General features: G+C 66.6%; 109 protein-coding genes (1 of these 109 running past the window's edge). 62 read left to right on the top strand and 47 right to left on the bottom strand.

Features of this window, described 5'->3' with window-relative positions; all coding sequences use genetic code 11:
• Window positions 1-194 carry the 5' portion of a thiamine phosphate synthase gene (gene thiE / locus NMQ14_RS05105; protein WP_257094086.1) on the bottom strand. The gene continues 409 nt to the left of window position 1, outside the view, so only the first 194 of its 603 coding nucleotides appear in the window; it begins with the start codon at window positions 192-194; its stop codon lies beyond the left edge, outside the window.
• A gap of 24 nt (window positions 195-218) precedes the next feature.
• Window positions 219-1,070: a hydroxymethylpyrimidine/phosphomethylpyrimidine kinase gene (locus tag NMQ14_RS05100; protein ID WP_257094085.1), complete on the bottom strand. Its 852-nt coding sequence runs from the start codon at window positions 1,068-1,070 to the stop codon at window positions 219-221.
• A 115-nt stretch (window positions 1,071-1,185) separates the two neighbouring features.
• Between NMQ14_RS05100 and NMQ14_RS05095 the strand changes: the two genes are divergently transcribed.
• From NMQ14_RS05095 to NMQ14_RS05070, 6 genes are all read left to right on the top strand, one after another.
• Window positions 1,186-1,374 carry a rubredoxin gene (locus tag NMQ14_RS05095; protein WP_257094084.1) on the top strand — a complete coding sequence of 63 codons (189 nt, stop codon included), beginning with the start codon at window positions 1,186-1,188 and terminating at the stop codon, window positions 1,372-1,374.
• Window positions 1,375-1,478: 104 nt separating this feature from the next.
• On the top strand, window positions 1,479-1,877 hold the full coding sequence (locus tag NMQ14_RS05090; RefSeq protein ID WP_083223978.1) for a PleD family two-component system response regulator: 399 nt from the start codon (window positions 1,479-1,481) through the stop codon (window positions 1,875-1,877).
• A gap of 31 nt (window positions 1,878-1,908) precedes the next feature.
• Window positions 1,909-2,292, top strand: a complete 384-nt coding sequence (locus NMQ14_RS05085) for a PleD family two-component system response regulator (protein ID WP_069038734.1) — start codon at window positions 1,909-1,911, stop codon at window positions 2,290-2,292.
• Entirely contained in the window at window positions 2,282-2,797 is a 516-nt protein-coding gene (locus tag NMQ14_RS05080) for a chemotaxis protein CheW (RefSeq protein WP_257094083.1), read from the top strand. Before NMQ14_RS05085 ends, NMQ14_RS05080 begins: the two co-directional genes overlap by 11 nt.
• Before the next feature lie 160 nt (window positions 2,798-2,957).
• On the top strand, window positions 2,958-5,051 hold the full coding sequence (locus tag NMQ14_RS05075; protein ID WP_257094082.1) for a methyl-accepting chemotaxis protein: 2,094 nt from the start codon (window positions 2,958-2,960) through the stop codon (window positions 5,049-5,051).
• The gene (locus NMQ14_RS05070; RefSeq protein ID WP_257094081.1) at window positions 5,048-10,726 is read left to right on the top strand and encodes an Hpt domain-containing protein; all 5,679 of its coding nucleotides are present in this window, start codon (window positions 5,048-5,050) and stop codon (window positions 10,724-10,726) included. The genes NMQ14_RS05075 and NMQ14_RS05070 overlap by 4 nt, the downstream gene beginning before the upstream one ends.
• A 28-nt stretch (window positions 10,727-10,754) precedes the next feature.
• Here the strand turns inward: NMQ14_RS05070 and NMQ14_RS05065 are convergent, their stop codons facing one another.
• Window positions 10,755-12,587 (bottom strand): alpha/beta hydrolase, encoded by a 1,833-nt coding sequence (locus tag NMQ14_RS05065; RefSeq protein WP_257094080.1) that lies wholly within the window; start codon window positions 12,585-12,587, stop codon window positions 10,755-10,757.
• A gap of 24 nt (window positions 12,588-12,611) precedes the next feature.
• The gene (locus NMQ14_RS05060) at window positions 12,612-13,658 is read right to left on the bottom strand and encodes an MBL fold metallo-hydrolase (protein ID WP_257094078.1); all 1,047 of its coding nucleotides are present in this window, start codon (window positions 13,656-13,658) and stop codon (window positions 12,612-12,614) included.
• 251 nt (window positions 13,659-13,909) lie between these two features.
• Between NMQ14_RS05060 and NMQ14_RS05055 the strand changes: the two genes are divergently transcribed.
• The 16 genes from NMQ14_RS05055 to NMQ14_RS04980 all read left to right on the top strand — a co-directional run bounded on the left by NMQ14_RS05055 (window position 13,910) and on the right by NMQ14_RS04980 (window position 27,456).
• Window positions 13,910-14,236, top strand: a complete 327-nt coding sequence (locus NMQ14_RS05055) for a hypothetical protein (RefSeq protein ID WP_257094076.1) — start codon at window positions 13,910-13,912, stop codon at window positions 14,234-14,236.
• A 116-nt stretch (window positions 14,237-14,352) separates the two neighbouring features.
• Window positions 14,353-14,922: a TIGR00730 family Rossman fold protein gene (locus NMQ14_RS05050; RefSeq protein ID WP_257094074.1), complete on the top strand. Its 570-nt coding sequence runs from the start codon at window positions 14,353-14,355 to the stop codon at window positions 14,920-14,922.
• Window positions 14,912-15,289: a hypothetical protein gene (locus NMQ14_RS05045; RefSeq protein WP_257094073.1), complete on the top strand. Its 378-nt coding sequence runs from the start codon at window positions 14,912-14,914 to the stop codon at window positions 15,287-15,289. The genes NMQ14_RS05050 and NMQ14_RS05045 overlap by 11 nt, the downstream gene beginning before the upstream one ends.
• Window positions 15,286-16,080, top strand: coding sequence for an enoyl-CoA hydratase-related protein (locus tag NMQ14_RS05040; RefSeq protein ID WP_257094069.1), 795 nt, complete (start codon window positions 15,286-15,288; stop codon window positions 16,078-16,080). Before NMQ14_RS05045 ends, NMQ14_RS05040 begins: the two co-directional genes overlap by 4 nt.
• Window positions 16,080-16,991 (top strand): hydroxymethylglutaryl-CoA lyase, encoded by a 912-nt coding sequence (locus NMQ14_RS05035; protein ID WP_257094067.1) that lies wholly within the window; start codon window positions 16,080-16,082, stop codon window positions 16,989-16,991. The genes NMQ14_RS05040 and NMQ14_RS05035 overlap by 1 nt, the downstream gene beginning before the upstream one ends.
• Complete coding sequence (locus NMQ14_RS05030; protein ID WP_257094064.1) at window positions 16,988-17,182, top strand: DUF1289 domain-containing protein; 195 nt, start codon at window positions 16,988-16,990, stop codon at window positions 17,180-17,182. The genes NMQ14_RS05035 and NMQ14_RS05030 overlap by 4 nt, the downstream gene beginning before the upstream one ends.
• Window positions 17,183-17,627: 445 nt before the next feature.
• Entirely contained in the window at window positions 17,628-18,476 is an 849-nt protein-coding gene (gene rapZ / locus NMQ14_RS05025; RefSeq protein WP_257094501.1) for an RNase adapter RapZ, read from the top strand.
• Entirely contained in the window at window positions 18,473-18,847 is a 375-nt protein-coding gene (locus NMQ14_RS05020) for a NusG domain II-containing protein (RefSeq protein WP_257094062.1), read from the top strand. The genes rapZ and NMQ14_RS05020 overlap by 4 nt, the downstream gene beginning before the upstream one ends.
• On the top strand, window positions 18,847-19,368 hold the full coding sequence (locus NMQ14_RS05015; protein ID WP_257094060.1) for a Gx transporter family protein: 522 nt from the start codon (window positions 18,847-18,849) through the stop codon (window positions 19,366-19,368). Before NMQ14_RS05020 ends, NMQ14_RS05015 begins: the two co-directional genes overlap by 1 nt.
• Entirely contained in the window at window positions 19,368-20,000 is a 633-nt protein-coding gene (locus NMQ14_RS05010) for a flavin prenyltransferase UbiX (RefSeq protein ID WP_257094499.1), read from the top strand. The genes NMQ14_RS05015 and NMQ14_RS05010 overlap by 1 nt, the downstream gene beginning before the upstream one ends.
• 212 nt (window positions 20,001-20,212) lie before the next feature.
• On the top strand, window positions 20,213-20,554 hold the full coding sequence (locus tag NMQ14_RS05005) for an STAS domain-containing protein (protein WP_257094058.1): 342 nt from the start codon (window positions 20,213-20,215) through the stop codon (window positions 20,552-20,554).
• Window positions 20,555-20,584: 30 nt separating this feature from the next.
• Window positions 20,585-22,348 carry a SpoIIE family protein phosphatase gene (locus NMQ14_RS05000; protein WP_257094056.1) on the top strand — a complete coding sequence of 588 codons (1,764 nt, stop codon included), beginning with the start codon at window positions 20,585-20,587 and terminating at the stop codon, window positions 22,346-22,348.
• A gap of 105 nt (window positions 22,349-22,453) precedes the next feature.
• Window positions 22,454-23,212, top strand: a complete 759-nt coding sequence (locus tag NMQ14_RS04995; RefSeq protein ID WP_257079037.1) for a GNAT family N-acetyltransferase — start codon at window positions 22,454-22,456, stop codon at window positions 23,210-23,212.
• Between the two features lie 48 nt (window positions 23,213-23,260).
• Complete coding sequence (locus NMQ14_RS04990) at window positions 23,261-24,130, top strand: 1-acyl-sn-glycerol-3-phosphate acyltransferase (RefSeq protein ID WP_257094054.1); 870 nt, start codon at window positions 23,261-23,263, stop codon at window positions 24,128-24,130.
• A gap of 98 nt (window positions 24,131-24,228) precedes the next feature.
• Entirely contained in the window at window positions 24,229-26,844 is a 2,616-nt protein-coding gene (locus tag NMQ14_RS04985; protein WP_257094052.1) for a CHAT domain-containing protein, read from the top strand.
• Window positions 26,845-26,949: 105 nt separating this feature from the next.
• Window positions 26,950-27,456, top strand: coding sequence for a macro domain-containing protein (locus NMQ14_RS04980; RefSeq protein WP_257094050.1), 507 nt, complete (start codon window positions 26,950-26,952; stop codon window positions 27,454-27,456).
• A gap of 7 nt (window positions 27,457-27,463) precedes the next feature.
• Here NMQ14_RS04980 and NMQ14_RS04975 read toward each other — a convergent pair whose 3' ends face one another.
• The 5 genes from NMQ14_RS04975 to gshA all read right to left on the bottom strand — a co-directional run bounded on the left by NMQ14_RS04975 (window position 27,464) and on the right by gshA (window position 32,547).
• A complete protein-coding gene (locus NMQ14_RS04975; RefSeq protein ID WP_257094048.1) occupies window positions 27,464-29,005 on the bottom strand; it encodes a cryptochrome/photolyase family protein in 1,542 nt (513 codons plus the stop codon).
• Entirely contained in the window at window positions 28,998-29,156 is a 159-nt protein-coding gene (locus NMQ14_RS04970; protein ID WP_257094046.1) for a DUF2256 domain-containing protein, read from the bottom strand. Before NMQ14_RS04970 ends, NMQ14_RS04975 begins: the two co-directional genes overlap by 8 nt.
• 115 nt (window positions 29,157-29,271) lie before the next feature.
• Window positions 29,272-30,294: an FAD:protein FMN transferase gene (locus NMQ14_RS04965; protein ID WP_257094044.1), complete on the bottom strand. Its 1,023-nt coding sequence runs from the start codon at window positions 30,292-30,294 to the stop codon at window positions 29,272-29,274.
• The gene (gene gshB, locus NMQ14_RS04960; RefSeq protein WP_373457179.1) at window positions 30,278-31,222 is read right to left on the bottom strand and encodes a glutathione synthase; all 945 of its coding nucleotides are present in this window, start codon (window positions 31,220-31,222) and stop codon (window positions 30,278-30,280) included. The genes NMQ14_RS04965 and gshB overlap by 17 nt, the downstream gene beginning before the upstream one ends.
• A 2-nt stretch (window positions 31,223-31,224) precedes the next feature.
• Window positions 31,225-32,547, bottom strand: a complete 1,323-nt coding sequence (gene gshA / locus NMQ14_RS04955) for a glutamate--cysteine ligase (protein WP_257094042.1) — start codon at window positions 32,545-32,547, stop codon at window positions 31,225-31,227.
• Window positions 32,548-32,710: 163 nt separating this feature from the next.
• Between gshA and NMQ14_RS04950 the strand changes: the two genes are divergently transcribed.
• Together NMQ14_RS04950 and NMQ14_RS04945 are read left to right on the top strand one after the other, a co-directional pair.
• Complete coding sequence (locus tag NMQ14_RS04950) at window positions 32,711-34,333, top strand: ABC-F family ATPase (RefSeq protein ID WP_257094041.1); 1,623 nt, start codon at window positions 32,711-32,713, stop codon at window positions 34,331-34,333.
• Window positions 34,334-34,590: 257 nt separating this feature from the next.
• Window positions 34,591-35,448, top strand: coding sequence for a DUF3293 domain-containing protein (locus tag NMQ14_RS04945; RefSeq protein WP_257094039.1), 858 nt, complete (start codon window positions 34,591-34,593; stop codon window positions 35,446-35,448).
• Between the two features lies 1 nt (window position 35,449).
• Here the strand turns inward: NMQ14_RS04945 and NMQ14_RS04940 are convergent, their stop codons facing one another.
• The 4 genes from NMQ14_RS04940 to NMQ14_RS04925 all read right to left on the bottom strand — a co-directional run bounded on the left by NMQ14_RS04940 (window position 35,450) and on the right by NMQ14_RS04925 (window position 37,809).
• Window positions 35,450-35,938, bottom strand: coding sequence for an FxDxF family PEP-CTERM protein (locus NMQ14_RS04940; RefSeq protein WP_257094037.1), 489 nt, complete (start codon window positions 35,936-35,938; stop codon window positions 35,450-35,452).
• 123 nt (window positions 35,939-36,061) lie between these two features.
• The gene (locus NMQ14_RS04935) at window positions 36,062-36,778 is read right to left on the bottom strand and encodes an anti-sigma factor domain-containing protein (protein WP_257094034.1); all 717 of its coding nucleotides are present in this window, start codon (window positions 36,776-36,778) and stop codon (window positions 36,062-36,064) included.
• Window positions 36,775-37,353 (bottom strand): sigma-70 family RNA polymerase sigma factor, encoded by a 579-nt coding sequence (locus NMQ14_RS04930; RefSeq protein WP_257094032.1) that lies wholly within the window; start codon window positions 37,351-37,353, stop codon window positions 36,775-36,777. Before NMQ14_RS04930 ends, NMQ14_RS04935 begins: the two co-directional genes overlap by 4 nt.
• A gap of 48 nt (window positions 37,354-37,401) precedes the next feature.
• On the bottom strand, window positions 37,402-37,809 hold the full coding sequence (locus NMQ14_RS04925) for a hypothetical protein (RefSeq protein WP_257094030.1): 408 nt from the start codon (window positions 37,807-37,809) through the stop codon (window positions 37,402-37,404).
• 185 nt (window positions 37,810-37,994) lie between these two features.
• On the opposite strand from NMQ14_RS04925, the gene NMQ14_RS04920 reads away from it, so the two are divergent.
• Window positions 37,995-39,545 (top strand): hypothetical protein, encoded by a 1,551-nt coding sequence (locus NMQ14_RS04920; RefSeq protein WP_257094495.1) that lies wholly within the window; start codon window positions 37,995-37,997, stop codon window positions 39,543-39,545.
• Complete coding sequence (locus tag NMQ14_RS04915; protein WP_257094028.1) at window positions 39,542-41,155, top strand: hypothetical protein; 1,614 nt, start codon at window positions 39,542-39,544, stop codon at window positions 41,153-41,155. The genes NMQ14_RS04920 and NMQ14_RS04915 overlap by 4 nt, the downstream gene beginning before the upstream one ends.
• Before the next feature lie 38 nt (window positions 41,156-41,193).
• Here the strand turns inward: NMQ14_RS04915 and phoR are convergent, their stop codons facing one another.
• Window positions 41,194-42,513 carry a phosphate regulon sensor histidine kinase PhoR gene (gene phoR, locus NMQ14_RS04910; protein ID WP_257094026.1) on the bottom strand — a complete coding sequence of 440 codons (1,320 nt, stop codon included), beginning with the start codon at window positions 42,511-42,513 and terminating at the stop codon, window positions 41,194-41,196.
• Window positions 42,514-42,549: 36 nt separating this feature from the next.
• The gene (phoB, locus tag NMQ14_RS04905) at window positions 42,550-43,239 is read right to left on the bottom strand and encodes a phosphate regulon transcriptional regulator PhoB (protein WP_069038764.1); all 690 of its coding nucleotides are present in this window, start codon (window positions 43,237-43,239) and stop codon (window positions 42,550-42,552) included.
• A gap of 156 nt (window positions 43,240-43,395) precedes the next feature.
• Here phoB and NMQ14_RS04900 point away from each other — a divergent pair, with 156 nt between their 5' ends.
• The 4 genes from NMQ14_RS04900 (at window position 43,396) to NMQ14_RS04885 (ending at window position 46,216) form a co-directional block, all read left to right on the top strand.
• On the top strand, window positions 43,396-43,833 hold the full coding sequence (locus NMQ14_RS04900; protein WP_257094493.1) for a DUF971 domain-containing protein: 438 nt from the start codon (window positions 43,396-43,398) through the stop codon (window positions 43,831-43,833).
• Window positions 43,834-43,840: 7 nt separating this feature from the next.
• Window positions 43,841-44,578 (top strand): bifunctional demethylmenaquinone methyltransferase/2-methoxy-6-polyprenyl-1,4-benzoquinol methylase UbiE, encoded by a 738-nt coding sequence (gene ubiE, locus NMQ14_RS04895; protein WP_257094024.1) that lies wholly within the window; start codon window positions 43,841-43,843, stop codon window positions 44,576-44,578.
• Between the two features lie 142 nt (window positions 44,579-44,720).
• On the top strand, window positions 44,721-45,617 hold the full coding sequence (locus NMQ14_RS04890; protein ID WP_257094023.1) for a Tim44 domain-containing protein: 897 nt from the start codon (window positions 44,721-44,723) through the stop codon (window positions 45,615-45,617).
• Window positions 45,614-46,216 (top strand): SCP2 domain-containing protein, encoded by a 603-nt coding sequence (locus tag NMQ14_RS04885; protein ID WP_257094021.1) that lies wholly within the window; start codon window positions 45,614-45,616, stop codon window positions 46,214-46,216. The genes NMQ14_RS04890 and NMQ14_RS04885 overlap by 4 nt, the downstream gene beginning before the upstream one ends.
• On the opposite strand, the gene glpD is transcribed toward NMQ14_RS04885, so the two are convergent.
• The 10 genes from glpD to NMQ14_RS04835 form a co-directional block, all read right to left on the bottom strand.
• Window positions 46,201-47,682 (bottom strand): glycerol-3-phosphate dehydrogenase, encoded by a 1,482-nt coding sequence (gene glpD, locus NMQ14_RS04880; RefSeq protein ID WP_257094019.1) that lies wholly within the window; start codon window positions 47,680-47,682, stop codon window positions 46,201-46,203. The two genes, NMQ14_RS04885 and glpD, sit on opposite strands and share 16 nt — an antisense overlap.
• A 92-nt stretch (window positions 47,683-47,774) precedes the next feature.
• Window positions 47,775-48,197 carry a F0F1 ATP synthase subunit epsilon gene (locus NMQ14_RS04875; protein ID WP_257094017.1) on the bottom strand — a complete coding sequence of 141 codons (423 nt, stop codon included), beginning with the start codon at window positions 48,195-48,197 and terminating at the stop codon, window positions 47,775-47,777.
• Window positions 48,198-48,262: 65 nt separating this feature from the next.
• Window positions 48,263-49,666 carry a F0F1 ATP synthase subunit beta gene (gene atpD / locus NMQ14_RS04870; RefSeq protein ID WP_257079064.1) on the bottom strand — a complete coding sequence of 468 codons (1,404 nt, stop codon included), beginning with the start codon at window positions 49,664-49,666 and terminating at the stop codon, window positions 48,263-48,265.
• Window positions 49,667-49,701: 35 nt separating this feature from the next.
• Complete coding sequence (gene atpG / locus NMQ14_RS04865) at window positions 49,702-50,571, bottom strand: F0F1 ATP synthase subunit gamma (protein WP_069038769.1); 870 nt, start codon at window positions 50,569-50,571, stop codon at window positions 49,702-49,704.
• 21 nt (window positions 50,572-50,592) lie between these two features.
• On the bottom strand, window positions 50,593-52,131 hold the full coding sequence (gene atpA / locus NMQ14_RS04860) for a F0F1 ATP synthase subunit alpha (RefSeq protein WP_257094014.1): 1,539 nt from the start codon (window positions 52,129-52,131) through the stop codon (window positions 50,593-50,595).
• A 10-nt stretch (window positions 52,132-52,141) separates the two neighbouring features.
• Window positions 52,142-52,678: a F0F1 ATP synthase subunit delta gene (locus NMQ14_RS04855; protein ID WP_069038771.1), complete on the bottom strand. Its 537-nt coding sequence runs from the start codon at window positions 52,676-52,678 to the stop codon at window positions 52,142-52,144.
• A gap of 4 nt (window positions 52,679-52,682) precedes the next feature.
• A complete protein-coding gene (locus NMQ14_RS04850) occupies window positions 52,683-53,156 on the bottom strand; it encodes a F0F1 ATP synthase subunit B (RefSeq protein WP_069038772.1) in 474 nt (157 codons plus the stop codon).
• Between the two features lie 45 nt (window positions 53,157-53,201).
• Window positions 53,202-53,438 (bottom strand): F0F1 ATP synthase subunit C, encoded by a 237-nt coding sequence (gene atpE / locus NMQ14_RS04845; protein ID WP_069038773.1) that lies wholly within the window; start codon window positions 53,436-53,438, stop codon window positions 53,202-53,204.
• 55 nt (window positions 53,439-53,493) lie between these two features.
• The gene (atpB, locus tag NMQ14_RS04840; RefSeq protein ID WP_257094012.1) at window positions 53,494-54,375 is read right to left on the bottom strand and encodes a F0F1 ATP synthase subunit A; all 882 of its coding nucleotides are present in this window, start codon (window positions 54,373-54,375) and stop codon (window positions 53,494-53,496) included.
• 1 nt (window position 54,376) lies between these two features.
• Window positions 54,377-54,727 carry an ATP synthase subunit I gene (locus tag NMQ14_RS04835; RefSeq protein ID WP_257094010.1) on the bottom strand — a complete coding sequence of 117 codons (351 nt, stop codon included), beginning with the start codon at window positions 54,725-54,727 and terminating at the stop codon, window positions 54,377-54,379.
• A gap of 273 nt (window positions 54,728-55,000) precedes the next feature.
• On the opposite strand from NMQ14_RS04835, the gene NMQ14_RS04830 reads away from it, so the two are divergent.
• The 9 genes from NMQ14_RS04830 to NMQ14_RS04790 all read left to right on the top strand — a co-directional run bounded on the left by NMQ14_RS04830 (window position 55,001) and on the right by NMQ14_RS04790 (window position 65,740).
• On the top strand, window positions 55,001-55,312 hold the full coding sequence (locus NMQ14_RS04830) for a helix-turn-helix transcriptional regulator (protein ID WP_257094007.1): 312 nt from the start codon (window positions 55,001-55,003) through the stop codon (window positions 55,310-55,312).
• On the top strand, window positions 55,309-56,532 hold the full coding sequence (locus NMQ14_RS04825) for an alanine racemase (protein WP_257094005.1): 1,224 nt from the start codon (window positions 55,309-55,311) through the stop codon (window positions 56,530-56,532). The genes NMQ14_RS04830 and NMQ14_RS04825 overlap by 4 nt, the downstream gene beginning before the upstream one ends.
• Window positions 56,529-58,145: a hypothetical protein gene (locus tag NMQ14_RS04820; RefSeq protein ID WP_257094003.1), complete on the top strand. Its 1,617-nt coding sequence runs from the start codon at window positions 56,529-56,531 to the stop codon at window positions 58,143-58,145. Before NMQ14_RS04825 ends, NMQ14_RS04820 begins: the two co-directional genes overlap by 4 nt.
• A 12-nt stretch (window positions 58,146-58,157) precedes the next feature.
• The gene (locus tag NMQ14_RS04815; protein WP_257094001.1) at window positions 58,158-60,032 is read left to right on the top strand and encodes an MFS transporter; all 1,875 of its coding nucleotides are present in this window, start codon (window positions 58,158-58,160) and stop codon (window positions 60,030-60,032) included.
• Window positions 60,033-60,042: 10 nt separating this feature from the next.
• Entirely contained in the window at window positions 60,043-62,790 is a 2,748-nt protein-coding gene (locus tag NMQ14_RS04810) for a DUF2339 domain-containing protein (RefSeq protein ID WP_257093999.1), read from the top strand.
• Window positions 62,787-63,317, top strand: coding sequence for a DUF3617 domain-containing protein (locus NMQ14_RS04805; RefSeq protein ID WP_257093997.1), 531 nt, complete (start codon window positions 62,787-62,789; stop codon window positions 63,315-63,317). The genes NMQ14_RS04810 and NMQ14_RS04805 overlap by 4 nt, the downstream gene beginning before the upstream one ends.
• A 212-nt stretch (window positions 63,318-63,529) precedes the next feature.
• Entirely contained in the window at window positions 63,530-64,459 is a 930-nt protein-coding gene (locus NMQ14_RS04800) for a hypothetical protein (RefSeq protein ID WP_257093994.1), read from the top strand.
• 145 nt (window positions 64,460-64,604) lie between these two features.
• Entirely contained in the window at window positions 64,605-65,030 is a 426-nt protein-coding gene (locus NMQ14_RS04795) for a hypothetical protein (RefSeq protein WP_257093992.1), read from the top strand.
• Between the two features lie 188 nt (window positions 65,031-65,218).
• Window positions 65,219-65,740 carry a hypothetical protein gene (locus NMQ14_RS04790; protein ID WP_257093990.1) on the top strand — a complete coding sequence of 174 codons (522 nt, stop codon included), beginning with the start codon at window positions 65,219-65,221 and terminating at the stop codon, window positions 65,738-65,740.
• Window positions 65,741-65,978: 238 nt separating this feature from the next.
• Here the strand turns inward: NMQ14_RS04790 and NMQ14_RS04785 are convergent, their stop codons facing one another.
• The 5 genes from NMQ14_RS04785 to NMQ14_RS04765 form a co-directional block, all read right to left on the bottom strand.
• On the bottom strand, window positions 65,979-67,112 hold the full coding sequence (locus NMQ14_RS04785) for a PHB depolymerase family esterase (RefSeq protein WP_257093988.1): 1,134 nt from the start codon (window positions 67,110-67,112) through the stop codon (window positions 65,979-65,981).
• Between the two features lie 36 nt (window positions 67,113-67,148).
• Window positions 67,149-67,574, bottom strand: coding sequence for a CopG family transcriptional regulator (locus tag NMQ14_RS04780; RefSeq protein WP_257093987.1), 426 nt, complete (start codon window positions 67,572-67,574; stop codon window positions 67,149-67,151).
• Window positions 67,575-67,607: 33 nt separating this feature from the next.
• Window positions 67,608-69,593 carry an AsmA family protein gene (locus NMQ14_RS04775; protein WP_257093985.1) on the bottom strand — a complete coding sequence of 662 codons (1,986 nt, stop codon included), beginning with the start codon at window positions 69,591-69,593 and terminating at the stop codon, window positions 67,608-67,610.
• Window positions 69,586-70,458, bottom strand: coding sequence for an alpha/beta hydrolase (locus tag NMQ14_RS04770; protein WP_257093983.1), 873 nt, complete (start codon window positions 70,456-70,458; stop codon window positions 69,586-69,588). The genes NMQ14_RS04775 and NMQ14_RS04770 overlap by 8 nt, the downstream gene beginning before the upstream one ends.
• A gap of 83 nt (window positions 70,459-70,541) precedes the next feature.
• A complete protein-coding gene (locus NMQ14_RS04765) occupies window positions 70,542-70,949 on the bottom strand; it encodes a BON domain-containing protein (protein ID WP_257093981.1) in 408 nt (135 codons plus the stop codon).
• A gap of 182 nt (window positions 70,950-71,131) precedes the next feature.
• Here NMQ14_RS04765 and NMQ14_RS04760 point away from each other — a divergent pair, with 182 nt between their 5' ends.
• A complete protein-coding gene (locus NMQ14_RS04760; RefSeq protein ID WP_257093979.1) occupies window positions 71,132-71,776 on the top strand; it encodes an ATP-dependent Clp protease proteolytic subunit in 645 nt (214 codons plus the stop codon).
• 101 nt (window positions 71,777-71,877) lie between these two features.
• Here NMQ14_RS04760 and NMQ14_RS04755 read toward each other — a convergent pair whose 3' ends face one another.
• Window positions 71,878-72,432: a YaeQ family protein gene (locus NMQ14_RS04755; RefSeq protein ID WP_257093977.1), complete on the bottom strand. Its 555-nt coding sequence runs from the start codon at window positions 72,430-72,432 to the stop codon at window positions 71,878-71,880.
• An 82-nt stretch (window positions 72,433-72,514) separates the two neighbouring features.
• Between NMQ14_RS04755 and NMQ14_RS04750 the strand changes: the two genes are divergently transcribed.
• Together NMQ14_RS04750 and NMQ14_RS04745 are read left to right on the top strand one after the other, a co-directional pair.
• Window positions 72,515-72,778 carry a hypothetical protein gene (locus tag NMQ14_RS04750; protein WP_069038786.1) on the top strand — a complete coding sequence of 88 codons (264 nt, stop codon included), beginning with the start codon at window positions 72,515-72,517 and terminating at the stop codon, window positions 72,776-72,778.
• 6 nt (window positions 72,779-72,784) lie between these two features.
• On the top strand, window positions 72,785-73,243 hold the full coding sequence (locus NMQ14_RS04745) for a YaiI/YqxD family protein (RefSeq protein ID WP_257093973.1): 459 nt from the start codon (window positions 72,785-72,787) through the stop codon (window positions 73,241-73,243).
• A 24-nt stretch (window positions 73,244-73,267) separates the two neighbouring features.
• On the opposite strand, the gene metW is transcribed toward NMQ14_RS04745, so the two are convergent.
• The 4 genes from metW to NMQ14_RS04725 form a co-directional block, all read right to left on the bottom strand.
• The gene (gene metW / locus NMQ14_RS04740; RefSeq protein ID WP_257094491.1) at window positions 73,268-73,849 is read right to left on the bottom strand and encodes a methionine biosynthesis protein MetW; all 582 of its coding nucleotides are present in this window, start codon (window positions 73,847-73,849) and stop codon (window positions 73,268-73,270) included.
• Between the two features lie 16 nt (window positions 73,850-73,865).
• Complete coding sequence (locus tag NMQ14_RS04735; RefSeq protein ID WP_257079095.1) at window positions 73,866-75,008, bottom strand: homoserine O-acetyltransferase; 1,143 nt, start codon at window positions 75,006-75,008, stop codon at window positions 73,866-73,868.
• Between the two features lie 208 nt (window positions 75,009-75,216).
• Window positions 75,217-75,534 (bottom strand): heavy metal-binding domain-containing protein, encoded by a 318-nt coding sequence (locus NMQ14_RS04730; protein ID WP_257079096.1) that lies wholly within the window; start codon window positions 75,532-75,534, stop codon window positions 75,217-75,219.
• 18 nt (window positions 75,535-75,552) lie between these two features.
• Entirely contained in the window at window positions 75,553-76,281 is a 729-nt protein-coding gene (locus NMQ14_RS04725) for a YebC/PmpR family DNA-binding transcriptional regulator (protein WP_257093971.1), read from the bottom strand.
• Between the two features lie 143 nt (window positions 76,282-76,424).
• On the opposite strand from NMQ14_RS04725, the gene NMQ14_RS04720 reads away from it, so the two are divergent.
• From NMQ14_RS04720 to NMQ14_RS04700, 5 genes are all read left to right on the top strand, one after another.
• Window positions 76,425-77,654, top strand: a complete 1,230-nt coding sequence (locus tag NMQ14_RS04720) for a signal protein (protein WP_257093969.1) — start codon at window positions 76,425-76,427, stop codon at window positions 77,652-77,654.
• Between the two features lie 17 nt (window positions 77,655-77,671).
• The gene (locus NMQ14_RS04715) at window positions 77,672-78,085 is read left to right on the top strand and encodes a hypothetical protein (protein WP_257093967.1); all 414 of its coding nucleotides are present in this window, start codon (window positions 77,672-77,674) and stop codon (window positions 78,083-78,085) included.
• A complete protein-coding gene (locus NMQ14_RS04710; protein ID WP_257093964.1) occupies window positions 78,075-79,703 on the top strand; it encodes a diguanylate cyclase domain-containing protein in 1,629 nt (542 codons plus the stop codon). The genes NMQ14_RS04715 and NMQ14_RS04710 overlap by 11 nt, the downstream gene beginning before the upstream one ends.
• A 179-nt stretch (window positions 79,704-79,882) precedes the next feature.
• On the top strand, window positions 79,883-81,409 hold the full coding sequence (locus NMQ14_RS04705) for a helicase HerA-like C-terminal domain-containing protein (protein WP_257093962.1): 1,527 nt from the start codon (window positions 79,883-79,885) through the stop codon (window positions 81,407-81,409).
• Complete coding sequence (locus NMQ14_RS04700) at window positions 81,406-82,305, top strand: DMT family transporter (protein ID WP_257094490.1); 900 nt, start codon at window positions 81,406-81,408, stop codon at window positions 82,303-82,305. Before NMQ14_RS04705 ends, NMQ14_RS04700 begins: the two co-directional genes overlap by 4 nt.
• 3 nt (window positions 82,306-82,308) lie before the next feature.
• Here the strand turns inward: NMQ14_RS04700 and NMQ14_RS04695 are convergent, their stop codons facing one another.
• Genes NMQ14_RS04695 through NMQ14_RS04685 form a run of 3 tightly spaced genes read right to left on the bottom strand, consistent with a single transcriptional unit; the run spans window position 82,309 to window position 87,205 of the window.
• The gene (locus tag NMQ14_RS04695; RefSeq protein WP_257093960.1) at window positions 82,309-83,892 is read right to left on the bottom strand and encodes an ATP-binding protein; all 1,584 of its coding nucleotides are present in this window, start codon (window positions 83,890-83,892) and stop codon (window positions 82,309-82,311) included.
• A complete protein-coding gene (locus NMQ14_RS04690) occupies window positions 83,892-84,263 on the bottom strand; it encodes a response regulator (RefSeq protein WP_257093958.1) in 372 nt (123 codons plus the stop codon). Before NMQ14_RS04690 ends, NMQ14_RS04695 begins: the two co-directional genes overlap by 1 nt.
• The gene (locus NMQ14_RS04685) at window positions 84,260-87,205 is read right to left on the bottom strand and encodes an ATP-binding protein (protein WP_257093956.1); all 2,946 of its coding nucleotides are present in this window, start codon (window positions 87,203-87,205) and stop codon (window positions 84,260-84,262) included. Before NMQ14_RS04685 ends, NMQ14_RS04690 begins: the two co-directional genes overlap by 4 nt.
• A 275-nt stretch (window positions 87,206-87,480) precedes the next feature.
• Between NMQ14_RS04685 and NMQ14_RS04680 the strand changes: the two genes are divergently transcribed.
• Window positions 87,481-88,296, top strand: coding sequence for a ChaN family lipoprotein (locus tag NMQ14_RS04680; RefSeq protein WP_257093954.1), 816 nt, complete (start codon window positions 87,481-87,483; stop codon window positions 88,294-88,296).
• The gene (locus NMQ14_RS04675; protein ID WP_257094488.1) at window positions 88,296-90,296 is read left to right on the top strand and encodes a M1 family metallopeptidase; all 2,001 of its coding nucleotides are present in this window, start codon (window positions 88,296-88,298) and stop codon (window positions 90,294-90,296) included. Before NMQ14_RS04680 ends, NMQ14_RS04675 begins: the two co-directional genes overlap by 1 nt.
• Before the next feature lie 6 nt (window positions 90,297-90,302).
• Here NMQ14_RS04675 and NMQ14_RS04670 read toward each other — a convergent pair whose 3' ends face one another.
• From NMQ14_RS04670 to NMQ14_RS04660, 3 genes are read right to left on the bottom strand one after another with little or no spacing between them, the layout of a single operon-like run.
• The gene (locus NMQ14_RS04670; RefSeq protein WP_257093952.1) at window positions 90,303-90,503 is read right to left on the bottom strand and encodes an oxidoreductase-like domain-containing protein; all 201 of its coding nucleotides are present in this window, start codon (window positions 90,501-90,503) and stop codon (window positions 90,303-90,305) included.
• Window positions 90,500-90,868 carry an Hpt domain-containing protein gene (locus NMQ14_RS04665; RefSeq protein WP_257093950.1) on the bottom strand — a complete coding sequence of 123 codons (369 nt, stop codon included), beginning with the start codon at window positions 90,866-90,868 and terminating at the stop codon, window positions 90,500-90,502. The genes NMQ14_RS04670 and NMQ14_RS04665 overlap by 4 nt, the downstream gene beginning before the upstream one ends.
• A 60-nt stretch (window positions 90,869-90,928) precedes the next feature.
• Window positions 90,929-91,246 (bottom strand): DUF1840 domain-containing protein, encoded by a 318-nt coding sequence (locus NMQ14_RS04660; protein WP_257093948.1) that lies wholly within the window; start codon window positions 91,244-91,246, stop codon window positions 90,929-90,931.
• 56 nt (window positions 91,247-91,302) lie between these two features.
• Here NMQ14_RS04660 and NMQ14_RS04655 point away from each other — a divergent pair, with 56 nt between their 5' ends.
• From NMQ14_RS04655 to NMQ14_RS04630, 6 genes are all read left to right on the top strand, one after another.
• Window positions 91,303-92,196, top strand: a complete 894-nt coding sequence (locus tag NMQ14_RS04655; RefSeq protein WP_257093946.1) for an ROK family protein — start codon at window positions 91,303-91,305, stop codon at window positions 92,194-92,196.
• Between the two features lie 107 nt (window positions 92,197-92,303).
• Complete coding sequence (locus NMQ14_RS04650; RefSeq protein ID WP_257093943.1) at window positions 92,304-92,570, top strand: DUF2282 domain-containing protein; 267 nt, start codon at window positions 92,304-92,306, stop codon at window positions 92,568-92,570.
• A 48-nt stretch (window positions 92,571-92,618) separates the two neighbouring features.
• Entirely contained in the window at window positions 92,619-93,473 is an 855-nt protein-coding gene (locus NMQ14_RS04645; RefSeq protein ID WP_257093941.1) for a DUF692 domain-containing protein, read from the top strand.
• Window positions 93,457-94,257, top strand: a complete 801-nt coding sequence (locus NMQ14_RS04640; RefSeq protein WP_257093938.1) for a DNA-binding domain-containing protein — start codon at window positions 93,457-93,459, stop codon at window positions 94,255-94,257. Before NMQ14_RS04645 ends, NMQ14_RS04640 begins: the two co-directional genes overlap by 17 nt.
• Window positions 94,254-94,712: a DoxX family protein gene (locus tag NMQ14_RS04635; RefSeq protein ID WP_257093936.1), complete on the top strand. Its 459-nt coding sequence runs from the start codon at window positions 94,254-94,256 to the stop codon at window positions 94,710-94,712. The genes NMQ14_RS04640 and NMQ14_RS04635 overlap by 4 nt, the downstream gene beginning before the upstream one ends.
• 127 nt (window positions 94,713-94,839) lie before the next feature.
• Window positions 94,840-95,331 carry a hypothetical protein gene (locus NMQ14_RS04630; protein ID WP_257093934.1) on the top strand — a complete coding sequence of 164 codons (492 nt, stop codon included), beginning with the start codon at window positions 94,840-94,842 and terminating at the stop codon, window positions 95,329-95,331.
• 48 nt (window positions 95,332-95,379) lie between these two features.
• On the opposite strand, the gene NMQ14_RS04625 is transcribed toward NMQ14_RS04630, so the two are convergent.
• On the bottom strand, window positions 95,380-96,471 hold the full coding sequence (locus tag NMQ14_RS04625; RefSeq protein ID WP_257093932.1) for a 6-carboxytetrahydropterin synthase: 1,092 nt from the start codon (window positions 96,469-96,471) through the stop codon (window positions 95,380-95,382).
• Between the two features lie 96 nt (window positions 96,472-96,567).
• Between NMQ14_RS04625 and NMQ14_RS04620 the strand changes: the two genes are divergently transcribed.
• On the top strand, window positions 96,568-96,954 hold the full coding sequence (locus tag NMQ14_RS04620; RefSeq protein WP_257093930.1) for a hypothetical protein: 387 nt from the start codon (window positions 96,568-96,570) through the stop codon (window positions 96,952-96,954).
• Window positions 96,955-97,003: 49 nt separating this feature from the next.
• On the top strand, window positions 97,004-97,576 hold the full coding sequence (locus NMQ14_RS04615; RefSeq protein WP_257093928.1) for a GNAT family N-acetyltransferase: 573 nt from the start codon (window positions 97,004-97,006) through the stop codon (window positions 97,574-97,576).
• Between the two features lie 43 nt (window positions 97,577-97,619).
• Here the strand turns inward: NMQ14_RS04615 and NMQ14_RS04610 are convergent, their stop codons facing one another.
• The 4 genes from NMQ14_RS04610 to NMQ14_RS04595 form a co-directional block, all read right to left on the bottom strand.
• Window positions 97,620-99,623 carry a methyl-accepting chemotaxis protein gene (locus tag NMQ14_RS04610; protein ID WP_257093926.1) on the bottom strand — a complete coding sequence of 668 codons (2,004 nt, stop codon included), beginning with the start codon at window positions 99,621-99,623 and terminating at the stop codon, window positions 97,620-97,622.
• 243 nt (window positions 99,624-99,866) lie between these two features.
• A complete protein-coding gene (locus tag NMQ14_RS04605) occupies window positions 99,867-100,319 on the bottom strand; it encodes a PA2169 family four-helix-bundle protein (protein WP_257093924.1) in 453 nt (150 codons plus the stop codon).
• Between the two features lie 82 nt (window positions 100,320-100,401).
• Window positions 100,402-101,145, bottom strand: coding sequence for a PEP-CTERM sorting domain-containing protein (locus NMQ14_RS04600; protein WP_257093920.1), 744 nt, complete (start codon window positions 101,143-101,145; stop codon window positions 100,402-100,404).
• A 157-nt stretch (window positions 101,146-101,302) separates the two neighbouring features.
• On the bottom strand, window positions 101,303-103,075 hold the full coding sequence (locus tag NMQ14_RS04595) for a PQQ-binding-like beta-propeller repeat protein (RefSeq protein ID WP_306441094.1): 1,773 nt from the start codon (window positions 103,073-103,075) through the stop codon (window positions 101,303-101,305).
• 219 nt (window positions 103,076-103,294) lie between these two features.
• Here NMQ14_RS04595 and NMQ14_RS04590 point away from each other — a divergent pair, with 219 nt between their 5' ends.
• From NMQ14_RS04590 to NMQ14_RS04575, 4 genes are all read left to right on the top strand, one after another.
• Window positions 103,295-104,047 carry a PEP-CTERM sorting domain-containing protein gene (locus NMQ14_RS04590; protein ID WP_257093917.1) on the top strand — a complete coding sequence of 251 codons (753 nt, stop codon included), beginning with the start codon at window positions 103,295-103,297 and terminating at the stop codon, window positions 104,045-104,047.
• Between the two features lie 95 nt (window positions 104,048-104,142).
• The gene (gene dnaE / locus NMQ14_RS04585; RefSeq protein ID WP_257093915.1) at window positions 104,143-107,628 is read left to right on the top strand and encodes a DNA polymerase III subunit alpha; all 3,486 of its coding nucleotides are present in this window, start codon (window positions 104,143-104,145) and stop codon (window positions 107,626-107,628) included.
• Window positions 107,621-108,124: a WbuC family cupin fold metalloprotein gene (locus tag NMQ14_RS04580; protein ID WP_257093913.1), complete on the top strand. Its 504-nt coding sequence runs from the start codon at window positions 107,621-107,623 to the stop codon at window positions 108,122-108,124. Before dnaE ends, NMQ14_RS04580 begins: the two co-directional genes overlap by 8 nt.
• A 147-nt stretch (window positions 108,125-108,271) precedes the next feature.
• Window positions 108,272-109,000 carry a response regulator transcription factor gene (locus NMQ14_RS04575; protein ID WP_257093911.1) on the top strand — a complete coding sequence of 243 codons (729 nt, stop codon included), beginning with the start codon at window positions 108,272-108,274 and terminating at the stop codon, window positions 108,998-109,000.
• Between the two features lie 71 nt (window positions 109,001-109,071).
• On the opposite strand, the gene mscL is transcribed toward NMQ14_RS04575, so the two are convergent.
• On the bottom strand, window positions 109,072-109,500 hold the full coding sequence (mscL, locus tag NMQ14_RS04570; RefSeq protein ID WP_257093907.1) for a large conductance mechanosensitive channel protein MscL: 429 nt from the start codon (window positions 109,498-109,500) through the stop codon (window positions 109,072-109,074).
• 229 nt (window positions 109,501-109,729) lie between these two features.
• Here mscL and NMQ14_RS04565 point away from each other — a divergent pair, with 229 nt between their 5' ends.
• On the top strand, window positions 109,730-111,967 hold the full coding sequence (locus tag NMQ14_RS04565; protein WP_257093905.1) for an AsmA family protein: 2,238 nt from the start codon (window positions 109,730-109,732) through the stop codon (window positions 111,965-111,967).
• The last annotated feature ends 220 nt before the right edge of the window (window positions 111,968-112,187 follow it).

Genomic DNA, 112,187 nt, shown 5'->3' with positions numbered 1-112,187 from the left:
TTGACGATGAAGCGCGTTCCGCAGACGGTGGTGATGGCTCGCAGCGCACGGGCGTCGGCCAGACGGCACGTGGCGTCTGATGATTTGTTGCGGTACTGCAGCAGCACGGCACCGCCGGCACAGGCGGCCTCGGCAGCGCGGTAGAGCGCAGAGCCGGTGAGGGTTTCGGGTGTCACCGCGTAGAGGCCGCGCATGGGACATCGGTCGGCAGCCATCGTCTAGTCGTCGCTGCCGTCGTCTGCGTCCATATTGCTGTTGCGCGTCCAGAAAAAGCGGTCAGGCAGGTACTGGCCCATGCCGGGCCGGAACCCGTTGACCAGCGTACGCCACGTATATTCCTGCGCCGCCTGCACGGCTGCGCCGACGTCCAGACCCTGCGCCAGCCAGGCCGCCACGGCCGACGCGAGCGTACAACCCGACCCGTGATAGCTGCCCGGCAGTCGGTCCCATTCGTCGCGCCGGATCACGCCGCCATGGCCGTACAGCACGTTGCTGACGCGCAGTGTCGATTCGTGGGTACCGGTCAGCAGCACATGCCCGCAGCCGGCCGCGATCAGCAGCCGGGCACACTCGTCGAGCGCGAGCGGGTCCTGTCGGCTGTCCGGGTCGTCGTCTCCGTCCTCGTCGTCTTCATCGTCTCCGAACTGCGCCAGCCGGCGCGCTTCAAGGCTGTTCGGCGTCAGCACCGTGGTCAGCGGCAGCAGCAATTCCTGCAGCGCGATCACCATTTCCTCGTCGGCCAGCTCGTCACCGCGGCCGGATGACAGCACTGGATCGAACACCACCGGCAGATGCGGGTAATCGGAAATGATTTCGGCGATGGCGGCGATGTTCTCCACGCTGCCCATGACGCCGATCTTGAATGCCGATACCGGCACATCCGACAGCAGCACGCGCGCCTGGTCGACCACCAGGTCGTCGTCCATCGGCACGATTTCCTCGACGCCGGTGGTGTCCTGCACGGTGACGGCCGTCACCACGCCGAGCGGATGGCAGCCGAGCGCCGACAGCGTCATCAGATCGGCCTGCATGCCGGCGCCACCGGTGGGGTCGGTGGCGGAAAAACACATGACAAGAGGCGGATGCGCCCGCACATCACGATTGACCATAAAGCGCGCGCCCGGATTGTCGTTACAGAAGGTTAATTACGGTAATATCGATTCGATTCTAACAAACCATACTGCCATGAGTTCCACAGTCACGGCCGAATTCCAGAGTTACATGTGTCTCATTTGCGGCTTCATCTACGACGAAGCCGCCGGTCTGCCGGGAGAGGGTATCGCGCCCGGCACGCGTTGGGCGGACGTACCGCCCAACTGGACCTGTCCGGAGTGCAGCGCACGCAAGGACGACTTTGAAATGGTCCAGATCTGACCAGCCGACGGCCGTTTCCGCAGCGGGCGACCCGCGTCGCTTTCTGACGGCGCACGGCACAACATCGCGGCATCGATCGTCGCGCACAAGAACGGGAGAGCATCTTGGCTGAATCGGGTGGCAGTGCCGGCGTCAAGGTGATGGTGATCGACGACAGCAACACCATCCGCCGCAGTGCCGAAATCTTTCTTGTCCAGGCGGGATATCAGGTCGTCCTCGCGGAAGACGGCTTCGATGCACTGTCGAAGATCAGCGACCATCATCCGCAGGTGATCTTCTGCGACATCATGATGCCGCGTCTCGACGGTTATCAGACCTGCGCACTCATCAAGAAGAACCCGAGGTTTGCCGCTACTCCTGTCGTGATGCTTTCTTCGCGCGACGGTCTGTTCGACCGCGCACGCGGCCGGATGGTCGGCTCGGACGAATACCTCACCAAACCTTTCACCAAGGACAGCCTGCTGCAGGCAGTGTCGCGTCACGCGCGCAACGGCGCTGACTGACCTGCCGGCGCTTACCGAACGCGGAGCCACAATGGCCATCAAGCGCATCATGGTGGTGGACGACTCGCCCACCGAACGCCATGTACTGAACGACTTCCTGACCCGCAAGGGCTTCGAGGTCATCATCGCCGAGAACGGCGAGCAGGCCATCGAGAAAGCCAAGGCTGAAAAGCCCGACCTCATCCTGATGGACGTCGTGATGCCCGGCGTCAATGGCTACCAGGCAACGCGCACCATCACGCGCGAAGACAGTACGCGCGACATCCCGGTCATCATGTGCACCAGCAAGGATCTGCCGACCGACCGCATCTGGGGCATGCGACAGGGCGCGCTCGACTACATGGTCAAGCCGGTCAATCTCGAAGAACTGCTGGGCCGCATCCAGCAGCTGGGCGCGGCGGGCAATGATGGCTAGGACGTCGCTGCGCGAATTCGAGGAAGAGCTGGCCCGGAAGCTGTCCGACACTTCAGGGCAGACGAGCGCGCGTGCGCTGCTCGGCGTGCAGGCGGGCGATGAATGGTGGCTGGTCGATCTGGCCGAATCCGGCGAAATCCTTCCGGTGCCCGCACTGACGCCGGTGCCGCTGACCCGCAGCTGGCTGCGCGGTATCGCGAATGTGCGCGGCCTGCTCTACGCGGTGAATGACTTTGCCGCGTTTCAGGGTGGCGCATCGACCGGCGTGGCCGGCGAAACCCGGCTGCTGCTGCCGCACGCCAAATTCGGGACCAACAGCGCGCTGCTGGTGTCCCGCGTGCTCGGCCTGCGCGCACTCGAAGATTTTGAAAGCGCTGATACCGGTCAGGCAGACGCCCGGCCCTGGGTGTCTGCCCGGCTGGTCGACACCCAGGGCCGCGTGTGGCTGCGGCTGGATCCGCGGCGCCTGTACGCAGACCCCGGCTTTGCCGACGTGGCGGCCTGAACCGCATGCCGGCCCTGCTCGCGAGTTATCCCGCTTCCGGCTGCCGCCGCTCACCCGGCGATGCATCGGGCCATGCTTTCGTTGTCGCTGTTCCGGACTGGCCGCTGCTCCAGTCTCCTGCCTTTCTCCCCAAGCAACGTAGTCCCCGAGGAAAGTCCCGATGGCGTTGAACATTCCTGGACTGAAGTCCGCTGCGCAGGCCGGCAGCGACCACGCGCCGTCGAATCCGGTGGATGCTGCGGGATTCCTGCGCGGCCGCCTGCCGCTGATCGGCCACCTGCCGCTCGGCCAGCAGGTGCGGGCGCTGGCCGTGATCTTCCTGCTGTTCATTGCGCTGGCTGCGGTACTGGTGTGGCAGGACTGGCGCGGCACGCGGCAAAACGCGGCCCACATCCATGCCGCAGGTCAGTTGCGCACGCTGATGCAGGGGGTGACTCAATCAGCGCCGCAGGTATTGGCCGGACAGGCCAGTGCGCTGGGCGAGATTTCGTCCGCTCGCGCAGCGGTTACGGCGCTGCTCGACACATTGAACCGTGGCGGCGAGGCGGACGGCGTGGCGCTGCCGCCCGCCCGCGGCGCCGCAAAGGATGCGCTGCAGCAGATCGACGCCGCGTGGAGCGGCCAGGACCGCAATGCGGCCCTGCTGCTTGGCCAGCAGAAAACCCTGCTTGCGCTTGGCGAAGCCGGCCGCGCGCTCGATGCTGCTGCAACACCGATGATGGCCGCGCTCGGTCGCATCGCTGCCCAGCGTGGCGCACGCGACGGCGGGCTCAGCCTGTTGTTCGCCGGCAGCGTCGGTCAGGTCCGGGCGGCGATCCATGCGCTGACGTCAACCACGCCGACGTCAGCCGATACGCTCGACACGCTTCAGCGCGCCCTGCCCGTGCTGCTCGACACCGCAGCCCAACTCGAACAAAGCGCCGAGGGCGAGCCGCGTGAGGCCTTTGTGCGGGCGCACAACGAACTGGTGCCGAACCTGACCGCGCTGGTTACGGCGCTGGACAAGCCAGCCGACCTGCTCGCCGCACGTGCCGCGGGCCTCTGGCTGATCGGCGGCGCTGCGGCGCTGGCGAGCCCGACCGATGCGCTGGCCGCAGTTTATTCGGCACAACGCGAAGACCGTGCGCTGCGTGCGCTCGGCGCCGCGCTCTGCGTGCTGCTTGCCTTGGTCAGCGTGTTCCTGATGGTGCGCGCGTACAACGAAGACCAGCACCGGCAGCGCATTCTCGTCGAGGGCTCGCGCGAGGAAGCGAAACGCGAGAAGGACACGACCCAGCAGGCCATCCTGCGCCTGATGAACGAAATGGGCGACCTGGCGGACGGCGACCTGACGGTGCGCGCGACGGTTTCGGAAGACATCACCGGCGCCATCGCCGACTCGGTCAACTACACCATCGAGGAACTTTCGGTGCTGGTGAAGCGGATCAACGACGCGGCCGGACGCGTGGCGGAAGCGTCGGAGTCCGCACAGCGCATTTCGACCCAGTTGCTGACGGCCGCGGAGCGGCAGTCGCGCGAAGTGACCGAGTCCGGCCAGTCGGTGCTGGCCATGGCGAAATCGATGAATGCGGTGTCGGAAGAGGCCACCCGCTCGGCGCAGGTGGCGCGCCAGTCGCTGGCAGCAGCCCAGAACGGCTCGAACGCGGTGTCGAATTCGATCCGCGGCATGAACGACATCCGCGACCAGATTCAGGAAACATCGAAGCGCATCAAGCGCCTCGGCGAGTCGTCGCAGGAGATCAGCGAGATCGTCGAACTGATTTCCGACATTACCGAACAGACCAACGTGCTGGCGCTGAATGCCGCCATTCAGGCCGCGGGCGCCGGCGAGGCCGGGCGCGGCTTCACCGTGGTGGCCGAAGAGGTGCAGCGGCTGGCCGAACGGTCGGGCGAGGCGACCAAGCAGATCGCGGCGATTGTCCGCACCATCCAGACCGACACCCAGGACGCGGTCGCCGCGATGGAAAACTCGACCCGGGGGGTGGTCGAGGGTGCGCGCCTGTCCGATGCGGCCGGTCAGGCGCTGGACGAAATTTCTACCGTATCGACCGAACTGACCGAACTGATCGAAGCGATTTCGTCGTCGGCGCAGGTGCAGGCAGAACAGGCGACCCGGGTGGCGCACGGCATGCAGGGCATCCTGCGCATCACCGAACAGACCACGGTCGGCACCAAGCAGACGGCACTTTCCATCGGACAGCTGGCCGATCTGGCGGCTGAACTCAAAGGCTCGGTCGCGGGCTTCAAGGTATGAACACGACGCCTTCCACCCATCAGGATCTGGGCCCGCTGATCTGGGTCCGCGGTGAAATCGATCTGGCGCTGATCCGTGCATCCGAAGCACTCGGCAACGAAGATCATCAGGCGGGTGCCGAGCCGCTCAGGTTCGCGCAGACCCATCTGCACCAGGCGCGCGGCGCGCTGGCGATCGTCGGTCTAGACGGCCTGACCCATTTCTGCGACGCGCTCGAACAGTTGTTCGCCGACTGGCACGCTGGCCGGCTGGCCAGCAGCCGGGGCGCTGCATCGCTCGCCCAGCGCGCCATTGCGTCGGTGCGCGGTCATCTCGACGAACTGGTTGCAGGTGGCGCAGACCAGCCGATGCGGCTGATGCCGCTGTATCGCGACCTGATGGCGCTGCGCGGCGAAACGGTGGTGGTGCCGTCCGAGCTGTTCTTCCCCGACCTCACCTTGCGGCCGCCGACGCCGGCCCAGCCGGCACCGCAACTGTCTCCACTCGACCGCGCGCGCGCGCTGCGTGCCGCGCGCAGCCAGTTCGAACGTGGCCTGCTGCGTTTCCTGCGCGACGATCGCGAAGGACTGCCGCAGATGCGTCAGGCCATCGGTGCCATCGAACAGATGCAGTCGGTCCCGGCCACGCGCGCCTTCTGGTGGGTGTGCGGTGCGCTGACCGACGGTCTTGCACAGGGCGCCATTCGCGGCGATTTCTTCATCAAGCGACTGTGCGCACGCATGGACGTGCAGATGCGCCGCCTGCTCGAAGGCTCTCGCGGCGTGGCTGAACGGCTGATGCGCGATTCGCTGTACTTCATCGCCACCGCCGAACAGATGACGCCGCACATTCGTCAGGTGCGCGATACCTATCAGCTCGACGCACTGCTGGCACCCGGCGACACCGCCGGCCACGACGACTTCGGCACCCTGCGTCCGGCGCTGGCCGCGCTGCGCGAATCGCTTGGCCAGGGCAAGGATGCATGGACACGTTTTTCGTCCGGGGCGGCGGTCGGCCTGCCGCAATTTCATGAACAATGCGAAGCCGTGGTCGCCGCGGCGGGCCGCGTCGGTCAGCCGGATCTGGCGCGCCTCGCTGCCGCGCTGCTCGACCTTGGCCAGTGGCTGCGCCGCGATCCATTGCAGCACACCGAAAACCTGGCGATGGAAGTCGCCACCGCGCTGCTGGTGATGGACGCACTGGTCGAACAATTCAGCCGCGCGCAGAGCGAAGACCTGCCGAGCCAGGTCGACACGCTGATCGACCGTCTCGCGCGAGCGCGCCGCGGTGAAGCGCTGCCGGCGATGCAGATCCCGCTGTTCGACGAAATGTCGCGCCGCGCGCAGGAACGGCTGTTCATGGGTCAGGTGGCACGCGAAATCATGGCCAGCCTGGCCGATGTCGAACAGCAGCTCGACGGCTACTTCCGCGATCCCTCGCGCGCGGCCGAACTGGCGGCGCTGGCCGGCCCGCTGAAGCAGATCGACGGCGCCCTCAACATGCTGGGGCAGGACGCCGCCGTATCGCTGGTGCGTCGCGCAGCGGCGCAGATCGCCGACATGGCGAAGCCGGAACATGAAATCGTGGAAGGCGAGTTCGAAGCCCTTGCGCACCAGCTCTCCGGCCTGGGCTTCTTTGTCGACAAGCTGCAGTACGGCCCGGCCGACCTCGACCTGATCCTGAACCCGCGCAGTGCGGCGCAGGACGCCGCCGAAGCCGGCGAAGGCGCAAGCGTGGAGTCGGAACTTGCGAACCGACGCGAGAAAGCGGCTCAGCTGCTCGACCGGCTGTCGCACGGCGGCGCCGACGAGCACACGCGCGACGAACTGCGTCAGGCACTCGAAACCATCCGGCAGGACGCCAAACTGCTCGCCGATGAAAAGCTCGAGCAGCGCGCCACCGAAGCCCTCGCCGCACTCAAGGCCGGCGAGGCGGTACCCGATGCCGCTATCGCCGACGCGGTGCAGGGCATCGGCCAGACGCCGCACGAGTCGCTCGCGCCGTCGGCCGATACGGTGCGTCTGGCCGAAGCCAGCCAGGAGGATTTCGACGCCGAACTGCTCGAAATCTTCATCGAGGAAGCGCGCGAAGTGCTGGACACGATGGCATCGAGCACCGATGCCGCCCGCCTGCAGCCGCACAGCCAGGACCTGCTGACCACGCTGCGACGTGGCTTCCATACGCTCAAGGGCAGCGGTCGCATGGTCGGCCTGCGCGATCTGGGCGAGGCGGCGTTTGCGGTCGAGCAGGTCATGAACCGCTGGCTGGGCAGCGAACGCGACGGCACACCGGAACTGTTCGACCTGCTCGATGGCGCGCGCATGCTGTTCGCTGGCTGGGTTGACCGGCTGTCACAGGGCGATACCCGCTCGCCTGAGCACGATTGGCTGCAGCCGGCCTGCGACGCGATACAGACGCACGACACAGAGCCCGCTGCCGCGCCGGCCGCCGAAGCGCTGGCTGAAGACGCCGCCCCGGGCGCAGCCGTTGCGGGCAGCGACCTCGACCTGGACATCGACTTCGATTTCGATCTGGAGGCGGACATGCCGGCCGCCGAGCCGGTCACCGCCGGTGCCTTCGAGCCCGACACCGGCCTCGATTCGGTGACCAACATCGTCGCGCTGGACGCACCGCTGGACGCCACGGGCGGCGATGTCGACCTCGAACTCGATTTCGACCTCGATGCACCGGGCGTCGACCTGACGCCGCCGGAAAGCACGCTGGACATCACGTCCGACATCGACGCCGAAGAGCGCGCACTCGATGCCGGCGCCGACAGCACGCTGTTCGACCTGTTCCTCGCCGAGGCGCGTGGTCACGTCGCCACGTTGCGGCGCGAACTGACGCGACTGCACATCAACCCGTCACTGCGCCCGAGCCAGGACAGCCTGCTCGCCGCGCATACGCTGGGCGGCATTTCGCTCACCGTCAGTCAGGAAGACATCAGCGCGCTGGCGCGCTCGCTCGAACATGCACTGCTGCGCTGCGAAGCCCGCGGCGACGCGCCGCAAGCCGACCAGTCCGCGCTGCTGAACAGCGCCGCCAGCGCGCTGGAAGCCCAGGTTGCCGCCATCGGTTCGGGTGCGATCGCCACACCCGCACCGGAACTGATCGCACGGCTTGACGCGCTGTTCGGCGCAGCAACCGTCGTGCCCGGGACAGTCGAACTGCAGGTTCTTGAACTGCCGGGCATGGACATCATGCCGGCTAGCGGCATGCCGGAAGTGCTGGCGGAAGCGCCCGAGCCGATGCAACCCGGGGCTTCCTTCGACACTGCGGACGAAATGGCCGCCCCGTTCGAGCCCGCACTGGATATCGTAGCGGCCGACCTGCCGGCGGTGACCGCGTTCGAGAAGGTCGCGCTGCCGGACGAGTACGTGCTGGCCGGGACAGCCGGCAATGAAGCGCAGCCGTTCGAACTGGCACGCCTGCCATCAGCCCGCGCCGCCATGCCGGCCGAGAGCGCGCAGGCCTTCGTGGTGCCGGATGAAATCGATCATCAGTTGCTGCCGATCTTCATCGAGGAGGCCCATGACCTGCTGCGGGAAATCGGCAGCGAACTGCGCAGCTGGCGCGACGACACCGGCGCGCTGAGTGCTTCGGACGCATTGCGCCGACAATTGCATACGCTCAAGGGCAGTGCCCGTATGGCCGGCGTGATGCGCTTCGGCGATCTGGTGCACAGCATGGAGACGCTGATCGAGCAGCCTTGTGCGCCGGACGATCGCGCGCTGCTGCTCGACGAGCTCGACCTCGGCTATGACCGCTGCGAAGAACTGGTGGCGAAGCTGGAACGCGGCGAAGCGCTGACTCCGGAGACCGTGGCAGCCGAGGATGCGGTGGCCCCGACGTCCGCGGCCGAGGGCGATGCCGGCGCGCCGCGCGAGCGTCCGTCGGTGCGCGTGCGCTCCGACATGGTCGACCGCTTCGTCAATGAAGCCGGCGAAATGAGCATTGCACGCACCCGCATCGAAGGCGAGCTGCGCTCGCTGCGTGGCTCGCTGAATGACCTGACGGAAAACGTGCAGCGCCTGCGCAGCCAGCTGCGCGAGATCGAAATCCAGGCCGAGAGCCAGATGCAGTCGCGCATGGCAGCCGCCGAAGCACAGCACGAACAGTTCGACCCGCTCGAAATGGATCGCTTCACGCGCTTCCAGGAACTGTCGCGCATGATGGCCGAAAGCCTGTCCGACGTGACCACGGTGCAGTACAACCTGGTGCGCAACCTCGATGCGGCGGACACCGCCATCCAGTCGCAGGCGCGGCTGAACCGCGACCTGTCGCAGGCACTGATGTCGGTGCGCATGGTGCCGTTCTCGACCCTGGAAGACCGGCTGTACCGGGTGGCGCGCCAATCGGCCAAGGAAACCGGCAAGAAGGTCAATCTTGAACTGACCAACACGCGCATCGAACTCGACCGCGAAGTGCTGGAAAAGATGACCGGCCCGATCGAGCACCTGCTGCGCAACGCGGTGGCCCACGGCATCGAGCCGCGCGCGACACGTGAAGCGGCAGGCAAGTCGGAAACCGGCGAAATCGTCATTTCCCTGACCCAGCAAACCAACGAGGTCGTCATCGAACTGGTCGACGACGGTGGCGGGCTGGCATTCGAACGCATTCGTGCTCGCGCCGTCGAGCGCGGGCTGCTCGGCGCAGACGAGGAGGCCGACGAGCGGCGTCTGACCAGTCTCATTTTCGAGCCGGGCTTCTCGACTGCCGAACAACTTTCCGAACTGGCCGGCCGCGGCGTCGGCATGGATGTGGTGAGGAACGCCACGACCGCACTGGGCGGCCGCATCGAAACCACATCGGAAGCCGGCCGCGGTACGCGCTTCAGGCTGTCGCTGCCGATGACGCTGGCCGTGACCCAGTCACTGCTGGTGAGCAGCGGCGGCAAGACCTACGCCATTCCGTCTTCGATGGTGAAGCACGCGCACGAGCTGCGCGATGACGAAGCGGTTGATCTCCGTCTGGCCGGTGGTCAGGACTGGATGGACCACCACTACACCTATCATTACCTGCCCCGCCTGCTCGGCAATACCGAGGCCCAGCCGGGCACCGGCACCTGGCTGCTGCTGCTCGGTGCCGGCAACGAATTGATGGCGCTGGAGGCGGACGGACTGCGCGGCAACCAGGAAGTGGTCGTCAAGCCGGTCGGACCGCAGCTGTCACGGCTGGCCGGCATCGCCGGCGCCACCGTGCTGGCCGATGGCGAAGTCACGCTGATCATCAACCCGGTGTCGCTCGCTTCACGCATCGGACGCATGGCCGACCGACCCGACATCGTGCGCGCCGTGCCGGAAGTGCCGGAAGCGTTGCCGCCCCTGATCATGGTGGTGGATGATTCGCTGACCGTGCGCAAGGTAAGCAGCCGGCTGCTGGAACGCGAAGGCTACCGCGTCATCACGGCCAAGGATGGTATCGATGCGCTGGAAAAACTGGCCGACAAGCTGCCGGCAGTCATGCTCGTGGATATCGAAATGCCGCGCATGGACGGTTTCGAACTGACGCTGCAGGTGCGCGCCGACGCGCGCACGCGCGACATTCCCATCGTGATGATCACCTCGCGCATCGCCGAGAAGCATCAGGCCTATGCGCGTGAGATCGGTGTGAACGAGTATCTCGGCAAGCCTTACGACGAGGCCCACCTGCTGCAGCGGGTGGCAGACTTCACCGGCGGCAGCGGCCGCCGGTGAAGTTAAGGGCGCCTTGCGCGCCCCTGGCTCAACCTTTTGCCGTGTCCAGACGCAACTTGGCGTAGCGGCCAGGCGCATCTTCGATCACCTTCAGCTTGCCCTTTGCCGGATCGCGCGCGGGCACCATGTCGGCATCGAGCGCGGTCACCCACTGCTGCCAGTCGGTCCACCAGGAACCGGTGTGTTGCGTGCAACCCTCCAGCCACGTGTCGGCATCGGCTGCCAGCTTGGGTGCGGCACTGGTCCAGTAGCCGTACTTGTTGGCGGCCGGCGGATTGACGATGCCGGCAATGTGGCCGGAGCCGCCGAGCACGAAGCGCGTCGGGCCCGACAGCAGCGTGGCGCCGGTGTAGGTGCTCTTCCACGGCGCGATATGGTCTTCGATCGCGGAAATGAAATACACCGGCTGCTTGATCTTGCGGATGTCGATCGCTTCACCGAGCACCGTGATACCACCCGGCTCGCGCAGCTTGTTGTGGATGTACATCTGGCGCAGGTAATAGCTGTGCATGCAGGCCGGCATGCGGGTCGAGTCGGAATTCCAGTACAGCAGGTCGAACGGGAAGGGCTCGCGGCCCATCAGGTAGTTGTTCACGACGAACGACCAGATGAGATCGTTCGAACGCAGCATGTTGAAGGTGCCGGCCATTTCCGACCCTTCGAGATAGCCGCGCGAGAACATCTTCTTTTCCAGCCCTTCGACCGCCTTCTCGTCGATGAACACGCCCAGTTCGCCCGGTTCGGAGAAGTCGATCAGCGTGGTGAAGAAGGTCGCGCTGGCGATCCGCTTGTCTTTCTTCGCCGACAGGTAGGCCAGCGTGGTGGCCAGCAGCGTGCCGCCCAGGCAGTAGCCGGCGGCATTCACTTCGGTTTCGCCGGTCTGCTTCGTGATCATGTCGAGTGCGGCCAGCGGTCCCTGTTCCACATAGTCCTCGAAAGTCAGCTGCGACAGCTTTTCGTCCGGATTGACCCAGGAGATCACGAATACCGTGTGGCCCTGATCGGTCGCCCACTTGATGTAGCTGTTCGAGTCGCGCAGATCGAGGATGTAGTACTTGTTGATCCAGGGCGGCACGATGAGCAGCGGGCGCTTGAACTGCTGTTCGGTCGTCGGGTTGAACTGCAGCAGCTGCATCAGTGCATTTTCGCCCACCACCTTGCCCTGCGTGGTGGCCACGTTGCGGCCCAGTTCGAACGCCGTGGTGTCGGTCATGCGCACACGCAGCTGGCCGTCACCGTCCTCAATGTCGCGCAGCAGGTTGTTGAAGCCCTTCAGCAGGTTCTGGCCGTGGCTGCGGACGGTTTCGCGCAGCACTTCGGGGTTGGTCAGCGCGAAATTGCTCGGACTGAATGCGTTGATGGTCTGGCGGGTGAAGAAATTGACCTTCTGCAGCGTGTGTTCGTCCATGCCTTCGACGTTGCTCACCACGTCATGGATGTGGCGCGCCGAAATCAGGTAGCTCTGCTTGAAGAAATCAAACAGGAAGTGGCTCTGCCACTCCTCGCCGCGAAAGCGGTTGTCGCCCTTGACCGGGGTGACCACCGGGGCGGCATCGACACCCATGAATTTCAGCATCGATTGCTGCCACAGCGTGTAGTAGTCCCACACCAGACCCATCTGCGCCTGCGCCAGCTTGTACGGGTTGGACAGCAGGTGCGACGTCATGTCCATGAAGGCCTGGGCGATGCCCAGTTCGTCGGCCGGCGGCGTGATGCCGCGCTTGAGCTGTCGCTGCACATGGTCACCGAGCAGCTTGGACGCACGTTCGGCAACCTGGGCATAGGTCTTGGCGACCTCTGCCGGATCAGGCAAGGACGACGCTTCGGGCTGTGTGGTGTCTTTGGTGGCTGGTTTATTCATGGCTCTGGCTCCCCCGGAAACTGGTTATGGCTGGGTGTAACGAAGCACGCCGTCCTGCTCAGGCAAGCGGCGCAGGCGACCCGTCTGCCACAGGTGGTTAAGGTGGGCAATCACCTCTCCCATGGCAAAGCGGGTCTGGAAACTGTCGAGTTCGCGTTTGAACAGCGATGGCAGCAGCGCCGCCGCGGTTTGCGGTTCGGCGCACAGGCTCACGATCAGTGCGAGGCGTTCTGCATGGTGCGCCTGAAGCGCGTCCACGCGTGCGCCGATGCCGACATACGGATCGCCGTGCGCCGGCAGCACCACGGTGTTGTCGGGCAGCGCGCGAAAAAGTTCGATCGAATCGAGGTACTGGCCGACCGCGTCCACCTCCGGCTCGTAGGCCAGCGTGGGTGTATTGGGCGAAATCCGCGGCAACAGCATGTCACCGGCGATCAGTACCGGATCGCTCGCACGATGAAAGGACAGATGCTCCGGCGAGTGACCGTAGCCGGCAATGGCGGTCCAGTCGTCACCGCCGATGCGCAGGGTTTCGCCGGGCAAGATGCGCCGCATCGCCAGCGGCAGTTCGCCGACGACCTGCCGGTAACGCCCGCTTTCACTGCGCATGGCATCGGTGTGTCCGGCAGCCAGGCCGTGCAGGACGAAAAAATCCGCCATCAGACCCCGGTCCGACGCCGGTACGGTGCCGAACCAGGCCTGCGCCGTCATGTATTCGCCGAGCGACATCCAGATGCGAGCACCCGTCTGCTTCGCGAGCCACTCGCCCAGACCGAAGTGGTCGGGGTGGCAGTGCGTGATCAGGATGCGCCGCACCGGGCGACCGGCGAGGTCGCCGGTCAGGGCGGCGGTCCAGTTGGCGCGCGTCGCGTCGTCGGGAAAACCTGCGTCCACCAGGGTCCAGCATGGTCCGTTGTCGACGCCATCCCCCGCCTCGTCCTCGATCGCCCACAGATTCACATGGCCGGGCGCGAAAGCGACCGGCATGCGCAACCAGTGGACGCCGCGCGCCACCTGCACCATGCAGCCGGGCGGAGGAGCGATCGCGGGATGAGGTTCGAGAGCAGACACGATGGGCAGCGCAGTCCAAGGCGTTGAATTCCTTGAATGGTAACCCGAAACGATCATGCATTGTGCAGTGCAATATCGAACCCGCTTCCGGAACGCGACGGCGGGCTTGCCCGGGTCTGTTGCCATGAATCACGAACCGCAATTTAATGTCGACAGACCCTAGACTTGCGGATCAAGGCACGGAACACCGGCGGCTGGCCGGCATCAGAGATCCGAGGATCGCCTGATGGTCCATGAATCCGGAGGAAACGATGCGGAAAACGATGTGTGCGCTGCTGCTCGTGCTGAGCGGCCCAGTGGTGTGGGCCGAGGACGAAGACCCGACGAAGTTCGTTACCTTCAGCCAGGATTTCGCCGGCAATTGCGTGTCACGCAACTCGGTGCAGCTGCTCGTTGCCAACAGCCATCCGACGCGCACCGTGATGGTGTGGCTCGACCGCTTTCACATGGATGTGGGCACCGGCGACCGCTCGAAGACGGAGATGAAGCCGGGCGCCGAGCCGGTACCGCTCGGCTGTTCGCGTACGCTCGACGGGCCGCAGGAGTGGCGTATTGTCCGGGCAAAATTTCTCGACTGAGAACCGATCCGGATCCGGAAAACTTTGCGCCCGGCCTCGCGTGCCCTGCGCAGGGCACGCGAGGCCGGGCATACTCGCCTTTGCACGCTTTCTCCAACCCGAATTCGTCTTGTCCGATGCGCGTCTGTGGGTTCTGCGGCTCCCGCGAGGGTGACCGCCCCCTCTATCGCGACACCGCCGCCGAGCTGGGCACGCTGATCGCGCGCGCCGGCCACGGCGTGGTCTATGGTGGCGGCAATATCGGTCTGATGGGCATCATCGCCGACGCGACGCTGGCGGCGGGCGGCGAGGTGATCGGTGTCAGTCCGCGTCACCTGCTCGATCGCGAAGTCGCCCACAGCGGGCTGAGCACGCTTCACGTGGTGGGCAGCATGCACGAACGCAAGGCGCTGATGGCGGAACTGGCGGACGTATTCATCGCCGCACCCGGCGGCTTCGGAACACTGGACGAACTGTGCGAAATTCTCACCTGGGCGCAGCTGGGGCTGCATTGCAAGCCGTGCGGCCTGCTGAACACAGCGGGCTACTTCGACCCGCTGCTCGCGATGTTCGATCATGCAGTGCAGGAAGGTTTTCTCAGCGCTGCGCACCGGCAGCTCATGCCGTCCGAGCACGAGGCGCAGCGCCTGCTCGATCGTCTGCTGTCCGCCGTCGTTTCCGGTGAGAATTCGCTGCATGAAGCCTGATCTCACGCGCCTGCTGTTCGCCTGCGCCTGCGCGGGCATGTCCGCCGCCGGCGCTGCCCAGAATGTACAGGTGCGCCCGGTCGACCTGGTGCAGGCGGTGCCATTGCTGACCGAAAGCGGTCGTGCAGGGTACAGCCGCTTCCTGCGCACCGGCCTCCGCCCGCGCGCCTTTGCGCTGAACATGAATGGCGACTGGGCCTGGAATGCCGGCGAAAGCGCGGTGACTGACGCACTGGCACGTTGCGAGGCACACGGCCTGCCCTGCCAGCTGTATGCCGTAGACGAGGAAGTCGTGATGCCCGGCTTCGAACTGGGCGCTCCGCTGCGCGCGCTCGGCGGCACGCTGGTACAGGGAGACCCGCAATGACGCGCCATGCTGACGCGCTGGTGCTGACGGAAATCGATGCCGGAATCGGCATCGTCACGCTGAACCGTCCGCATGCGCACAATCTGCTCGACGCTTCGCTCGCGGAATCATTGATCGGGGCCATCGACGATCTGGTCGCACGGCCCGGCGTGCGCACCATCGTCCTGTCGGCGTTGGGCGACAGTTTCAGCGTCGGCTCCGATCCGCTCGAACTTGAACGCAGCGGCCTGATCGCCGTCGAGCCGGCGCTGTCGGCACGATTGCTGCGCAGCGTCGCCGAATGCCCGCGACCGGTGGTGGCACGCGTGCAGGGCCCGGCCTACGGGCTGGGTGCCGGCCTGATCGCCGCATGCGACATTGCCATCGCCAGTTTCGATGCCGAATTTTCGTTCGAAGCCGTGCATATCGGTCGTGTACCGGCCGTCATCGCCCCATACGTGATCGGCGCAGTCGGTCCGCAGCGCGCGCGCCGATATTTCCTGACCGGCGAGCGATTTTCTGCATCCGAGGCCTATCGCATCGGCCTGCTGTCGGAACTGGCCGCCTCGGCAGAACAACTCGATGATGCGATCGGGGAAGTCGTCGATGCGCTGCTGCTCGGCGGACCGCGCGCGCAACAGCAGGTCAAATCTCTCGTGCGAGCGCTCGGCCGGCCGCGGGTGGACGAGAAGACGCTCGATCAGGCGGTGGACATCGAACACCGGCTCGACGCAGGCGCCGAAGCGCAGGAAGGACTGGACGCGCTGTTCGGGCGACGTCATCCCGGCTGGGTGCCGGTTGGCAGTTCGTGATGGCGGCGCTACCCGCTGCTGTGCGCATCGTCGAGGTCGGTCCGCGCGACGGCCTGCAGAACGAAGCGGTCGCGCTGAATGTCGAGCGCCGGCTCGCATTGATCGGCCGGCTGTCGGATGCCGGTCTGCGCGACATTGAAGCCGGTGCCTTCGTATCGCCGCGCCGCGTGCCCAATATGGCTGGCAGCGGCGAACTGATGCAGCAGCTCGACCGACGGCCGGGTGTCAGCTACACCTGCCTGGTACCCAACGAAACCGGCCTCGATGCCGCACTGGTGGCCGGCTGCACCGACATCGCGATCTTTGCCGCCGTGTCGGAAACCTTCTCGCAACGCAATACCGGCTGCAGCATCCACGAATCGATGGACCGCCTGGCGCGCGTGGCGGTGCGTGCACACGATGCAGGTCTGCGGGTGCGCGGCTACCTGTCGTGCGTCCTGGGTTGCCCGTACGAAGGGGCGGTCAGCGATGAAGCCGTTGCAACGCTGGCGGCCGAACTGATTGCCATGGGCTGCCACGAAGTGAGCCTCGGTGACACGACCGGCGTCGGCAGCCCTTTCCGGGTGCGCGCGCTGATCGACTGCGTGGTACGTCGCGTGCCACCGGAGCGGCTCGCCGGTCATTTCCACGACACCTGGGGCATGGCCGCAGCAAATGTCCATGCGGCGGCACTTTCCGGCGTGACGGTATTCGACGCCTCGGTCGGCGGATTGGGCGGCTGTCCGTTTGCGCCGGGCGCGACCGGAAACGTTGCGACTGAAGATCTTGTCTATCTCTTCGATGATGCCGGCGTGCACACCGGTGTCGATCTACGGAAACTGGTGGATGTGGCGAACTGGATCAGCGCGCAACTCGACCGCCCGGTCGCGTCGCGCGTGGCCCGTGCCTTGAACTCAGGACGCCCCACATGATCACTTCACCCTGTACTGGCGTTTGCCAGCTCGATCCCGCCACGGCGCTTTGCCTGGGCTGCCTGCGTTCGCGCGATGAAATTGCCTGTTGGGGCTCGACAACAGACAGCCATCGCCTGCAGATCCTGGCAAATATCGGTCGGCGCGAAGCGGCCGGGCACCTGCGGATCACGCCGACGGAGGGCCCGTGAGCGATTCAACCCGACTTCAGTTTGCGCGGGCTGCCAGCCGGCGCCGCCGGTGCCGGCTCGGCGGGCGCAGGATACTCGCGGGCAAGCGTATCATCCTGCACCGGTTCGGTGCGCGACCCCGCACGGTCGGCGTCACGTTCGGAACGCCGCCTGTTGGCCTGACTGCGCTGAAGTCTGAGATATCGCATGCCGGGCTCCTTCGATGTGAAAGTGCAGCGGGCGGAAATCCGGACATGGTGTGGGAACGCACCAGACCTTTCAGAAACTGGCCTGTGACGCACCCGTCTGGATCATCATGGAAAGCCTGTGGCGGGCGCTCGATAAAGGTGTCCGGCGCAGGCTTGAACTTCAAGCGTAGATTGCGGCTGGTCAGAGTCAAGCATGTTGCATGCATGAACATCCACTTGCAGGGTGAATCAAGGTGAATGAATTGCGACGTGGCGCGATGCGCCTCGTATTGATCAGCGGGATGTCCGGTTCCGGCAAGAGCGTGGCGCTCAATGTGCTGGAAGATGGCGGTTTCTTCTGCGTCGACAACCTCCCGGCACCCCTGCTTCCGCAGCTGGTCGGGCATCTGCGCGAAGCCGGCTACACCCGGGTGGCCATCGCGGTGGATGTGCGGTCCGGCAAGAGCATGGAAGCGTTGCCGCCAATGATGGGCGTACTGCGCAACGGCACCCAGTTGCAGACGCTGTTTCTCGACGCGCGCGACGCCACGCTGATCGCGCGCTTTTCCGAGACACGCCGCCGCCACCCGCTCGGCGACGACCAGACCTCGCTCGGCGAAGCGATCCGGCGCGAACGCGAGCTGCTGGCGCCGATCGTCGAACTGGGTCATCGCATCGACACCAGTGACCTGCAGGCCTCGGTATTGCGCAAGTGGGTGCGCGACGTGGTCGAAGTCGATGAAGCGACCGGGCTGACGCTGATGTTCGAGTCGTTCGGCTTCAAGCACGGCATCCCGCTCGATGCCGATCTGGTGTTCGACGTGCGCTGCCTGCCCAATCCGTATTACGACGTCGTGCTGCGACCGCAGAACGGTCAGGACAAGCCTGTCGTCGATTTCCTCGAAGGCCACGCAGAGGTGATCCGCATGCGTGACGACATCGCGCGCTTCGTGCGCGACTGGCTGCCCTGCTATGTGAAGGACAGCCGCAGCTATCTCACCGTGGCAATCGGCTGTACCGGCGGTCAGCATCGCTCCGTGTATATGGCGCAGTGGCTGGCCGAACACTTCCGCAGTGCGGCACGCGTACTGGTGCGCCACCGCTCGCTGGCTTCGGCGCATAAATGAAGGCAGTGCGGCCAGGCGACTGGCTGGTCATCGCCGCCGGCCTGCTCGCCACCGCAGCCACCGCGGCGGCGCAATGGGGCCGCAGCCCACCGGCCATGGCGCAGGTCAGGCTGGACGGGCGTATCGTGGCCGAACTGCCGCTGACCGGCACGCATCGCATCGCCCTGGACGGCGCCCTCGCCGCGCGCGGCCAGACGGTGATCGAGGTAGAACCAGGCCGGGCGCGCATCGCTGCCGACCCGGGCCCGCGCCAGTACTGCGTGCACCAGGGCTGGCTGACCCGAGCCGGCAGTGTCGCAGTGTGCGCACCGAGCCATATTTCGCTGCAACTTGTCGGCCCGGACGGTGCGCATGACACGGTGGCATTCTGATGGCGCCGTCGGCCACGACGCTGCAGGTCGAGCCGAGCGCCCGCGACCGCCGGCTGGCACGTTACGCGGCGGCTGCAATCGCCGCGTCACTGGTCGAAGCGGCGATTCCGAGTCCGCTGCCGGGCGTCAAGCCCGGTCTGGCGAACATCGTCATCCTGATCGTGCTGGCGCGCCACGGCTGGCGCGACGCGGCCTGGGTCAGCGTGCTGCGGGTGGTCGCCGGCAGCCTGCTCGCCGGCCAGTTCCTCGCGCCCGGCTTCTTTCTGGCGGGCGTCGGCGCGCTGGCCAGTCTGGCGGTGCTTGGCGCGCTGCAGGCGGTGTCCTGGCAATGGCTCGGCCCGGTCGGCCGCTCGGTCGCCGCAGCGTTCGCCCATATCGGCGCGCAACTTCTGCTGGCGCGCCTGTGGCTGGTGCCGCATGACGGCCTGTTCAATCTGGCGCCGGTGTTCTTCGGCGCCGCGCTGCTGTTCGGCATCCTCAACGGCATCGTCGCCGCGCGGCTGATGCAGGAGAAAGCATGATGCGTACGTTCCCCGCTGCACCGCCGACCGTCCTCGTCGCGCTGACCGGCGCCTCCGGCATGCCGTACGGCCTGCGCCTGATCGAGTGCCTGCTGGGCGCCGGCTGCAAGGTGTGGCTGGTCTATTCGCAAGTTGCACAGATCGTCGCCCGGCAGGAGATGGATCTGCTGCTGCCGGCCAATCCTGTGCAGGCCGCACGCGAACTGACCGGACGTTTCAATGCCCCGCCCGGTCAGCTGGAAGTTTTCGGCCGCGAGGACTGGAACTGCCCGCCCGCCTCCGGTTCGAACCCGCCCGACGCCATGGTGGTGTGCCCGTGCTCGATGGGCACGCTGGCGGCGATCGCCCACGGCCTGGCGTCGAGCCTGATCGAGCGCGCTGCCGACGTGGTGATGAAGGAACGCCGGCAGCTCATCCTGGTGCCACGTGAAACACCCTTTTCCACGCTGCACCTGGAGAACATGCTGAGCCTGTCGCGCAACGGCGCGGTCATCCTGCCGCCGTCGCCCGGCTTCTATCATCAGCCCCGGGGCATCGACGACCTGGTCGATTTCGTCGTGGCGCGCGTGCTCGATCAGCTGCGCGTGCCACACGATCTGGTGCCGCGCTGGGGCGACGCGCCAACGGAGTGAAGCGCGCGGGGTCTGTTCTCATTTGATTCGTGCATCACACTACCCTTGGGCTGGCAGCGCAGCCAATGCGCCACATGGCCGCACGCGTGAGGTACAAATCAAATGAGAACAGACCCAAAAGCGCTGTCACACGCCTGACATGGAAATGAAACAAGCTGCAGAGCTCGTCCGGCCGCCCCCAGTCGGCGATCGGACCATACCGGAGCAAGCAAATGAAAATGGACAGCCAGACGCTGGACGGCGACATCACCCTGATCCGGCTGGACGGCCGGCTCGACATCGAAGGCGCGCAGACCCTGGACCAGCCCTTCACCTATCTGACCAGCACGCATCCGGCGAAAATTGCGGTCGACCTGTCGGACGTCAGTTTCGTTGCCTCGATCGGCATCCGCACACTGCTGGCGGGTGCGCGGGGCCAGGCCTCGCGCGGCGGAAAACTGGTGCTGTTCGGTGCCCAGCCCATGGTACTGCGCGTGCTGCAAACCGCCGGCGTCGACCAATTGCTGACCTTGTGCACCGACCTCGACACCGCGCGCGCGGCACTCAACGCCTGAGTCCGCTCAACGTGCTTGCAGGGGGCGCCGATGCATAGCGCCCATGCGCGCCGCAGCCTGCGGCTGATCAACGACAGCGGCGCGATTTCCGCAGCCAGCGCCTGGCTGCGCACGCTGGGCGACAGTTTCGAGTTGGGCAGCGAGCTCACGTTCCGGCTCGATCTGTGCGTGTCTGAACTGGTGGCCAACATCGTCAGCTACGCCTTCGAAGACGAGGCGCCGCACACGCTGGCGTTCGATCTCATCCTCGAACCGCAGTCGGTCAAGCTGGTCATCGCCGACGACGGCTGCGAATTCGACCCGCTCGCGCTGCCCGACCCGGTCGCGCCGGCCACGCTGGAAGAAGCGAGCGTAGGCGGCCTCGGCGTGCATCTGGTGCGCCAGTTTGCCGATCAGGTGAGCTACGAGCGGGTCGGCGCGCGCAACCAGCTGACGCTCGCATGGACCCGGCCCGGCCGCGCCGGACCGGCGCAGGGCCGGGCACCGATCCGCCGCGGCATCGAGCGCCGGCGCCGCCCTGCCCCAGCCTTCCCGCTGACCGCCGGCGATGGCGCGGGTATTTCGGCGGATCGGCGCAGCGGTGGCGAGCGACGCGCACTCGGTTTCATTTCCCGCATCGAACTGTTCCGCGACGTGCCGTACGCACTGATCGAAGGTCTGCTCGCGCACTGTCCGCAGCGCGACTACCCGGACGAGTACGTCGTGCTGGCGCCCGGCGTATCGAACGAACATGTGGCGCTGGTATTGACCGGTCGGCTGCGCGTGCACCTCGATACGCCACAGGGCGGCGATTACAGCGTGATCGCGGCGGGCGAGTGTGCCGGCGAACTGTCCATCATCGACGGCGAACCGGCCTCCGCCTGGGTCGTGGCCGAGCCGGGTACCCGCCTGCTGCTGATCGATGCCCACCAGTTCTTCTCAGAGCTTCTGCCGCTGCCGCGCGTCGCGCGCAATCTGCTGGGCATGATGGCGGCGCGCATGCGCAAGACCAATCAGCAGGTGATCGACCGCGTACGAAACTCCATGCTGCTCGACCGGCTGCAGTCGGAAATGCGCACCGCGCAGGAAATCCAGACCGGCATGCTGCCGATGCGCTCGCCGCTGTTCCCCGAGCACTTCGAAATTGAGTGTGAAGCGACCATCCAGCAGGCGCGCGAAGTAGGCGGCGATTTTTTCGATGCCTTCTTCATCGACGAGAATCGCCTGTTCGTCGCCATCGGCGACGTGTGCGGCAAAGGCATGCCGGCCGCGCTGCTGATGATGCGCACGCTGACTACGGTACGCTCGGAAGCCGGCCGCAAGCAGGGCCAGAAGGGCCATCTCGAACGCGTGATGGAGCGCATCAACCGCAAGCTGGCGCTGAACAACGACCGCCTGCTGTTCGCCAGCCTGTTCATCGGCCTGCTCGACACCAGCAACGGCAGCTTCCGCTTTGCCAATGCCGGTCACATGCGCCCTGTCATCGCGCGACAGGGCGAACCGGCTTCGCTGCTCAAGGTACCGCGCAACCCGATCGCCGGCATCGATCCGGCTATCGATTACGCGCTCGGCGAAACCCGGCTTGCGCGCGGCGACCTGCTGCTGCTGTACACCGATGGCGTGACCGAGGCGGAGAACGATGCCGCCGAACAGTTCGGTGAAGCGCGCCTGCTCGCCGCCGTCACCGCTGCGGCCCGCGGCAGCGCGCTGCAGACCATCGGCGCAGTGCGCGACGCCACGCGCGCCTTCTGCGGCGCACACGCCCAGGCCGACGACATCACGCTGCTGGCGCTGCGCTTTCTCGAGCAACCCTGATGCAGCCCGGGGCCGTATCGCTGTAACCGTCGTGTCGCCGCTGCGTCATATCACCTGAACACTGCGCACCTATCGTGAAGGTGACCCTTTACGGAGACCGTCTGCATGCTTCAGGTCGATACCGCACGCGAGCGGCGTGCCCAGCGCAATCTCAGCGTCACGCTGGCGAACTGCGAATCCGAAATCCTGGCGGCGCAGAAGCTGCGCTGGCGCGTATTTGCCGAAGAACTCGGCGCGCGGCTCGACACGCCGACGCACGGCGTGGACAGCGACCGCTTCGATCCGCACTGCGACCACCTCATCGTGCGCGATGACGACAACGGCCGTATCGTCGGCTGTTACCGCATCCTGGCGCCCGACGCGGCACGTCGCACCGGCGGCTACTACTCGGAAACCGAATTCGACCTCGGGCGACTCGACCACCTGCGCTCGCAAATCGTCGAGATCGGCCGCTCCTGCATCGACCCGGACTACCGCAGCAACGCCGCGGTGATCGCGCTGCTGTGGTCCGGCCTCGCGCGCTATCTGCTCGACGGCGGCTACCAGTACCTGATCGGCTGCGCCAGCATCAGCATGGCTGACGGCGGTCACAATGCGGCGGCTATATTCAACAGCCTGAGCGAGCGCATGGCCCCTCCCGAGTACCGCGTGTTCCCGAAGGTGCGTCTGCCGCTGGAAAGACTGACACCGCACCCGGCCTGCGTCGTGCCGCCGCTGGTCAAGGGCTATCTGCGCGCCGGTGCCGACGTGTGCGGCGAACCGGCCTGGGACCCGGACTTCAACACGGCCGACCTGCCGCTGCTGCTCACCCTGTCACGGCTGGACGCGCGCTACGCCAGGCACTTCGTGCAGCGCGCTGCCTGAGCCGCGCACCCTCGTCAAACCATCAGGCAGAATGCGAGGACACGCGCCATGTCACTGATCGATATCTCAGCCGACTTCTTCGACGCATCTGCCTTGACCTTCGAAAGCCCGCCTGCCCGTCAGCCCGTCAGCAGCGCCTCCGACCGCGGCCTGCGCGCCGGGTTGCGCATGAGTTGGCGCATTTCGCGTCTGGCCGTGCATCTGGCCGACGGCTGCGCCCGCGTGGCACTGATCTATCCGCTGGTGTCGGCGCGCACGCAGCGCAAGATCAAGGCGCAGTGGTCACGCCGCCTGCTGCGCGTGCTCGGCGTCGAACTGCAGGCCGGCGGACCTTTGCCGCGTCCGGGTCAGTTGCTGGTGAGCAATCACATTTCCTGGGTGGACGTGTTCGTCATCAATGCGATTTCGCCGCTCGGCTTCGTCTGCAAGGACGAAATCCGCAGCTGGCCGGTACTGGGCTGGCTGGTCGCGCGCAATGAAACGGTGTTCATCCGGCGCACCAGCCGCAACTCGGCGGCCGAGGTACGCAACACGCTGGTCAGCGCATTGAGCTGCGGCCGCAGTGTCATGGTGTTTCCGGAAGGCACGACGACCGACGGGCGCAGCGTGCTGCCGTTTCGCGCCGCGATGTTCCAGGCGGCAATAGACGCCGGCCGCGCGGTCAAGCCGGTCCGCCTGCGCTACCTGGACGCACACGGCGAGCTGTCCGAAGCCGCCCTGTACATCGGCGACACCACCTTCTGGCAGTCGGTGTGCCGGCTCGCGCGCGCACCGCGCACCGTGGCACAGGTCGAATTGCTGCCGTCGCTGCCCACGCACGGCCATACACGCCAGCATCTGGCCAGAACCACGCACGCCACGGTGTCCGGCCTCGAAGTCCCGGCAGCCGCCCACGATCCGGCCGAACCCGGAAACTGACGCCCCGCAAAGCGCCGCAGGGCGGCGCGCGGTCTATACTCGGCACGCCTGCCAGAACGGATGACCGGTCGGTCGTCGGGCAGCGCCGGAGCCAGCCGTTGAAGATCTTCCTGTCCTACGCGTCGGAAATCCGCTCGCGTGCCGAAGGCGTGAATGCCGCGCTGCAGGCCGCCGGACACGACGTGTTCTTCGACCGCGAAGACCTGCCGGCCGGCCTGAACTACGACGACCGCATCCGCAGCGCCATCGAAAGCAGCGACCTGTTCGTGTTCCTGCTGTCGCCGGCAGCGGTCGCCGAAGGCCACTACACCCGCACCGAACTCAAGATCGCCCGCCGCTGCTGGCCGGACCCGGCCGGCCACGTGCTGCCGGTCATGGCGGAAGCGACGCCGTTCAGCGCCCTGCCGCCCTATCTCGGCTCGGTCACCGTACTGGTGCCGGAAGGCAATCTGGCGGCCGAGGTCGTGCTGGCGGTGGCCGACATCGAGCGGCTGCCGTCCCCTGCACCGGTTGACCCCGCGGACGCGGTCCCGCCCGACATGCCCGACGCCGCACCCACCTATGCCTCGCTGAAGGTGCGCTTTTCCTATGCCGAGGCCGGCCGCTACACGGTGGACATCAACAGCCCGCCAGCGGCCGACGGATTCAGCGGCGACTGCGCAATCGATGCACCGGCGATTGAGGACGCGATGCGCGGCGCGCCGGTCGGCGACACCCTGCGGCGCCCCCCCGGCGCACTTGCCCACAATGGTCTGCCCACGGCCGCGCAGGCGCGCGACGCGGGCACGCTGCTGTACAAGGCACTGTTCGGACCAACCCTGCGGCCGGGCATCGAACAAAGCCTGCGCGCCATCGATCCGCAACAGGGCAAGGGCCTGCGCTTCGTCATCGACACCACCGACACGCCGGAACTGGGCCGCCTGCCCTGGGAATTCCTTTACAGCCCCGAAAAGGACGACTTCCTGTTCTCCGACCGGATGAAGCCTGTGGTGCGCTGGCTCGACGTCGACGAACCCACGCCGACGCTGAGCATTTCTCCGCCGCTGCGCGTGCTGATCGCATTCGCTGCTCCAGGCGGTCTGGCGCCATTGAGCATCGGCGACGAACTGGCGCGGCTCGACCAGGCACTGGCGCCGCTGACCAAGCGCGGCCTGATCGGCATCACGCGGCTGGAGAACGCCACCCTGGAGCGGCTGGACGAGGCGCTGCTGACAGTGCGCCCGCACGTGCTGCATTTCATCGGCCACGGCGACTTCAACGGCGGCGATGGTCTGCTGCTGCTGGAAAGCGACACGCCGGACCGCGCCCCCGACCCGCTCACCGGGCGCCGGCTCGGCGTGCTGTTGCGCAATCATCTGGCCAATCTGCGGCTGGTGTTCCTGAACAGCTGCATGGGTGGCGCGGTGTCGCCGGTCGATCCATTCGGCGGTATCGCGCAGACGCTGATCCGGCGCGGTGTGCCGGCGGTGATCGCGATGCAGTTCGCGATTCCGGACAAGGCCGCGGTCGAGCTGTCGCGCCACTTCTATCGCTACCTCGCCGCCGGCCAGCCGGTAGATGCCGCACTGACCTCGGCACGCGCCTTCCTGTTCGCCCGCGGTCACGAGGTCGAGTGGGGCGCACCGGCGCTGCACATGCGCTCGCCGGATGGGCAGCTGTTCGCGATTGCCACCCCCGCTGCGCCGGCCGTTGCTCCGCCCGCCATCCCGGTAGCCCTGCCCGCCGCCGAACCGGAGGCGGTCATCCGTGAATCGACCGCGGCAGACCTCGCTGCACCGTCAGTCGCGCCCGGACTTGCGCCGACCGCGCCGGCCCGCGAGCCCGAGCCTGCACCCGCGACGGCACCGATCGCCGCACGTTCGTCCCGTACCCTGCTGTATGGCGCGCTGATCGCGCTGCTGGTGCTGGTGATCGGGGTCGTCCTGTTAACATTCAGCGCCTCCGATCACGCCCCCTCTCCGGGCGAGCTGGCCGGCGCAGCGCCGGCGGCCAGACCGGTCGCACCCTCGGAAACACCGGCGGAGCGCGCCCGCCTTGCGGTCGCCCGAGCCATCGCGCAACTGGAGGCCGGCGACGATGTCGCGGCAGTGGCCACCCTGCAGGCACTGCGGCAGCTCGATCCGGGCGCGCTCGACGCGGCGTCGCTCGGTGCTGATGCACAACGCCTGAGTGCTCTGCTGTGGGACGCGGCGCAGCGCGCCGCAGACCCTGCGCAGGGCGCGCTGCTCGGGCAGTTGTCCGCGTCGGTGGGTAATGTGGCGGCCAGTGCAGGTGAGCCGCCCGATCTCGCCGTCGATAGCAAGGTCGAACCTGCCGCTGGCGCCTTTGAGGGAGAGACGCTGTACACCGTGCGCCGCGGCGACACGCTGGAGGGCATCGCGAAGCGGCTGCTCGGTGACGCTCGGGAATGGACGTTCATCCTCGAACGCCACAATGCCGCCAGCAGGATGATGTCCGGACTGCGCCTGATCAAGGACCCCGATTTCCTGCTGGCCGGCGAGTATCTGGCCGTGCCGGTGACCGAAGACGACGCCGGCTTGCCCGGCTGGCCCTACCACGTGCAGCGTGGCGATTCGCTGTGGGGCATCGCAACGCGCATGTACGGCGAGGGTCGGCTCTGGCCGCGCATTGCGGACGCAAACGCGGACCTTGTGCCCGACCCCTCACGCCTTCAGCCCGGCCTTCGGCTGTTCGTCCCCGCCCCTGCGCGCTGAGCCCGTCACCCCGTTGACCCCGATCAAAGGCTGTACGCAGCGGGCGCGTACTGTGGAACCGACGCGCAACATCCATGCTGCGCGCGGCTTTCAGGGGGAAGATTGATGATTCAATACGTAACAGGCGACATTCTGCTGAGCCAGGCTCAGGTCATTGCGCACGGCATTGCGCCGCAGGAACACTTCGACCACGGTCTCGCGCTGGCGCTGCGCGAGCGCTGGCCGTCGATGGCGCGCGACTACCGGCATGCGCAGCGCGGCCAGCATCTTGATGCCGGCACGGTATGGTCCTGGGCTGGCGTGGACAGCGATGGCAGCACACGCACCATCCTCAACCTGCTGACCCAGAAAATGGTGGGCGAAGGTCCGGCCGCGCGACCTGGCAAGGCGACGCTGGAAACGGTCAACCACGCGTTGAAGGCGCTGGCGCGCTATGCAGGCTCAACCGGCGTCACCAGCATTGCACTGCCGAGACTGGCCACCGGTGTCGGCGGCATGGACTGGGCCGATGTGAAGCCGCTGGTCGAGCAGCATCTGGGTCCGTTGGGCGTGCCGGTCATCGTCTATGAAACCTATCATCAGGGCGTGGCGGCGAATGAACGGCTGAACTGAGCCGGCGCTACAACCGGTCGAGATTGTCCAGCATGTCGGCCGCGCGGATGCGGAGCGCGCTGCGCTCCGCATCGCCGATGCGCTGCAGGTTCTTCACCATCAGCGCGGTACGCGGATTGCCGGCGAAGACCGCCTCGTGGCGGTCGAGAAAGTGCCAGTACAGCGTGGTGACCGGACAGGCGCGCTCACCGGTGCGTTCGGCCGGCCTGTAGCGGCAGCCGTCGCAGTAATTGCTCATGCGCTGGATGTAGGCGCCGCTCGCCACATAAGGTTTGCTGGTGAAGCGGCCGCCATTGGCATACAGGGTCATGCCGGCGACGTTCGGCAATTCGACCCATTCGACCGCATCGACATACACCGCCAGATACCAGTCCTCGACCTGCTGCGGTTCGATCTCCGCCAGCAGCGCGAACTGGCCGGTCACCATCAGCCGCTGGATGTGATGTGCGTAGCCATACTGCAGCGTCTGGCCGACGGCGGCGCGCATGCACTGCATGTGCGTGTCGCCGGTCCAGTACCAGCGCGGCAGTGCGCGCATGTGGCCGAAGTGGTTGGCGGCGCGCAGATCGGGCATGTCGAGCCAGTACATGCCGCGGATGAATTCGCGCCAGCCCAGCACCTGGCGCACGAAGCCCTCGACCGACTGCAGGGGCAGCCGGTGCAGGCGCATCGCCTCGACCGCCGCCGCGATCACTTCGCGCGGATTGATCAGCTTCAGGTTCATCGCCGCGCTGATGCGGGCGTGCCACAGCCAGGGCTGGCCGGTCCACATCGCGTCCTGATGGTGGCCGAACAGTTCGAGCCGGTGCTCGACGAAATCGTGCAGGGCGGCCCGCGCGTCTGCGCGGGTGACCGGCCAGTCGAAGTGTGCCGTCGAGCCCGGGTGATCGGCAAACCGTGCTTCGACCAGATCGATCACGTCGCGCGTCACGTCATCGGGCGCAAAGGCGAGCGGTTCCGGCACGAGACCGGGGCCGCGCTTGCCGAAGCCTGCGCGATTGTCGGCGTCGAAATTCCAGCGCCCGCCCGCCGGCTCGCCGCCCTCCATCAGCACGGCGTGGCGCTCGCGCATGTGACGGTAGAAGAACTCCATGCGCGGCTGCTTGTACTTGCGCGCCCAGTCTGCGAAGCCCTGGCGCGACATCATGAAGTGCAGGTCGTCGCGCAGATCGAGCGTCATCCCGCTGTCCGAACACAGCGCACGGATCGCCTGCTCCAGCCGCCATTCGCCGGGCTCGACCAGCACCAGCTTGCGCGGACAGTGCTGCGCGAGGCGAGCCGCGAGGATGTCGACCAGCGTCGCTTCGGCGTCGTCGCCGAGCGCGCGGTAATCCACGGTCCAGCCGCGTGCGCGCAAGTCCTGCGCGAAGTGCCGCATCGCCGACAGGAACAGCGCGCTGCGCGCCTTGTGACTCCAGACGCGGGTCGATTCGCCGGCCGCCTCGATCATCAGCACGGCATCGCACGCCGGATCGAAACCTTCGAAGGCGGCTGAATCCGCATCGAGCTGGTCGCCCAGCACAAGTACCAGATGACGCAGTTCAGCCATGCGACACGCCCTTGCGACGGCAGGCGTCGGAGCAGTACTTCACCTGCTCCCAGTTCTTCGCCCAGGACTTGCGCCAGGTCATTTCGCGGCCGCAGGCGACACACGGCCGGCTGGGCAGCGACTGCTTGTTGCCTTTGAAATGAACGGTCATGGCGCTCGGGATTGACTTGACGTCATGAGGACCGGCAACGCGCCAGCGGGTTTCACCACGCGACGGATTTATTCGAAACGTTCCGCGGCCGCGCAATCGGCGCTGCGCCGATCGCTCAGCGCAGCCGCGCCTGCATGTCGGATGTCGCGACCACGCTGCCGTCCCGGTCGACGCGCAGCGCGTGACTGACGCCCACGCGCGCGGCCAGCGCCTGCCAGTGGTCGCGCCCGGCAATGAACAGCGGCTTGCTGTCCGCGTCCGAGCGCGCACCGGCACCGGGCGCAGCCGGGATCAGCACGGTCAGCGACTGCGTGTGGCGCACCGGCTGGCCGTCACGCGGATCGATCAGATGGCACAGCCGCTCGCCGTCGAGTTCGAAATAGCGCTGGTAGTCGCCCGAGGTGCCGATGGCTTCGCCGTCGCGCAGCTCGACACTGGCCAGCGCCTCGGACTTGCGCGGGTGCTGGATGCCGACGCGCCAGGGCTGATCACCCTTGCGGCCCAGCGCCATCACATTGCCGCCGATATTGATCAACGCATTGCGCACGCCGCGCGCGCGCAGCAGCGCGGCTGCGCGGTCGAGCGCGTAGCCCTTGGCGTAGCCGCCCAGGTCGAACTGAACGGCGGCATTGCGGCTGCTCAGACGATGACCGCCGGCCGGCCCGGCGTCGATGTCGACATCGGCCATGCGCGGTCGCGCCGCGATCAACGCCGACAGCGTCGCTGCATCGGGCCGCTGCGGCAGGAATTCGTCGGCGTGGAACCCCCAGGCGGCGATCAGCGCGCCGGCGGCCGGATTGAACAGGTCTTCGCCGCGCAGCGCCGTGGCCTTTACATCGGCCAGCAACTGCGCCATTTCGTCATCGATGTCGGCGGGCTGCCCGGCGGCGATGGCCGCATTGATGCGCGTCAGTTCCGACGGCTGCCAGGCATGCAGCAGGCGGTGCAGGCGGTCGAATTCGCGCAGTACCTCGCCCAGCGCGTCACGCGCCTGCGCCCGGTCGACGCCGTAGACGACGACTTCGACCCGGGTACCGAACACGAAGGATTCCTGCCGCTCGACCGGATCGCGCGCGCAGCCCGCGAGCAGCACGCACAGCCACAGCAGCGCAAAGACAGCGCTAGCGCGTTGCCGCACGTTCGAGCGCGTCGACGAACATCGCGGCGACATCGAAGCCCGTCTGTTCGGTGATTTCCACGAAACAGGTCGGGCTGGTGACATTGATTTCGGTCAGCCGGTCGCCGATCACATCCAGCCCGACCAGCAGCAGGCCGCGCGCGGCGAGCACCGGGCCGAGCGCGCGGGCGATCCGCCAGTCGGCTTCGGACAGTGGCTGCGCCACGCCGCGCCCGCCGACCGCCAGATTGCCGCGCGTCTCACCCGCCTTCGGGATGCGCGCGAGACAGAACGGCACCGGCTCGCCGTCGATCAGCAGGATGCGCTTGTCGCCCTGCGCGATGTCCGGGATGAAGCGCTGCGCCATAAGCGTGTCACTGCCGTCGCTGGTCAGCGTTTCGATGATGACGTTGCGGTTCGGGTCATCGGCGCGCACGCGGAAGATGCGCGAACCGCCCATGCCGTCGAGCGGTTTCAGGATGCTGTCGCGATGCAGGTCGATGAAGGCATTGATCGCCGCCACGTCGCGCGTAACCAGGGTCGGCGTGATCAGCTCGGGAAACTCGCAGATCGATACCTTTTCCGAGTGGTCACGCACCGCACGCGGATGGTTGAACACGCGCGCACCACCGGCGGCGGCACGTTCGAGCATCCAGGTGGCGGTGATGTACTCGAAGTCGAACGGCGGGTCCTGGCGCATGAGCACGGCGTCGAAGTCGCACAGCACGCGCGTCCGGACCTCGGCTGGGCTGTACCAGGGCTGGTCGCCTTGCGCGAGATCGATGCGCAGGGCGCTCGCCGACAGCTCGCTGCCGGACAGGCTCAGCACCTCGCGCTGCACGGTCCAGATCTCGTGGCCGCGGCGCGCCGCCTCGCGCATCATGGCGATGCTGGAATCCTTGACCGGCTTGAGCGCGTCGAGCGGATCGACGATGAAGGCGAATTGCATGATCAGCCGCGCAATTCCGCTTCGACGGCTTCATCCTCGCCGTCGAGCGGCAGGGAGCGGTCGAGTTCGATGCTGGCGGCCAGCAGCGCAAGACGCGCCACCACACCATACGCGTAGAACCGGTTGGGCGGCGCATCCGGCTCGCAGCCCGGGTCGGGCATCGTGCAGCAGGATTCGAACGCCAGCGGCTTGAAGTGCATGCCGGGCGCGTTCAGGTTCTCGTCGCGACCGCGCTCTGCATGCACGCGGTAGAAACCGCCGACGACATAGCGGTCCATCATGTACACCACCGGTTCTGCGACGCCGCCATCCACGGTCTCGAAGGTGGGAACGCCTTCCTGGATCAGCACGGAACTGACTTCCATACCTTCCTTGATGACAGCCATCTTGTTGCGCTGCTTGCGGTTCAGGCCGACGATTTCGGACGGATCGCGCACCGTCATGATGCCCATGCCGTAGGTGCCGGCATCCGCCTTCACGATGACGAAGGGGTCATGGTCGATGTTGTGCTGGGCGTACTTGTCGCGGATGCGCGCCAGCAGCGCGCCGACCCGTGTCGCCAGACACTCTTCGCCGCTGCGCTCATGGAAGTTGATGTCGTGGCAGACATCGAACATCGGATCGATGAGCCAGGGGTCGATGCCCATGACCGACGCAAAGCTGCGCGACACTTCGCTGTAGGCTTCGAAGTGCTGCGACTTGCGACGGGTCGTCCAGCCGGCATGCAGCGGTGGGATGACGGTCTGTTCGCGTACGTCCTTGAGCACCGCCGGCACGCCGGCCGACAGGTCGTTGTTGAGCAGGATGGCGCACGGATCGAAACCTTCGACGCCGATGCGACGCCCGCCCGGCAGGCGGATCAAGGGTTCGAGCAGCAGACTCTGACCGTCGCCGAGGTCCAGCGTGGTCGGCTCCGTGATGTCCGGCAGCACACTGCCGATGCGTACGTGCAGCCCGGCCAGCTTGAGGATGTGCGCGAGCCGGGCCACATTGCGCAGGTAGAACAGGTTGCGGGTGTGGTTTTCGGGCACCAGCAGGAGGTTACGCGCTTCCGGACACAGCTTTTCTATCGCCGTCATCGTCGCCTGCACGCACAGCGGCAGGAAGGCGGCGTTGAGGTTGTTGAAGCCGCCGGGAAACAGATTGGTGTCGACCGGCGCCAGCTTGAAGCCGGCGTTGCGCAGATCGACCGAGGCATAGAAGGGTGGCGAATGCTCCAGCCACTGCGAACGGAACCACTGTTCGATGTCGGTCTGGCGTTCCAGGAAACAGCGCTCCAGCGCAAGCAGCGGGCCGGTGAGCGCGGTGGTCAGATGAGGCACCATGGGCGTTGGGCGGTCGCGATCCGCATTGAAATTCAGGCCGCGAATTGTACCCCCGCAGCTCCCCCTGTCACCTCGGGAGCGCGCCGACCCGGACGGCTGCCCGGTGCGCTCCGGTACAATCCCGCCTCTTGCGCATCCGCGCGTTCAACTTTCCGTGAGTGCCATGCTGTCCGCTTCCAACATCACCATGCAGTTCGGTGCCAAGCCGCTGTTCGACAACGTCAGCATCAAGTTCGGCGGCGGCTTCCGCTACGGGCTGATCGGCGCCAATGGCGCCGGCAAGTCGACCTTCATGAAGATTCTCGCCGGCGTGCTCGAACCGACCGCCGGCAACGTCGTGCTCGATCCGCACGAGCGGATGGCCTTCCTTCGCCAGGACCAGTTCGCCTTCGAAGATCTGCGGGTGATCGACGTGGTCATGATGGGTCATGCGGAAATGTGGGCCTGCATGCAGGAGAAGGACGCCCTCTACGCGAACCCCGACGCGACCGAAGAGGACTACATGCGCGCCGCCGAACTCGAAGGCGAATTCGCCGAATACGACGGCTACACGGCCGAGGCGCGCGCGGGCGAGCTGTTGCTCGGGGTCGGCATCCCGACCGAACAGCACACCGGACCGATGCGCGAAGTCGCGCCCGGCTGGAAGCTGCGCGTGCTGCTGTGCCAGGCGCTGTTCGCCAACCCTGATGTACTGCTGCTCGACGAACCGACCAACAACCTGGACATCAACACCATCCGCTGGCTCGAACATGTGCTGAACGAGCGCAACAGCACGATGATCATCATCAGCCACGACCGTCACTTCCTGAACCAGGTGTGCACCCATATGGCCGACCTGGACTACGCGACCATCCGCGTCTATCCGGGCACCTGGGACGACTACATCGAGGCCTCGACGCAGGCGCGCGAGCGGGTTGCCGCGGCGAACGCCAAGGCGAAGGAACGCGTGGCCGACCTGCAGAGCTTCGTGCGCCGCTTCTCGGCCAATGCGTCCAAGTCCAAGCAGGCCACGTCGCGCCTGAAGATGATCGACAAGATCAAGATCGAGGAATTCAAGCCGAGCTCGCGCCAGTATCCCTGGATACGCTTCGAGTACGACCCGAAGGAAAAACTGCACCGTCAGGCAGTCGAACTGGAGAACGTGGTGTTCGGCTACGAGGGCGGCCCGCAGATTCTGAAAGGCTTCACCGCAACCTTCGACGGCGGCGACCGCGTCGCCATCATCGGCGAGAACGGTGTCGGCAAGACTACCTTCCTCAAGCTGCTGGTGGGCGAACTGACGCCGCAGCACGGCGCGATCAAGTGGGCGGAGAAGGCCCGGCTGGGCTATTTCGCGCAGGACCATTCGGCCGATTTCGACAGCGACCTGAATCTGACCGACTGGATCAGCGGCTATGTGCGCGAAGGCGGTTACGAGGGCGATGATGCGATCACGCTGATCCGCGGCACGCTCGGCCGGCTGCTGTTCGGCGGCGAAGACGTGAAGAAGAAGGTGCGCGTGCTGTCCGGCGGCGAACAGGGCCGCATGATGTTCGGCCGGCTGATGCTGCAGCGGAAGAATGTGCTGCTGCTCGACGAGCCGACCAATCACATGGACATGGAATCGATCGAGTCGCTGAATGCCGGTCTGGACGCTTTCGAAGGCACGCTGTTCTTCGTGTCGCACGATCGCGCCTTCGTGTCGACGCTGGCCACGCGCGTGCTGGAAATGCGCGCCGATGGACAGATCACCGACTACCGCGGCGGCTACGAGGAATACCTCGCCAGCCAGGGCATCGAAGATTGAGATGAAGCCCCCACGCTCACTTCGTTCGCACAGGGGCGGCTTTGTTCAGCCGCCCCGTTCGGCAGGCGCGGCGCAGGCGCCGCGAAACCCCTTGGCACGAGGTCCGGCATTGCGCAGCCGGTCCGTTCAGCCGGCTCGGCGCAAGCGCCGCGAAACCCCTGCTTCACCCCCCGCCGAGGGGGCTACGCTCGCCCTTCGGGCGGCGCGACGCCGTTTCATGCGTTGTGAGTTGCGCAACGTGCGTTGGAGCGACTGAGATGTCCAGCAGCTGCCCGATCTGCGGCGATGCGCCGGGCCATCACTGGCTGTGGCGCGACGAGCGACTGCGCATCATCGATGCACGCGATGCCGACCATCCGGCCTTCCTGCGCGTGATCTGGAATGCGCATGTGCGCGAAATGACCGATCTGACCGACGCCGACCGCCAGCACGTGATGGAGGTCGTGTGGCAGGTCGAGCGCGCCGTGCGCGAAATCGCCCAGCCGGACAAAATCAATCTGGGCAGCCTCGGCAACATGGTGCCGCACCTGCACTGGCACGTCATCGCCCGCTGGCCGGACGACGCGCATTTTCCGGGGTCGGTCTGGAGTGCGAAGCAGCGCGAAGGCGCGGCCCGCCCGCGGATACCCGCCGCGCTGTGGCGCGCCACGCTGCTGGCGCGGCTGGGGCTGCCGACGGTAGCCGTGACGCCCGAGCTGGTCACGGCCTACGAACACACCGCGTATGCGGCCGACCTGCCCGGCGGTCCTGCCACGCTGCGCATCGGCACGCCTGAAGCGCTGCTCGAGCACTGGCTGGCCGAACACGGACAGACCCGCTGGGCGGTCATTTCCGCTGCCAATCCGTGGTCGTCGCGCTGTGAAAAAGATGCCAACCATGCCGCGCACACCGCCTTGCGCGCGCTGCTGGTACAGCGCGGCCTGCCGGTGTGCGAAGCGATGAATTGGCCGGACGACGGCGTCGCCGGCTGGACCGAACCGGCGCTGCTGTGCGCCGGCCTCAGCCCGGAAGAAGCCATGCGGATCGGGGCGGCCTTCGGGCAGAACGCGGTGCTGTGTGGCGAAGCGGGCGACACCGCACGCCTGCTCTGGTGCGTGCGCCCGACCGCCAGCTGATTCAGCGCGCCGCCAGCCGGCGCCGCGCCACCGCGCCGACTGCCACCAGCCCGGCCAGCATCATCGCCGCGCTCGCCGGCTCGGGCACCGGCGCCGTCAGGCCGAGGCGATAGCTCGCGTCGGCCAGCGTGTTGTCGGTGCCGCTGACCGTCACCAGGAACTCGGTGCCGGAGGCGAACGGGAAGGGCGAGCCGAAAGGCCCCCAGGCGAAGGTGAGGTTGCGGCCGAAGGTGCCGACGATTTCATTGCCGTTGAGAAATACCGATAGCGACGCGCGCGACCCCAGCCCCAGGTTGGAGAAGTCGAGCACGAAATCGACCGGTTCGCCGACCGTGAAGCTGAAGCTGTCGCTGAAGCTGTCGAGCTGCTGCTCGAAGCTGAACTGCTGGCCGGCGATCAGAGTGCCGAGGTCCGCGGTGGCGGCGAAGGCCGGAACGGCCGGTAGGACGGACAGCGCGGTCACCGCCGCGGCGCGGCGCAGGAAGGGCATTGAATGGATCATGATGAACTCCGGAAAGTGAATGAAGAAGAAGGTCGAAGCCTTCAGTCGTCATATACGGAGCAGCGCGTCGATCGGAGACAGCCGGGCGACGAAATTCCTGCAGGCCCCTTGTTACCAGAGCTTCACGCAGTGGCCGCGCAGCAGGAAACCGGCGCTGGGGCGATCGCCGCTGAAGCCGGGCTCTTCGTCCGACACCGCCAGTTCGGTCACCGTCGTCAGCAGTTGCTCGGAGGTACCGCGCATCGTGATCACCTGCTTGGCATCGGGGCCGAGCTCGCCGACCACGAAGGGGGCACCGTCCTTCGGCAATGCCCATAGCACAAGCACGCGGCCGGCCGGCACAGTCACCGGCTGCAGCAGCTTGATGCCCAGCTGCGTACCGTGACGGCGCGACGACGCGAGCAGCGCGGGCCGTCCGGACGCATCGAGCAGCAGACCGACATAGCTGGCCGGCAGCACCGCCTGCGGCGGCAGGTCGGACGGCACGATCCAGTCCGGCTGCAGGCGCACCACGCCGACGGTCAGCAGCAGGCCGAAGGCGAAGCCGAGCACCGGGCGCAGCCAGTCGGCCCAGCGGCGACCGGTGCGGGCACGCGGTGCGACACCGATCCGCCGCTCGATTTCCGTCCACACCGCCGGCGCCGGCCGCACCGGCGGCAGCACGGCCGACAGCGCCGCACTGCGCGTCTCCCACACCCGCAGTGCCTGTGCCGCCGCGACGCTTTCGCGCACCAGCCGCTCGAAGCGGCGACGCTGGAGCGCCCCCAGCGAGCCGACCACGTAGGCGGCGGCCAGACGGTCGAGCAGTTCGGGACTGTCGTACTTCATGCCAGGTGCTCCATGCAGCGGCGCATGCGATCGATGCCGCGGCGCAGCCACACCTTGACGCTGCCGATCGGCGAACCCAGGTGCTCGGCCAGTTCGGAATGCGACAGGCCGTGGTAGTAGGCCAGCGCCAGACACTGGCGCTGCGGCCCGTCGATGTCATCGAGGCAGCGGCGCAGGTGCAGCGCATCGGCCGCCTGCTCCAGCAGGCCGAGCGGATTGGGACGGTCGTCGCGCAACGCGCCGGAGCCGGGAGCGTCGTCCTCCTCGTCGCCGGCATCGAGCGATTCGGCCCGGCGGAGCGATTCGGCGCGCAGCACATCAAGGGCGCGGTTGCGCACCACCGACGTGAGCCAGGTCATCGGCTGGCTGGCCCCGGGGCGATAGCTGTCGGCGCGGTGCCAGACGCTGGTGAAGGCATCCTGCAACACGTCCTCGGCCAGATCGCGCCGCCGCAGAAGGCGCAGCGCGACCCCCAGCAACTGCGGCGCGCAGGCTTCGTACAGGTGGCGAAAGGCTTCGCGGTCGCGCAAGGCGGTGCGCGCAAGAAGCCTTTCAAGCTGGGCGGAGTCGACCATCGCCGCATGATGCCACGCACATGCGCATGGCGCAGCAGACCACGGGCATCAATACCCCTTCGGGCTGTAGCCGGGTGTGCCGGCCGCTTGCTCAGCACCGCCGCGCACGACGTGCCAGACGCCGCCGCGCCCGTCGCCTGTGGTCTGGCCCGGTTCGGTATCGGCCACGTAGTAGTACAAGGGCTTGCCGCGGAAGGCCCACTGCCGGCTGCCGTCGTTACGGCTCACCAGCGTGTAGTCGGCCGTCGCCGCCGCCTCGGGCGCCGCGGCAAACGGCGGCCACAGCGCGGCGCATTTGTCGTAGCAGGCGCTCTGGCCAGCGCTGTCCTTGTCGAAGACATACAGCACGCGACCAGCGGCGTCGGTCAGTACGCCTTCCTTGCCGACGACCGGCTGGGCGTATGCGGCAGAGCAAACAGCGGCGAACAGGGCGAAGCGGGCGATGTATTTGAACATGATGAACTCCGTGCGTTGGATGGGTGGGCGGCGCGCTTGTCGACGCACCTGCCCACATGTACGGGCGGATACGCCAATCGGAGACAGCCGGTCCACAAAAAAGGTTACGCCGGCCGGACCGCCTGCGCGCAAACCGCCGCGGGCACATAGAATCGATGCTGTCGCAACCGTCACCCGTGACTTCAATGCACGCCTTCGCCCTGCCTGCCACTGCACCGACGCACCCGCCCGAGCTCGCCACGGCCCGGGCGGCGCGCGACTGGCTGCAGCAGTTCGACAGCACGCAGCCGCTGAACGCCCAGGCCAGCCTGCTCGGCCAGATCAACCTGCTGAACCGTTATCGCATGACAGCGGGCGAGCGTTTGCGCGTGATCGAGGAATTGCGCGAGGCCGTGCTGCATGCGCAAGCCGGCGCGTCGGGCCGCTTTGTCGGCCGGCCGCTGCCTTTGTCGGCCGCCGAGCGCTCAGCGTTCGATGCCAATCAAGCGATGTGGGATGCGCTGGCCACGGCCTATCTGCATTGCCTGGCTGCTGCACTCGATGGCGACGGCGGCGTCGCAGGGCAGGTCGGGCTGATTGCACATCGCGCGCTCAGCGCGCTGTCACAGATGCAGCTCGATGCGATGCGCGCGGCCCATCTGCCGCCGACCGGCTACTGGCGGCGCACTCATGCCTGCTACGAAGCAGCAGAAAAGCTCGGGGCGGCCGAACGCAAGATCCAGGACGACACGCTGAACGATGAACGCCCCACCAGCGTGCGCGCCGCCTATGTGCTGTGCGTGCTGATGCACACCGCCAGCCCGTTCGGCCTGACGCACCGCCAGTTGCGCATGCTGTACCGCTGGCTCGGCAAGTGGTCGGGCAAGGTGGCGCTGCTCGACAGCGCGATCCATCAGTGCGCGCTGCCACCGCTGATGCTCGATCTGTCGAGCGACGAAGCAATCGCGCGGGCAGCACAACGTGAAAGCTCGCTGCGCTGGCTGGTACTTGACGAGTTCTCGCACGGCATCCGCAAGCGCATGGGGCTGCTTGCGCAGGGTGAGACACCGGTCGCGCTGCGTCTGGGCGACGAACTAAGCCCGGCCCAGGCAGACCGGCTGCTGCGCCATCTGCACACGCACTGCTGCCGCGGTGGCCTGACGCGCGCCGAACCGAGGCGACCGCTGCAGCAGAACGCAACGGTGGTCGTCGGCATGCAGGCAGTGCAGCAGTTTTTTGGCGGCGGCGCCCCTGCGCTTGACGTACTGCAATCCGCCAGCGCGCCGGTCACCACCGCCACCGGTTATCTGGTCGAAGACTGGCGCATTCTGGACGACAGTGCCACCGGTCTGCGGCTGGACCGTCGCATCGGCGGCGACGGCATGCGCGTGAGCAACGGCATGTTGCTGGCAGTACGACCGGACAATGCCAGCCAGTTCATGCTGGCCTACATTTGCTGGGTCATGGCGAATGGCGTCGAACTGCAGATTGGCATCAGCCTGCTCGCCGGCACTCCCGAGCCGGTCGGGCTCGCCCGCGCGCCCGACGGCCAGGGCGAACATCAGGGGCACGGACTGCTGGTGCCGGCCGTCGAGCGCATCGGCCAACCGGAATGCGTGGCGCTGCCGTCAGGCTGGTATCGCAAGTCGCGCGACATCCTGCTGTCGGGAGACGCAGGCCGGCGTCGTGTACGGCTCGTTGAATCGCTGGAGCGCGGCGCCGATTTCGACCTCGCGCGCATCGAGCCCGCAGCATGAACGACATTCCACCGCTGCCGGGCACGCTGAACTACCGCGATGCTCGCGAGTGCAAGGCATTGATCGCCGAATTGCCGCTGACCAATGTTCCGCGGGTGCGCGACACGCTGACCCGGCTGCTGTATGGTCTTCGGCAGACTCCGCCGCGCAGCCCGGATTACCTCGACGTGCTCGAAGCCATGCGGGCACCGCTGCATTTCCTGCAGGAAAGCCTGGCGGTGCGCTACAGCAGCCGGCCGGTGATTCCGGGCGGCGCCGAAGACCCGGTGCTGCGCCAGGTGGTTGCGCTGTGGCTGGGCATGGCACAGGCCTATGCCCAGGCGGCCGAGCAGACCGGCGTGCATCCACTGTCCGACACACAGCTCGCGCTGGTCTGCCAACGCTGCGTGCTGTATGCCGGCCGGGCGGTGATCGAGTATTTTCGCGCCCGGCGGACCATTCCGCGCGGCATGTGGCTGGAACTGCATGGCTACTTCAGCACGGCCGACGAATGGGGATTCGCCACGCAGCCGGTGGCTGACAGCCTGAAGGAAGGCGGCTATCCACAGAGCGCGGCCGAATCCTACTGCTGCGTGCTGCTGATCGACCTGTCGAACCCGTACGGCCGCAGTCCGCGCGAGTTCGAATGGGTGTGCCGATGGGCTGACCAGTACGCCAGCCTGACCGAAATCATGCCGGTGTTCGGTGGCACAGACGCCAAGACCTATGCCATCGACCTCAACCGCGACAACGGTGCCAAGCCGCTGGAGGTTTTCGCCCGCGCGCCATCGCTGCGCCGGCTCGGCTCGGCGCGGCTGGCCAGCGAGATCGAGCGCGTCGTGGCGGGGCTCAAGCAAGGCCTGTCACCGGAACATCTGGGCCTGGGCGCCGATTGCCACCCGGTTTCAGCGGGTCGCCTGTTGCTGCTGCTGTACAAGCCGTGGTGCCACGCCGCCAATCCACGCCGCTTCCAGCGGCGTGTCGGTTCCGGCGACATCGATATCGCCCTCGGCTTCGATGCCATGCACTTCCTGATCAGCGGCAGCGAATTCGTCCAGCCACCGCCGGCCCGCATCTACAGCCACAGCGATTTCATCGACATCGCCACCTTTGGCGAACGCGCCCACGATGGTGCCGGTCTGGCGGTACGGCAGGCCAGCGCGCGGGCGCACTACCCGACCCAGCGCTGGGCCATGCTCGACCACAGTGTGATGGGCTATCGCCTGCGCGCGCCACCGGACACCGGTCCGGTCGAGCACGCGCAGATCGTGGCCGTGTTCGGCCCTGACGCAGAGCACTGGCGACTGGCGCGCGTATCCTGGTTGATGGTCGAAGCCGACGCCCGACTGCTGGTCGGGCTGCATGTGCTGCCTGGTACGCCACGCGCCATCGCAATACGGCCCAAGGCCGAAGACGGTGCGCCCGCCGAGCGCTTCATTCGTGCCTTTCTACTGCCGTCGGTACAGGTGATGGGCGAGGAAGCCACGCTGGTCGTGCCACGCGGCTGGTTCCAGCAGGACCGCACGCTGGAAATCTATCTGAACGACAGTGTGCTCGGTGTGACCCTGACCCGACTGAATACCTTCGGCATCAACTACGAACGGGTGGCATTCAGCGAACTGGCAAAGTAGCCGGCGGTACGATTCGCGCGGGCGAGCCCTGCGAAAACCTAGGCTGCCACAGCCTGCGCCGGCCTCAATGTGCGCCGGGCCGGAAAGCGAACGGTGAAGCAGCTGCCCTTGCCCGGTTCACTGACGACATTCAGCGTCGCCTGGTGGCGTTCGAGCACGTGCTTGACGATGGCGAGGCCCAGACCGGTACCGCCTGTTTCGCGCGACCGGCCACGATCGACACGGTAGAAGCGTTCGGTCAGGCGCGGAATGTGCTGCGCATCGATGCCGATCCCGTTGTCTTCGACCGAAAACACACCGCAGCCGTCCACCACCGTCCAGCCCAGTCGCACCCGACCGCCATCCGGCGTGTAGCGCACCGCGTTGCTGGCCAGATTGCCAAGCGCGCTGCGCAGATCGCGCGCGCAACCGGTGAGCGCGCCGGGCGGGCTGTCCAGCTCGAGCAGCACCTCGTGCCGCCCACCTGACAGCGCACGTGTTTCGATCATCACAATGTCGAGCAGATTGCGCATGTCGACCGCTTCTTCCGGCATCGGCGCATCGGTTTCCAGCGCCGACAGCGTCAGCAGGTCATCAACCAGACGCTGCATGCGCACCGACTGCTGCTGCGCCATTGCGATGAAGGACAGCGCTTGCTCGTGCGGCAGTTCGGGCAGCGCGTCCTCCAGCGTTTCGAGGAAGCCGTGAATCACCGTGAGCGGGGTCTTCATTTCGTGGGACACGTTGGCAACGAAGTCGCGCCGCATTGTTTCAAGCTTTTCGAGTTGCGTGATGTCGCGCGACAGCAGCAACTTCTGCTCGTCGCCAAAGGCCACCACGCGGATCTGCAGCGTGCGGCCGGGCTGGCGCGGCGAAGGCATTGACAGGGAATCGGCATAGTCACCCGACTGCAGGTAGCTGGCGAACTCCGGCTGACGCAGCAGGTTCAGCAGCGAACTTCCGATATCGCGCTGCCCGTCAAGTCCGAGATGCTGCTCGGCCATCGGATTCAGCCACTCGATCACCTCGTCGCGGGACATGATCAGCGTGCCGTCCGGCATTGCGCGACTGGCTTCGCGCATGCGCTCCAGCCGGCTGCGCAGGTCTTCGCGCAACTGTCGTGCGTTGCGCTCGCGCCTGGCCAGCTTGGCAAACAGGAATTCCCACTGACCGGCGCCATCGGGCAGCGCGGTATCGACAGTCGAGTTGAGCCAGTGATCGAAGCGGCCGATTTCGTACTGGTCGCGCAGGCTTCCCGCCAGCAGCAGTAGCACCGCCAGCGCCAGTCCGAACACGACTGACCCGGCGACCAGCCCGGTGAGCACGCAGGCGCCGACCAGCGCTGCGCGCAGCAGGACGCGAAACCAGAATTCACGCATGGCGGGCCGATCCGTTCATTCGCGGATTATCGCGCGCTATTCTTTCTGGCAGGAAAGTCTGTAGCCGCTGCCGCGCACGGTCTGGATCAATGCGTCGTGGCCGCTCGCTTCGAGCACGCTGCGCAGGCGACGGATATGCACATCCACGGTGCGTTCCTCTACGAACACGTGATCGCCCCACACGCTGTCGAGCAGCTGGGCGCGCGAATGCACACGCTCCGCGTGTGTCATGAAGAAGTGCAGCAGGCGGAATTCGGTCGGGCCGAGCATGACGGCCGCGCCGCGCGCCGTGACACGATGGGTCGCGGGGTCAAGGCGCAGACCTTCGATCTCGACCGGGTCTTCGGTGGCCTGCGGCTTCTGGCGGCGCAGCACTGCCTTGATTCGGGCAGCCAGTTCGCGCGGCGAGAAAGGCTTGGTGACGTAGTCGTCGGCACCGGTTTCCAGCCCCGTAACCTTGGACTGTTCGTCGCCGCGCGCAGTCAGCATGATGATGGGCACGCCGCGCGTACGTTCATCGCTGCGCAACCTTCTTGCAAGATCAATGCCGCTTTGCCCGGGCAACATCCAGTCGAGCAGCACCAGATCAGGCAGTTCGGCCTGCATCAGCCGCAGTGCGGTTTCCGCGTCGAGCGCGCGCAGCGGATCATGGCCAGTGCGCGTGAGGGTCACGCTGATCAGTTCCTGAATGGACGGTTCGTCCTCGACAACGAGTATGCGGGCCATGACGATGAAGGTCGTTCCGGTGATGGATCGCTGCGAAGTCTATTTCAGTACGATGACGATTTAGTGACAGCGCCTGCCCGCTATCGGCGCGTTCACGCAGGCAGTGCGGGCGGCGCGCGGTATCATCGGCGTTCTTCGTATCGAATGCAGAAAACCATGGCCGGTCTGGACAAGGGCACCCCGATTCCCACGGAAATAAAAGTGCAGCAGAAATCGAAGCTGATGGACGTCAGTTTCGACAATGGCCGGCACTTCAGCTTCAGTTTCGAATTCCTCCGCGTGTGCTCGCCATCGGCCGAGGTGCGTGGCCACGGACCGGGGCAGGAAACGCTGCAGGTCGGCAAGCGCGACATCGACATCACGCGCGTAGAACCGGTCGGCTCGTATGCGGTGAAACCTGTGTTTTCCGACGGCCACGACAGTGGAATCTACTCCTGGGATTATCTTTATCTGCTGGGCGAGAACCAGGAAGCACTGTGGTCCGACTATCTTGCCCGCCTTGATGCGGCCGGCGCCAGCCGCGATCCCGCGCTGACGCCGCCGCCCGCAGCCAAGGGGGGCTGCGGCACAGGCGGCTGCGGCCACTCTCATTGAGCGAAGCATGAGCGAACCGTCCACCGATTTCGGATTCGAGCGCGTCGCCGAAGCCGCGAAGGCAAAGCGCGTGTCCAGCGTGTTTTCGTCTGTCGCGCGGCGCTACGACATCATGAACGACCTGATGTCCGGCGGCCTGCACCGCGGCTGGAAGGCGTTCGCCATCCAGATGGCCGGCGTTCGCCCGGGCCAGCGTGTGCTCGACGTCGCAGCCGGCACTGGTGACCTGACCATTGCGCATGCCAGGCGTGCCGGCGAAACAGGCGAGGTCTGGCACACCGACATCAATCCGGACATGCTGCGCGAAGGTCGCGACCGGCTGACCAATGCCGGCCTGCTGCTGCCCAGTCTGCTGTGTGACGCCGAAAAGCTGCCCTTCCCGGACAACCACTTCGATTGCGTCACGGTTGCCTTCGGTCTGCGCAACATGACGCACAAGGATCGCGCGCTGGCCGAGTTCCGGCGCGTGCTCAAGCCTGGCGGCCGCGCGCTGGTGCTGGAGTTTTCGCGTGTCGCCAAGCCGCTGGAGAAGATGTACGACGTTTATTCGTTCAAGGTGCTGCCCTGGCTGGGCCGGCAGGTGGCGAAGGACGAAGCAAGCTATCGCTATCTTGCGGAGTCGATCCGCATGCACCCTGACCAGGACACGCTGGCGGGAATGATGCGTGACGCCGGCCTGGGCCGGGTCGAGTACTTCAACTTGAGTGCCGGTGTGGTCGCGCTGCACCGCGGCTTCAAGCTCTGAACGCCTGCACGCCCACAGCCATCCGTCGTGAAAGAACAGAACCTTCCGCGTATCCCGCGGTCTGTTAGTGTGCTAATTTTTGGGCGATGATCCGGAGGCCGGAAAGGCACCGTTTTCACGCCTTACCCGAGGAGACAACAGAATGAAGAAGTTCCTGCTGATGCTTTTTGCCACCGTCGTCGGTTTCGGCGGCATGACTTACGAAGCCGAAGCCAAGCGGCTCGGCGGCAGCAAGTCGTTCGGATCGCAGCGCGATTCGTCGGTGATGAAGCGCGACGCCACGCCTGCGCCGGCACAGAACACGTCGTCGGCGACGCAGCAATCGGGTGCGGCGGCCGCCGGCGCCGCAGCTCAGCCTGCCAAGCGTTCCTGGATGGGGCCGCTGGCCGGCCTGGCCGCCGGTATCGGTCTGGCCGCACTGGCGTCGCACCTCGGGTTCGGGGAAGAACTCGCGTCCTTCATGATGATTGCGCTGCTGGTCGTCGGCGCCTTGGTGCTGTGGCGCATGTTCGCCCGTCGCAAGTCGCCGGCTCCGCAGCAGGGCATGCAGTACGCGGGGGCAGCCGCCGGACGCCCGGCCTACGTGCCGCCGCAAGCTCAGCCCTTCGACGCACCCGCCGCCGGGTCTGCCGCAGCGACCCCAGCGACAACCTTGCCGGCGCACATTCCGGCCGATTTCGACGTGGCCGGTTTCCTGCGCCAGGCCAAGCTGAACTTCGTGCGCCTCCAGGCCGCAAACGACGCCGGTGACGTCGAAGACATCCGCAGTTTCACTACGCCGGAAGTGTTCGCCGAAATCCGCATGCAGATCCAGGAGCGCGGCAGCGAGCCGCAATCCACCGATGTGGTGCAGGTCGAAGCCGTGCTGCTTGATGTCAGCACCGAAGACACGCAGTACGTCGCCAGCGTGCGCTTCTACGGCCTGATCCGCGAGCAGGCGGATGCGTCGCCGGAATCGTTCGATGAGGTGTGGCACCTGTCCAAGCCGGTGTCGGGCGACCGCGGCTGGCTCATCGCCGGCATCCAGCAGATGGAATGAGCGGGATGAGCGCGCTGCTCGCTGCGACCGCACTGAAGGTGCTCAATCACCTGCTGGCCCAGACGCCCGGCGCGCGGGAAAGACTGTCCCGGCATGCCGGCCGCCACGCGCGGCTGGCGGCCGGAGAGATCGCTGTGGCGTTCGCCATCGCACCTGACGGCACGCTGGCCGTGTCGGCTGAAAGTACCCCGTCCGTCACGCTGCGTTTGCCCGCCGATGCGCTGCTGCGTCTGCCGCACCAGGGCGAAGGTGTTTTACGCGAGGCACGCATCGAAGGTGACGCCGCGCTGGCCGAAACGCTCGGACAGGTGCTGCGTTCGCTGCGCTGGGATGCCGCCGAAGACCTCAGCCGCGTGGTCGGCGATGTGGCGGCTGAGCGCGTCGTCGGCGGCGCCCGCTCGATGTTGTCCGCCGGCGGCGATCTGGCGAACCGGTTCGCCAACGCAGGTTCCGAATACGTCGCCGACGAAGCGCAGATGTTGATCCGCCCGGCGGCGTCCGCGGCGTTCGCGTCGGCTGTGGATATATTGCGGGACGATTATTCCCGTCTTCAGAAGCGGATCGAGCTGCTCGAACGCCGGGCTCAGCCAAAAGGCTGAGCGCTCCACCACCCGGTGAATGCAGCCCGCTGCGCGGGCGTCATCCGCACGCCGCATCGGGTGCGACGCCACATGACGTCATCGGCCGCCGTCGCCCACTCTTGTGCGGCACACCAACGCGCCTCCGCCTCGAACAGGCCACCACCGAAATCTCGGCCGGCGCCTCCTGCCCCACCGGCGTGATTGTCGATCAACTGCGAGGTCAGTGCACCGTGGCGATGCCACAGCGCGTCAATCCATTCCTTCGGGATGACGCCTGCCTTCCGGTTCAGGTCAGCGAGCGCTGCGCAACCCGCGGGTCCGGACCCGGGGAGGTTCCGGTCAGCGGTCGATGAACGGCTGGCAAGCCCGAGCGGGCCATTCAGCAGATCAACGGCCGTCTCGGCAAGTCGTCTGTAGGTCGTGAGCTTTCCGCCCTGTACGGTGAGCCAGGTCCGCCGACGGTCCGTTGTGTCCAGCGACAGACGATATTCGCGGCTTGCCGTGCGTGCATCCTTCCCGTCACCACCGATCAGCGGTCTCATGCCGCTGAACGCCCACTCGATATCGTCGGTGTGCAGGCGCCGACCAAAAGCGCGCTGCACTGCCGACAGCAAGTAGTGAAGTTCAGTGGCGGTTTCACCCAATGCGGACGGAGATTCGAGCTCCGTTTCGGTCGTACCGACCAGATGCGAATGCGCGTCCCACGGAATGACGAACACCACGCGCCGATCGGGCTGTTGCAGCAGCCACGCATCGTCACCCGCGTGCAGCCGCGGCAGCAGAATGTGCGTGCCCTGCACCAGCCTCACCGGTGGTGGTGGCGCACCGCGCAGCCCTTCCACTTCGGCCACCCAAGGTCCGGCGACATTGACCACGCAGCGTGCGTGAATCTCGCGCCTCCCGGCGTGTCCGGACAACGTGCAGCGCCAGCCCCCCGCCGGGTCGGCGCTCGCCGCGACCAGCGCATGCCGGGGCAGCACCTCCGCGCCATGTGTACGGGCATCCATCAGATTGGTCAGCGTCAGGCGGGCGTCGTCGACCCAGAGGTCGAAGTAGGCGTGGGCGCCGGAAGCAGGCCGATCGAGTTGGTGAAGCAGCGGAAAGTCCGGCGGCAGCCGTTGCGAGGCCGGCAGACTGTGACGACCGGAGAGCAGGTCGTAAAGCTTCAGGCCGACTGCGAGCATCCATGCAGGACGTTCGCCGGTGTGCGGCACGATGAAGCGCTGCGGACGAACCAGGTGGGCGGCGATGCGCCCGAGAATCTCGCGCTCGCGCAGGGATTCGCGTACCAGCCCGAAGGCAGCCTGTTCCAGATAGCGGATGCCGCCGTGGATCAGCTTCGTCGATGCCGAAGAGGTTGCACCGGCGATGTCGCCACGGTCGCAGACAACGACAGACAGGCCCCGCAACGCGGCATCGCGCGCAATCCCGGCACCATTGATACCGGCGCCGACGATCAGCAGATCATGCGAAGGCGAAGCCATGGTCGACATTCTGCGCCGGAACAGATGGTTGCCTGAAACGAAAAAGGCAGACCGAAGTCTGCCCTTTTTCGTGTCTTGCATTGCCAGAACGCTCAGTGGCGCTTGCGCAGCTTCTGGATCGCCGCGAGTTGGGCGACTGCGGAAGCGAGTTCCGCTTGCGCTGCCGCGTAATCCATCGAGGCATTGCGGTTCGACAGCGCCTCTTCGGCCTGGCGCTTTGCCTCAAGCGCCTTGGCTTCGTCGAGATCGGAGCCACGGATTGCGGTGTCCGCCAGCACGGTTACCAGACCCGGCTGCACTTCGAGCATGCCGCCGGCCACGAACACGAATTCTTCGGCATCCTGGTTCGGCAACTTGATGCGCACTTCGCCCGGGCGGATGCGCGTGATCAGCGGCGTGTGGCCGGGCAGGATGCCCAGTTCGCCGCTTTCGCCCGGGAGCACGACGAATTCCGCCAACCCGGAGAAAATTTTCTCTTCCGCGCTGACCACGTCGACATGTACGGTCTTGGACATAAGTACTCCGTGAATGCTGCCCGTGTGCGGCAGCGGGCGAACCCGTCACCGCACACGCCGGTGCATTACTGCAGGGTTTTCGCCTTTTCGAACGCTTCCTCGATGCCGCCGACCATGTAGAAGGCCTGTTCCGGCAGGTGGTCGCATTCGCCATTGACGATCATGTTGAAGCCCTTGATCGTGTCGGCCAGCGGCACGATCTTGCCCGGCGAACCGGTGAAGACTTCGGCCACGTTGAACGGCTGCGACAGGAAACGCTGGATCTTGCGCGCACGGGACACGGCCAGCTTGTCTTCCGGCGACAGTTCGTCCATGCCCAGAATCGCGATGATGTCGCGCAGTTCCTTGTAGCGCTGCAGCGTCATCTGCACCTTGCGCGCACAGTTGTAGTGCTCTTCGCCAACGACCAGCGGATCGAGCTGGCGCGAGGTCGAGTCGAGCGGATCGACCGCCGGGTAGATGCCCAGCGAAGCGATGTCACGCGACAGCACGACGGTTGCGTCCAGATGCTGGAAGGTGGTCGCGGGTGATGGATCGGTCAAGTCATCCGCAGGCACATACACGGCCTGGATCGACGTGATCGAACCCACCTTGGTCGAGGTGATCCGTTCCTGCAGGCGGCCCATTTCGTCGGCCAGCGTAGGCTGGTAGCCCACGGCGGACGGCATGCGGCCCAGCAGTGCGGACACTTCCGTACCGGCCAGCGTGTAGCGGTAGATGTTGTCCACGAAGAACAGGATGTCGCGGCCTTCGTCGCGGAACTTCTCGGCCATGGTCAGGCCGGTCAGTGCCACGCGCAGACGGTTGCCCGGCGGCTCGTTCATCTGGCCGAACACCATCGCCACCTTGTCCAGAACCTTCGACTCCTCCATCTCATGGTAGAAGTCGTTGCCTTCGCGGGTCCGTTCGCCCACGCCGGCAAACACCGAAAAGCCGCCGTACGACTTCGCGATGTTGTTGATCAGTTCCATCATGTTCACGGTCTTGCCGACGCCGGCGCCACCGAACAGACCCACCTTGCCGCCCTTGGCGAACGGGCAGATCAGGTCGATCACCTTGATGCCCGTGGGCAGCAGGTCAACCGACGGGCTCAGCTCGTCGAACTTCGGGGCCTTCTGGTGGATCGAGCGGCGCTCTTCCGTCGGGATCGGGCCGGCTTCGTCGATCGGGCGACCCAGCACGTCCATGATGCGGCCCAGCGTCGCGCTCCCGACCGGCACGCTGATCGGCGCACCCGTGTTCGCCACCTTCATGCCGCGGCGCAGACCGTCGCTGGAACCCAGCGCAATCGTACGAACCACGCCGTCGCCCAGCTGCTGCTGGACTTCGAACGTCAAACCCGCTTCGGCGGTGTGCGTGCCATCTGCTTCGTCGAGTGTCAGAGCTTCAAACACTTTCGGTATCGAATCGCGCGGGAACTGGATGTCCACGACTGCGCCAATACACTGAACGATGTTTCCGGTATTCATCGTCTATCCCCAATACAAAAAATCATTGTGCGCGATCAGACTGCAGCGGCGCCGCCGACGATTTCGGACAGCTCCTTCGTGATCGCCGCCTGGCGGGTCTTGTTATAGACCAGCTGCAATTCTCCGATGACATTGCCCGCATTGTCGGAGGCCGCCTTCATGGCCACCATGCGCGCACTCTGTTCGGACGCCATGTTCTCGGCCACTGACTGATACACCAGCGCCTCGACGTAACGGACAAGCAATTCATCGATCACCACCTGCGGATCGGGCTCGTACAGGTAATCCCACGTGCCCTGCGGCGTACCGAGGCGATCACCGGTCAGCGGCAGCAGCTGTTCCATCACCGGCTCCTGCTTCATCGTGTTGATGAAGCGGGTGAAGGACATGTACACCGCGTCGAGCTCGCCGGCCTGGAAGGCATCGATCATCACCTTGACGGTGCCGATCAGCTTTTCCAGGTGCGGTGTGTCGCCCAGTTGCGTTGCCTGTGACACCACCTTCGCGCCCATGCGCTGCATGAAACCCAGACCCTTGTTGCCGATGGCGGCAACGCGGATTTCGGTTGCGCCCTTCGCTTCCCATTCCTTCATCGAATTCAGGGCAAGGCGCAACACGTTGGTGTTCATGCCGCCGCACAGACCCTTGTCGGTCGTGACGACGATGATGCCGACGCGCTTGATCTGACCGACGGTCGCGAGGAAGGGGTGCTTGTACTCGCTGGCGGTGGCGGCGGACAGATTGGCGGCAAGACGACGGATCGTGTCGGCGTAGGGGCGGGCAGCCCGCATCCTGTCCTGCGCCTTGCGCATCTTGGATGCGGCCACCATCTCCATCGCCTTGGTGATCTTCTTCGTGTTTTGCACGCTCTTGATCTTGGTACGGATTTCTTTTCCGCTGGCCATGGTTATCTCCGGTCCGCGCGCTTACGCCCAGCTCTTCTTGAACTCGGCCACCGCAGCAGCGAGCGCCTTTTCCGATTCACCGTCGAGATCCTTGGTGGACTCGATCTTGTTCATCAGATCCGGGGTCTTCTGCTGCAGGTATTGATGCAGGGCCGATTCAAAAGCGAGCACGCGCGGCACATCGACGTCGTCGAAGTAGCCGTTGTTGGCGGCGTACAGCGATACACCCATCTGCGCGACGGACAGCGGCGAGTACTGCGGCTGCTTCATCAGTTCCATCACGCGGCGGCCACGCTCGAGCTGCTTGCGGGTCGCTTCGTCGAGGTCGGACGCAAACTGCGCAAACGCAGCCAGTTCGCGGTACTGGGCCAGCGCGAGACGCACACCACCACCGAGCTTCTTGATGATCTTGGTCTGCGCTGCACCACCGACGCGCGACACCGACACACCCGCGTTGATGGCGGGACGGATACCGGCGTTGAACAGGTCGGTTTCCAGGAAGATCTGGCCGTCGGTAATCGAAATCACGTTGGTCGGAACGAAGGCAGACACGTCACCGGCCTGCGTTTCGATGATGGGCAGCGCGGTCAGGGAACCCGTCTTGCCCTTCACTGCACCATTCGTGAATTTCTCGACGAATTCCGGATTCACGCGAGCGGCGCGCTCAAGCAGACGGCTGTGCAGGTAGAAAACGTCGCCCGGGTAGGCTTCGCGGCCCGGTGGACGACGCAGCAGCAGCGAGATCTGACGGTAAGCGACGGCTTGCTTTGACAAATCGTCATAGACGATCAGCGCATCCTCACCGCGATCGCGGAAGTATTCACCCATCGTGCAACCGGCGTACGGTGCGAGGAACTGCATCGCAGCGGAGTCGGATGCCGTTGCCGCGACGACGATGGTGTAAGCCATCGCGCCATACTCTTCCAGCTTGCGCACCACGTTGGCGATGGTCGAGGCCTTCTGGCCGACCGCCACGTAGATGCAGGTCATGTTCTGACCCTTCTGGTTGATGATGGCGTCGATTGCGACTGCGGTCTTGCCGGTCTGGCGGTCGCCGATGATCAGCTCGCGCTGGCCGCGTCCGACCGGCACCATCGAGTCGATCGACTTCAGACCGGTCTGCACCGGCTGCGACACCGACTGACGTGCGATCACGCCCGGGGCGACTTTTTCGACTTTGTCGGTCATCTTGGCGTCGATCGCGCCCTTGCCGTCGATCGGCTGGCCAAGCGAATTCACCACACGGCCGATCAGCTCGGGGCCGACCGGCACTTCCAGAATGCGGCCCGTGCACTTGACGGTCTGACCTTCGGAAATGTGTTCGTAGTCACCGAGCACCACGGCGCCGACGGAGTCGCGCTCGAGGTTCAGTGCGAGACCGAACGTGTTGCCTTCGAATTCCAGCATTTCACCCTGCTGCACATCATCCAGACCATGCACGCGCACAATGCCGTCGGTCACCGAAACCACGGTGCCTTCGGTGCGTGCCTGCGCGGTCAGGTGCAGGTTCTGGATCCGGCTCTTGATCAGGTCGCTGATTTCAGACGGATTGAGGTTCATCAAAAAACTCCTAGTTCTGTAGCGCAGTGGCCATGGCGGCAAGCTTGCCGCGGACCGAGGCGTCGATCACTTCGTCACCGACCGCAACCTTCACACCGCCGATCAATTCCGGATCGATGCTCACCCGTGCCTCGAGGCGACGGCCGAAACGCGGTTCCAGATCGGCCAGAAGACGCGCCACAGTGGCGTCGTCCATCGGAAAGGCCGAACTGACGTAGGCCACGGCATTGAGCTCGTGATCGTTCTTCAGGCTGACAAACTGCTCACACACCTCGGGCAGCAGCGACAGCCTGTTGTTCTGGGCCAGTACGCGCACGAAGCTGCGGTGCTCGTCGGTCAGTTCGCCCGGTACCGCGGCGAGGAACAGGAAGCCGCGATCCACGGACGTGCGGGTGGGATCGGACAACAGCTGGCGAACGGCCGGGTCGGACGCTGCGGCCGCCATGCAGCCTAGCGCATCGGCCCAGGCAGACAGCGCACCGGCTTCCCTGGCGAGCTGGAAAGCGGCTTCAGCGTATGGTCGCGCGATGGTGACGTTCTCTGCCATGGTGTCAGCTCAATTCCTGTTTCAGGTTGGAGAGCAGATCGGCGTGGGTTTGAGCGTTGATTTCGCGACGCAGGATGCGTTCGGCGCCAGCGACTGCGAGCGCTGCCACCTGATCGCGCAATGCGTCCTTGGCCTTCTGGGCAGCGGCACCGGCTTCGGTGGTCGCGGCTTCGCGGGCGGCAGCGATGATGCGATTCGCTTCAGCACGGGCATCCTCGACCAGCTTGCCGGCCTGCTTTTCGGCGCCTGCGCGGAGCTCGGCGGCAGATTCGCGCGCGGAGCGCAGCTCTTCCATCGAGCGCTTCTCGGCATTGGCCAGATCGGCCTTTGCCTTGTCCGCAGCAGCCAGTCCGTCAGCGACCTTCTTCGCACGCTCGTCGAGTGCCTTGACGATGGGCGGCCATACGAAATTCTTCGTAAACCACACGAACGACAGGAACACCACGAGCTGGATGATGAGCGTTGCGTTCAGATTCACGGCAACTTTCCCTTCAATGAGTCGGTGTTGGGGCGGTTGCCTGTCTTACTTCAGGAAGGTCGACGTGGCGAACCAGAGCGCAATACCGAGACCGATAATGAACGCAGCATCGATCAGGCCGGCCAGCAGGAACATCTTGACCTGCAGTGCGTTCATCAGCTCGGGCTGGCGTGCCGATGCTTCGAGGTACTTGCCACCCATCAGTGCGATACCGATACAAGCACCCAGAGCGCCGAGGCCGATGATCAGACCGCAGGCGATAGCAACGAATCCCAGTTCCATAACAACTCCTTAATGATAAGAATAGAAAAACAACAACAACCTGATGAACAGCAAATCAGTGACCGTCATGCGCCTGGCCGATATACACCAGCGTCAGCATCATGAAAATGAATGCCTGCAGCGTGATCACCAGGATGTGAAAGATCGCCCAGGACAGGCCGGCAACGAAGTGGCCGGCGGCGAGCAGGATGCTCGGTGCGTTCATGCCGGTCCATGCGCCACCCATCAGCGCGATCAGCATGAAAATCAGTTCGCCTGCAAACATGTTGCCGAACAACCGCATGCCGTGTGACACGGTCTTTGCGAGGAATTCGATGACGTTCATGGCGAAATTGAACGGCGCAAGCAGGATGTGGTTGCCAAACGGTGCCGAAATCAGTTCGTGGAACCAGCCGCCAGCGCCCTTGATCTTTACGTTGTAGTACAGGCACAGCAGCAAAACGGCAATCGACATGCCCATCGTTGCATTGATGTCGGCGGTCGGCACGACGCGCATGTAGGCGTGATGCGGATCGTGACCTGAAGCGGCATAGACGCCTTCCCAGATGCGCGGCAGCAGATCGACCGGCAGCAGGTCCATCGCATTCATGAAGAAGATCCAGACAAACACGGTCAACGCGAGCGGAGCCACGAAGCGGCGCGATTCTTCGCTGTGGATCATGCCCTTGGCCTGATCGGCAACCATTTCGACGAGGATTTCGACGGCGGCCTGGAACCGGCCCGGAACGCCCGACGTGGCCTTGGCGGCGGCGCGATGCAACAGGAACACCGTGAGCAGACCGAGCACGATCGAATAGAACAGCGTGTCGACGTTGTACAACCCGAAATCAATCAGGTTGGCCTGCATTTCGCCGGAATTGTTCAGAAACGTGAGGTGGTGGGCGATGTACTCGCCCGCGGTGGGAGCGGCGTGCGTCAGTTCGGTTCCGGATGCCATGTCAGTGTTTGAGCAAGAAAGCAAAAAAACCAGCCTGCAGCGAGACGGCCAGACCTCCGACAAACCAGCCCCACATGAGGTCCGGCACGAGGTAAAGGCTCAACGCCAGCAGTCCAATCGTCGAGAGGATCTTGATCGCCTCGCCGAAGAAGAATTCGAGCGGATATGCGTTGCCGGACGCCGAAGCGACTCTCGTCAGGCGGCTCAACCTGAGGGCGAACAGCAGTGACGGGAGCGCGTAGCTCAAACCGCCCAGCAGCACCGACAACCCTGCAAGCGTCCCACCGAACAACAGAGCACAACCGGTAGCGACCAGAATCAGCGAGAGCTGCAGCATGACCGCCTTCAGCATGCCTGCTCTTTCCGTTGCACAGCGACTTTCCGGCCCACTGCGCGAACCTGTCCGATCAACTACGTCAGCGTCGCTTGCGCGACATCCCCATCTGCATCGCAGCGGCGCACATGGAACTTATGCGCCACACACAAAGTCCGCGATGATACATGAGCTTACAAGACCGGTCAATTGAAGCGGCGCGCTGATTCAAGGTGGCCGCGCGCCCTGCACGTTGCGCCGCAACAGGGTCCGGGCTTGACGCGACGCGCCAATTGGTCGATATTTTTCGACATGAAAGACGCTTGCCGATCGGACATCCCGCCGGAGTGGCTGCATCTGTCGCAGGTCTTTGCGGCGCTGGGCGATGAAGAACGACAACGCATCCTGCTGCTGTTCGAGCCGGGCGCACAGCTGAAAGCCAGCGACATCGCCCGGGCTTCGACGTTGAGCCGCACGACCGTGTCGCACCACCTGAAGCTGCTGTGCGACGCCGGCATACTCGAACGGTCGCGACACGGCCGCGAAATCCATTTCCGGCTCTGTGCCGCAACATTGATCGGCCACCTGACGAGCGTGATCGACTATCTGGAAGATCACCGATGACCACTGCCGCCACGCTTTGCCGCTCGCCCTCGACGGGCGCGCCGTTTCCGGCCTTCGCCGGACTCGATGTTGCGGCGCTCGCCGATCGCGTCGGCAGCACACCGTTCTTCGCCTACGACGCCGCGGCGATCGAATGGCGCATCGACACGCTGCGCGCACAGCTGCCCGCGGACACGCTGCTCTGTTATGCGGTGAAGGCCAATCCGCTGCCGGCGTTGCTGCGCCGGCTGGCGCCACGACTGGATGGCGCCGACGTCAGCTCCGGCGAGGAGTTACGGCGCGCGCTGGCGGCCGGCTTCGACGGTGCTCAGCTGGGTTTCACCGGACCGGGCAAAAGCGATGCGGACCTGACGCTTGCGGTCCGCCAGCGCGTTCGCCTGTGCGCGGAATCGATCGGGGAGATCGGTCGCATCGTGCGCATCGCGGCACGCGAAGACCTGCCGGCACGGGTGGCACTGCGCGTCAACCCGGATGTCGCCGTGTCCGGCACGCAGGTGCGCATGAATGAGGCGGGTGTGTTCGGCATCGACAGCAGCCAGCTTCCGGCGGCACTGCGCGCAGTGCGCGACCACCAACTCGTATTCGCAGGCTTCCACTATTACTGCGCGTCGCGCATGCTCGACGCCGATGCAGTAGTCGCGCTGCATGCGTTCTGCACGGCCGACGCGCTGCGTGCAGCCGATGACGCCGGACTGGCGCTGGACTGGCTCAATCTGGGTGGCGGCTTCGGCATCCCGGCCAGTGCGAACGAGGCAGTGCTCGACATGGCGACGGTCACCGCGCACCTGCACCGCATCGACGTACAGCTGAAGGCAGCGCATCCGGCTGCGCGCCTCGTGCTCGAACCGGGTCGTTACCTGGTCGGCGAGGCCGGCATCTACGTCTGTCGCATCCTCGACCGGAAGACGGTGCGCGGACGCACCTGGCTGGTGGCTGACGGCGGCGCCCATCACCACCTGCACGCCACCCTGCAGCCCGATCGCGCACGGCCCGCCAATCTGCCGATGATGCTGGTGCAGGCCGCACCGGACACGGGAACCGAATGCGTCAGCATCGCCGGGCCACTGTGCGCGCCCTTCGATGTGCTGGCGCGCGACATCACGCTGCCGGTCGCGCAGCCGGGTGACCTGCTTGTGGTGTTCCAGTCCGGCGCCTACGGCCCGAGCGCAAGCCCGGTGAATTTCCTGGGTCATCCGCCGGCTGCGGAGATCGTGCTGTGACGTCCGCCGCGCGCCATCTGCTTACACTGGGCCTGATGATGACTTTCGCGCACCCTGCCCTGCCCGCGTCCGACGCAGTGTCCGGCGGACGACTCGGTCTGCATGACGCGACCGGTTTTCGCGCCGTCAGGGGCGCCTGTGCAGGATGCGCAGCAGCGCCGCAGGCGCTGTGGTACTTCCAGGACGACTGGATCGCCGTACCGCAGGCACCGGCGAGCGGTTTCGATCCGGTGCTCGCTGCGCAGGACGATGTACGCACATGGGCACAGGCGCAGGACACGCGCGCCGAAGCGACGCACCCGCCGCTGATCTGGATCGGCTCGCCCCATGTCCTGACCGACGCGCGCCTGACTGCCGACGGCGCCCGGCTCGACGTCGGCGACGGCGACGGCAGGAGCCTTGCCTTTTCGCTGGTGCCGCAGCTGGCGTCGAACGTGTCCTGGTTCAACGCCGACAGCGTGGCGTGGCTGCAGGGCCAGTCGCTGACGCTGCGCGGAGAAGCGAGCGCCGGCGGCTTCACCGCGCGCACCCTCTGGCCGCACGGTTTCGACATCGACCTCACCGCGTTGCGCGCCGACCCGCTGCGCGACGGCGAAACGCTGGCCACGCTGGTGCGCGCCAACGAGGGCGGTGCGCGCCAGCCGCCATCGGTGCGCCTGCTGTGGGAACGAACGCCGGGCGCGGCGCGGGCGGCCGGCGGCAAGCCGGTGCTTGCACTGGTGCTCAACGGCGCCCAGGGCGACGATGACGAGGCGCACGGGGGTCATTTCGCGCTGGCCACCGGCGTGCTCGGCGAACACGGCCAGTGGAACGACTGGCTGGTGAACAATTTCTACAACCTCGATGCCTGGAGCGAAAAGGGCATCGTGGCCGCCACGCTGCCGATGGACGCCTACCTGACCGATCTCAACGCAGGTCAGTCCTGGTACCGACCTTCCGCAGTGCTGGTCGCCGTGCTGCGCGAGCCGCGCGCCGCCGCCCGCGTGCAGCAGGGGCTGGACCGCGTGTTCAGCCATTTCTACCGGCACGACATCAGCTACCGTCACGCCACGGCCAACTGCGCCGGCATCAGTCTCGATACGCTGCGCTCGCTCGGCTGGGCGGTGCCGCAGCTGGGCCCGACATCGAAACTGAAGGCCTGGCTCGGTCTGCCCTGGATGGCGCTCAAGGAGCGGAGCGTGGCCAGCGGCCTGCAGGCCTTCGACTACATGAGCGCGGAACGCAGCGGCCTGTTCCCGTTCGTCGCCTTCAACGTCGCCGGCAGCGACCTGCTCGGCCGGCTGACTGCCGGCAAGGCGGCGGAACAGGGGCTTGAGCGCCTGCTGGCCGACGACGTCGAAGCGCTGCTGTACATCCACATCCCGCAGATCCCGTCGTCGCGTGCCTTCGGCGGCGCGCCGGTCACGTCCTATGACGAGTACGCCGCGCGGGTGCCGGCCGAGCGCTCGCAATGGATCGTCCGTCCGGCCCCGCCGCGGCCTTTCCCCGACGAGCTGCGCGATGCCGCGGCACCAAAGGAAGCGCCGCCGGCGTCGCGCCGTGCCCTCATCGTCTGGCTGGTGGCGCTCGGCGCGGTCGCGCTGTGGCTGCTGAGCCGGCTGTTCCGCCGCTGACCGGGGCCCCGCATGAGTTCTCAATTCCACCTGTTGAAGGAAGGCCGCTTCCGGCCCTTCTTCCTGACCCAGCTGCTCGGCGCGCTGAACGACAACGTCTTCAAGACCGCATTGATCACGCTGCTCACCTTCCGGGCCGGCAGCATCACCGATCTGTCGCCCGGGCTGCTCGCCACCGTGCTGCCGGGCGTGTTCATCCTGCCCTTCTTCCTGTTTTCGGCCACCTGCGGCCAGCTCGCCGACAAGTACGACCGCGCCATGCTGGCCCGCCTGAGCAAGCTTCTGGAAATCGTCGTCATGGCGCTCGGCGCCTGGGGCTTCGTCGCCGGCAATCTGCCGTCGCTGGTGCTGGCACTGTTCCTGATGGGCACGCAGTCGACGCTGTTCGGGCCGGTCAAGTACGCCTACCTGCCACAGCATCTGCATGACGGTGAGCTGGTCGGCGGCAACGGGCTGGTCGAATCGGGCACTTTCGTCGCCATTCTCGGCGGACAGATACTCGGCGCCTGGCTGGTCGGCAACACCTCGGCCGGCGCCATCGCGCTGGTCGTGCTCGCGCTGGCCGTGATCGGCTGGTGGACCAGTCGCGGCATCCCGCTGTCGCCGGCACCGGAACCAGCGATGCGACTGGACTGGAACCCGCTCAGTGCCACGCGCGACACGTTGCGCTTTGCCACCGGCAACCGCACGGTGTGGCTGTCGCTGCTCGGCGTGTCGTGGTTCTGGTTCTATGGTGCGACGCTGCTGGCACAGTTTCCGGTCTATGCATCCGATGTGCTGGGCGGCGGCGAAGGCGTGTTCATCGTGCTGCTTGCCGTGTTCTCGATCGGCGTGGGCGCCGGTTCGCTGGCGTGCGAAAGATTGTCCGGCGGCAAGGTGGAAATCGGTCTGGTGCCGTTCGGCGCCATCGGCCTCACGCTGTTCGGCATCGATCTGCTCTTCGCCACGCCGGCAGCACCGGCCGCGTACGACGGGAGCGCGGCGGGCTTCCTGCAGCAGGCCGCGCACTGGCGGCTGCTGATCGACATCGCGCTGATCGGCACGGCCGGCGGTATCTACATCGTGCCGCTGTATGCGTTGATCCAGAGCCGCTGCGAGAAGCATCATGTCGCGCGCGTCATCGCCGCCAACAACATCCTCAATGCAGGTTTCATGGTGGTGTCGGCGCTGGTCAGCCTGCTGCTGTTCCGCGCCGGCCTGGATATTCCGCAGCTGTTTCTGGTGACTGCACTGTTCAATGCTGTGGTCGCGATCTACATCTACACGCTGGTGCCGGAGTTCCTGATGCGCTTCATCGTGTGGATATTGATCCACACGGTATACCGGCTCGACACGCGTGATCTGGAACGCATCCCGGACGAAGGGCCGGCCGTCGTCGTGTGCAACCATGTGAGCTTCGTCGACGCACTGGTCATCACGGCCGCGTGCCGGCGGCCGATCCGCTTCGTCATGGACCACCGCATCTTCCGCACGCCCATCCTGAGCTTCGTGTTCCGCACCAATCGCTGCATCCCGATCGCCCCGGCGAAGGAAGACCCGGTGCTGCTCGAACGTGCGTATGAAGAGATCGCCGCGGCGCTCGAAGCCGGTGACCTGGTGGGGCTGTTCCCGGAAGGACGCATCACCGATACCGGCGAGCTGTACCCGTTCAAGCCGGGCATCACGCGCATCGTGGGGCGCACGCCGGTGCCGGTCATTCCACTCGCGCTGCGTGGCCTGTGGGGCAGCTTCTTCTCGCGCAAGGACGGGCCGGCAATGCGCCGGGTGCCGCGGCGCGGGCCGTTCAGCCGCATCGAACTGGTGGCGGGCGACGCCATTGCGCCGGACGCCGCGACGCCGGCGGCGCTGCAGGCCATCGTCGCCGGGCTGCGTGGCGAACGGCGATGAAGTGCCTGCGATGCTGACCGCCATCCTGTGTCTGCTCGGACTGATCGCCGGCGCTGCGCACGGCGGGATCGAAAGCGTTCTCGGCGGCGCGGTCGGCCTTGCCGCCGGCCTGTGGATAAGCGCCCGCAGCGCACAGCGGGAACGCGACCTGACGCAGAAACTGCGCGAGCTCGATGACAAGTCACGCTGGCTGTACGACACGCTGACAGCTCTGCAGCGCGAGCGCAGCGCTGCGCCGCCGGTCGAGGCCGCATCGCCGGACAGCGAGGCCACAGTCGCGCACGTCGTCGATCCTGCGGCTGCGCCGATCGTTTCGCCGACGCCGCCGGCCGTCAGCGCGCAGGCCGCCCCGCTCGATGCACTGCATGCACCCGGGGTGCGCGTCGCTGCAGTCGCCGGGAGCACAGACCCGGCCGCGCCCGAATCGCGCAGCGCCTCCGCCAGCCCATCGTGGTCGGCCCTCTGGGCTCGCCTGATGGGCGGCAATCCGCTGGCGCGCATCGGCGTCGTCGTGCTGTTCTTCGGCGTCGCGTCGGCGCTGCGGCTGGCCGCGCAGGCCGGCCTGCTGCCGCCGGAGCTGCGACTAGCCGGCGCGCTGGCGGTCGGGCTGGTCATGATCGTCGCCGGCTGGCGCATGACCGGCGACGGGCCGCGCCGCATGTTCGCACTGGCGGTGCAGGGCGGCGGCTTTGCGCTGCTCTATCTGTCGGTCTATTTCGCGCTGGAGCGCTATGGCTTCATCGGTCCGGCGCCGGCCTTCGGACTGTTCGCCGCGCTGGGTGCCGCCTGCGCGCTGATGGCCGCGCGCCAGTCGGCGCAAAGTCTGGCGCTGCTCGGCCTGTCCGGTGCCTTCGTGGCACCGGTGCTCGCCACCACCGGACAGGGCGACCACATCGTGCTGCTGTCCTACATCCTGCTGCTCGACATTTTCATCATCGCGCTGTCCTGGCGCCACGCGTGGCGCGCACTGATACTCGCCGGCTTCCTGTTCACCTTCGTGGTCGGTACGGGCTGGGGGCTGCGCAGCTACACGCCGGACGACTATCTCGCGGTGCAGGGCTTCCTGATCGCGTTCTTCCTGCTGTTCAGCGCCACCCGGGTTGCGCTGACGGTGGCACGTGTGCCGCGCGAAGCAGACAGGGCATCGGGCTGGAACGCCGGCAGCCTGCTGTTCGGCCCGCCGCTGGCGGCCGGCGTGCTGCAGAGCGCGCTGATGCAGCCGTTCGAGTATGGCGACGCACTCAGTGCGGTTGCCGCCGGCCTGTACTACCTCGGGCTGGCCTGGCTGCTGCGGGCGCGCGCGCCGGATGCGTCACTGGCCTTCCGTGCGCACGCCGGCATCGGCGCGGCGCTGCTGACGCTGGCCGTGCCGCTGGCGCTCGACCTGCAGATGACCGCTGCGGTCTATGCCATCGAGGGAGCGGCCGCACTGTGGTACGGCTGCGTGCGCGGATCCAGGCTTACGCTGTGGGCCGGCGCGGCACTGCAGGGGCTGGCCGGCCTGTGGCTGGTCGCCGCGCTGCCTGAGCTGACGCTGGCCTGGCCGCTGGTCAATGGCCGCACGCTGGGCTGCCTGCTGATGGCCGGTGCGGCACTCGCATCGGTGCGGGTGCTGCGCGTCACGGCGGCAACCGGTGACGGACTGCCGCAGGCACTGACCGTCTGGCTGGCCGGCTGGTGGCTGTTCGGCGGCCTGGCCGACATCGACGATTTCGCGCCGTCGGCGCTGCAGCCGGCGCTGGCGCTGCTGTTTGCGATGGCCAGCGCCGCTTTCGCCGAACAGCAGGGACGCCGCCGCAATTTCGTCACCGCGCGCGCCCTCGCCGCACTGTCGCTGCCGGTGCTCTGGGCGGGCAGCCTGGTCGCCTGGGACATGCAGCACCACCTGCTGTTCGGCGCGATGGCGCTCGCGCTGCCACTCGCCTGGGCCACCCATCTGTGGATCCTGCGCCGGCAGGACGAAGACAAGACCAGCCTGTTCAGTGGTTCCCGCCATGTCGCGACGGCCTGGACGCTGCTGCTGTCGGTTGGCGTCGAAGCGGGCGGTTGGCTGGATAAGTGGCTGCCCGGACAGGACCTGTGGCGCTGGCTCGCCTGGATCGTGGTCTGGCTGGTGGCCGGCATCGTGCTGCAGCGCGCCCTGGCCGACGATCGCGACGAATGGCCGTGGAGCGCGCAGCGCGACCGCTACGAAGGCTACGTGCTGCGACCGGTCGCCGCGCTGCTCCTGTTGTCGGTCGCGGCACTGCAACTGGCGCACGATGGCGGTTCTGCATTGCGCTACCTGCCGCTCGCCTCGGCCCTTGATGTGGTCAGCATCGCCGCGCTGCTGTGGCTGGCACGCGGTCAGTCACAGCGCCTGCTTGTGCTGCCGCTCCAGCTGCCACTGACCGGCGCCGTCGGTCTGCTGTGGGTGTCGGCGATGGCGGCGCGCAGCGTGCATCATCTGGCCGGGGTGGCCTGGTCGGCCGATGCGATGTTCCAATCCACGCTGCTGCAGGCCGCGCTGTCGCTGACGTGGACGCTGACCGCGCTCGGACTGATGATCCACGCCACCCGCAGCGGTGCGCGTACCCTGTGGTTCGCCGGTTTCGCGCTGCTCGCCGCGGTCGGTGCAAAATTGCTGATGGTCGATCTGGCCAGCGCGGGCACCGTCGAATGGACCGCCTCCCTGCTCGGGATCGGCGCACTCATCCTGATTGCCAGTTACGTCGCGCCGGTGCCGCCTGCCACCGATCCCGAAGGAGCCACACCTTGAATACACGATTGACCGCCGCACTCACCCTTGCCCTGTGCGCTTTCGGCAGCGCACACGCCGCCGACATCAAGCCCGGCCTGTGGGAATTCAAGTCGAAGCTGGCGATGCCGGGCATGCCCGACATGTCGGCGCAGATGGAAATGATGCAGCAGCAGATGAAGAACCTGCCGCCGGAGGCGCGCGCCATGATGGAGAAGCAGATGGCCGCCCAGGGCGTCGCGATGGGCAGCGGCGGCGCGCTGCAGGTGTGCATCACGCCGGAAGATGCCAAGGGCGCGAACGTCTACACCGGCAAGACCGACGGCGACTGCCGCTACACGAACGTCACCAACAGCGCGACCCGGGTCAAGGGCACCATCACCTGCACGAAACCGAAGGCCAGTGGCGATTTCGAAGCCATCATCGACAGCCCGACCCATTTCACGTCGAAGGTGAACATGCAGTCGGCCGAAGGTTCGATGACTGCCGACACCGACGCGCGCTGGCTTGCCGCCGACTGCGGCAAGATCAAGCCGACGGCGCGTTGAACCCCGGCCGGCGCCGTATCGGCGGCTTCGGCCAGACGCGCCTTGTCTGCGGGGCGCCATCGGGGAACCGGCGTGCGCTGATGGCCTCGAAGCTGACGCAGACCCTTGAATTCACGTATCGTCCGCGCTTCGACTTCCGGTGCCGGCGCTGACCGCATCGACTTGTGTACCTTCCCCCTCCGCATGCTGCCGGCGCGCGGCCAGACCTGAAGATGGCTTTACACCGCCGACGACATCCTTCCACGCTCGGCTTCGACGCGTTCGACATGGCCTGGGAGACGACCCCGCCGGGCGTCGTCTACCTGACCCTGCGCGTGCGCCGCAGCGTGCTGTTCGCGCTGGCGGTGGCGGTGTGCCTTCATCTGGCGCTGCTCGGCTGGATCCTGCACAAGGACAGCATGCCCGAGCTGCCGCTGACCGGTACGCCGAGCGAAACCATCAGCGCCCGCCTGGTCCAGCCGGAAGCCCCGCGTCCGCGCGCCGAACCGCAACCGCCCGCGGTGCAACCGGCGCCCGTTCCGCCGCCGCCAACCCGTCAGGTCGAGCGACCCAAGCGCGACCGCAAGCCCGTGCCGGTCAAACCGCAACCTGAAGTGCTGCGTGCGCCGGTGCCCGACCCGGCCCCTGCCCCGCCGCCGCCGCCGACCCGGCCGAAGCTCGACGACGAACCGACCGACATGGCGTCGTACGTCAATCGGCAGCGCGAACGACGGCAGGCGGCCGAAGCTTCGGAAGGCCGCGAAACCGCTGCCGGCATCGCGCGCGAGCGGGTGCCCAGCGCGGACGAGATCGCCATGGCGAACATCAAGCGCAACCTGCAGTCGGGCACCAGCGGCGTATTCCAGATCACCCGCAAGGGCGTGCGCACGGCGTCTTTCGTGTTCCGCGGCTGGACCACCGACGCGGTCAACGCACGCCGTGAATACATCGAGGTCGATGCCGGTGTCGGCGGCGACATCGAGCGTGCACTGGTCAAGCGCATGATCGAACTGATCCGCCGCTACTACCAGGGCAACTTCAACTGGGAGTCGCGCGTGCTCGGCCGTACCGTCGTACTGTCGGCGGCACCCGAAAACAATGCCCAGCTGGAGGATTTCCTGATCCGCGAGTTCTTCCGCAGCGGCTACAGCTATCCGCCCTGACGCGCGGTGGGCGCGTCAGGGCGCCCGATCATGGCGGGCACGCTGGGTTCGCTGTCGCACGGAACAGGACCGACGGGACGCCTATGTTGAGTGGGCCGGCTGCGCCAGACCGGCCAGCCGGCCCACCCAACCCGAGGTACATCCCATGAAAATATCGAACATGCTCCTTGCAGGCGCTGCCGCATTCGCGCTGTCGGGCTACGCGCTGGCCCAGTCCACCCCGACCGACCCGGCCAGGGCGGCGGGCTCCAGCGGCACGGTCAGCAGTCCGCTGATCGCCGATCCGGCGACAACCCGGACACCGGCATCCCCCACGCACCCTGCGATCGAAAGCGCGCAAAAGCCGCTCACCACCGCCCCGGACGCGGTCCGGGGCAGCACGGCACAGCCGGGTTCCGCCGCGCAGGAACGGATGAACAACACCAGCGCCGACGAACGGCTGCGCATGAACTCATCGAACGGCGCTTCGACCGACTCGGCGGCAGAAGTCCGCAGGCTGTCGGACGAAGGCGCGACCGGAGCGGGCGGCAGCACAGCCCGCCCGCGTGCCGCACGTGCAGACCGCAACTGAAAGCGCCTGACACGCGGCGCGCACCTGCCGCCCGGGGGGCGGCACGGAGACAGTTTCAGAGCCGCCTCCGGGACTGCGCCGCCCGATTTGTCGCACTCGTCGCACTAGCCATACCGCCGGGACTGCCCGGGCTGGCGGGTGCAGCCGGACCGGGCACCGACCCGGCACTCGCGACGGCATCACCCGAAGTGCGCCGCACCGTCGTCCGGATCATCGCGTCGCAGGACAGCGCCGGTGCGCCCTTCCACGTCATCGACAAGAAGCAGGCACGCCTGTTCGCGTTCGACGCGGACGGACGCCTGCTCGGCACGACTGCGGTGCTGTTGGGCGCAGCCGTCGGCGACCACTCCGTGCCCGGCATCGGCAACCGGCCGCTGAGCCAGATAAGACCGGAGGAACGCACCACGCCCGCCGGGCGCTTCGTTTCGGAACAGGGGACGAATCTGAAGGGCGAGGATGTGACCTGGGTGGATTACGACAATGCGGTGTCGATGCACCGCGTCCGCACCGGCAAGCCCGCCGAACGGCGTCTGGCACGCCTGGCCACGCCGACACCTGCGGACAACCGCATTTCGTATGGCTGCATCAATGTGCCGGCGGCCTTCTATGACCGCCACATCCGGCCCGGTCCGCAATCGCTGAAGCCGGCCGTGGTCTACGTGCTGCCCGAAACCGGCTCTGCGACAAATGCATTCTCGCCCGGCAACTGACAGCGCCGCACGGCTCTCCCGGAGATTTGTGCGCTGGCAGACGGTCAGCCCGGCGGCAACGCGCTACGGTCAGTGTCGGCGTGCCGGCGCAATGCCTGCACGTATCGTCAATCCGACTTCACCTGCACCCGGGCTCCCCACATGAACAGCATTGTCTATATCGTCGGCGCCGTCGTCATCGTTCTCGCCGTCCTGTCCTTCTTCGGCTTCCGCTGACCCGCCCGGACGCCTGAAACACTCAGGCGCCCGGCGTGCACGCCTGCGCGAGAAAGAAGCGCAGCATTTCGCGCGTGGCATCCGGGCCGCCGGCATCGGTATAGGAGCCGGCTGCCTGTCCGCCTGACCACGCGTGGCCCGCGCCATGCACCACCCAGTGCTCGGCGAGCGCTGCCCCGTCGTGATCGTCATGCACGATGCGCGTGTAGTGACGCCCCTTTTCCGACACGCCCTGCTGCGTGTGCGTGCGGCGCTTTTCCGGCTGCCCTGCAACGCGGCCGAGCGCGGCAGCAATCACCTGTTCGCCGTTGCGCGGATGCACGGTGTGGTCCCGATCGCCGTGAAACACGATGGTCGGAACCGCGCGTACTGCCGGCTGAGCCGCGCCGCGCCGCTTCTTGATCCCACCCGTCAGTGGTGAGGTGTCCGGCGTACCCCCCGACATCACCGCGAACGCCTCGGCAACGCTGCCCGCCGCGCCGCACGGCAAGCCGGAATGCACGCCCGCAGCCGCGAAAATGTCCGGATAGGCGTTGGCAACGATGTCGGCCATCGCCCCCCCTGCCGACAATCCGGCAACGAACACGCGCCGGGCGTCGATGCCATGCGCCTGTATCACCGACAGCGTCAGCGCAGCCAGGGCCGCAGGCTCGCCGCTGCCGCGCTTCTGGTGGGCGTGCTCGAACCAGTTCCAGCAGCCCTGCGGATTGGCCGCCTGCGACTGCGCCGGGTAGAGCACGACGAATCCCAGCTCGTCGGCGAGTGCGTTCATGCCGGTACCCGCGGCGAAATCGTCAGGGTTCTGCGTGCAGCCGTGCAGCATCACCACCAGCGGCAGCGCCTCGCCGGTGCGTCCGGCCGGCTGGTACAGCTTGTACTGGCGCGTCACACCGCCATGCATGAAGCGTTCGTCGGTGAAACGGCCCGCCTGCGGAGCCGGCACATCCTGCTGCAGCGTCGGCTGATCGGTGCCGATCAGGCCGGATGGCATCTCCTTCACCTCGAAAGCTTCGCCCTCAAAGGTCTGCGCAGGCATGCCGGCCGCCGCGGCCATCCCTTCGAGCGCGCGCTGGATGGCTTCGGTGGCTTCGTTCAGCCGCCCGGCTTGAGTCAGCCGGGTGGCGTCGCGCATGAAAAGCTGGAACTGGGTGTTCATGGGAACCTCATTCATGGAAGCGGTTGTCGTCGGGGCTCAGGACGCGCGATCGGCCAGCGCGGCTTTCACCGCGGGGCTCGCATGCAGCGCACCCAAAACATCGATCGAGGCGATGGCGGCGCGTGCCAGTTCGGGTGTGACGTCTTCGGCCAGCGTAACCAGCCCAAGCACGCGTATCTGCAGCGTTTCGCCGACGTCGCACACGGCCTGCAGGTCGGCCGCACTGAAATGCTGCAGGCCCAGCACGAACATGCGGCGCGTCACGACATGCTTCACTGCGTCGGCGTGGCTGGCCAGGTGATTGCGGATGGCGGTACGGATGAAGTCGCTGCGGTTGCCGTAGAACCCCTCGGCGACCAGCAGATCGATCTGGCCAAGGTCGACAAAACCCAGATTGATGGTGATCTTCTCGGAGTCGACAGGCTTCACCTTGACGGCGGATAGCGAACGGGCTGTATTCATGAGAACCATCCTAACACCATCCATGTGGATGGCCTACAGATGTTTTCTCTTCGTCGGCGTTGTCTTCGCTACGCCGCGCCGGGCCAGCGCCGCGCAGCCGGCGGCGAGGCGGTCCGCTTCGTCAATACTGCCGGCATCCACCAGCGGCAGCAGCGCCGCCAGCGGATTGAGCAGCGCCAGCAGCGCGGCGCCCGCCATCTTCATGCCGATCGGTGCCTTCTCCAGCGACACGTGCGGGTCGGCCAGACTGCCCTGCACCCGCGGCGGCGAGCGCAGGGTCAGCGGACTGAAATCCTTCGGCAAGGCTATCGCGGTCAGGTCCAGCGTCTCGGCTGCAAGCGACAGCGAACCGCTGACCGACACGGTCGAATCCTCCGTGTCGAGCACCATGACCTGCGGGCGCAGCACGCCTGCCTCGGCCTGAATGTCCGCCACCGCGCAGTCCAGCGGCAGCGTGCTGTCGCCGCTGACCAGCAGGCCAAGCGCTTCGGCCAGATCCAGCCCGGCCGCTTCCACCACCAGATGCGACATGCGACCATCGCGCAATTGCACCTGCACCCGGCCTTTCAGGCTGGCGAGGATGTCCGCCGTCGACCGCCCCTGACCAGTCACCGTGGCGCGCCCGCCGAGACGGCCGGCAACATAGGGCGGTGCGTCGGTGCGCGCCTGGCGCAGCCACTTTTCGAGCCGGACGTCGCCCCAGCGCATATCCGCCGACCACAGCGCGAGGTCGCCCCGGCCATCGAGTCCGATATCACCCTTGAGCCAGCCCTCGGCGGTGCGTGCCTCGAGTTCGCTGATCGACAGCACGCCGGCAGCCAGCCCGAGCTGCGCGCGCAGTGGCTGCAGGGCGCCCAGCAGCGGTGTGCCCAGATCGACTTCGGCGATGTCGATGGCGATGTCGGCATCCATGGCGCGCAGCGCGGCCAGATCGAAGGCGCCACCGGGCAGCACCTTGCCTTCGCGCGGGGCAGGCCTGACACCGCCGAGCGCCGGGCCGAGATCGGCCAGCAGCAGGCGCGCACCGCCCAGCCGGCCGCTCAGCAACGGCCGGTCGGCGCCCGCGCGATACAGGAAGTCGCCCTTCAGCCGGCTCGACCCCACCGTGGCGTCATCGATGCCGACCCGCCACTCGCCGCCGGACTTGGTCAGTGTGCCGGTGGCACGAAACGGCGGCGTACCCGGCAACGTGACGCCGATCGGGTCGCCGATCGCCGCCAGCGACGGCCCGGCAAGCTTGAATCGGCCGGTCAGCCCGGCGAAATCCTGTACGCCTCGGCCACTGCCGGTGAAGTCCAGTATGGCGCGGCCGATCGAACCGCTGACCGTCAAGGCGACTGCGGTGGTTTGCGCTTCGGACGCACTCTCCGGTCGGGTACCTCTGGCGCGCAGCGTGACCTGTACCGGCTGGTCACGGTAGGCGCCGGTCAGATCGACCTTCAGGACGCTGTCCGCCTGCTCGCCAGCGACCGAAACGCGCGCTTCGAGCGTGACGTCGTGCCGCAGGTCGCTGTAGCGCAGCAGACCATCATTGATCCGGACCTCGCCGAAGCGTGGCCATTCGGTGGTTTCATCTGGTGAACTGGCGGCGGCGAACTGCCACGACGCGCGCCCGTCAGCCAGTCGCTCGAGGTGAGCGTCGAGCGCGCCCGCCTGCAGGCTTTCGATGCGCAGCGGCTGCCCGCGCCAGGCACGCCACAGATCGATGTAACGCAGCCGCAGGGCGACGTCACGGCCGTCCAGCAGATGCGGCGCGGTGCTCCAGGACGTGCTCGCGATGTCGAGCCGCGCGCTGTGCAGGCGCACGCCGCCGATGAAGCGCATGGCGAAGGTGCCCGGCGCGTCGTCGATGAACCGCACGCGCCGCTCCAGCTGTCCGGACAGCAGGTTCTGCAACGGCGACTCAAGGAAGGGCCAGCCACGCCACTCGCCGATTGCGATACCGGTCAGCAGCAGGAGCAGCACGGTGACGGCGACGACACGCGGCCGACGCCAGGGACTGCTTGATGAATCAGACATGAAGGGTACGGGTCAGGAAGCCCACGATGCGGCCGGCGCAGGCGCCTACCGCATCGCTGAGGTCATGACCGGCGTCCACCGGCAGCAGTTCCGCCCGGCCACCGCTGGCGGCCTGAAGCCTCAGCGCATCGGCATAGGGCACGACCTCGTCGTGCACGCCATGCACCAGCAGTACCGGACAGGTCAGGGCCGGCAGGGTCGTGACCGGTGCGATGTCGTCGAGACGGGCGCCGATGACGTGCTGCACATAGCGCGTGAGCGCCCAGCCGAGCGGCATCCACGGTACGCGCCGGCCGGTCAGCATGCGGCGCATCAGCGCAGTCGGGTGGGCGAATGCGGACAGGCTGACGACGGCTGCGACATCGCGCCGCCGGGCGGCGCACAGCAGCGCGGCTGCAGCACCGACCGAATGGCCGAGCACCGCGAGCCGCGTGGCGTCGACCTCGGGTCGCTGATGCAGCCAGTCGAGGCCGCTGGCAATGTCTTCCGCAAAGCGCGGCATCGACATGAAGTCCTCTTCGTCGCTGGCGCCGTGGCAGCGTGCATCGATCAGCAGCACGGCCATGCCGGCCGCGTGCAGCGGCAGCATGGCGGGCAGCATCATGGCGGCATTGACGCCCCAGCCGTGGATCACCAGCACCGCAGCCGATGGCAGGGCGGCGCGGGTGGCCGTCGGCACCCACCAGGCGAACAGGGTTTTACCGCCAGTGGCCGGGATGCGCAACGGACAGGCCGTCAGGCCGAAGTCTCCCGGCGTCTGGTGGTGCGGGCGTCGCGGTGCGGCAAACCCGCGCAGCAGCCGCGACCGCGCGGCGCTGCTCAACGCCCACCGTGCGGCGACAAGGGCGGCGGCACCGCGCTTCATGACCGAGTGGGTCGATGAATGCCTGACTGTTGAATGATGGGCCGCGCTGGCGGCGTGCCTGATCTGCGAATCGCCCGGCCGCATCAATCCGGCTTGAGGCTCAGCTCGTCGCGCACCGCCCGCACGCCGTCGACCGCGCTGGCAAGTTCGAGCGCGCGATCGGCCTGATGCCGGTGATCGACCACGCCGATCAGGTTGGTACGGCCGGTCAGCGTGATGACGTCGATGTCGAAGCGGCTGACACCGGCGTCCTGCAGCAGCGCAATCCTGACCTGCCTCGTCACTTCCGCGTCCTTGCGCAGGGTCGACCGGACGCTGGTCACCAGCGGGTCCTCGATGGCTTCTGCAGACACCCGCGGCGGCGCGGCCGGAAGGCCCGGGGGGGCCGCGTCGCCTCGCCCGCCGCAACCGGCGGTCGAGGCGACACCCAGACCGGCAAGCGCGGCGGCAAGCATCACGACTCCGGACTGCCAGTGGGAAGATGCGTGCATTTCAGCCATACCGCGCAGGTCAGCCAATCGTGACGCTCGGACTGTGTGCCGATCAGGCTGGAGACTCTGTGCGCTGGCGAACCCATTCCAGCACGCGTGTACGTGCCGCCCGCATTGCGGGGCGTCGGCGGAACAGCCAGCGATGGGCACATAATCTGCAAGAAACCGGACAGGAGCCCGCGATGCTGAACAGAACCACTCCGGAAGGGACGGAACCGGACAGTCCCGAAGAGGCGACCGTGCCTTTCAACGGCCTGATCCGCTACGAGCGGCAGATGCCGATCCACCAGATCTCCTACTACCTGTGCGGCGACATCGGCGAGCCGCAGCACTACACCGAACTTTTCTACACACTGCGCACGGCAAGCGAGACCGACCTGATCTATCTGCATCTGAACTCGCCCGGTGGGGAATTCGATACAGGACTGCAGATCATCAACAACATCCTCGCCTCCGAAGCACACGTGATCACCGTGCTGGAAGCGCGCGCCTACTCGATGGCGGCGCTCATCTTCCTGAGTGGCGACGAACTGGTCATCCATGACAACTGCCAGCTCATGTTCCACATCTATTCCGGCAGCTTTGCGGGACGTGGCAACGAACAGCAGGCTGAAGTGATCGCCGTCGGAAAGTGGTTCGAAAAGGCGATGGGCCGCATCTGCACACCTTTCCTGTCTGACGGAGAGATCGGGAAGATCCTGAAGGGCAGCGACCTGTGGATGGATTCGGACGAAATCCAGCGTCGCCTGATGCGTCTGCAGCGCGCGCGGGCAAAATCCGGTGCGCCGCGGAAGAAACCCGGAACCACGCCGGGCGGCGCAGCCTGAGAAGCCCCGGGCTCCCGGGCGACGACATGGGCCCGACCATCCGGCAGCATCGACCCGATCACCGCAAATACGGCCGAGGCCCGCGCGCCACGGGAGAAAGGTCAGCGCCCTGCCGGATCGGGACCGAAAACGTGTTCCGGGACCGGCTGCAGCATCGCGCCATCGTCGCCCAGCCAGATCTGGCCTTCGTTCACGATGCACTGCAGGTTCAGCGCGCGCTGCGCCAGACCGGCCAGTGCCTGCGTATCGGCCGTGGTCAGGCGCAGCACGGTGAGATTGTTCAGGCGCGCCAGCGTGGACTTCGACTGTTCCCACCATTGCACCGCGGTGCGGCCGTAGATCACGACGACCACCTTCCCGGCGCGCGAGGCGGCGCGACGCACCAGCTTTTCGTCCGGCAGACCGACGTCGAGCCACAGCCGGATGGCTCCGGTCAGGTCGGCTTCGTACAGATCCGCCTCGTCTTCGGCGCTCAGGCCGCGCCCGAAGCGAAGATCTTCTGACGCGTACAGCGCGAAGGCCAGCACGCGCACCATCAGGCGCTCATCGTTCTCCGACGGATGGCGGGCGACGGTCAGCGCATGCTCGGCGTAGTAGCCGCGGTCCATGTCCGACACGTTCAGATTGATCTTGTAGATGGTGGATTTCAGAGCCATGGCCGACAATGCTGTCCCGTGAGTGTTCCGGCGCGTCGAATGCGCGCCGGAGCCGTGAAACAAGACCCGACAGGATACCGACTTGAAGAAGACCGATCTGTACAAGAATGACCGCCTGAAAGTGGTGGCGCAGATGAAGCATGCCGCCGGACAGCGCACCACACTGGGCGAGGCGCCCGCACCGGACCGCAAGGAGCAGCGCAAGCTCGATCAGGCGCGCGGCCTGGTGCCCTTTGCGGTGAAGATCGATTCGGCCCTGGCGGCGCGCCTGCGCGATCTGGCAACCGAGCGGCAGATGTCGCTGAACGACCTGACCGACGAACTGCTGCGCAAGGCGCTGGATTAGGTTCCGGTGAGCGGCGGGATATCGATCTGGGTCGACGCCGACGCCTGCCCGGCGCCGGTGAAGGACATCCTGTTCCGCGCCGCCACGCGCACCGGCCTGCGACTGACGCTGGTCGCCAACCGGCTGCTGCGCGTGCCGGGGTCGCCGCTGATCCGCGCCGTGCAGGTGGCGCACGGTTTCGACGCCGCTGATCGCCACATCGAAGAGGCGGTGGTCGCCGGTGACCTGGTGATCACATCCGACATTCCGCTGGCGGCGGCCGTGCTGGCGCGCGGCGCGCACGCACTGGAGCCGCGTGGCGAGTGGTTCTCGCCCGGCACCATCCACGAGCGGCTGCAGATGCGCGCATTGATGAACGACCTGCGCGACAGCGGCGTCATGAGCGGCGGGCCGTCGGCGTTCTCGGTCGGCGACGGCCGCGCCTTCGCCGCGGCGCTGGACCGCTTTCTGGCGCAGGCGCGCTGACCGGCGGGCGGACCGCGCCCCGGCTTACCCGAGCCGGTACAGCGCGAAGCTGCCGAGGAAGTTGTGTTCTTCGGTCACCGGCTTGCCGGCGTCGTCGAGCACCAGCCGTTCACGCACCGCAATGCCCAGCTTGTCACACAGCGCCTCGAAATCGGCGACGGTGAAGAAGCGCACGTTCGGCGTGTCGTACCACTGGAAAGGCAGCCGGTCGGACACCGGCATGTGGCCGTCCATGATCGCCACGCGGTGCTTCCAGTAGGCGAAGTTCGGAAAGCTCACCACCGCCTCGCGGCCGACGCGCAGCATTTCGCGCAGCAGCTTTTCGGTGCGGTGCAGCGTCTGCAGCGCATTCGAAATGATGACCAGGTCGAAGCTCTGGTCTTCGAAGTCATACAGCCCTTCTTCCAGATCGATCTGCAGCACGTTGATGCCGTTCTTCATGCCGGCGATCACGCGCTCGACGTCGATCTCGACGCCATAGCCGCTCGCGCCGCGCTTGTCCTTCAGATAGCGCAGCAATTCGCCGTCGCCGCAGCCCAGGTCGAGCACGCGCGCGCCCTCGGAGACCCAGGAGGCGATGACGTCGTGGTCGATGCGGATGTCCAGTGTGCTCATGTCGTCCTCACACCGTGATGTTGTCGAAGTAGGCGCGCAGCACCGCGTGATAATGCGGGTCGTCGAGCAGGAAGGAATCGTGGCCGGCGCTCGATTCGATTTCGGCGTAGCTCACGTTGCGCCGGTTGCGCATCAGCGCATCGACGATTTCGCGCGAGCGCGCCGGCGCGAACCGCCAGTCGGTCGAGAACGACACCAGCAGGAAGTCGGCCGTGGCCGGCGCGAAAGCAGCGGCAAGATCGCCACCGGCGTCGCCCGCCGGATCGAAGTAGTCGAGCGCACGGGTGGCCAGCAGATAGGTGTTGGCGTCGAAGCTGGCGGCGAACTTGTCGCCCTGATAGCGCAGGTAGGACTCGACTTCGAATTCGACCTCGAAGCTGAACTTGCGTCCGCCCTCGCGCAGCCGGCGGCCGAATTTCTCGGCCATCAGGTCGTCCGACTGATAGGTGATGTGACCGAGCATGCGCGCCAGCCTCAGACCGCGGCGCGGCAGCGTGTCGTGTTCGTAGAAGTGACCACCGTGGAAATCAGGGTCGGTGATGATGGCCTGGCGGGCGACTTCGTTGAACGCGATGTTCTGCGCCGTCAGCTTGGGCGCCGACGCGATCACGATGGCGTGGCGCACGCGCGCCGGCCGGTGGATGGCCCAGGCCATGGCCTGCATGCCGCCCAGGCTGCCGCCGATGATGGCGGCCCAGCTGTCCACGCCCAGCCGGTCGGCCAGCAGCGCCTGCGCGGCCATCCAGTCTTCGACCGTCACGATCGGAAAATCGGCCCCCCAGGGCCGGCCGGTATCCGGATTGGCGCTGACCGGACCGGTCGAGCCGTGACAGCCGCCCAGGTTGTTGATGCTGACGACGAAGAATTTCGACGTATCGAGCGGCTTGCCCGGGCCGATCAGGTTGTCCCACCAGCCCGTGTTGTTCGGTGCGTCGGCATGCACACCGGCTGCGTGGTGGTGGCCGGACAGCGCCGGGCACACCAGCACGGCGTTCGAGCGCGCGCCGTTGAGCGTGCCGTAGGTTTCGTACATCAGTTCGAAACCGGGCAGTACGGCACCACTCTTGAGCGTCAGCGGCGTGTCGAAACGGGCCGACAGCGGTGCAACGACGCCGACGCTGCCGGAAGAAAGGGGGAAATCGTTGGCCATGAAAAAACCCGGTAGGCCAAAGCCAGGACCGGGTCGCCCTCGCTTTAGCCGTATTTATTATGCGCCCGCAAGCTGAGACAAATCGGCGCACCACACTGAATCGGCATTCTGGCGAAACGGGCGGGTTTGTCAATCTCGGGCCGCCAGGCCCACTGCGGTCGCCGGGTCGGCAAATCCGCGCGCGCCTCGACGGGACGCGAACCACCCCCTAGATGCTGACCGCAGTACCGCTGACACAAACCATCAACATGCCATTGTCGGCGCCAAGCACTTCGTAGTCGATGTCGATGCCGACGATGGCATTGGCGCCGAGCTTAGCGGCGACCTCACCCATCTCTTCCATCGCGGCTTCGCGCGCGTCGGCCAGCGTACTTTCGTAGGCGCCGGCGCGGCCACCGACCACATTGCGGATGCTGGCGAACATGTCCTTGAAGATGTTGGCGCCGATGATGGCTTCACCGGTGACGACGCCGTAGTACTGGCGTATCGGTCGGCCTTCGAGCGTCTGCGTGGTGGTCATCAACATGTGTGTTTCCCTTGTCGGTCAGTCTTCGTCCATCACGGCGGTGGTATAGACGTCCTGCACATCGTCCAGACTGTCCAGCGCATCCAGAAGTTTCTGCATCCGTGCCGTGTCGTCGCCGGTCAGCACGTTCTCGTTCAGCGGCTTCATCGTCACTTCGGCGAACTCGGGCTTGAAGCCGGCCTTGTCGAGCGCGTCCTTCACGGCGACGAAATCGTTCGGCGGGCTGAGCACTTCGATCGAGCCGTCGTCGTTGCTGACGACGTCTTCGGCGCCGGCTTCCAGCGCGGCCTCCATCAGCGCATCTTCCGGCGTGCCGGGCGCGAAGATGAACTGGCCACAGTGCTTGAACATGAAAGCAACCGAGCCGTCGGTACCCAGATTGCCGCCGTATTTCGAAAACGCGTGGCGCACGTCGGCCACGGTGCGTATGCGGTTGTCGGTCAGGCAATCGACCATGACCGCCGTACCACCGATGCCGTAGCCCTCGTAACGGATTTCCTCGTAGCTCACGCCTTCAAGCTCACCGGTACCGCGCTTGATGGCGCGTTCGATGTTTTCGCCCGGCATGTTTTCGGCCTTGGCCTTGTCGACCGCCATGCGCAGGCGCGGGTTGAAGTTGGGGTCACCGCCACCCATGCGGGCGGCCACGGTGACTTCCTTGATCAGCTTGGTGAATACCTTGCCCCGCTTGGCGTCCTGCCGCCCCTTGCGGTGCTGGATATTGGCCCATTTCGAATGACCTGCCATGAATGACTTCCGTCCGTGTTGTGCGAGGGGTGATTTTAGTCGACAGCGTTGCTCGCGCACGCTCAAGTGGATCGCAGGGTACCCGTTAACGCTGTGCGGGCAAGGCTTGCCACGCCCGGACCTCACCGACTTTGCCTGGACGCATGAAGAATCGACACTCGACAACGCTTTGCCTGCTGGCCACTCTCCTGTCGCTATCGGCCGCTGCCAGCGCCGACAACGGCACGCAGGAACCGGTCTGGCGCTTGAGCGGCTTCGGCACATTCGGCGCCGGCTATCACGGCAGCGACGGCTTCACCTATCGGCGTGACCTCGAACAGGCCGGCGGCCATGACGGCGGCCGCCTCGGATTTCGTGGCGACAGCCGGATCGGCGTGCAGGCCAGCGCAAGCTTCGATGCCCGCTGGTCCGCGCAGATCCAGAGCGTCAGCCGGCTCGACAGCGAAGGAAAATGGACGCCGCAACTGTCCTGGACCTTTCTGCGCTACACGCCATCAGACAACCTGGACATGCGCATCGGAAGGCTGGGCGTTGACCTCTACCTCGATGGCGACTCGCGCCATGTAGGCTACGCCTTCACCGCCGTGCGACCGGCACCGGAAGTGCTGGGCGTGGTCACGCAGGACCTGTTCGACGGCATCGACCTGACGCTGCGCCGACCGGCTGGAGACGGACTGCTCAGCCTGCGCCTGTACGGCGGGCGCTCGCGGGGAGACCTTTCGCTGTATGGCCGTCAGTATCGTCCGCCGGAGGCGCGCCGGCTCGGTGCCACGCTTGACTGGGTGAGCGAAGGACTGACGCTGCGCGCCGCCTGGGGTGACACCTACACAACGCGGGATACCGCGTTGCAGCCACTGGCAACAGCGCTGGCGTCGGTTCCGATTCCGCTGGCACAGGCCCGGGCGGCACAGTTCGACACGTCACATCACCTGACCTTTGCCGGCCTCGGTTTTCTTTTCGAACGCGGTCCGTTCTCGGCACAGGGCATGTTCAGCTGGTCACGCTTCTCGCAGTTTCCGACCTATCGCGGACATGGGGCCAATGTCATCCTGGGTTACCGGGTGGGAGCGCTCAAGCCCTACGTGACATACTCCCGCGTATCCCTCGACCCGAGTGAAGAGACCGACCTGTCGCTGCCTGCCCCCCTTGCAGGCCTGCAGTCGGCCTACGCGGGTGCCGTGGACCGCCTGACCATGAATCAACGCAGCATCGGTGCAGGTGTGCGCTATGACTTTGCGCCCAACTACGCCCTCAAGTTCCAGGTTGATCGAATCAACGCCGCCGAGTCGATACTGATCATCGATTCCCGTGGTATGCCGGCGCGTGATGTCGGCATGACGCTCTATTCGATCGCACTGGATTTCGTGTTTTGAAGCCGGCTACACTTCTTTTGTCCCGCCTGCTCGTGGCTCTATGGCTCGCGCTGTACGGCGCTGCGGCCGCGGCCAATGGCATCGCGGTGATCGTCAATCCCGACAGCGGTATCGACAGCATCAGCCGTGAAAAGGTGAGCCATCTGTTCCTTGGTCGCATCAAGCACCTGCAGCCCGGCATGCCGGCCCTGGTCATCGACACCCTGCCGCTGCGCCAGGCGTTCTATCAGTCGCTGGTGCGGCGGGGCATTCCGGAGATCGATGCCTACTGGGCACGCCTGCGTTTCTCCGGCCGCACCCAGCCACCACTGCAGATCGAGGACGCGGCCATGGTGATCGAACGGGTCGCGCGAGACCGCAACGCCATCGGCTACATCAATGGCGCCCTGGTCGATTCACGCGTCAAGACGGTGCTGCGCCTTGAGGACTGATCCGCTGACGCGAGCTCCGGACGTCGGTGCCGGCACAGCAACGTCGCACCAGTTCGGCGCCAGCGTCGTCTGGCGCACCACCCTGCTCATCCTGTTCTTTGCCGGACTGGTCGGCATTCTGGTCGCGCTGGCCAGCACGGTGATGGTGGCGCGTGAAGAACGCGAGCGCATGAAGCAGAGCCTGGTCGAGCTGATGGAAACGGTGGAGCGCACCGCAAGTGTCGCGGCCTTCGCGCGCGACGAGCAGCTCGCCAACGAGGTCGCACGCGGTCTGCTGCGCAATGGCACCGTGTCGCGGGTGGTCATCCGCGAAGGCGAGAACGAACTGGCAGTCGTCGGCGATGCCTCGGTGGATAGCCGAACGGTGACGCTGCCAGTGCTCACGCTGCCGCTTGCTTCCCCGTTCGATCCGGCGGAGCGGGTCGGCGATCTGCAACTGTGGCCTGCCGGCGAGCGGATCGAGCATGACGCCGGTGCCTACTCGGGCTACATCGCCATCATTCTGCTGGTGCAGCTGGTCGTCGTCGTGCTGGCCGTCGCCTGGGTGGTGCTCAATGTTGTGACGCGACCGGTCAAGAAGCTGTCCGACGACCTGCACCTGCTCAAGGTGGGCAGCGGCGAACAGATCGTGCTGCCGCCTGGTCACCGGAACGACGAGATCGGCCGGCTGACCGAGGACATCAACAGCCTTATCAGCCGCACCGGCGATTTGCTGGCGGCCGAACGCGACATGCGCGCACAGCTCGAGGAATCGGAACGCAAGTTCAGGCTGCTGTTCGAAAGTGCGCAGACCGGCATCTTCACGCTCGACGGCGAAGGCGTGTTGCAGGACTGGAATCCGTGGTTTTCACGCATGCTGGGCCTGCCGGCGCACGGCGACGCTGCCCGCCGCTATGCGCTGGGCGCGCTGCTGGGCGACGACACTTCGCGTCTCGACGCATTGATGGTTCGCACACTGAGCGACCAGCGTCCGGCCGCAGCGGATTTCGAAATGCCGCATGGCACGGCGGGTTCGCTCTGGCTGCATCTGGTGCTCAACCCGATGCCCGGCAACCTGATGCAGGGCATCGTCAATGACGTGACCGAACAGAAGCGGGCCGAAGCCAGCGCAATCGCCATGGCCGAGCGCGACCCGCTGACCGGACTGCTGAACCGGCGCGGCATCGAACACCGGCTCGGAGATGCGCTGGCCTCGCTCCGGCCTGACTCGGGCCTGGCGCTGATGGTGGTCGATCTCGACGGTTTCAAGCAGGTCAATGACACGATGGGGCATGACGCCGGCGACCGCGTCCTGGTTGCCGCCGCCCGCCATCTGGAGGCGGTGGTACGGCGCACCGATCTGGTCGCCCGCATCGGTGGCGACGAATTCGTCGTTGTACTGTGCGCGCTCGAAAGCGCCGACACCGCCCGCTTCATCGCTTCGAAGATTGTCAGCACGCTGGCGCGTCCGGTCGATTGCGGCGACGGCCAGTCGGCCACCATCGGTGCCAGCGTCGGCGTGGCCTACACGGCAGCGCCGGCTGACTTGGCCGACAAGCTGATGCGCCGCGCCGACGACGCGATGTACGAAGCCAAGCGCGCCGGCAAATCGCAGTTCCGGTTCGCGACCGGGAGTTGAGTTGACGGCCCCCTGGGTCGGGCGATGCCCGCCCCGCCCCCCGAGGGGGGCACGTCGCCTTGGGGCGGCCCGGCGGCGACTTCACGGCCTGGTGCGCTGGGCGGGAGCCACGTCGCGCTTGCCAGCCGGGCAGCGTCCGCTGGTAGCATCGCGACATTCCTTCCGAAGGACTTGAAGCCATGGCCGATCCGCTCTACGTCGCCCGCGCGGGCGATCTCTCGCTCGCCCTGCTGCCCAATATGGCGAATCGTCATGGACTGATCACCGGCGCCACCGGCACCGGCAAGACGGTGACGCTGCAGTCGCTGGCCGAGCGCTTCTCCTATATAGGTACACCGGTTTTCATGGCCGACGTGAAGGGCGACCTGTCCGGCATGGGGGCGGCCGGCAGCGTCAGCCCGAAGCTGCAGCAGCGGCTCGACCTGCTCGGCATCACCGATTTCACGCCCTATCCGAGCCCGGTCTGCTTCTGGGACGTGTTCGGCCAGTCCGGCCACCCGATCCGCGCCACCATCAGCGACATGGGCCCGCTGCTGCTGGCGCGCCTGCTCGGCCTGAACGACACCCAGACCGGCGTGCTGACAATCGTATTCAAGGTGGCCGACGATCACGGCCTGCTGCTGCTCGACATGAAGGACCTGCGGGCGCTGGTGCAGCACGTCGGCGACAACGCGGCGCAATTCAAGACGCAGTACGGCAATGTGTCGACGGCATCGATCGGCGCCATCCAGCGCGGCCTGCTGACGCTGGAGGAACAGGGTGCCGACCGCTTCTTCGGCGAACCCATGCTCGACATCGCCGACCTGATGACGCACGACGAGCACGGTCGCGGCACCATCAATGTGCTGGCCGCCGACCAGTTGTACAACTCGCCCAAGCTCTATTCCACCTTCCTGCTGTGGCTGCTGGCCGAACTGTTCGAACAGTTGCCGGAAGTCGGCGATATGGACAAGCCGAAGCTCGTGTTCTTCTTCGACGAGGCGCACCTGCTGTTCAACGACGCACCGCCCGCGCTGCTCGAAAAGGTCGAGCAGGTGGTGCGGCTGATCCGCTCCAAGGGCGTCGGTGTTTATTTCGTGACGCAGAACCCGCTCGACGTGCCGGACACCGTGCTCGGCCAGCTCGGCAACCGCGTGCAGCACGCGCTGCGCGCGTTCACGCCGCGCGACCAGAAGGCGGTCAAGACGGCCGCGCAGACCATGCGCGCCAATCCCAAGTTCGACGCCGAACAGGCGATCATGGAACTGGGCACCGGCGAGGCGCTGGTGTCCTTCCTCGACGAAAAGGGCCGGCCTTCGGTGGTCGAGCGCGCCTTCGTGCTGCCGCCGGCGTCACGTCTCGGCCCGCTGACCGAGGCCGAACGGGCTGTCATCATCCAGCATTCACCGATGCGCGGTCGCTACGAACAGACGCTGGACCGCGAATCCGCATACGAAAAACTGACTGCATCGGTGGCCGCCGGCACATCGGCGACGCCGTCATCCACCGCGTCGGCACCTACCGCCGGCACGCCGGCCGCAGGCGACGGCGGCCTGCTCGGTGGTCTGAATGATCTGGTATTCGGCTCGACCGGACCGCGCGGCGGCCAGCGTGACGGCATTGCGCAGATGGCGGCGAAGACGGTCGCGCGCACCATCGCCAGTTCGGTCGGCCGCGAAATCATGCGCGGCGTGCTCGGCTCCATCCTCGGCGGGCGACGAAAATAGCCGCACCGACTGCCGCCGCAGACGCCCGGCTGGGCATCTGGCTGGCCGTCATCGCGTCGGCCGGCTTTTCGCTGAAGGCCATTCTGGCCAAGCTGGCCTATCCATATGGCGTGGACCCGGTGACGCTGGTGGCACTGCGCATGCTGTTGTCGGCGCCGGTGTTCATCGTCGTCGCGTGGCGCGAAGCGGCACGCGGTGCGCCGCTGACGCCCCGGGACTGGCTGACCGTCGGGGTACTCGGCCTGTTCGGCTACTACGGTGCGAGCATGCTGGATTTCTACGGCCTGCTCTGCATATCCGCCGGGCTGGAGCGGCTTGTGCTGTTCACCTATCCGACGCTGACACTGCTGATCGGCTGGCTGGCGCAGAGGCGGCGCATCACGCCGCGCGAAATCGTCGCCAGCCTGCTGTGCTATGGCGGCATCGCACTGGCCGTGGTGCACGACATCGAAGTCAGCGGCGAAGCGGCGACCATTGCGCTCGGCTGTCTGCTGGTGTTCGGTTCGGCACTCAGTTTCGCCATCTATCTGACCGGGGCGGGGGCACCGATCCGCAAGCTCGGCGCGACGCGCTTTTCCGCGCTGGCAACCTTGGTATCCACGGTCGCCGTCGGCCTGCACTTCGCTGCGGTACGCCCGCTCGACGCGCTGGCGCAACCGGCACCGGTCTGGTGGCTGGCGGCGGCGATGGCGCTGTTCGCCACCGTGCTGCCGGTGTTCCTGCAGTCGGCCGCGATCCGCCGCATGGGCGCGCAGACCGCGGCGCTGGTCGGAAGCACCGGGCCGGTCATCACGGTGTTCCTCGCCTGGTGGTTGCTCGCCGAGCCGGTGTCCGGCCTGCAGCTGGCCGGCACCGTACTGGTCGTGGCGGGTGTGCTGTGGGTCGGGCGCCGCTGAGCGTCAGGCGGCGAGCGACGGCACGCTGGCTTCGGTGTCGCCCAGCGTGAAGCAGAAGGTGGCGCCGGCGCCGGGTTCGGAACGCGCCCAGACGCGGCCGTTGTGACGACGGATGATGCGCTGGACCAGCGCCAGACCGATGCCGGTGCCGTCGAACTCGCCGTCGCGGTGCAACCGGTTGAACGGATGGAACAGCTTGTCGGCGTGTGCCATGTCGAAGCCGACGCCATTGTCCCGCACGTAGATCACGGCCTGCTGGCCCTTGCCTTCGCTGCCGATCTCGATCTGCGCATGCGCGGTCGGGGCGGAGAACTTCCATGCATTGCGCAGCAGATTGTCGAGCACGATGCGCAGCAGGCCGACGTCGCCGGCGACCAGCAGTCCGGGCTGTATGCGGATGTCGCACTGACGCGACGGTTCTGCGCTGCGCAGCACGTCGGTGATGTCCTGTGCCAGCGCGCTCAGGTCGACCGGCTGGCGCTGCAACGGCAGGCGCGTGACGCGCGCCAGTTCAAGCAGGTCATCGACCAGGTGTTCCATACGCAGCGCGGCGCGCAGGATGCGCTGCAGCGAATCGCGCGCACTGTCGGGCAGGCCGGTCACGCCGGGGCTGTTCAGTTCGGTGTCGAGCACGCTGGCAAAACCGTGGATCGCACGCAGCGGCCCACGCAGGTCGTGCGACACCGAATAGCTGAAGCTTTCCAGTTCCTCGAACGCGGCCTTCAGGCTGGCGGTGCGGCTGCGCACCCGCTCGTCAAGTTCGTGATTGAGCGCGCGCAGCTCCTCTTCGGCGCGCACCTGCCGGCTGACGTCGCGCGCGCTGCCGCGGTAGCCGGCGATGTGCCCGGTGGAATCGCGCCACGGGCGGGCGGACAGCGCCATGATGCGAACGCTGCCGTCCTGCTGCCGCCAGTCGATCACGACGTCGCGGAAGCTGCGCACCTCACGCGCCAGCTGCGCCGGATCGTCCGGCCGCTGCAGGCCGGGCCGGCGCATCGCGAACAGGCCGTCCAGCGTGAGCCCGCGCAGCGGCCAGGCGCCATCCGAGGTATGTACGATGACGCCATCGATGTCGGTTTCCCAGAACCAGTCGGCCGCCGCTTCAGCAAAGTCGCGCAGCCGGGTTCGTTCCGCTTCCAGTTCGCTGATCTTCTTGTCCAGCTTGTTGCGCAGGCGCTCGGCATAGAGCGCGTCGGCGTCGGTCGGTACCGGCCGGATCGCATTGCGGCTCGCGGCAGATTCCAGTTCCAGGATGAGCTTGTCGATTTCGCACGGCTTGACCAGGAACAGGTCGGCACCCAGTTGATAGGCCAGTTCCTCGTCGCGCCGGTCGGTGAAGGTGGCGGTGTAGAACACGAACGGAACGACCGACAGTTGCGGGTGGGCGCGCACCGCGCGGCACAGGCCATAACCGTCCAGCTCCGGCATCAGGATGTCCGACACGATGAGGTCGGGGGTGCCGGCGAGAGCCAGTTCGAGTGCCTGCCGTCCATCGGTCGCGGCCTGCACCTGGTGGCCCCGCGCTTCCAGCGCTGCGCTCAGCATCAGGCGCGAGTTTTCGTCGTCTTCGGCGATCAGGATGTGCATCAGATGGCCTGCATCAGGACGTTTTCGATCTGCGCCATCACGCGCAGCGGATCGACCGGCTTTTCGATGTAGCCGTTGCAACCGGCCGCCAGCACGCGTTCGCGGTCGCCCGCCATGGCAAAGGAGGTGATGGCGATCATCGGTATCGGTACGCCGGTTTCGCCAGCCCGGATGCGGCGCGCCACTTCGAGGCCGTCGATGTCGGGCAGCTGGATGTCGAGCAGGATGAAGTCGGGACGTTCGCGCAGCGCCTCGACCACGCCATCCAGTCCGGTGATCGCGCAGCGCGTGGCATAGCCACCGGCATGCAGGATGAACGTGATCAGCTCGAGATTGTTTTCGTTGTCTTCGACCACCAGCGCCGTCTTCATGGCTTGACCCTGTCACTGGCACGACCCGAGCCCTCGCGCGGCACATGCAGCGTGAAACGGCTGCCGAGCCCCGGCGTGCTGCTGACCTCGACCGAGCCGGTCAGCAGTTCGGTGGCGATCTTGCGCGTCAGATAGAGGCCGAGGCCGGTGCCGGGGGTTTTCACGCGCAGGTGGGAATCAATGCGTTCGAAGGGCTGGAACAAGCGGCTCAGGCCGGCTTCGTCCATGCCGATGCCCGTGTCTTCAACAGTGATGTCGAGCCAGCTACCACGCACACACGCCTCCACGGTGATATTCCCTTCGATCGTGTACTTTACCGCGTTGCTCATGAAATTCAGCAGGCATTGCAGCAGCCTGCGGCGGTCTGCCTGGACCATGATGCCGGGCGGCACCGACACCCGGATTTCCAGCTTCTTCTCGCGCGCGGCCGGTTGCACGGTCTGCACCGCTTCATCGACCAGCGCTGCCACCTCGATACGCTCCTCGAATACGTCGATGAAGCCGGCTTCGATCTTCGAAATGTCGATCACGTCGGTGATCAGGGCGAGCAGGTGCTTTGCCGAGCCATAAACCCGCTGCAACTGATCCTGCTGGCGCGCGGACAGTTCGCCTGCCATGCCGGCGAGCACGACACCAGTGAAGCCGATGATGGAATTGAGCGGTGTGCGCAGTTCATGCGACATCGAGGCGATGAACATCGACTTGAGCCGGTCGAGATCCTTCAGCTGCTCGTTCGCCTGCGCGAGTTCGGCGGTACGTTCGGTGACGCGCTGTTCCAGCGTTTCGTTGGCCACGCGCAGCGCAATTTCGTTGCGCTTGATGTCACCGATGTCGCGTAGCACGCTGGAAATGTACTGCACCTTGCCGCTGCCATCGAGATGCGCCAGGCGCACCGCCGACATCGGCACCAGCGTGCCGTTGCCTGCGCGCAGCACTGTTTCGCCAATCCAGATGCCGTCGCGCAGCACGGTCGGCAGCTGCACATCGATGTAGTGGCGATAGCTGTCGGCCGGATAGAAATCGCGTGCCTGCAGTCGTTCCGGCAGTTCGTCCAGTGGCAGTCCGAGCATGCGGCGCGCCGCCAGATTGAGATAGGACACATTGAGATCGGTGTCGACGGTGGACACGTAGTCGGGGGTCGCATCAAGGATTGCCGACAGACGCGCCTCCTCCTCCTGGGCGAGACGCCTCTCGCGCGCCACCAGGAAGCGCCCGAGCTGCGAGGCCAGTTCGGCAGCGAAGCGGGCTTCGTCATGCGCCCACTCGCGTGTCCGGCCACGCTGTTCAAGGCAGACCACGCCGGCCAGCCGGCCGTCGAGAAACACCGGCGCATCAAGCATGGCGGCGAGGCCTTCCCGGTCGAGGTAGTTGTCGGCGAGCTGTGCGGTGGCAGGGTGCGCGCGGGCGTCGCCGGCAGTGATCGTGCGGCCGCTGCGCAGCGCCGAGAAATAGTCGGGGAATGCCGCGGCATCAAGCACCTGGCCCTGCGTGTGGCCGTGCGTGATGGCCAGCTGGTCGATGTCGAACAGATCGAGGCAGACCAGTTGCCGCGTGTCATCGTCCAGCCGCCACACGCTGGCACGACTGACCGACAGTGACGCGGCGGCGACTTCGGTCAGCGTGGCCAGCGCATCGTCGTCACCTGCCGACAACGCGGCGTCGGTGCTCAGGCGCATGATCGCCGCCAGCTGTTTGTCCTGCCGCTCGAGCCGGCTGCGTTGTTCGCGCCGCGCGCGCAGATCGTCGGTCACGTCGATGAAGGTGGCCTGGATGGCCGGCTCGCCCCGCCACATGACCTGCCGGATGTAGGCGTCCAGCGTACGTCGCTCGCCGTCGGCGCGCGTCACGCCGGCCTGCATCGGCAGGATGCGGCCGGACGAAAGCTGGCGGCGGTTGCTGTCGCTGTCGACCACCGGCAGGTCGTCGGCGACGATCATGTCGGCCAGCGAACCTTGCGCCATCAGGTCGGCCACCGACTGGAAGCCCAGCAGCTCGGCTGCCCGCCGGTTCGCGAACAGCGGCTGGAAGCGCCGGTGGATCAGGATGCCCTGGATCGAGCCGTCGAACAGGTCGAGCAGCTGCGCTTCGCGCGTGCGTGCCCGGCGCGATGCGGTCGCACGTTCGTTCAGCGTGATCGACAGGGCATAGGACGCGATCGACAGCGTGATGATGAAGGTCTGCAGCAGCAGCAGCGCGCGCAGCGGGGTGTCGTTGCCGAACGGGCCGGTGCCCTGGCTCGTGCCCCAGAAGGCGAGCCCTTGCATGAGCACGAGCATCAGGCTCATCCAGCGCACCTTGAGGCGGATGGCCGACAGCACCAGCACGGCTGGCAGCAGGAACATGAACGGCTCCGGGCCATCCAGCACGCGCAGGAAGATCGCTGCCGTGGTCAGCAGGGTCAGCGCGGTCCACGGCAGCACCTTCGGCAGATCGGCCGCTACACGCCGCCAGTCCTGCCTGTCCAGCCAGCCGGCCACCAGCTGCACCGTCAGCACCGTACCGGCGAAGCTGGCGGCCGCATGCAGTGTCCAGTCCGAAACGTACATCGGGGCGCCCGGATGCCAGGCCAGCCGGGCGCCTTGGATGACCGACAGCAACAGCGCAATCGCGAGGAACCACATGTAGTGATCGGCGCGCATGCGTGGAAAGGGCTGCACCGGAAAATGGCGCAGCATCTGAGTGCCGGCGCCGGTCAGCAGGCCGATGACGATCGCCGAGCCGAGCGCCGACAGCGGCGTTCCGCCGGCATGCAGCGCCAGCGCGAGATCGGTCAGCATGATGGCGGGCAGGTGGCGCAGGCCGAACAACAGCACGATGGCGAACGCGATCCCCAGCGCCAGCTGGATGACCGGCGGCTGACCGTCCGACAGGCCAAGCAGCGGATCGACCAGCACGGCAGCGGCATAGGCAGGCACAGCGGCGAGCAGTGGAGCGATCTTCACGGAATGAGGCACTATCACGTGTCGGCGATAAACTGATCTGCATGTTAAAGCCGTTCCGCCCCGGGCAAGTGTGCGGAACGAACGCCTGGCAGATGCGTCCACCTGCGCGGCGTGGGCTGTGGCCTGCGCCCAGGGATGTGCCCTGACGATCCACCCTGACGCTTTCCCATTCCCTGCCCACCCCACCTGGTGACCCTGCGATGCGATCAATGATGCGGACGGCCGCCCTGTGCGGAGGACTCCTTCTGGCGCCTGCGGTACCGGCGGCCGCCTGCGTGGCACCCGGCAGCTGGCTGGAACCGGGGCAGGGCGAGACCGAAAGTGCCGCGCTGATGCGCCGCATGAGCCGGCAGTCGGTCGTGCTGCTGGGCGAAACGCATGACAGCGCGGCCCACCATGACTGGCAACTCGACACGCTGCGCGCGCTGCATGCGCTGCGTCCGCGTCTGGTGATCGGTCTCGAAATGCTGCCACGCAGCGCCCAACCAGCGCTCGATGCCTGGGTGCGCGGTGAGCTGAGCGAAGCGGCGCTGTTCGAGCGCACCGACTGGAAGCGTGTCTGGGGCATGCCGCCCGAGCTGTATGCCGGCATCTTCCGCTTCGCGCGCGACACGTCGGTGCCGCTGCGCGCACTCAACATCGACCGCAAGGTGGTGCGCGAGGTGTCGCGGCTGGGCCTGGCCGGTGTGCCAACGGCGAGCCGCGAAGGGGTCGGCACGCCAGCCGGCGCGCAGGCGCCCTATCGTGACTGGCTCAGACAGATCTGGAGCGACCACATGCCGGCCGGCAAGGCAATGCCGGACGACGCCTTCGGCCGCTTTCTCGATGGTCAGCTGCTGTGGGACCGCGCCATGGCAGAGGCACTGGCCGGCGCCGTGCGCGAACAGCCGGACGCGCTGGTGGTCGGCCTGATGGGCAGTGGTCACGTCATCCACGGCTATGGTGTGGAGCACCAGTTGCGCGACCTTGGCGTGCCCGACGTCGGCAGCCTGCTGCCGTGGGACGCCGACGGTGACTGCGCCGATCTGGTCGCCGGGGTGGCCGATGCAGTGTTCGGCATCGTGCCGCCGGCGCGGGGCGCTCAGCCTTGATGCGGATGCCGGGCTGGCATGTGCTTGCCGTGGCGCTGTGCGCGGCGCTGCCCGGCCTGGCGGCGTTCGCTGCGCCGCAACTCGACCTCACCGTCAGGCTGGAACCGGCGCAGGGCAGCCTGGGCGGGCACGCGCTGATTGCGCTGCCGGCGCACGAGGCGATCGACCTTCGCATCGATGCCCGCCATCGCGTCACGTCCATGCAGCTCGACGGCGGCGCGCTGCGTGCCTCGACCGAAGGCGGACTGCAGCGCATCCGCATTGCAGCGGCAAAACAGCCACGCCAGCTTGAATTGCGCTGGGCCATCCGGGCCGATGCGCCGGATGCCGGCGCCACGCACCGCGATACGCTGACCGCTTTCGCGCCGCAGATCGGCGAAGCCGGCAGTTTCCTGCCGGCCGGTGGCGCCTGGTATCCGCTGCCTTTCGACGACACCGGCCCGCTGCTGCACCGCTACCGCCTGACCGTCGACCTGCCGGCGGCGCAGCGTGCGCTGGCACCCGGCGACCGCCAGGTCGACACGGTGCGCGACGGCCGGCGCACGGTGCGTTTCGACATGGATCAGGACAGCGAAGGGGCAGACCTGATGGCCGGACCGTGGATCGAAGCCGAGCGCAATGTGCGCTCGATCGATGGCCGCACGCTGACGCTGGCCACATTGTTTCACCCGGACATCGCCGATCAGGCCGAGGGGTACCTCGATGCTGCCGCCAGCCACCTGGCGCGCATCGAACAAACCCTGGGCGCCTACCCGTACAGCCGCTTCACCATTGCGTCGTCACCCACGCCGACCGGATTCGGCATGGCCGGCCTGACCTATCTGGGCATCGACGTGCTGCGTCTGCCCTTCATCCGCCACACCTCGCTGCCACACGAAATCCTGCACAACTGGTGGGGCAATGGCGTCTATCTGGCGCTGGCGGGCGGCAACTGGTCGGAAGGGCTGACCACGTTCATGGCCGACTACGCGCTGCGCGAGGCCAGTCAGGGCGAGGACGGCGCGCGCGCCATGCGGCTCGACTGGCTGCGCGGCCTGTCGGCGCTGTCGCCGGCGGCGCAGGGCAGTCTGGCCCGCTTCGGCGGACGCACACATGACGCGTCGCAAGCAATTGGATATCACAAGGCAGCACTGGTGTTCCTGATGCTGCGCGACACGCTGGGCGCCACGGCTTTCGACAACGCGCTGCGCGACTTCTGGCAGACACACCGCCACCGCCGCGCCGGCTGGCCGGATCTGCGCGCTGCGTTCGAACGCGCTTCCGGCCGCGATCTCGGCCGCCATTTCGCGTTGTGGGTGGACGGCAGCGGGCTGGCTGCGCCCTCGATCGCCAACGCCGTGGCCGGATCCGACGGTCTCACCGTCACGCTGCAGCAGCCGGCACCGCACTACCCACTGGCGGTGCCGCTGCATGTGCGGATTTCAGGGGAGACGCGGGTCGAACAGGTGGCACTGCAGGGTGCGCAGACACAGGTCAGCGTGCCGCTCGCGGCGGGCTGCGCCGAGCTCGCACTGGACCCCGATTTCCGTCTGGCCCGCCGCCTGGCGCCGGGCGAGGCGCCGCCGGTGCTGCGCGAAGCCACGCTGGACGACGCGCTCGGCCTGACCGTGCTTCCGGGCGACGAGCGTCTCGCGGCGGCAGCCCGCACGCTGACCGCACAGTGGCTGGATCGCGCACCGACCGACATCGACGCCGCGCAGCCACCCGGCCGCGCGTCGCGCATGGTCATCGGCAGTTTCGCAGGCATCGATACCTGGCTGGCACGGCACAGGCTGCGGGCGCGCGACCGTGACGGCGAGGTCGTCGCCTGGGCACTGCGCGCTCCGGCCGGCGGCACGCTGGCGCTGGTCGCCGCGCGCGATGCCGACGCGCTGGCAAAGGCGACGCGCGCCCTGCCGCACTACGGCCAGCAGGGCTGGGTCACGCTGGCCGGTGGCCGCGCCGCCACACGCGGTCAGTGGCCGGCGGCGACGGTCTGGACGAAGACCTGCGTGCGCTGAGCCTGTCTATATATGAGGAGCATGCTCCGGGTGGCGGATCAGCCACGCGGCGTAACTGCGCTCGTACTCCAGCTTGTCCTCCTGATACACGGTCCATACGCAGCGTTCACAGGCGGATTCGCAGCATTCGGAATCCATCGGCATGCTGGGCGGCACCGGAGCCGGGTCGGTCGGGATGGAAGGGCGGGCGATGGTCAGGTCGGTCATGATCGGATCAGTGTGCGGATATGGCAGGCGGCGCGGTCGTAGCAGGTGTCAAGTCGAGTCAGTTCGGCATCGAGGTCGAGCGCCGGATCGGCACGCTTCAAGCGTCGTTCCAGCGTGCCTGCTCCGTCGGACAGCTCCAGTGCGCCAACGTTTCCCGCGCAGCCCTTCACGCTGTGGATTGCATTCATCAACGCATCCGGGTCGCCATTCTGTCCAGCCCGGCGCGCGGCTGCCAGGCCGGCCGGCGCGTCGTCGAGCCAGGTACGCAGGATGTCGTCCAGCGCGTCGCCGAGCAGCGCGCGCAGGTCGTCAAGTCGTGCCGCGTCAATGACCTGGCTCGCAGCAATGTCAGCATCGGGAGGCATGCACTTTTCCGACGTTTGGGTGCTTCGTTATCGGCCGCGGGCGCGCCGGCTGAATGCCGCTCAGCTTTCCCAGATCACCGGCTGGTTGGCACGCAGCGACCGTTCCAGCTGTTCGATCAGCGGTACCGCGCGCTGCGCCAGCGACACCGGCACCGGTGCGCGTGCGGGATCGACGTCGTCCGGTTCGGGCTGGCCGCGCTGAGCGGCGCGGCTGCTTTCGGCCGCCTCGCGCAGCCGCGCGATGGCGTCGGGCAGCTGTTCGAGTGTGATAATTCCGCGTGGCTCGAAAGCCTTGCCCATCAACGACAGCAGGTCCTTCGCGACATCGCCGAACATGATGGTGTCCGCAGTGGCCCGGGATTTGAAGGTGATGATCATGATCGTTTCGCCGTCGGATGAAGAAGTCCTGATTGTCGCATCGCGCGGGAGGCCGCATGCGCATCGGCATTGATCTGGGTGGAACAAAGACCGAATTGATTGCGCTGGACGGCAACGGTACGGCGTGCCTGCGCTGGCGCGAGCCGACGCCGTCCGGCGACTATGCAGCGACGGTCGCCCTGATCACCCGGCTGGTGCGCGACGCCGAAGACCGGCTGGGCGTGCCGGCCACAGTGGGCATCGGCACCCCGGGTTCGCGCTCACCGCTGACCGGACGCATGCGCAACGCCAATTCCACCTGTCTGAACGGCCAGCCCTTGCAGCAGGACGTCGAAGCCGCGCTGGGGCGCGCAGTGCGCATGGCCAATGACGCCAATTGCTTCGCGCTGTCCGAAGCGGTGGACGGCGCGGGGCGGGCGGCACCGGTGGTGTTCGGCGTCATCCTGGGCACCGGCGTCGGTGGCGGCATCGTCGTCGATGGCCGGGTGCTGGAAGGCGCCAATGGCGTGGCCGGAGAGTGGGGTCACAATCCGATGCCCGCGGGGCCGGATACCGAAGGCAGTGCGCCGCCGCCGTGCTACTGCGGTCGCACCGGCTGCATCGAAACCTGGCTGTCCGGTCCGGCACTGGCCGCCGATCACCGCCGGGTGACCGGCGAGCCGCTGGCACCCGAGCAGATCGTCACGCGCGCCGCCGCCGGTGATGCCGCATGCGCAGCCACGCTGGCGCGCTACGAAATCCGGCTGGCGCGCGCCCTGGCCGGTGTCATCAACCTGCTCGACCCGCAGGTGATCGTGCTCGGCGGCGGGCTGTCCGCCCTGCCGGGTCTGTATGAGCGGGTGCCGCAGCACTGGATGCCGCATGTCTTTTCCGACCTGATCACGACCCGTCTGTGCCCGCCAGTGCATGGCGATTCATCCGGCGTGCGCGGTGCCGCGTGGCTCTGGTAGCCCAAGCAGATTTTTTCCATGGTGCGGTAAGGTTCGGCGTGCAGCAGGGTCTACTGCCGTGCAAACCACATGACCGGTTTGACTATTCCACCCTCAGGAGATCACACATGAACAAGTCCGTTGCCCTGTCCGCCGCACTCGCATCCGTCTTCGCCCTCGGTGTCGTGTCGACGCCCGTGTTCGCTGCCGAAGAAGGCAAGGAGAAATGCTTCGGCGTTGCCAAGAAGGGCGCGAATGACTGCGCTTCGGCAAATGGCTCGCACAGCTGCGCCGGTCAGGCCAAGGCCGACAATGATCCGAACGAATGGAAGTATGTCGCGTCGGGCACCTGCGAAAAGATGGGCGGCAAGACCGCAGCGCCGAAGAAGGGCTGATGCCCCGGGGATGCGGCCGGACGGCTGCATCCCTGTCCCGAGATTCCCATGATCCTGCATCCTGTATCGCCGACCGGCATCGGTCTGCGCCAGCCGCACTACGCCCGCGTACTGGAAGAACGACCGCGCATCGGCTTTGTCGAGGTGCACAGCGAAAACTTCTTTCATGACGGTGGCGCCGCATTGCGCACGCTGGAACGCGCCCGCGAATGCTATCCGGTCAGTCTGCACGGCGTCGGTCTGGCGCTCGCGTCGGTCGACGCGCGCCATGACGCCCATGTCGAACGGCTGGCGAAGCTGGTCGAGCGCATCGAACCGGATTTCGTGTCCGAGCACCTGTGCTGGGGTGCGGTCGATGGCGTCCACTTCAACGATCTGCTGCCCTTCCCCTACACCTACGAGGCGCTCACGCTGGTTGCGGCGCGCGTGAATGCACTGCAGAACCGGCTGCGCCGCCCGGTCATGATCGAAAACCTGTCGGCCTACGTTCAATTTCGCGACGCGCAGATGAGCGAGTCACAATTTCTGGCCGAGCTGGTCTGCCAGACCGGGTGCGGTCTGCTGCTCGATCTGAACAATCTGTATGTGAATGCCCGCAACTTCGGTACCGACCCGATGGACGCGCTCGAACAGCTGCCGATGCACGCGGTGGGCGAAATCCATCTGGCGGGTCACACAGTGACCGAATACGGCCTGATCGATACCCACGGCAGCGCGGTGTGCGACGACGTGTGGGCGCTGCTCACCGCCGTGCGCCGGCGTGGTGTCGGCGCACCGGCACTGATCGAATGGGATACCGATCTGCCGGAACTCGACATCCTGCTGGCCGAGGCGGCCCGGGCCGATCGCATCGCGGCCGACGCCGGCACGTCGAATGGAGACCGCCATGCCTGCGCTGCTTGACGCCCAGCGGTGCTTCGCGGGTGCCTTGCGCAGCGCGCAGGGCGAACCGGCCATGCTGCCGCTGCTCACCGGCGACGCCGAACGCAACCGCGGCCTGCTCGGTGTCTATCGCGGCAATGCGGTAGCGAACGCCAATGCCGCACTGACGCTGGCCTACCCGGTGTGCCGGCAGATCACCGGCGACGACTACTTCGACGCGCTGGTGCGCCGCTACTGGGCGCTGACGCCATCGACCGACGGCGACCTCAATCGTTACGGCGACCACTTCGCCGACTTTCTCGACGGCTTCGAGCCGGTGCGCGCGCTGCCCTACCTGCCCGACGTAGCCCGCCTCGAATGGTTGGTGCATGTCGCGACGACGGCGGCCGATACCGCGCCGCTTGGCGGCGAGGCCTTTGCCGGCCTCGACCCCGATGCGCTGGCCACGGCGCGCCTGCACATGACGCCCGGCTTCGCGCTGCTCGGCAGTGCATGGCCGATTGCCGACATCTGGCTGCAGCATCAGCCGGACGCCGCCGCCGGGTCGGGCGACGCCTTCGACATCGATCTTGAACAGGCCCAGTACGCCGTCGTGTGGCGTGACGGGCTGCGCGTGCGGGTGGCGTCGCTGTCCGTCGGCACCCACGCATTCTGGGCCGCCATCGCGCTGGTGGGTGCCAGCTTCGGCGACGCCTGGGCCGGCGCCACCACGCACGAACAGGATTTCAACCTCGCAGCCGCCATCGAACAGGCCATTGCATGCGGCTGGCTGCACCACATCGAAACCAGGGGAAACGAACAATGAACGCTGTAACCCGCGCATACGACCTCGGCGCGCCGCTCGCGCGCCTCGCCGATCAGGTGCAGCCGCTGCTGCTGCTGGCCCTGCGCCTGTATATCGCCTGGGTGTTCATGAAAGCCGGTCTGACCAAGATCGAGGACTGGGACACCACGCTTTTCCTGTTCACCGAAGAGTACAAGGTGCCGCTGCTGCCGCCCGCCATCGCGGCCTTCATGGGTACGGCGGGCGAACTCGTGCTGCCGCCGCTGCTCGCCATCGGTCTGGCCGGACGCTTTGCCGCGCTGGGCCTGTTCGTCGTGAACATCATGGCGGTCGTGTCCTACCCCGCACTGTGGGAATTCGAATGCCCGGCGGCCGTGGAGGCGCACCTGTGGTGGGGCGTCGGGTTGCTGGGGCTGGTCGCGTTCGGGCCCGGCGCGCTGTCGGCCGATCGGCTGCTGGGCCGGCGCCGAGACTGACTCGACGCGGAAGCCGGGCGGGCGGTGCGAGTCCGCGCTGAAACATGGCGCAACACAGCATTGGCGCCGCCGGGGAACGCCCGGCGGTTTGAGTTGCCCGACCGGTATTCGTTACCGGGTTCTCGTTTTGACATCTTCCTTCCGCTGCATCCTGTTGTGCGGGGCTTGCCTTGCCTGCGGCGTCGCGTCGGCCGATGCCACCGCACCGTCATACCGCATCGGCCTGCAGATCGGACCTTATGTCCACCACTGGGACCGCGATCCGGACCACAACACCACCCCGGCCCTGTTTGGTCTCGAATACGAGTCGCCGACGCGCTGGAACGTCGGTGCAGCCTGGTTCCGCAACTCATATGAACAGGCCAGCCAGTATTATTACGCGGGCCGCAGCTGGCCGATCGACGCGGTCAGCCCGAACCTGTACGTGAAGGTGACCGCTGGCGCGCTGCTCGGCTATACCGGCGAGTACGAAGACAAGATTCCATTCAACCGCAAGGGCGTGGCGTTTGCGGTCATTCCGGCGCTGGGCTACCAGTACGACCGCTACAACGCCCAGGTCGCGCTGCTCGGCACGGCCGGTTTCATGGTGACCTTCGGCATCGATCTGGGGCGCTGGTGAGTGTCTGGCTGACAACGACAGACCGACGGTGCGACCGGCAGCGGTGCGTCACACCGGCAGCGTCGGTTCGCTGCCGCCGCGCTGCAGGATGACGCCGCAACCGCGGGTTTCATGCAGGTCAAGCCGTTCGAGCGAGGGGATCAGCGGCGTCGCCAGCGTCATGATGCCGCGTGCCAGGCTGGCGGTGTCGGCGCCCCGGCCATCCGCATCCATCAGTTCATGCAGCGGCGCGTGGTCGAGCCGGTCGAACAGCGGTGCAAACTGCGCCTTCACGTCGCCGAAATCGACCGTCCAGCCCATGACCGGATCGAGCGAGGCAGCCAGATGAAGGCGCAGGGTGAAGGTGTGGCCATGAATGCGCCGGCGCGGGTCGCCGTCGGGGGCGCGCTTGAGCTGCACGGCACTGTCGAGCGTGAATTCCTTCCACACGCGGTGCTGCAGGCCGTCGAACTGTGCACCGCAGCTGGCGGTTTCGTAAACGGTGACCCAGCACAGGCCGGGCAGCGCGGGTTTCAGCTGCTGCCATATCCAGGCGGCAATGTTTTCGCTGGTCGGGTTGTCGAGCCCGGCGATGTCGTTCAGGCAGGCCAGATGCAGCTGTGCGTGCAGTGGCGCCCACAGCACGTCGAGCAGATCGTGATCGACCGGTGCATGGGGCGCCGGCTTCGCATGCAGCAGCACTTCGAAGCCGTGGCCATGCATGCGGCCGCACTTGTGGCCGGGTGCGACGCGCGGCAGCTGGTGCGCCGACTGGAACACGTAGCGGCGCCACACGTGGGCGTCGCCGTGCCCGTCCAGCTGCACGCCGGCGTGGCGGGTGCTGCGCACGCCGACGGCGTGCACTTCGGGCAGGTCGAGCTGTCCGCGCAGCCAGCGCGCAAGATTTTCGTCGCCGGGCCGGGTGACGGTGTCGTTCAGCAGCCGGTAGTCGAGCGGCGCGAGCTCCGTGCGCAGGCGAGCCGCCAGCGCATCGACCTCGCCGCCGGCCACACCGCCCCAGCCCTCGGGCAGCGCGGCGCGCACGCTGCCGGTGAAGCTGTGGCCGTGCAGCGCGTGCGCGCGGTGGGTGGTCGGCAGGTGTTCGAGGTGGCGCGCGGCTTCGAAGTCCGCGGCGGCAACATGGAGCAGGATGTCTTTCATGATCGGGGGTCGGGTCACACGGTTTCGGCAGCGCCGCAGTGTGCCTGAGTGCGCAGGACTATCAGTATCGATCGACGTGCAGCAGGAGCACACCTCATGTCCATCAGTCTGCTCGGCGCGGTGAAGGCCGTGCCCTGGGGCGACGTCATCGCGGCAGCACCGAGCGTGGTGCAGGGCGCCAATGCGTTGTGGGACCGCGTCGCGAAGAAGCGGCCGAAGGGCGAGCCGGCGGACGCACCGGCGACTGCACCGGCCGGCGCGCCGGCCGAGGTACGGCTGGCCGCACTCGAGCAGGTGGTGACCGAACTGCAGAAGGAGGCGCTTGCCTCGTCGCAGCTGATCCGCTCGCTGGCCGAACAGAATGTGCAGCTGGTACGCGAGATCGAGGTGCTGCGCCTGCGCTCGCGCGTCATGCTGGCCGCCGCCGTGGTGTTCAGCGTGGCACTGGCAGCCAGCCTGTATTTCGCGCTGGCGGCACGCTGAATCCGGCGCGTCCGGCCCGGGGTTCCACCCGTTGCCGGCCAGCATGACCATGACGCCCCCAGACATCCTGACGCCACGGCTGCGGCTGCGCGCCATGGGTGCCGATTTCCTCGCTGCGTCCGCCGACGGGCGCGACATCGACGAGCTGTCCGCGCTGATCGGATTGAACGTGGCCACCTCGTGGCTGCGCGAAGCCGATCTGGCCGCCCTGCGACTGCAGGACGTGACGACCGACCCGGCCAGCCTGCCCTGGTCGGTGCGCGCGCTGGCACTGCGCGACAGCGGAGAAATGATCGGCCACGCGGGCTTCCATTCCCGCCCGGCGCCCGATTATCTGGCGCCGTACGCCGCCGATGCGGTCGAAGTCGGCTACACGATCTACCCGCGCCACCGCCGGCAGGGCCTGGCGCGTGAAACGCTGGTCGCGCTGATCCGCTGGGCTCACGTCGAGCAGGGTGTGCCGCGCTTCGTCGCGTCGGTCAGCCCGGACAATCTCGCATCGTGCGCGCTGCTCGCCAGCGCCGGTTTCCGGCGCATCGCATCGTTCATCGACGAGATCGACGGTCTGGAGTACGTACTGCTGCTCGACGCGCCGGACGTGCCGCGTTTGCTCGGCATGTAGAAAAGCCGGACCGCCCCGGGCCCGTGCGGTGCCGTCCGCGCGCCTACAGCTTGAAGCGCCCGACCAGTTCGCCGAGATGATCGGATGCGCGCCCGATCTGCGACAGCGTGGCCGAGGTGCGCTGTATCGCCTCGTCGGTGTTCTGCACGACTTCGGATGCCTGCTCGGCCGACTGCGCCAGCGCGGTCGTCGCGGCCGACTGTTCCTGCGTCGCCTCGGCGATCTCGCGTACCCGTTCGGCGGCGCGCTGCATGCCGGCCTCGATGCCGCCGATCTCCTCGGCCACGCGGGTGGCGCGCTCGACGCCGGACTCGACCGCTTCGCGCGTGCTGTTCATGCTCTGCACCGCGCGGTCGGTTTCGCCGTGCATGGCAGAAATCATGTCCCGGATCTCGGTGGTGGCGTTGCTGGTGCGTTCCGCCAGCTTGCGCACCTCGTCGGCCACCACCGCGAAGCCGCGGCCCTGTTCGCCGGCGCGGGCGGCTTCGATGGCGGCATTGAGCGCCAGCAGATTGGTCTGGTCGGCGATTTCGCGGATCACCTGCACGATGCCGTTGATCTGCACCGAACGTTCGGCCAGACCGGTCAGCGAGCCGGCCAGCGTTTCCATGCTGCCGGCGATGTCGCGCATGTGCGTCTGCATGCCGTGTACCGCCTCGCCGCTGCGCTGCGAGGCGGTGTGCGTGTCGAGCATGACGCCATTGGCTTCAGTCGCGTGGCTTGCGATGTGGCCGATCGACACGGTGATTTCCTCTATCGTTGCCGCGTTGTCGCCGGTGGTGCCGGCCAGCGAGCGCGAGCTGTCGGCGATGTGACGGGTGGCGTCCGACGCTTCGCGGATGCCGCTGACCAGTGTGTGGCTCTGGTCGCGCACTTCAATGAACATGCGCTGAAGACTGCCGAGGAAGGCATTGACCGAGGTGGCGACACGGCCCAGTTCGTCACGACTGCCGGTTTCCGGCAGACGGCGCGTCAGGTCGCCTTCGCCGCTGGCCAGCGCCTGCATCGCTGCGGCCAGGGTTTCCAGCGGCCGGGTCATCGCGCCGAGCAACAGGAACAGCACGCCGGCGGTCAGCAGCACGCTGCCGACGCCCATCGCGATGGCGGTGTTGCGCAGCGAGTTTGCCGAGGCGGTGATCACGCCTTCCGGCACCGACACCACGCTGCCCCACCAGGCGTCGCTGTCGCTCAGCGACACGCGCTGCAGGAAGTGAAGTACGCCGACCGCGTCACGCCACTGCAGGCTGCGACCTTCGCGCAGCGCAGCCAGTGCATCGGCCGGCAGGTCGGCAGCCGGCTTGCCGATGCGGGCGGCATCGGCGTGCGCAACCACGAGACCGGACGGCGCGTACAGCGCAACCGTACCGACGTCGAGCGGCTTGAGGCGGCCAAGATCGTCGGCCAGCCGGTCGAGCGCCATGTCGACGCCGGCGATGCCGGCGAAGCGGCCATTCACGACAATAGGCTTGACCAGTGAGGTGATGAGCATCTTGTTGCCGCCGACCACGTATTCATAAGGTTCGGCGAGATAGGCGCGGCCGGTCTGCTTCGGCTGCTGGTAATAGTCGCCGGCACCCGGCTTGTCGTAGTCGATCAGCGCTTCGACCGACAGCGTGTCACCGCTGCGGCTCCAGTAGGGCACGAAGCGGCCGCTGGCGTCATGACCGGCGGCACCGGCGAAGTCGGCGTCGCGCGCGTCGAAGGCATCGGCTTCCCAGCCGGTGTAGATGCCCAGCAATTCCGGGCGGCCTTCCAGCGTGCGACGCAGCACACGGCTGATGGCGTCGCGATCCGGCGTGCCCTTGGCGTGCAAGCCTTCGAGCGACAGCGCCAGCGTGGATGACACCGCCATGGCTTCGTCCAGATTGGCGCCGACATCATGCGCGACCGAAGCGGCCACGCTTTCGGCGCGCGCCAGCCCCTGTTCCAGCACAGCCTGATGGCTGCGCCAGGCGAGTACGCCCAGCGTGACCGAGAAGCAGAGCAGGACGGTAGTGACGGTGGATGCCAACAGCTTGGTGCGCAGGTTCAGGGCGTGCAGATTCATGATCAGGCTCGGTTTCGGTGACAAGGCGTTGACGACGATCAAGAAAGTTTCTTTAAGAGAACAATTTATGAACTCGGTGCATTATTCAGGCACCGGTGGAAAGGTCATCGACCGCCCGTCTGGTCGGCCTGCGCCGGCCTGATGCTGGACGTGCTGCGTCTGCTCGGGACGTAAAAAAGCCGACCCCGAGGGTCGGCATCCCCTGCCGGGCGGCCAGATGACCGCCCTCCTCATGCAACCCGATCAGGCGGCCGCGCGGTACTGGTCACGCAGCGTACGGATCTGGTCATGGTTGCGCTGCGCGCCGATCAGCTGACGCTGCACCAGATTGCGCAGTTCGGGCGGTAGCGGCGCTTCGAGCGCCTTGCGGTAGCGGGCCAGCGCGCGGTCCTCGCCGCGTTCGGCTTCTTCCAGCATCGCCACATCGTCCTTGCCAGGCAGCGCGCCGCGCACGCTCACCCAGCCGCGGTGCAGTGCGCCGACCACTGTGCCCGACGTATCCGCCTCGCCGCCCGCGCGCACCACTTCGGTCTGCAGTTCCTGAGCCGCGGTCACGCATTCCTGCGCCCGCTGCCTGAACATCGCCTGCAGCTTCACCGAGTCCGCCTGATCGGCGCAGGTGTTGAATCCGTACTCGCCATCCTTGCAGGTTTCGATCAGGCCGTTCAGCACTTCAATCGTTTCGCTCTGGTTCATGATGTCTCCTTGGATGAATGACAGGCATATGCACTGTCGAGACTTCATCCTAGGGAAACGCGGTTCGCCCGGCTGCGGGCGATCACGAAGCCCGGTGTAGGGGATGACCGACCCGCCGGTTGCATCCTGTTGCAGTCATCCGCGCGCGCCGTGCCGCGGCGCCAACGAGCGCGAGGCCCAGACCCAGCATCGCCCAGGTGGTCGGCTCGGGTACCGGCGTGATGTTGACGGCGTCGAAGGCACTGCCGCGGATGATGCTGGTCTTCGGATTGTTGGCCACGTCCGGATCCGCATTGCTGAAGCGCAGCACCAGACTCAGGTAGTTGAAATCGTCGATGTCGAGCACACCGGGCAGGGTTTGCTCATCGGCCAGCAAGGCTGCGCCGCGAAAGTCGAAGCTGATCGATTCGAGCACGAAGGCGGTGGCGCTTATTGACGGATTGAACACCGCGAAGGGCGCAATGCTGCCACCGTTGAAACTGCCCCAGCCGCCAGCCAGGAAATCGCCGTCGATCTGCTGCCAACGTCCGTTCTGCGCCTGGATCGTGAAGCTGCCCAGATTGACGTCGACGATGTCGACGAACAGATCGTCGAGCGCACCGCTCCAGGTCGGTATGGCGCCCGAAAGCGCGACGCTGGCGTCGATGCGGAAACTCATGCTGAACTGTGCGCCGGCACCGGCCGAAAACGGGCCCGGATTGGTATCGCTGTTCTGCATCTGCACGTCGACCAGGATGTCGGCGGCCAGCAGCGGCGCGGACGTGAAGCCCAGACCGGCTGCGAGCAGCAGCACACGGGACATCGACGAAAAGGCAGGCAGTGTCATGAAGGCATCCTCCGGATCGTGGGCCGGTGACTTACCGGCGAAAAAGACCGAACTGGAGACGTAGCAAGCATCGCGCCGCCTGCCGCAAAGCGCCGTATGCCGTGGGACTCATGCCAGCCGCCTGCAATATGTAAGATTCTTCGACGCCCGGATGCGCTCAGTCCGGCAGTCCGAACACGATGACGGCGTCGCCCTGACGGTAGCCCCAGATGGCGCTGCCGCCGGCCGCCACCGCCACATACGGCTTGCCGTCGAGAGTGAAGGCAATCGGCGGCGCATTCACGCCGGCGCCGGTCTGAAAGCCCCACAGCCGCTTGCCGCTGACGCTGTCGAACGCGGACAGGTGGCCATTACCTTCGCCGGTGAACACCACACCGGATTTCAGCGCAAGCACGCCGCCGACCAGCGGCTCATCGGTTTTCACCGTCCATCTGAGCTTGCCGCGCTGCCTGAGGTCGATCGCCGCGAGCACGCCCCAGTTCGCCTCGTCCGACGGCTCCATGCTGTCGTAGCGCTGCGCCGGCTTGCCCGCCGTGGCGGCACTTTCCTTGATCCAGTAACGCATCGGCATGTGCATCGCGGCGACGAAGGCCAGGCCGCGCCCGGCGTCGACGGCGGCCGGCGACCAGTTCACGCCGCCGGCCACGCCCGGCGTGATGCGCGTGCCGTCCTTGCTCGCCGCAGCGAACAGATTGTCCTGCTGCACGAAGGGCTCCGACTTGTACAGCAGCGCGCCACTGGCGCGATCATGCACATAGAACCAGCCCAGCTTCGACGCCTGGCCGACCGCAGGCACCACGCGACCATCCGGTTCGCGATGGTCGAACAGCACCGCGGGGCTGGCCACGTCGTAGCCCCACTTGTCGTGCGGAATCTGCTGGAAGTGCCAGGCATGGGCGCCGGTCTTTGCATTGATGGCGACCAGCGATGCGGTGTACAGGTTGTCGCCCGGGCGCGTGGTGTCGTTGATCTGCGGGCTGGGGTTGCCGGTGCCGAAGTACAGCAGGCCGCTTTTTGCGTCATAGGCCGGCGCATTCCACACCGAGCCGCCGCCGTACTCCCACGCGTCCTTGTGCTGCGGCGCGCTGGCACGCTCGCCGGCGATGTCGCGGTTCAGCGGCAGGCCGTCGGCGGTCTTCTCGACGAAGTCGCCTTCCCAGCCGCCATCCTGCGGCTTGCGCACGGTGTCGAACTGCCACACCCGCTGGCCGGTCTTCGCGTCGAACGCCGCCAGAAAACCGATGCCGCCGTATTTGCCCGCCATGCCGACCACCGACGCGAGCTGGCCGGCGCGGCCGGGCACGTCCAGATGCAGCCCGTAACCCACGCCGTTGATGCCGACGATCACCTTGCCTTCGACCACCAGCGGTGCAGCCGCCGCGCCGACGCCCGAACCGCCGCCGACCTCGCCCTTGATGCCTTCGCTGCTTTCGGTCGTCGCGTTGTCCGGCCGCGCCAGTTCGATGTCCCAGTGCGGCTTGCCGGTGGCGGCGTCGAGCGCAACCAGGCGCGCGTCCACGGTGGCGACGAACACGCGGCCGTCGTCAAAGGCCACGCCCCGATTCGCCGGCCCGCAACACACCTTCTCCGTGCGCTTCTTGTGCGTATAGCGCCACAGTTCGCTGCCCGTCCGGGCGTCCAGCGCGACCACGTGCGAGCCGGGCAGCGACACATACATCTTTCCGCCCACGACCAGAGGCGTGGACTGGAAGGTCTGCGCGATGCCGCTCTGGTAGATCCACTTCGGCACCAGCTTCCTCACCGTTGCCGGCGTCAGTCCGGGCAGGTCGGCCAGTCGGGTATTGGCATGATCGAGGCCGAACACCGGCCATTCGCGGTCCGGTGCGGCGTGAGCCGTCGAAACGGCCAGGGCAGCCAGGGCGACCGTCGCGGCGAGCCGGCGGAAGGTGGTCAGGGTCGGGCGGTACATGGCGGTATCCGGCGATGGAAAGCGGGAATGATAGGCCGGCCGCTGCGGAATCGCCTGCACACCGGCAGGCCGGCCATCGGAGACCTTGTTTTTCATTCCGGTAGTCCGTTCGGCTCATGACCGGCCTGTTCCGGCTGCTTTGCCTGTAACGAGCGGCCGTCAAAGTTGCGGATGCCCGGCCGCCTTCCCTTGGCCGCATTTTCATTCCGGAGATCCGACATGTTCCGCAAGACCGCAATCGCTCTGCTGCTGGCCGCGTCCGGCGTCAGCGCCCACGCCGCCCTGAACGCCGGCGACATCGCTTTCACCTCGTTCAACGCCGACGAAGACGGCCTGTCCTTCGTCGCGCTGGCCGACATCGATGCCAACACCACCGTCTTCTTCTCGGACAACGAGTGGACGGGTTCCGCCTTCACTACGGGCGAAAGCTACAACCAGTGGAGTTCCGGTGCGTCCGTGATCGCCGCCGGCACCGTGGTGCGCTTCGCAGCCTACGACAAGACCACGCTGTCCGCTTCGCTCGGCACGCTGAGCCGCGTCACCGTGTCCGGCAGCGCGAACTGGGGCATCGCCAATTCGAGCGAAACCATCTACGCCTACCTGGGCACGGATGCCGTGACGCCGACCACCTTCCTGGCGGCCATCACGAACGGCACGTTCGATGCCAACGGCCCGCTCACCAACACCGGCCTGACCGATGGCGAAACCGCCATCCGTCTGAACACGATTGTTGGCGGAACGCCGGACTACGCCGAATACACCGGCGCTCGCAGTGGCCTGACCGCCGACGAATACCTTGAGCTGCTGACCGATCCCGCGAACTGGAACGTGGACGCCACCAGCGGCAGCTACGCCTCGACCGTGCCCGACACCACCGCCTTCCAGATCGCCGTGGTGCCGGAACCGGAAACCTATGCGCTGATGCTGGCAGGCCTCGGCCTGATCGGCTTCGCCGCCCGCCGTCGCAAGTAAGTTTCGTCAGCCCGGGCGTTCCGCAGCGCGACGCCCGACACCGGCGGGCACCCATGCGGTGCCCGCCGGGCAGGAGGGAGCGGTACACTTGTCGCATGCCTGCTCCCGCCTTCGTCCATCTCCGTCTTCATTCCGAATTTTCCATCGTCGACGGCATCGTCACGCTCGACGCGGCCGTCAAGGCCGCCGCGCAGGACCGCATGCCGGCGCTGGCGATTTCCGACCTGACCAATGTGTTCGGTCTGGTGAAGTTCTACAAGGCTGCACGCAGCAAGGGCGTGAAGCCGATTGCGGCGGTCGATGTCTTCATCACCAATGAAGCCGAACGCGACAAACCGTACCGACTGCTGCTGCTGGCGCGCAACCGCGAGGGCTACGGCACGCTGTGCCGCCTGCTGACCCGCGCCTATCTGGAGAACAAGCACCGCGGCCGGGCGGAAATCCGGCGCGAGTGGTTCGAAGCGGCCGACACCGGCGCAGCCGGCCTGATCGCGCTGTCCGGCGCGATGCAGGGCGACGTCGGGCTGGCACTGCTGGCCGGCAACATGGAATCGGCGCGCCGGCTGGCGACCGACTGGTCGCGGCTGTTCAATGGCGATTACTGCATCGAGCTGCAGCGCGCCGGCCATCCGAACACCGAGGTGTATGTGGCCGATGCGTGCGCGCTGGCCATTGAAACCGGCATTCCGGTGGTGGCCACACACCCGGTGCAGTTCATGGCGCCGGACGACTACAAGGCACACGAGGCGCGCGTGTGCATCGCCCAGGGCTATGTGCTGACAGACAAGCGGCGGCCGCGCGATTTCACCGAACAGCAGTACTTCAAGACCTCGGCCGAAATGGCCGAACTGTTCGCCGACATCCCGGAAGCGCTGGACAACACGGTCGAGATCGCGCGCCGCTGCAATCTCACGCTGACGCTGGGCAAGAACTACCTGCCGCAGTTTCCGACGCCACCCGGCATGACGATCGACGACTTCATGATCGCCGAGGCAAAAGCCGGTCTCGAGACACGGCTGGCGCTGCTGTTTCCGGACGAGGCGGTGCGCGCGTCGCGGCGCGACGAGTATGAGGCGCGGCTCAGGTTCGAGTGCGACACCATCATCCAGATGGGCTTCCCCGGCTACTTCCTGATCGTGGCCGACTTCATCAACTGGGCCAAGAAGAACGGCGTACCGGTCGGGCCGGGTCGCGGGTCGGGCGCCGGCTCGCTGGTCGCCTACTCGCTGGGCATCACCGACCTCGATCCGCTGGCCTATGCGCTGCTGTTCGAACGCTTCCTGAATCCGGAACGTGTGTCGATGCCCGACTTCGACGTCGACTTCTGCCAGGACAAGCGCTGGATGGTGATCGAGTATGTGCGCCAGAAGTACGGCGCCGACGCGGTGAGCCAGATCGCCACCTACGGCACCATGGCCTCGCGCGCGGTGATCCGCGATGTCGGCCGCGTGCTCGACATGGGCTACAACTTCTGCGACCAGCTGTCGAAGCTGATTCCGGTGGTGCAGAACAAGCCGCTGTCGCTGGCCGAGGCGCGCGAACAGGCGCCGCAACTGGCCGAGCGCGAACAGAACGAGGAGGAAGTGCGCGAACTGCTGCGCCTGGCCGAGCCGCTCGAGGGCCTGGCGCGCAATGTCGGCATGCACGCCGGCGGCGTGTTGATCGCGCCCGGCAAACTGACCGACTTCTGCCCGCTGTACCAGCAGGACGGCGACGATGCGGCGCCGGTCAGCCAGTTCGACAAGGACGACGTCGAAGCGATCGGCCTGGTGAAGTTCGACTTTCTGGGCCTGCGCAACCTCACCATCATCGAGCTCGCGGTCGACTACATCGAGCGCATGACCGGCGAGCGGCCGGATCTGCTGAGCCTGCCCTTCACCGATCCGGCCGCCTACCAGGTGCTGAAGGAAGCCAACACCACGGCGATCTTCCAGCTCGAATCGGAAGGCATGAAGAAGCTGCTGTCCAAACTGCAGCCGGACCGCTTCGAGGACATCATCGCCGTGCTGGCGCTGTACCGCCCGGGGCCGCTCGGATCCGGCATGGTCGATGACTTCATCCTGCGCAAGAAGGGTCAACAGGCGATCGACTACTTCCACCCGGATCTCGAAGGTTGCCTGTCACCGACCTATGGCGTCATCGTGTATCAGGAACAGGTGATGCAGATTTCGCAGATCATCGGCGGCTACACGCTCGGCGGTGCGGACATGCTGCGCCGCGCCATGGGCAAGAAGAAGCCGGAGGAAATGGCCAAGCACCGCGAAACCATCGCCGCCGGTGCCGCCACCAAGGGCTACGACCCGGCGCTGGCCGAACAGCTGTTCGACCTGATGACGAAGTTCGCGGAATATGGCTTCAACAAGTCGCACACCGCCGCCTACGCCGTCGTCACCTATCACACGGCCTGGCTGAAGGCCCACCACTGCGCCGCCTTCATGGCCGCGTCGCTGTCGTCCGACATGGACAACACCGACACCGTGAACATCTTCTTCCTCGACGCGAAGAAGAACCGGCTCACCGTGCTGCCGCCCGACATCAACCGGTCCGAATACCGCTTCGTGCCGGTGTCGCGCAGCGAAATCCGCTATGGCCTGGGGGCGGTGAAGGGCACCGGCGAGCAGGCGGTGAACGCCATCATCGAGGCACGTACGAGCGGCGGGCCCTTTGTCGACCTGTTCGACTTCTGCCTGCGCGTCGACCGACGCATGGTGAACCGCCGTACCATCGAGGCGCTGATCCGCGCCGGCGCGTTCGACGCGACGCGCGAGGGCGCCGACCCTGACCGCAACATCCTGATGTCCAGCGTTGCACTCGCCATGGAAGCGGCCGAACAGGCGGCGGCCAACGCACATCAGGGCGGCCTGTTCGACGACGCTCCGGCGGGCGTCGGCACCCGCGCCCCCGAGTACGTGAGCTGCAAGCCATGGAGCGAACGCGAAAAGCTGCAGAACGAAAAGCAGGCGCTCGGCTTCTATCTGTCGGGTCACCCGTTCAACAGCTATGCGCAGGAGTTCTCGCGCTTCGCGCGGCGCAAGCTGGCGCAGCTCGAATCGTCGCGCGACCGGACCGTAGTCGCCGGACTGGTGGTCAGCTCACGCGTACAGATGACGCGTCGCGGCAAGATGGCTTTCGTCGTGCTCGACGACGGCACGGCGCAGGTCGAGGTGTCGGTGTTCAACGAACTGTTCGACGCCTCGCGCAACAAGCTGCGCGAAGACGAAGTTCTGGTGATCGAGGGCCGCGCGCAATTCGACGACTACTCCAATTCGATGCGCGTCGTCGCTGAAACTCTGCTGACCGCCGGCGAGGCGCGCGCGCGTTTTGCGCGCCGGCTCGAACTCAAGGTCAATGGCGAAGTGGCCGGCGCAGGCGGTGCGCGCGCGGCCTGCGCACGTCTGCGCAGCCTGCTCGAACCGTTCCGCGCCGAGGGCGGGTGCCGGGTGCGTCTGCACTACAGCAGCGGCCAGGCCATCGCACCCCTCGATTTCGGCGACCAGTGGCGGGTGCGGCTGGACGACGCCTTGTTCGACGGGCTGCGTGACTGGCTGCCGCCGGAATCGGTCGGTGTCACCTATGCCTGAGCACGCGCCACCGCGCGCCCGGCTGATCGATCTGGCCGCGCTCGATGCACTCACCGCCCGGGCGCAGGCCAGCCCGCGCCGGCGCATGAATGACAATCTGCATCCGCATGACGGCCATCCGGCGCACCGCCTGCTCAATGCCATCGAGCCGGACAGCTACGTCCAGCCGCATCGCCACCTGGATCCGGCGAAGGACGAAACCATCCTGTGTCTGCGCGGCCGTTTCGGCTGCATCCTGTTCGACGACACGGGCGCTGTTCAGTCGCTGCATCGGCTGGGTGCGGGCTACGCCTGTGGCATCGATATCGGTCATGGCCAGTATCACAGCCTTGTTTCGCTCGAATCGGGCTCGGTCATGTTCGAAGCCAAGTCGGGGCCGTATCTGCCTCTGGGCACCGGAGAGGCGGCGCCGTGGGCGCCGGGTGCCGGTGATCCGGCCGCCGGGGCCTATCTGCGCTGGATGGCGGGTCTGTTTGCCGCCCTGCAGGCGGGCTGACCCCGCTGTGGCATACTCGAATGTCCATTGAGCGGTATCCGGTCACGCTTCAGGCGGCATTTATCATGCATTCCGGCCCTTCAGTCCGCGACCTGCCTGCCGTCAACCCTGTCTGACCCGCTCATTTCTACGGATACAGATCCCGCCGTGCAGACTGCCCGAATTGCTTTGCTGGAAGACGACCCGGTCCAGGTGGAAATACTGGGCACCTGGCTGCGTGCCGCAGGCCACGACGTGCATGTTTTCATGCGATCTCGTGACCTGATGCGCGAAGCGGTGCGTGAAAGTTACGACCTGCTGCTGATCGACTGGGAATTGCCCGACCTGCCGGGTGCCGATGTGCTGCGCTGGCTGCGCAACGAGCGCCAGCTGCAGACGCCGGTCATTTTCGTGACGGCGCGGCAGGACGAGAACGACATCGTCACCGCGCTGGCCGCCGGCGCCGACGATTACATCGTCAAGCCGGCGCGGCGCCTTGAACTGCTGACCCGGATCGAGGCCGTGCTGCGGCGCAGCCGCCCGCCGGCAGACCAGCCGGTGGTTGAAGCCGAGCCCTACCATTTCGACCTGAATTCGCACACGGCGCGCCTGCACAACGAGGTTGTCGACCTGACGGAACGCGAGTTCGAGCTGGCTGTATTCCTGTTCCGCAACGTCGGTCGCCTGGTGTCGCGCGGCCACCTGCTGGAATCGTTGTGGGGCCGCAAGGGCGATGTGCCGACACGCACCGTCGATACCCACATGTCGCGCGTACGCTCCAAGCTCGCCCTGCGGCCGGAAAACGGTTATCGACTGGCGTCGACCTACAACTATGGCTACCGCCTGGAACGGGTGGCCGGAGATGCCCGCCCAGCTGAGGGCGAAGCGGTGGACTGAACCGCACAACGCGCAGACCGACAACAAAAAAGGAGCCGTCGGCTCCTTTTTTGTTGCGTGCCAGATCCGGACTACTTCGAGAGCGAGTCGCGGATCTGGCGCAGCAGCACGACCTCTTCGGGTGGCTCGGCCGGCGCCGCCGGTTCCGCCGCTTCTTCGCGCTTGAGCCTGTTGATCTGCTTCACCATGATGAAGATGATGAAGGCAAGAATGACGAAGTTCAGCGCGATCGTGAGGAAGCTGCCCCAGGCGAACACCGGTACGCCCGCCTTCTTCAGGTCGGCCAGCGTTTCCGGCACGCCGGGCGGAATGTCCTTGAGCACGATGAAGAACTGGCTGAAATCCAGGCCACCGAAAATCGCACCCACGATGGGCATGATCAGGTCGGCGACGACCGAGTCGACGATCTTGCCGAAGGCTGCGCCGATGATGACGCCCACCGCGAGGTCGACGACATTGCCCTTCATGGCGAATGCCTTGAATTCCGAAACGAAGCTCATGCTGATCTCCTTGTTGATATGGGTGCAATTCGCGCGCAGGCGGCGCGCGCGAACCGATGCCTTCCGGCGGCGAGCAAGATAGCACACGGCCGGCGTGGCGCCGGTCCGGGCCGCCTGCCGCCATCTCTGATACGCTCGCCAGCCACCGTGCCGCTTGCGTCAGCCGGATCAAGCACCGTTCGGCAACGCGGCACGTGTCATCAGCCGGTCTGTTTCGTATGGAGAAGGCATGAAGATACTCAAGCTTGCCGCTTTCGCGCTCGGCGGCGTCGCTGCGCTGCTCGCCGCGGCCGTGCTGTACGTGGCGATCACCTTCGATGCCGTCCGCGTGAAGGAAGAACTCAGGCGCGTCGTGCTCGAACAGAAGCAGCGCACGCTGGACATCGAAGGCGACGTCGACCTGTCCTTCTACCCGAACCTCGGCCTCAAGCTGGGGCGCACCGCACTGTCCGAACACAATTCGACCGAACGCTTCGCGGCCATCGACGGCGCGCGTGTCTCGGTCGCCGTGCTGCCGCTGCTGTCGGGTTCGCTGGTCATCGACGAGATCCGGGTCGATGGCGCCAGCGTCACCCTCATCCGCTACAAGGACGGCTCGTTCAACTTCGAAGACCTGCTCTCGGCCGAAAAGGACGAGGGCTCGCCGGTCCGCTTCGACATCGCCGGGCTGAAGCTGTCGCGTTCGGCGCTCGCTTTCCGCGACGAAGGCAGCGGTGCGGCGCACACGCTGGGCGACATCGAGCTGGCGGTCGGCAAGCTGTCGAATGCGGCACGCGGCAAACTCGACATCGCCGCGCGCTGGACGTCGGCGCAGCCGACGGCCGACATGCGCATCGTGCTGACAGCAGGCTATGACTATGACCTGCCGACCCAGCGCTTCGTGCTCGATACGCTGAGCGCGACCATGGACGGCACGCTGCTCGACCTGACGGATCTGCGCGCCGCATTGACGTCGACCCGGCTCGAAGCGGGCGCCGAGGGCCGCATCGACATCCAGAAGCTGGCATTTGACCTGTCCGCCAGACGGGCCGGCGAGGCGCTGTCGGCGAAACTGGAAGCGCCTGCGCTGCAACTCGATGCCGGCGGCGCCCGCGGCGACGAAATCAGTCTGGCCGCAAAGATCGATTCGAGCGTCCGCATGGCGGACATCAAGCTGCATCTCAAGGGCATCGAAGGCAGCCAGCAGGCGATCCGGGTGGCTGGACTGACGCTGGCGCTGGACGCCCGTCAGGACACGGCGACCGTCAAGGCCGCCCTGGCCACGCCGCTGAGCGTTCAACTCGAAGGGCCGTCCGGCGAGCTGTCGGCGCTCGAGGGCTCGATCGACATCGCACATCCGTCGTTGCCGATGAAGAGCGTCAAGCTGCCGGTCAAGGGCTCGGCTCGCGCAGACCTGAAGGCGCAGACCGCGGCGCTCGATCTCGACACACGGCTCGACGACAGCCACATCCTGCTCAAGCTCGCCGCGACCCGCCTGCAGCCGCTGGCGCTGACCTTTGACGTCGACATCGACCAGCTCAACCTCGATCGCTACCGCCCGCCTGCAGCAGCCGGCGACGCAACCAGGCCTGCCGCCGGCAACCCGGACGACACGCCGGTCGATCTGTCCGCGCTGCGCGACATCAATGCCAGCGGCAGCGTGCGCATCGGTGCGCTGCAGCTGGCTGGCGTGAAGATGACAAAGATGACGCTGAACGTGAAGGCGTCGAACGGAAAGCTGGAGGTGTCGCCCTATTCGGCCGCGCTGTATCAGGGCGCGGCCAGCGGTGCGCTCATTCTGAATGCCGATGGCAACCGCATCGCGCTGAAGCAGACGCTGTCGGACATCGACGTGCATCCGCTGATCCGCGACGCAGCCGGCAAGGACCTGCTGGAGGGGCGCGGCACGGTCATGCTGGATGTCGCGACCTCGGGTACGACGGTCGGCGCCCTCAAGCGCGCACTCGATGGCAATGCGTCGCTGAAGCTGCGTGACGGCGCGATCCGCGGCATCAATCTGGCGAAAAGCCTGCGCGAGGCGAAGGCGAAGCTGGGCGGCGGTACCACCGTGCAGCAGGCCAGCGCCACCGAAAAGACCGATTTTTCAGCGCTCAGCGCCAGCTTCCGCATCGACGACGGCATCGCCCGCAATTCCGATCTGACGGCCAGCTCGCCCTTTCTGAGGCTGGCCGGTGCCGGCACCGTCAATCTGCCCGACGCCAGTGTGGATTACCTGGCGCGCGTCACGCTGGCCGCAACCAGCAAGGGGCAGGACGGCCGCGCCGCAGACGAGCTCAGGGGCGTGACCGTGCCGGTGCGCCTGTACGGGCCGTTCGCCAGCCTCGACTACAAGATCGAGTTCGCCGATCTGGTGAAGGGTGCCGCCAGAACGGCGGTCGAACAGCAGAGCCAGAAACTGCAGGACAAAGCCCGCGACAAGGTGCAGGAGCAGGTCGGCGACAAGCTCAAGGGGCTGTTCGGCCGCTGAGCGGCAAGTGCTGGCATCGGGCAGTTTCCTGAAAGCACGCATGCCGGAGCGGTCCTGTGGGAGCGGCGATCCACTGCTGGCCCTGCATGGCCAGCCGGCTCTGCGGGCGGCGAGCACTGCTCGCCGAAACCCCCGCTCCGCCCTAATGCCGTTCAGTTAGCACTGGCAGATAAACTTGTTTTTACGCAAGTTATTGTAAACAAGGAAGAAGGCTGTTAAC

Origin of the sequence: Methyloversatilis sp. XJ19-13 (assembly GCF_024580155.1) — a bacterium.
Lineage (GTDB): Bacteria > Pseudomonadota > Gammaproteobacteria > Burkholderiales > Rhodocyclaceae > Methyloversatilis.
The sequence above is the reverse complement of the archived record's forward strand: the minus strand, read 5'-3'. Positions and strand labels throughout refer to the sequence as shown.

Excerpts from the sequence above, each read along its gene's own strand:
- NMQ14_RS04695 (WP_257093960.1), bottom strand. The coding sequence starts at position 83,892 with ATGCACATCCTGATCGCCGAAGACGACGAAAACTCGCGCCTGATGCTG.
- gshB (WP_373457179.1), bottom strand. The coding sequence starts at position 31,222 with ATGCAATTCGCCTTCATCGTCGATCCGCTCGACGCGCTCAAGCCGGTC.
- dnaE (WP_257093915.1), top strand. The coding sequence starts at position 104,143 with ATGCCTGCTCCCGCCTTCGTCCATCTCCGTCTTCATTCCGAATTTTCC.
- atpD (WP_257079064.1), bottom strand. The coding sequence starts at position 49,666 with ATGAATACCGGAAACATCGTTCAGTGTATTGGCGCAGTCGTGGACATC.
- NMQ14_RS04610 (WP_257093926.1), bottom strand. The coding sequence starts at position 99,623 with ATGAATCTGCACGCCCTGAACCTGCGCACCAAGCTGTTGGCATCCACC.
- NMQ14_RS04890 (WP_257094023.1), top strand. The coding sequence starts at position 44,721 with ATGAAGAAGTTCCTGCTGATGCTTTTTGCCACCGTCGTCGGTTTCGGC.
- NMQ14_RS05020 (WP_257094062.1), top strand. The coding sequence starts at position 18,473 with ATGAAGGCAGTGCGGCCAGGCGACTGGCTGGTCATCGCCGCCGGCCTG.
- NMQ14_RS04645 (WP_257093941.1), top strand. The coding sequence starts at position 92,619 with ATGATCCTGCATCCTGTATCGCCGACCGGCATCGGTCTGCGCCAGCCG.
- NMQ14_RS04735 (WP_257079095.1), bottom strand. The coding sequence starts at position 75,008 with ATGGCCAACGATTTCCCCCTTTCTTCCGGCAGCGTCGGCGTCGTTGCA.
- NMQ14_RS04770 (WP_257093983.1), bottom strand. The coding sequence starts at position 70,458 with ATGAAGCGCGGTGCCGCCGCCCTTGTCGCCGCACGGTGGGCGTTGAGC.
- NMQ14_RS04650 (WP_257093943.1), top strand. The coding sequence starts at position 92,304 with ATGAACAAGTCCGTTGCCCTGTCCGCCGCACTCGCATCCGTCTTCGCC.
- NMQ14_RS05050 (WP_257094074.1), top strand. The coding sequence starts at position 14,353 with ATGCGCGTCTGTGGGTTCTGCGGCTCCCGCGAGGGTGACCGCCCCCTC.
- NMQ14_RS05010 (WP_257094499.1), top strand. The coding sequence starts at position 19,368 with ATGCGTACGTTCCCCGCTGCACCGCCGACCGTCCTCGTCGCGCTGACC.
- NMQ14_RS04780 (WP_257093987.1), bottom strand. The coding sequence starts at position 67,574 with ATGAATACAGCCCGTTCGCTATCCGCCGTCAAGGTGAAGCCTGTCGAC.
- NMQ14_RS04765 (WP_257093981.1), bottom strand. The coding sequence starts at position 70,949 with ATGCACGCATCTTCCCACTGGCAGTCCGGAGTCGTGATGCTTGCCGCC.
- NMQ14_RS04950 (WP_257094041.1), top strand. The coding sequence starts at position 32,711 with ATGCTGTCCGCTTCCAACATCACCATGCAGTTCGGTGCCAAGCCGCTG.
- NMQ14_RS04915 (WP_257094028.1), top strand. The coding sequence starts at position 39,542 with ATGAACGACATTCCACCGCTGCCGGGCACGCTGAACTACCGCGATGCT.
- mscL (WP_257093907.1), bottom strand. The coding sequence starts at position 109,500 with ATGAGCTTCGTTTCGGAATTCAAGGCATTCGCCATGAAGGGCAATGTC.
- phoB (WP_069038764.1), bottom strand. The coding sequence starts at position 43,239 with ATGGCCCGCATACTCGTTGTCGAGGACGAACCGTCCATTCAGGAACTG.
- NMQ14_RS05065 (WP_257094080.1), bottom strand. The coding sequence starts at position 12,587 with ATGAATAAACCAGCCACCAAAGACACCACACAGCCCGAAGCGTCGTCC.
- NMQ14_RS04930 (WP_257094032.1), bottom strand. The coding sequence starts at position 37,353 with ATGGTCGACTCCGCCCAGCTTGAAAGGCTTCTTGCGCGCACCGCCTTG.
- NMQ14_RS04935 (WP_257094034.1), bottom strand. The coding sequence starts at position 36,778 with ATGAAGTACGACAGTCCCGAACTGCTCGACCGTCTGGCCGCCGCCTAC.
- NMQ14_RS04600 (WP_257093920.1), bottom strand. The coding sequence starts at position 101,145 with ATGACACTGCCTGCCTTTTCGTCGATGTCCCGTGTGCTGCTGCTCGCA.
- NMQ14_RS04725 (WP_257093971.1), bottom strand. The coding sequence starts at position 76,281 with ATGGCAGGTCATTCGAAATGGGCCAATATCCAGCACCGCAAGGGGCGG.
- NMQ14_RS04785 (WP_257093988.1), bottom strand. The coding sequence starts at position 67,112 with ATGAACACCCAGTTCCAGCTTTTCATGCGCGACGCCACCCGGCTGACT.
- NMQ14_RS04620 (WP_257093930.1), top strand. The coding sequence starts at position 96,568 with ATGTCCATCAGTCTGCTCGGCGCGGTGAAGGCCGTGCCCTGGGGCGAC.
- NMQ14_RS05015 (WP_257094060.1), top strand. The coding sequence starts at position 18,847 with ATGGCGCCGTCGGCCACGACGCTGCAGGTCGAGCCGAGCGCCCGCGAC.
- NMQ14_RS05005 (WP_257094058.1), top strand. The coding sequence starts at position 20,213 with ATGAAAATGGACAGCCAGACGCTGGACGGCGACATCACCCTGATCCGG.
- NMQ14_RS04885 (WP_257094021.1), top strand. The coding sequence starts at position 45,614 with ATGAGCGGGATGAGCGCGCTGCTCGCTGCGACCGCACTGAAGGTGCTC.
- NMQ14_RS04875 (WP_257094017.1), bottom strand. The coding sequence starts at position 48,197 with ATGTCCAAGACCGTACATGTCGACGTGGTCAGCGCGGAAGAGAAAATT.
- NMQ14_RS04755 (WP_257093977.1), bottom strand. The coding sequence starts at position 72,432 with ATGGCTCTGAAATCCACCATCTACAAGATCAATCTGAACGTGTCGGAC.
- NMQ14_RS05095 (WP_257094084.1), top strand. The coding sequence starts at position 1,186 with ATGAGTTCCACAGTCACGGCCGAATTCCAGAGTTACATGTGTCTCATT.
- NMQ14_RS04760 (WP_257093979.1), top strand. The coding sequence starts at position 71,132 with ATGCTGAACAGAACCACTCCGGAAGGGACGGAACCGGACAGTCCCGAA.
- NMQ14_RS04565 (WP_257093905.1), top strand. The coding sequence starts at position 109,730 with ATGAAGATACTCAAGCTTGCCGCTTTCGCGCTCGGCGGCGTCGCTGCG.
- NMQ14_RS04595 (WP_306441094.1), bottom strand. The coding sequence starts at position 103,075 with ATGTACCGCCCGACCCTGACCACCTTCCGCCGGCTCGCCGCGACGGTC.
- NMQ14_RS04590 (WP_257093917.1), top strand. The coding sequence starts at position 103,295 with ATGTTCCGCAAGACCGCAATCGCTCTGCTGCTGGCCGCGTCCGGCGTC.
- atpG (WP_069038769.1), bottom strand. The coding sequence starts at position 50,571 with ATGGCCAGCGGAAAAGAAATCCGTACCAAGATCAAGAGCGTGCAAAAC.
- phoR (WP_257094026.1), bottom strand. The coding sequence starts at position 42,513 with ATGCGTGAATTCTGGTTTCGCGTCCTGCTGCGCGCAGCGCTGGTCGGC.
- NMQ14_RS04815 (WP_257094001.1), top strand. The coding sequence starts at position 58,158 with ATGAGTTCTCAATTCCACCTGTTGAAGGAAGGCCGCTTCCGGCCCTTC.
- NMQ14_RS04690 (WP_257093958.1), bottom strand. The coding sequence starts at position 84,263 with ATGAAGACGGCGCTGGTGGTCGAAGACAACGAAAACAATCTCGAGCTG.
- rapZ (WP_257094501.1), top strand. The coding sequence starts at position 17,628 with ATGCGCCTCGTATTGATCAGCGGGATGTCCGGTTCCGGCAAGAGCGTG.
- NMQ14_RS04970 (WP_257094046.1), bottom strand. The coding sequence starts at position 29,156 with ATGACCGTTCATTTCAAAGGCAACAAGCAGTCGCTGCCCAGCCGGCCG.
- NMQ14_RS04855 (WP_069038771.1), bottom strand. The coding sequence starts at position 52,678 with ATGGCAGAGAACGTCACCATCGCGCGACCATACGCTGAAGCCGCTTTC.
- NMQ14_RS04835 (WP_257094010.1), bottom strand. The coding sequence starts at position 54,727 with ATGCTGAAGGCGGTCATGCTGCAGCTCTCGCTGATTCTGGTCGCTACC.
- atpA (WP_257094014.1), bottom strand. The coding sequence starts at position 52,131 with ATGAACCTCAATCCGTCTGAAATCAGCGACCTGATCAAGAGCCGGATC.
- NMQ14_RS04980 (WP_257094050.1), top strand. The coding sequence starts at position 26,950 with ATGATTCAATACGTAACAGGCGACATTCTGCTGAGCCAGGCTCAGGTC.
- atpB (WP_257094012.1), bottom strand. The coding sequence starts at position 54,375 with ATGGCATCCGGAACCGAACTGACGCACGCCGCTCCCACCGCGGGCGAG.
- NMQ14_RS04810 (WP_257093999.1), top strand. The coding sequence starts at position 60,043 with ATGCTGACCGCCATCCTGTGTCTGCTCGGACTGATCGCCGGCGCTGCG.
- NMQ14_RS05055 (WP_257094076.1), top strand. The coding sequence starts at position 13,910 with ATGCGGAAAACGATGTGTGCGCTGCTGCTCGTGCTGAGCGGCCCAGTG.
- NMQ14_RS04775 (WP_257093985.1), bottom strand. The coding sequence starts at position 69,593 with ATGTCTGATTCATCAAGCAGTCCCTGGCGTCGGCCGCGTGTCGTCGCC.
- NMQ14_RS04990 (WP_257094054.1), top strand. The coding sequence starts at position 23,261 with ATGTCACTGATCGATATCTCAGCCGACTTCTTCGACGCATCTGCCTTG.
- NMQ14_RS04660 (WP_257093948.1), bottom strand. The coding sequence starts at position 91,246 with ATGATCATCACCTTCAAATCCCGGGCCACTGCGGACACCATCATGTTC.
- NMQ14_RS05080 (WP_257094083.1), top strand. The coding sequence starts at position 2,282 with ATGATGGCTAGGACGTCGCTGCGCGAATTCGAGGAAGAGCTGGCCCGG.
- NMQ14_RS04655 (WP_257093946.1), top strand. The coding sequence starts at position 91,303 with ATGCGCATCGGCATTGATCTGGGTGGAACAAAGACCGAATTGATTGCG.
- glpD (WP_257094019.1), bottom strand. The coding sequence starts at position 47,682 with ATGGCTTCGCCTTCGCATGATCTGCTGATCGTCGGCGCCGGTATCAAT.
- NMQ14_RS04705 (WP_257093962.1), top strand. The coding sequence starts at position 79,883 with ATGGCCGATCCGCTCTACGTCGCCCGCGCGGGCGATCTCTCGCTCGCC.
- NMQ14_RS04900 (WP_257094493.1), top strand. The coding sequence starts at position 43,396 with ATGGCCGGTCTGGACAAGGGCACCCCGATTCCCACGGAAATAAAAGTG.
- ubiE (WP_257094024.1), top strand. The coding sequence starts at position 43,841 with ATGAGCGAACCGTCCACCGATTTCGGATTCGAGCGCGTCGCCGAAGCC.
- NMQ14_RS05030 (WP_257094064.1), top strand. The coding sequence starts at position 16,988 with ATGATCACTTCACCCTGTACTGGCGTTTGCCAGCTCGATCCCGCCACG.
- NMQ14_RS04975 (WP_257094048.1), bottom strand. The coding sequence starts at position 29,005 with ATGGCTGAACTGCGTCATCTGGTACTTGTGCTGGGCGACCAGCTCGAT.
- NMQ14_RS04670 (WP_257093952.1), bottom strand. The coding sequence starts at position 90,503 with ATGACCGACCTGACCATCGCCCGCCCTTCCATCCCGACCGACCCGGCT.
- NMQ14_RS05035 (WP_257094067.1), top strand. The coding sequence starts at position 16,080 with ATGGCGGCGCTACCCGCTGCTGTGCGCATCGTCGAGGTCGGTCCGCGC.
- NMQ14_RS04625 (WP_257093932.1), bottom strand. The coding sequence starts at position 96,471 with ATGAAAGACATCCTGCTCCATGTTGCCGCCGCGGACTTCGAAGCCGCG.
- NMQ14_RS05045 (WP_257094073.1), top strand. The coding sequence starts at position 14,912 with ATGAAGCCTGATCTCACGCGCCTGCTGTTCGCCTGCGCCTGCGCGGGC.
- NMQ14_RS04675 (WP_257094488.1), top strand. The coding sequence starts at position 88,296 with ATGCGGATGCCGGGCTGGCATGTGCTTGCCGTGGCGCTGTGCGCGGCG.
- NMQ14_RS04730 (WP_257079096.1), bottom strand. The coding sequence starts at position 75,534 with ATGTTGATGACCACCACGCAGACGCTCGAAGGCCGACCGATACGCCAG.
- NMQ14_RS05040 (WP_257094069.1), top strand. The coding sequence starts at position 15,286 with ATGACGCGCCATGCTGACGCGCTGGTGCTGACGGAAATCGATGCCGGA.
- atpE (WP_069038773.1), bottom strand. The coding sequence starts at position 53,438 with ATGGAACTGGGATTCGTTGCTATCGCCTGCGGTCTGATCATCGGCCTC.
- gshA (WP_257094042.1), bottom strand. The coding sequence starts at position 32,547 with ATGGTGCCTCATCTGACCACCGCGCTCACCGGCCCGCTGCTTGCGCTG.
- NMQ14_RS05075 (WP_257094082.1), top strand. The coding sequence starts at position 2,958 with ATGGCGTTGAACATTCCTGGACTGAAGTCCGCTGCGCAGGCCGGCAGC.
- NMQ14_RS05100 (WP_257094085.1), bottom strand. The coding sequence starts at position 1,070 with ATGTGTTTTTCCGCCACCGACCCCACCGGTGGCGCCGGCATGCAGGCC.
- NMQ14_RS05000 (WP_257094056.1), top strand. The coding sequence starts at position 20,585 with ATGCATAGCGCCCATGCGCGCCGCAGCCTGCGGCTGATCAACGACAGC.
- NMQ14_RS04925 (WP_257094030.1), bottom strand. The coding sequence starts at position 37,809 with ATGTTCAAATACATCGCCCGCTTCGCCCTGTTCGCCGCTGTTTGCTCT.
- NMQ14_RS04800 (WP_257093994.1), top strand. The coding sequence starts at position 63,530 with ATGGCTTTACACCGCCGACGACATCCTTCCACGCTCGGCTTCGACGCG.
- NMQ14_RS04920 (WP_257094495.1), top strand. The coding sequence starts at position 37,995 with ATGCACGCCTTCGCCCTGCCTGCCACTGCACCGACGCACCCGCCCGAG.
- NMQ14_RS04640 (WP_257093938.1), top strand. The coding sequence starts at position 93,457 with ATGCCTGCGCTGCTTGACGCCCAGCGGTGCTTCGCGGGTGCCTTGCGC.
- NMQ14_RS04720 (WP_257093969.1), top strand. The coding sequence starts at position 76,425 with ATGAAGAATCGACACTCGACAACGCTTTGCCTGCTGGCCACTCTCCTG.
- NMQ14_RS04615 (WP_257093928.1), top strand. The coding sequence starts at position 97,004 with ATGACGCCCCCAGACATCCTGACGCCACGGCTGCGGCTGCGCGCCATG.
- NMQ14_RS04995 (WP_257079037.1), top strand. The coding sequence starts at position 22,454 with ATGCTTCAGGTCGATACCGCACGCGAGCGGCGTGCCCAGCGCAATCTC.
- NMQ14_RS04635 (WP_257093936.1), top strand. The coding sequence starts at position 94,254 with ATGAACGCTGTAACCCGCGCATACGACCTCGGCGCGCCGCTCGCGCGC.
- NMQ14_RS04795 (WP_257093992.1), top strand. The coding sequence starts at position 64,605 with ATGAAAATATCGAACATGCTCCTTGCAGGCGCTGCCGCATTCGCGCTG.
- NMQ14_RS05085 (WP_069038734.1), top strand. The coding sequence starts at position 1,909 with ATGGCCATCAAGCGCATCATGGTGGTGGACGACTCGCCCACCGAACGC.
- NMQ14_RS04940 (WP_257094037.1), bottom strand. The coding sequence starts at position 35,938 with ATGCCCTTCCTGCGCCGCGCCGCGGCGGTGACCGCGCTGTCCGTCCTA.
- NMQ14_RS04580 (WP_257093913.1), top strand. The coding sequence starts at position 107,621 with ATGCCTGAGCACGCGCCACCGCGCGCCCGGCTGATCGATCTGGCCGCG.
- NMQ14_RS05070 (WP_257094081.1), top strand. The coding sequence starts at position 5,048 with ATGAACACGACGCCTTCCACCCATCAGGATCTGGGCCCGCTGATCTGG.
- NMQ14_RS04945 (WP_257094039.1), top strand. The coding sequence starts at position 34,591 with ATGTCCAGCAGCTGCCCGATCTGCGGCGATGCGCCGGGCCATCACTGG.
- NMQ14_RS04665 (WP_257093950.1), bottom strand. The coding sequence starts at position 90,868 with ATGCCTCCCGATGCTGACATTGCTGCGAGCCAGGTCATTGACGCGGCA.
- NMQ14_RS04605 (WP_257093924.1), bottom strand. The coding sequence starts at position 100,319 with ATGAACCAGAGCGAAACGATTGAAGTGCTGAACGGCCTGATCGAAACC.
- NMQ14_RS04825 (WP_257094005.1), top strand. The coding sequence starts at position 55,309 with ATGACCACTGCCGCCACGCTTTGCCGCTCGCCCTCGACGGGCGCGCCG.
- NMQ14_RS04830 (WP_257094007.1), top strand. The coding sequence starts at position 55,001 with ATGAAAGACGCTTGCCGATCGGACATCCCGCCGGAGTGGCTGCATCTG.